The sequence below is a fragment of the Chryseobacterium balustinum genome (genome assembly GCF_900168205.1).
GTDB classification, from domain to species: domain Bacteria; phylum Bacteroidota; class Bacteroidia; order Flavobacteriales; family Weeksellaceae; genus Chryseobacterium; species Chryseobacterium balustinum.
In genome coordinates, this window is sequence record NZ_FUZE01000005.1 from 1 (window position 1) to 115,343 (window position 115,343).

The following is a 115,343-nucleotide window of genomic DNA, read 5'->3' on the forward strand; positions in this document are numbered from 1 at the left end:
GATTAGAAATAAAATCATACACAGAGTTTATGCTTTAATTAAAAACAATTCTGTGTATGAAAACAACTTGCAAATGTCATAGAAATCGAACTGACGAATATTAATAAGTATATTAAACCTTCAAAACCCCTCTGAAAGCTCTTGCCGCATAATAAGAATCGGCTCCGTTGTGATACACAAAAACGGTATTGTAGCGGCGGTCACAGAATAACGCGCCACCCAATTCTCTGATTTCTTTCGGAGTTTTAATCCAGCTTGAAGTTTTCTGGTCAAATTTTCCTACACTTTGTAAATAACGATATTGTTCTTCGGAAAGAATTTCTATACCGATTTCTTTGGCAGCAGTCATTACATCATTTTGCGGCTTATGTTCTTTTCTGGAATCTAAAGCTTCACGGTCATAGCAAAAACTTCTTCTGCCTTTTGGACTTTCTGCAGAACAATCGAAGAAAATATATTCATCAGTTTTTTCATCGTAATCGACAATGTCGGGTTCTCCGCCAGAAATTTCCATTTGGTGTAGCGACCATAATTTTGATGGATTTAAATTTAATTTTGCCTCAATTTTTGACCAGTTCAGATTTTCATGACGGCTTTTGTTTTTCTCAAAACGCTGTTGCAGAATATCAAGAAGTTCTATGGTTTCTTTTTCAGATAATTGTTTTTTTTGTGGCATTTTCTTCAGATTTTTTAGGTTTAAAACTACGGGAACTCGATCAGTTTGTCATTTGGCAGATCGTATTCATAGATTGTATCGGTTTCAGGATCGATATAAAGCCATTGAAAAGGACTTACTCGATGCTCAAATTCTACATAAATTCCCAAAACATAATAATCTTTCTCATTCTTCTTTTGCTTTTCAACAGAATATCCGAGCTGCTCTTTATTTTTGAGAGAAATTTTTATCAAATCTTTCTTTGAATTGGCGATGTAATATTCTGCAAGCTTGTATAAATGATCTAGATAAGTACTGGAAATTTCTCCTTCTTTTGAGTAATGATACTTAATTGGCAGATTATATTCTTTTCTGAATTTTGAAACTTTTCCGTCTTTTATTTTTTTCGCAGAAACAATCCATTCTGCATTTTGAGGTGTTTCTCCGTCTCCGGCAATGTAGATCGAATCGTTTTTATATTCAATAGCGATCAGATCACCTCTCAGAAAACTACGGTCGTTATTTTGATCATTAATATAACTGATTTCTTCTTTCCCTTTTTTACCGTTGAGTTGTGAATAATCAAAATCGTCATTATAGGAAACAAATTCGATGGTGTCTCGTTGTAAAGAATCTTTTTTTACGGCAATTCGCTGAATTTCTTTTTTTCGTTCGGCTTTTTTATCTTTATTCTTTTCCGGGCCGGGACTGCAAGAAATACAATAAACCAAAAGTGAAAATGCAACAATTTTCTTCATATTGTTTTGACTTGGATTTCAAAAATAATAAAATTTAGCTTGATCTGAATGAATGATTTTAAGAAATTCTTTTTCCATTTTCACTTTCCGAAATGACTTTTTCTAATCTTGAAATCTGTGTTTTCTCTTGTTTGGCGCTCATAATCCAATGGATCATTACTTTTTTATAAGAAGGAGCCTGTTTTTCAAAAAAATCCCACGCTTTTTTATTGGCTTTAAACTGTTTTTGATAATCTGATGTAAGTTTTGCAGGTTCTTTTTCGTGAGAATAAATCCCGGATTTTTCTTCCTTCCTAAGTTTGAATGCTTTTAAACCAGCTTCCTGCATCAATCCTGCTGTGGTGAGCTCTTCGATTTTTTTAATATTCACAACGCTCCAAATACTTGTCGGCTTTCTTGGTGTAAATCGGATGCTGTAACTTTCTTCATCAATAGATCTTCTCACGCCGTCAATCCAGCCAAAACATAAAGCCTGATCTACAGATTCAGACCAAGTTATTGATGGCTTTTTAGTGCCGACTTTATAGAAACCTACCAATAATTCTTGTTTGGTTTTATGGTTTTTATCGAGCCAGTCTCTGAAATCTTGAGGTGTGGGAAAGAAGGTTGGTTGCATTAGTTATTTTTAATTTGGCTTTTAAGGATTTTTAAAATCATTAAAAACTTTCTGATTACTTTCAGAATCATCTGGTATATAAGTTTTCATGATTGGATAAACAGGTGAATTAGTTTGACTAGGGAATTCTAAACCGAAACTCTTCCATCCAGTATTCCATAACAATATAAGTTCTTCCCAATAGGGAATTTTTTTATTGCTATCAAATTTATAATCATCATCATGAATTTTCTTTGCTTCTTCATTAAGTACAGAATAGCTCTGCTGATCTTCCTCATCATATTCTTCCGTCCAAATATCTAAATGATAATTTAATTCATTTAATAAGTAAGTTCTTAAGCTCCACCCATAAATAATAATATCAGAACCCCAGATAGACAGAATTGGTCTATATTTTAAATTAGAATTGCTAATAATAAATCGGTGAGATGTTAATGGAAGCAACGTTGGGGAATGATTGTACCAATCTGTAAATATTTTTGTTTTTTCTTCTTCTGAATCTGGCCTTTTACCCCAAGATTTTAGCCACACTCCGTTTCTACCTACTACATCTCGAAGAATGGTTTCATAGGGCCAATTTAATTTTTCTTTGATTTCTTCGTGATCTTCTAACCAATTATAAAAAAAAGGATACTCAGTTATCTCATCACCCCACTCATCTTTATTTTCAATTATTTCTTTTCTGTCTATAGTGTGTAGGATTTCTAAAAATTCCCTATGTTCAGGAGTAAATTGTATTGAGTATTTTTTTTCAACTTCATTTATTTGATTATTGGTCATTCCAATCCATTTAGCACCTTGTATCCATTTTTCACAAAAATCTCCACTCCAAGTTTTTTCAGTTTCTTTTTTAATCCAATGAAGGAATTCAGTGAAATTTTCGGGAATGTCCATTTTTTAAAATTTAATTTACATTAATTAAAGATATCATAATTTTTAACTTAATAGATACCTTTTTTCTGATGATGTCTTATTTCAAAGGATATTGTATTGCTTTATTAAGCTCAATAGGATTATTATGTTTGCGAATATATTCCTGCTCTTCTCTGATTAGAGGAACTAATTCTTCAGGTTTGGTGTAGCGTTTTCCTCCGTCTTCATAGCTTTTTATTGTTCCACTTTTCATTTCTGCTCTTATTTCCTGCAAAGGATCATTATAATATTCAAGAGCTTTTTTTAGATACATTTTCTCACTTATCGGAAGCGGTTTGTTTCCATATCGAACTTCTAGCAAGTTTGATGTATCATACGTTTTTTCTAATTTCTTACTTTTAACAAGAGCAAAATTATATTGATTACGGTTGTCCTCCAACAAAACGATAAGACCCGGCAATCCTGTGAATTTATAAGGGCCTTCTGAAAGCGGAATTTCTTTTGTGAACCAAGCCGTCCATTTTCTGCCTCCGAAATCTGCAGTTGCTTCTTGAAGATCGAAGTGCAAATATTTTTTTGTTTTATCAGACAATTTCCATTGTATTAAATCTTCGGTAGGATAAGAATAAAGCTGGTCGTCTATAAAAGTATAATTGATATTTTTATTGGAGTTTTTCTTCCTGGTTATTGGAATTTGACTTGTCCAATTGGTGTTTTGTGAACCATTAGCTTTATTGATAGAGTCTTTTTCCAGAAAAGTATTGTCATAATATTTTGTTTCATCAGGATTAATATCCAAAACCATAAAAATTTTCTGATGCTCAGTTTGTGTAGAGTCTTCTTTAAATTTTACCTCATAAAAAAAGCGGTTGGTTTGGGCTTTTATTAAGCCTGCTACTGAAAGAATAATGATAAATGCTACTTTTTTCATTTTGAAATTTTGAAGGAACAAGATAAATAAAATTCCTTAAATAGAGAATTATTAATTTTAATAATATTCGATTTTATACATTTCCATAAACAAATATTTTTTCAATATTTGGAATATTTAAATATTCAGATTCATTAATTTCAATAAGTCTTTTGGCAAAAATATCTAATTCCTTTTTGGCTTCTTGAATTGCTATTGCGAGTTTTTCTTTATCAATCATTAAATAATCAACCAAAATTGGCGGACAATAATTTTCCTGAATTTCAGAGTTGAGAAAATCAAAAGTTACTGTGTTTTTCGATTTTTCTATTCTTGGAGAAGGGTATCCCATATAAAAGTTACTTTCTTCTTCGTCAAGCAAGTCATCCCATTCTTCAATATCGCCTAAATCACTGCAACATTGTGGGAAATATTTATTTATTCCATCAATTTTTAAAATATAGCCTCCATAAAAAGGAGAAACTAAATCTTCTATTCATAAATTTTCATCACTTTGTTGCACATTAATTTCTTTCTGAATTAATTTTAATAAATCGGCATCAGAAATTTCATTAATTTGATATAATGAACTGCCTTTAGAATAAGATTTTAAATCTTTGGAATATCCAGCTTCTACATTTGTCAGAAGGAAATAATTCTCCCATTCATCAGGGAATTTCCAAGATGGTCCATCAGAAGGAGTAGGAATATTTTCGTAATAATTAGTAATTTCAATAACAGGAACAAGCTCAATTATCATAATTTTAAAATGTAATTTTAGGGCTTAATTACCATTAAATATAAGGAATTAAAGTAAAATAAAAAGAGGTTTTTTAAGGTTTTATTACAATGAAAATAAAATAAATCGTTATGATAGATTTAATATAATCAATCGTGGTAGCTTTTATTTTTTGAATCCGTAAATTTGTAAGATGTTCTAAAATTTTAGAACCTGTAAAATGAAAATATGACTGACAAAACGTACAGAGAAATACATCATACTGATAAAAACAATTACGATTATATAACCATTACCAACGACGAAAATAAAGTAAGAATTTATACCCTGAAAAATGGTTTGAAAGTCTTTCTTGCTCAAAATTTCGATGCTCCAAAAATTCAGACTTTTATTCCGGTGAGAACAGGAAGCAACAACGATCCTTCTGATAACACCGGTTTGGCGCATTATTTAGAGCATATGATGTTTAAAGGAACATCAAAAATAGGAACTCATAATTGGGAAAAAGAAAAAGTTTTAATCGAAAAAATTTCAGACTTATACGAAGAGCATAAAGCTGAACAAAACCCAGAACTGAAAAAAGAAATTTATCAGAAAATTGACGAAATTTCTCAGGAAGCAAGTCAATATGCGATTGCCAATGAATATGACAAGGCGATTTCTTCTTTAGGAGCGACGGGAACCAATGCCCACACATGGTTTGACGAAACAGTCTACAAAAACAATATTCCCAACAATGAACTTGAAAAATGGCTGAAAGTAGAGAAAGAACGTTTTTCAGAGATCGTTTTACGTCTTTTCCATACCGAATTGGAATCTGTTTATGAAGAATTCAACCGTGCTCAGGATAACGATTCACGATTGGTGAATTACGAATTGATGGATGCACTTTTCCCGACTCATCCAAACGGACAGCAAACTACTTTAGGAAATCCTGAACATTTGAAGAATCCTTCAATGAAGGCGATTCACAAATATTTTGATGAATATTATGTTCCCAATAATTATGCAATTGTTTTAGTTGGAGATTTAGATTTTGAAAAAACCGTTGTATTAGTTGATGAATATTTTGGTAAAATTCCATACAAAGAATTACCAAAGAAAGATTTAATTATAGAAAAACCACTTACTGAAATTGTTGAAAGAACCGTAAAAAGCCCGACAACACCAAGACTTCAATTAGCCTGGAGAACCGACAGCTACGGAACCAGAGAAGCAATGCTTGCTGATATTACAGCTAATATTTTGAGCAATAGAGGAGAAGCTGGATTGTTGGATTTGAATATCAATCAGACTCAAAAAATGCTTTTTGCTCAAGCCTATTCTTTAGGATTAAAACAATACGGCTATTTTTCAGTAGTGGCTGTTCCGAAAGAAAATCAGACTTTATCAGAAGCAAAAGAGATGATATTGGAGCAAATCGAGTTGTTGAAAAAAGGAGATTTTCCTGATTGGATACTTCCCGCAATCATCAATGATTTTAAGCTCCAAAGATTAAAAGGTCTTGAAACCGCAGAAGGTCTTGCTACCAACCTTTACGACACCTACATTAAAGGCAGAACCTGGAAAGAAGAGTTAAGCGAAATGGATGAATATGCGGCTTTTACAAAGCAGGATATTATTGATTTTGCGAATGTTTTTTTCAAAGATAATTATGTGATTATCAATAAAGAAAAAGGAATCAATGATCAGCTTTTAAGAGTTGAAAATCCGGGAATTACCCCTATTAAAATTAACCGTGAAGCACAGTCAGAATTTCTGCAGGAAATTTTAGCCGATAAAACAGAAGATATTAAGCCTGAATTTATTGATTATCAGAAAGAAATTAAAACTGATGAAATTCAAAATAAAAAAATAAGTTTCGTAGAAAATAAATACAACGAAATTGCGCAGGTATACTTTATTTTTCCTTTTGGAAGCGATCACGATAGAGAGTTAGGAATTTCTACACAGGTTTTGCAGTATTTAGGAACAGAAAAATTTTCGCCTGAAGATTTAAAGAAAGAATTCTTCAAAATCGGGGTCAGCAATGATTTTAAAACCAGTTCAGATCAGCTTACAATTTCTTTAAGCGGATTAGAATCTAATCTTGAAAAAGGTATTTCATTGTTGCAGAATTGGATGCATGAAGTAAAGCCTGATCAGGAAATCTACAATCAGTTTGTAGAAACTATTCTGGAAAATCGTGAAGCTGTAAAAAAAGACAAAAACCGCATCATGACGGCTTTGACAACTTATACAAAGCTTGGTAAAAACTCGAGATTTTTAGATACTATTTCAAAAGAGGAGCTTGAAAATGCGAAAGTAGAAGAATTTACCGACCGTATGAAAAAGCTGTTTGGTTTCCCTTATCAGATTTTCTTCTATGGAAAAGATTTTGAAAGTTTTAAAAATTATATTCCAAATTATATTGTGAATGAAGATTTTAAAGTTTCTGAACCTAAAAAATATCCTGAACAGGAAACGACAGGAAAAGTATACTTCACCGATTACGATATGGTGCAGATGGAAATGAGCAAAGTCGGAAAAAGCCGAAATGTAAATCCTGAAAACTTCGGAACAATCAATGTTTTTAATGAATATTTTGGGCGCGGTTTATCTTCAATTGTCTTTCAGGAAATTCGTGAAAGCAAGAGTTTAGCTTATTCGGCGTATGTTTCTTATTCGCCAAATTCAGAGCTGAATCATCCGGATTATATCACAACATACATCGGAACTCAACCTGACAAATTGCAGATTGCTGTCGATACAATGAGCGATTTGATGAATAAACTTCCTGAAGTTCCGGTTCAGTTTGAAAATGCCAAAAACTCTGCATTAAAACAGATTGCTTCTGCAAGAATTACCAGAACCAATATTTTCTTTAATACTTTGAGACTGAAAAAGCTGGGAATTAATTATGATTTCAGAAAAGATATTTATCATCAGATCGAAAATCTGAAGTTTAATGATGTGAAAGATTTTTATCAGGCCGAAATAAAACCTATTGATTTTAACACCGCCATCATTGGGAAAAAGGAAAACCTAAATATGAATGCTGTGAACGAAATGGGAAGTTTCCAGGAAGTAAGCCGTGAGGATATTTTTGGATATTAAACAATGAGTCTAATGAATTTTATGATATAAAAAAATATATCATAGAATGGTTTAGCCAATATTGATAAAATAAAAAAGAGCTGTTTCATGTTTAATGGAAACAGCTCTTTTTTTATTGAAAGAAATTAATGAAGCTACATAGAAATTTCTACATAATTTCCTTCAGGATCCAGAACAACGCTTTCGTAATAACCATCACCAGTGGTTCTAGGTTCGCTTTCGATTGTATAATGATCAGCGCGTAATCTTTCTGTTAAATGATTTACAGCTTCTTTACTGCCAACAGAAATGGCGAAATGGGCAATCCCTTTCGTAAATCCTCTTTTATCAGGTTCTTGAACGATATCCTGCATATTCATTAATTCAATTCGTGTTTTACCTTCACCAAAATCTAAAAAATAAGAGGTAAAACCTTTTTTGGTATTGGTATATTTCTCGTTAGACGTTACATTAAAGTAGTTCAGATAAAACTCCCGTATCTTTTCCAAATCGTCTACCCAAATGGCTAAATGTTCAATTTTCATAGATTTTATATTTTAAAATTTAATTGACTTGTATTGATAAGAGAGTACAATAATTAAGATTCCGAAAGAAGATGCTGCTAATAGTGCAATTCTAAGATCTGTTATCTCTGAAAGCAGACCAATTAATGGCGGACCGATCATAAAACCCATAAAACTGATGGAAGAAACGGCTGTAATAGCAATACTTGCGGACATTGTTTTTAATCTTCCTGCAGCACTGTAACAAATAGGAACGATGGATGAAACTCCTAATCCTATCAACAGAAAGCCGAAAGTCGAGATAATTAATCCTGGTGCAATCGTAGCTAATAATAATCCTGATGTGATTAATATTCCACAAAATCTTAAGACAACGGAAGCCTGATAACGGTTTACAAATCGATCGGCAACAAAACGTCCAAATGTCATTGCACCCATACTTGCGATGTATCCCATTCGTACGAAAGTTTCGTCAGGTTTTATAATTGTGGAAAAATAAACACTGCTCCAATCGAACATTGTTCCTTCACAGAACATACTTCCAAATCCTATCAATCCTAAAATGATTATCGCTGAATCTAATTTGAATGCTTTTTTAGAAGTTGTAACATCTGAATTTTCCTTAATATCCTGAGCTAATAAACCCCGACTGAATATTATGATTCCTATAATCCCAAGGATTAATATAATGACTAAATGAGTGAAAATAGAAAATTTTGTTTCTGCAAAAACAGCACCCAATATTCCGCCTGTTAATCCGCCAAGACTCCATAATCCGTGAAAAGAAGACATGATGTTTCGCTTGTACAGTGCTTCTAAACCAACAGCTTGTGTGTTTACAGCAATATTGGCCATATTCGAAGTGATCCCGAAGAAAAATAGGATTAAAAACAAAAGACTAAAGCTGTTGGCTTGGGAGATGAGTGTGAGTGTAATTCCGTATAACGTCATTGCAGTTATCAGAATAATTTTGCTTCCGAACTTGTTGACCAAATAACCGGAAACTACCATCATCATAAGTTGTCCTAAAGGCATCGCAAATAATACCTGACCCAACTGACCGTCGTTCAAATTAAGAGAAGATTTGATATCCGGAATTCTGCTTGCCCAACTGGCAAATATCAATCCCATGATAAAATAAAAATAAAAAATACTGAGACGTATTCGTGGCAATTTCTGTTGAGTCATGTTTGTTTTTGAAAATTATGCTGCAAAGCTAATGACAGATTAACGAAAGCAAAATGACGAACGTCATTTTCGTGTTGATTCAATTAAAATTAATAATTTTAAACCCTGATTTTTTAATAATGAATGTGATTAAAAACCTACTGGAAAAATATAAGGTTGAACTTTCTGAGGAATTAATGTTGAAGTTTGAATCGATATTGATACAAAAACAGTATCAAAAAGATGAAATGATTTTAGAAGAAGGAACAATAAGCCGTTATCTCTATATTGTACAAAAAGGGATGGTTCGCCAGTTTTATTATAAAGATGGGCGAGACATAACGGAACATTTTTCTTGTGAAGGGAATATTGCAACCTGTCTGGAAAGTCTGTTTTTACAGCAACCAACCCGTTTACTCATTGAAGCTTTGGAGCCTTCTACATTATTTCTTTTGGACTATGATAAATGGAAAAAACTTTGTGATGAATTTCCCGAAATGAATCTATTATATAGAGCGGTCATGGAGTACAAGCTTGTTGTTTCTCAACAAAAAGCAGATTCCTGGCGTTTTGAAAACTCCAGAGAACGTTATGATAGATTTTGTAAAGAACTTCCTTATGTTTCCAGACGTGCTTCTGTTGCACACATTGCATCTTATCTGTTGATGTCACCCGAAACTTTAAGCCGTGTAAGAGCGGGAGTTTTGTAATATAAAAAACGAAAACCCCTTGAAGTAATTTCAAGGGGTTTTATATTGAATCTTATCTTTTAGATTTAGATAAAATAGATGTTATTTTACAACTTTCATCTCATCAATCAGCCATTTTGAATCGGCAAATTTATCGATAATGAAAAGAATATATTTCGTGTCAACCATAATGTTTCTGCTGAAACGTGGATCGTAATTGATGTCACTCATCGTTCCTTCCCACTGTCTGTCGAAATTCAATCCAACAAGATTTCCGTGTGCATCCAAAGCCGGGCTTCCGGAATTTCCACCTGTTGTATGGTTCGTAGCTGTAAATCCTACAGGAACATCACCACTTTTATCTTTGTAATTTCCGTAATCTTTTTTGTTGTAAAGATCAATCAGCTTTTGAGGAACATCAAATTCATAATCTCCTGGAACATATTTCTCCATAACTCCTGCTAAATGCGTTTGGTAATCGTAAGTTACTGCATCTTTTGGAGTAGATCCTTTTACTTTTCCGTAAGTTACACGAAGCGTAGAATTGGCATCAGGGAAGAATTTTCTGTCTTTATCAGTAGCCATTTGCTGCGCCATATAGGTTTTCTGCAGCGCATCAATCTTAGTCTGTAAACTTGTAAATTGCGGATCTGCAGTTTTCATATAAGTATCTTTAATACTCATAAATAACTGATAAACGGCATCCTTTTTAATCGTTTTGATTAATTTATCCTGGTTTGAAAATGCTTTTTCAATATCTCCGTTAAGAGCTGCACCACTTACCTGGCTTCTTCCTGTGATGACAGAATTTTTTGATAATTCTTCAAAGCTTGTGATATTCTGCGCTTCATTTTTATATTTATCAAAACCAGCCGGCAAAAACTGAGCGTCAGTTTTGTTGGCATATAATGCTAAAAGTTTAGCGGTAACTTTAGAATCAAGTTCAGCGCTGTAATCTTTGTAGAAAGATGTCAGTTTTTTCTTAAAAGCAGCAATTCCTTTTTCATCCATTCTTCCGGCTTCTACAGAAGTAATGTAATTAGAATATAAATTGGCAAGCGCAAATGTTTCTGCATTTTTTATAACTTCGCTGTAATACGCATTATTTAAAGCGTAAGGAGCCTGATCGTTATACAGTTTATTTAATTGGTCTAACGTTGTTTTTACCTGAGGATTTTTAGCAACCAAAGAACCTTCGTACATTACTTTTTTCTGTACAGCGTTAGATTTTTTCAAACCTTCCACTTCACCGATCCATTTTTTCCAATAGTTGGCTACAGAGGCAAATTTAGAAGCGTATTTAATTCTTGTGGCATCATCAGTACGCATTTTTTCGTCTAAAGTTTTCAGAGCAACGTCGCGCACGGCAATTCTTGCAGGATCGATCTCTTTCATGATCTTCTCTACCGCAATCGCAGGAAGATATTCAGTAGTTCTTCCCGGAAATCCGAATACAAATGTGAAATCATTTTCTGCCTTATCTTTTATAGAAACAGGAAGGTAATGTTTCGGAACGTAAGGAACGTTGTCTTTAGAATATTCTGCAGGCTTGTTGTTTTTATCGGCATAAATTCTGAACATTGAGAAATCTCCCGTATGTCTCGGCCAAACCCAGTTGTCTGTATCGCTTCCGAATTTTCCGATACTTTGAGGAGGTGCTCCCACCAAACGTACATCTTTGTAAGTTTCGATTACGTAAGCGTAAAACTTATTGCCGTAATACATCGGTTTTACAGAAATCGACTGATAGTTTTCTATTTTCTGAGAATTTTTATAAATCTCAATATTTTTTGCGATTTGTTTTGCGAGTTCCGGTTCCTGAAGGTTATCAGTATCTTCTAAAATCTGAGCAGAAACATCTTTAATGTCAACAATAAAATCAACAGTCACTCCCGGATTTGGAAGTTCTGTACTCATATTTTTTGCCCAGAATCCGTTAGAAAGAAGGTCATTTTGTACGGTAGAATGCGCCTGAATTTGTCCGTAACCACAGTGGTGATTGGTAAGTAATAATCCTTTTGGTGAAATGATTTCGGCTGTACAACCGCCATTGAACTGCACTACTGCATCTTTGATGCTTGGTTTTTGTGTATTAAAAATATCTTTAGCAGAAATTTTCATCCCAAGATCTTTCATTTCCTTTTCATTAAGTTCAGTAGGAATCCACATTCCACCGTATTGCTGAGCGATTCCCCAAGAGAAAGTGAAGAAAGCCGAAGCAATAAGAAGATTACGTTTTATCATTATTTAAAAATTTTGTCTAAAATACGCATTTTAATTTTTTTAAGAAAAGAAAAACCCTTCCTAAAAATAAAATTTAGGAAGGGTTTTCGGGATATGTTTTTTTTCAGTTGAAGATCTTTACAAAAATAAATTTCAAAAAATCTGTTACACTGTGATGCTTTTTATTTCATTGATTTTGAGAAAGAAAATTTCATCACTTGTGTTTTCTTTTCGTCCTGCAAAATAAGTGATTATTTTTGAGCAAAAAAATGAACCTATGTTCATAAATTCTGTTTTCTGATGCGGCTTAACGCTTGCGGAGTTATTCCGATGTATGATGCAATATGCTTCAAAGGTATTTCTCGGATAAAATTAGGATATGCTTTCGCCAAATTCAGATAACGTTCTTCTGCACTGTGCATGAGTAAAGATATTTCACGCTGAGTTTTTCTTACATACAAATTCTCAGCAGAGATTCTTCCTAAATAATTTCCGACTTTACTTCTTTCATAAAGCTCCTGAAGATCATCAAAGTGAATTCTATACACCACAGTTTCCTGCACTGTTTCTACATTGTAAGCACAAGGATTTCGGGTAATAAACGAATCATAAGCGCTACAAAACGTATTTTCTGCAATAAAAGAGAAAGTAATTTCTTTTGACGGCTCGGTAGGATGTACTTTATTTACAAAAAATCGGATAATTCCTTTGTCGATAAAATACAGATAATCTTCTACGGTTCCTTCCTTTAAAATCATTGTTTTTTTTGCAAAAACAATCTTCTCAAATTTATTGACGTGATACAAAGCTTCTTCGTGAGAAAGACCTTCTATACTATTGTAAATATTCAGTAGTTTTTCCATGAAATCCTTATGGATATTAGTTTCTTCTATTGTAAAAGTAATATTTAATTTGTTTTAAACCTGAGCTTTTCCGAGGTTCATCATTTCTGATTATAATTGTATATTTTGAAAATCACTATTAAAATAAACTGAATTAAGAATATAAATTAATACTACAGTTTATGAATAAATTTAAATTAAAGATATTTGAATTTATTTATTTTTTTAGCAGAGATCATTAATCTGTGAAAATTTCAATTTTTTAATGAAAATGAATTTTTAAAACTGAAAAGAATCAATTTTCTCATCATTCATCATCTGTTTAATCAAATTTTCATGATGATTATTTTTTCCTGTAAGAAGCCAGGTTGTACTGGATGATCCTTTTGAAAACTGCTGTTTGATGACGACGAACTTCAAATGATTTCTTTTAAATAATTGTTCACAATAATCAAGATTTTCTCTATTGGAGACTGCAATTTTATACTCTCGGATTTTGTGAGTATGATCAATATACGTTTGAAAATAAGTAAGCGAACTCAGAATTAACAAAACCAAAACAGTTCCTAATAATGATAAATAAACATATCCGGAACCAACTGCCATTCCTATCGATGCAGTTGCCCAAATTGTTGTGGCAGTAGTGATTCCGTCGATTTTATTGTCTCCTTTGAAAATAACTCCTGCTCCCAAAAAACCAATTCCGGTAATAATATTGGCGGCAATACGATCGGGATCATCAACTCCTATTTTTATGGAAAGAATGGTGAAAAGACAAGCTCCGAAACAGACAAGAATAAAGGTCCTTAAACCTGCAGATTTGTTTCTGTATTCTCTTTCTGCACCGATGCAAAGACCGAGGAATACCGAAATAAATATCAAAAGCAATTCGTTTTGAATGGAGTGGTCTTTTAGAAAATCCATTTTATAATTTTAATGAAATAAAGTTACAATAAATTATATATTTTAAATCCATTTTAATTTTGATGCCATTGTGCAGGCTTCTGTGGTATTTGAAACCCGCATTTTTTCAATAATATTTTGTCGATGACGATTTACCGTATTAATACTAATGAACAAAATTTCCGCAATTTCTTTGCTTTTTTTGCCTTGCTGTGTCATTTTTAAAATTTCCTTTTCACGGATAGAAAGAAATGTAGAATTTTCAGCTTCAGCTTGATAATTAATGTTTCCGGTTGCCGTATTGATAATCATTCCGGTATATGAATCCGATTGAAAAAAGTCAAAATTATAAAGACAAAGCGACAGTTCGGTATTGCAATTTTCAGAATTAGAAAAATAAAACATTTTATGAATTAATGATTTCTGATTTTGCTTTTCAGAAATTCTTAATCTGCTGATTACACAATAATCTTTGCGTTGCTCAAAAGGAATGTTTTTAATAAACTGAAAAAACTGCAGTTCTAAAATATGCTTTTGCAAAACATCTTCAGAATTTAGCTGATCAAAAAGTTCTTTTTCCCAGATACTTTCAATTTCCTGTACATTTTTATCTTTAAAAATATTGAGCTCATCTGCAAGTTTTCCCGCATAGATATAGCTTTTATTGTTTTTTAAATCACTTAAAATGGCAATTCCATTTTCGAGCTCGACGAAATTTTTTGCCTTTTTCTGACAGTTTTCCAACTGTAATTTTTCTTTTTCTTCTGTAGATGTGAAATTCTGGCGGAGAAGATGTTCATTTAAGTCAGATTGAATATTCTTCATCAAAAATGGTTATTAATCAGTATTGGTATTAAAATTTTGAGATTTTAATTTTGCTCTGTTATTTAGTGTAAAAATACAATGAATTATCGGGGAAATCACGCTATAGAATAATGAATTGTATGAATACTGATTATTAAATATAAATAAAAGATTAGAATATAAAATGAAGAAAATTTTAATAGTTTCGGGATTGGTTTTTACTTTTTTCCAAGGTTTAAAAGCACAATCACTTGAAAAAATGACCTGGTTCAACGAACCTTCGCGATGGGAAATCAAAGATAAAAAACTGACAATGAATGTTACTCCTCAAAGCGATTACTGGAGAATTTCACATTACGGTTTTACGGTTGATGATGCACCATTTTATTATTCAACATACGGTGGTGAATTTGAGACGAAAGTGAAAATTACCGGAAATTATAAAACACGTTTTGATCAAATGGGTTTAATGTTAAGAATCGATGAGCAGAATTACATTAAAGCAGGGGTAGAATTTGTTGACGGTAAATTTAATTTAAGTACCGTTGTTACCCATAAAATGAGCGATTGGAGCGTTATTGTTTTAGAAAAAACTCCACCTTTTGTTTGGATAAAAGCAGTGAGAAGATTAGATGCGGTAGAAATTTTTTATTCGTTTGATGATAAAGAATATGTGATGATGAGAAATGCTTATTTACAAGATAATACGCCTGTGAAAGTTGGTTTTATGGCGGCAAGTCCGGATGGAAATGGATTCAAAGCTACTTTTGAAAATTTTTCTGTAAAACACCTTCCGGATCAGCGTCGTTTAGAATGGCTGAAAAAGAATCAATAAAAAAAATAAAAACTCCAAAAGCTTTTGCCTTTGGAGTTTTTATTGAAATAAAGAACTACAGTTAATTCTTAATAAACTTATGCACTGTTGCCTTATCTTTTGAGAATAATTTAATCATGTAATTACCTTTCGAAAGCTCAGAAACATTTATAGAATTACCTTTTAAAGAAGTAGAAACCAAAATTCTTCCGTTTACATCGTAGATTTCAGCTTTTACAATTTGATTTTTTGATTGAATGTTTAAAACGTCTTTTACTGGATTCGGATAAATAGTAAGTTCAACTTTATCATTGCTTATTTCCGAAGTACCTAATACGCTTTGAACCGTAGTGGTGTAAGTATTGGTAATAATCGGGTGATTGTAATCAAAATAAATTTTTGCTGAATTGCTGAAACTGTCGCCTAATGCTAAATTGGATTTTGTTTTGATTTTAAATGAAACGTACCCGTCATTTGTAGCATTATCAAAAGGAAGTTGAATGTTTTCAAAAATAAATTCTACAACATTTCCTGTAATTCTTGTTACAAAATTGTGACTTGCATTAAGGGCAACCAAACTAGATACATCGTATTTTGAAATATCAATTTCATCTTTTACAACAATGTTTTGAGCATTTGCAGTTCCTGTATTTTCAAAACGAATTAAATAATGTACGTAATCTCCAACTTTTGCTTGAGTAATTGCCGTTCCCTCCAAACATGTTTTGTCATTTGGATCGAAAGAATTTACCACGGTTTGATTTAATGTAAATATATTATCTGCAAGAGTTTCATCAGTCGCTCCGTTGATTTGTGCAATATAATGAAGAATATCTCCTCCATTTAACGCAGGAGTTTGTGTAGGAGTATTTAAATTAAAAGTTAATATTATTTCTTTAGTTTCAAATGGAAGAAGATTGGTGAAATTCCAGTTTATAACTCCAGCAGTCTGTGAATTTGGAACGAGTGTAGCGTTCACAAAATTCATCAGATTATCATTATAGTTAAATACTAAAGTTCCAGATTGCGTTGTCGTTCCTTTATTCTTATAGACAATTTTGTACTTCGCATCAAAACCTGGCGAAGCAGCTGTTATTGGCAGGATTACGACTTCAAGATCATTATGCGTTCCGTTTGCTGTCAAACAGAAATTTTGGGTTAAAGGGCTTGTTTGTGCAGGGAAATTTGCAGTAAAGCTCGTTGGAGAGATATTAAAGTAAGAAGGATTTTCCAGAATAGGAGTGATGGTATGAGAACCCGTACTTACCGGAATTGAATAATTTCCTGAAATATTAGCAATAACACTTCCAGAATTGCTTCCACTGGTAATGTTGAATTTTTGGTAAGATTTATTTAAGTCGTTTGCATCACAACCATTATTGTTGCTGTCAAATTTTGTGTTTCCTTTTACTGTATAAAAAATTCCACCTGGTGTAAAACTGCAATAAGACGTAATTTGATAATTTGAATAAAGAGTTGAGCTACTGCTAACTAAGTTTTGAAATATTGCTAGCTCATCAGTATCACAGCAAACCACTAAATTCGGATTATTGTGAATAAAACTCATATTAGCCTGCTGTACTTTACCATTTTTTATATTAAGAAAATTCATACCATTTCCATTCGACTTCAAATTTTCGAACAAGGGATTTTGGGAAAGGTCTAATGTGCTGATATTATTATTGAAACACTCCAATCTATATAGAAGCGGATAATTTGAAAGATTCAAACTTGTTAGTAAGTTATTGTCACAAATAAGTGTTACCAACTGTGGGCATCCTGTCGCGGTTAAACTTGTTACATCATTAAGACCAAAATCTAAAACACGAAGATTAGATTGATTTTGAATATTTATATTTGATAAATTGTTGTTTCTAATCTGTATAATTTCCATATTAGAATTTGTAAAATCCATATTAGAAAGTAATGGATTGTTCTGTACAGAAAAATTTTCAACATTTGGAAGGTTAGAAGCATCTAATGTTGTAAGCTGGGTGTTCGTGATACCCATCTCTTTAATCATTGGAGAATTGGCAATATTTAGAGATGTAAGAGGAGTATTCTGAATGTAAACATTTTTTAAAAGAGGTTTATCTTGTAAATTCAATGTTGTTATGGCTGCAACATTGATATAGACTCTATGCAATTGATTACAATTGGTAACATTTATAGAACTTAACTGACTATTTCCATCAACGCTTAATTCTCCCAGATTCAAATTGGAACTTAAATTTATAGATGTCATATTATTGCCAGATATATTCAAGCTTCCTAAATTTGAAAAAGAAGCTATGCCTGTAAAATCTGATATTCCTCCTCCGTACAACCTTAAAATACCAACTTGTTGTGCTTCGGAGACTTCAATTTCTCCATTGTTATTAGTGTCAATTTTGATGTTAAAACTACCAGAACTTGTACTGGCAATACTGTTTGTTACATCTGCCGCTAGAAGTTTAGCTTTAAAATTTGCATCAGGAATATTCACAATTTGTGCATTAAATACAGTGCACATGATCAAGAAAATGATTAGGTAGATTTTTTTCATAAATTATTAGTTGTTTTTTTGTCAAAGCGCAAAAGTAAGCCATTGAAAATAAATTCCAATGGCTTACAGTGTTAAATGTTATTTTTGAAATCTAATGTTTCTCAATAAGGTCCAAAAACTGCTGCTCATCAAGAATCGTAATCGTTCCGATGTCTTGGGCTTTCTTCAGTTTGCTTCCTGCCTTTTCTCCAACAACAAGATAGTTGAGGTTTTTAGAAACTGCAGAGATATTTTTTCCATTGTGCTTTTCTACCATTTCTTCCGCGGATTCTCGGGTAAATAGAGAGAGCTTTCCGGTGAATAAGAAGGTTTTTCCTTCCAATGCATTCGATAAAACTTCATTGGTGTTTTCTCCTTTTTCTAATTGAACTCCGTAAGATCTTAATCTTTCAAGCATTAAAATGTTTTCAGAATTTTGAAAGAAATCAACAATGCTCACAGCGATCTTCATCCCGATATCTTCTACCTGACACAATTCTTCAGCAGTTGCATTTTTTAAATCATCGATCGTGTTGAAGTTTTTTACCAATTTTTTGGCAACAGTTTCTCCGACATGCTTAATCCCTATTCCATATAAAACTTTTTCAAAAGCAATTTCTTTTGACTTTTCAATTCCGGTGATGATATTTTGTGCCGATTTTTCAGCCATTCTTTCCAATGGAAGAAGTTGCTCTTTTGTTAAAGCATAAAAATCAGCAGGATTTTCAACCAGTTTTTCTTTGTAAAGCTGTTCGATCGTTTCACTTCCCAAATTATCAATATTCAACGCCTTTCTCGAAACATAATGAATCATTCTTCCCACAACCTGCGGCGGACAATGTAAATCATTTGGGCAAAAATGAATCGCCTGATCTTCCACTTTTACAAGCTCAGTTCCACATTCCGGACAATTTTTGATGTATTCAATTTCTTTACTTTCAGAAGTTCTTTTTTCTGTATTAACGCCGACGATTTTCGGAATAATTTCACCTCCTTTTTCAACGTATACAAAATCTTTTTCGTGAAGATCCAGTTTTTTGATGATGTCTTCATTATGCAGAGAAGCTCTTTTTACTATCGTTCCTGCTAATAAAACAGGTTTCAGATTGGCAACGGGAGTGATGGCTCCGGTTCGTCCCACTTGGTAAGAAACACTTTGCAATTCGGTCTCTACTTTTTCAGCTTTAAATTTATAAGCCATTGCCCAACGTGGAGATTTTGCAGTATAACCGAGTTGTTTTTGTTGTTTTATTGAGTTGACTTTCAGTACAATTCCATCGATTTCAAAGGGAAGATTATGTCTTTCAGTGTCCCAGAAATTAATGAATTCTTTAATCTCATCCAGATTTTTACAAAGTTTAACCTGTTCTGAAATCGTAAAGCCCCAATCTTGAGCTTTATGAAGTAACTCCCAATGACTTTCCGCTGGAACTTCCTGAGAAACAAATTGATAAAGCACCGATGAAAGTCTGCGTTTTCTTACCTCACCGCTATCCTGCATTTTCAGACTTCCACTTGCGGTATTTCTTGGATTCATAAATGGATCTAAACCTTCTTCTTCACGCAGTTTATTTATTTTGTCGAAATTTTTTCGGGTTAAATAGATTTCGCCACGCATAAAAAATCTTTCAGGGAAATCTCCGTTTAGTTTCAACGGAATATCTGAAATTGTACGCACATTCGCTGTAATTTCATCTCCCTGAAAACCGTCACCACGAGTTACCGCTTGTGTCAGTTTTCCATTTTCGTAAAGAATAGAAATGGAGGCACCGTCATATTTGAGCTCGGCAACAAATTCTACAGGTTCGTCGATGGTTTTTATGATTCGTTTTTCCCAGTCTGCCAAATCATCAAAGTCGTAAGAATTATCTAAAGAATACATTCTAAACTGATGCTGAATCGTTTGGAAGTTTTTTGTAACACCACCTCCAACACGAATGGTAGGTGAGTTGTCATCATGAAATTCCGGATATTGCGCTTCCAGATCCTGAAGCTCTTTTAGTAATAAATCAAACTCAAAATCAGAAATGCTGGGCTCATCCATCAGATAATAGTTTTCATTATGCTGGTTGAGTTCTTTACGGAGTTGTTCTATTTTATGCTGAATGTTTTCGGACATGGGTTTTCTATCTTTTCAACAAAAATAATGTAAATAATAATTTAAAAAAATACCACTATTAATTATTCTGAGAAAATTAAAACTTTGTAATGTATTCTAACGAATTGATAGTCTATTAAATAATGTAATCGTTTACATTTATTTAACATAATATTTCAATTTAATTAAAAAAATGTTAAAATACCCTTAAACAGGTGGCTCACAAACTCACTATACCTTTGTCCCCAATTAATCTATTATATGAAAAAAGCAAAGATTTTATTGGGACTTCTGTTTTTGGGTGTAGGAACTATTGCCTATGCACAAACTACACAAGCTTCTATTGTAGGGAAAATTACCGGCAAAAATATTCAGGAAAAGGTGAAAGTTACCATTGTGAATGAGTCTACCGGTTTTCGTACAGTAACAGAAACTAATTCTAAAGGGGAATATATTTTTAAAGAAATACCTTTAGGAGGACCTTATACGGTAATCGTAAATGAGGAAAAGAAGGAAGGCTACAATGTGAATTTTGGTGATCAGGTGACTGTGAATCTTGATTTGGATGAAGGCGAAAAAATGATTGAAGAAGTAATAGTCAATGGGAATCTTAAAAATAAAATAGGGAATTTAGGAGCAGCAACAGCAATTTCAGCAAAGAATATAGGAATTTTACCGGTAAACGGAAGAAATTTCACTAGTCTTACAGATTTATCTCCTTTAAGCGGTAAAAACGGAAACTTATCTGGTCAGCTGGGTTCTTCCACTAACTTTACTATTGACGGAATGACGGCGAAAAACCCAACTTCTGCAGGATCTACAACAAGCCGAAGCGGTGCGCCATTTTCAATTTCGATTGAAGCGGTAAGAGAATTTAAAATTACAACCAATCAGTATGATGTGACTTTAGGCAGAAGTGGGGGTGGAACGGTAAGCGCGGTTACAAAATCGGGTACGAATAAGTTTTCAGGAAGTGCCTGGGAATATTTGAGAACCAACTGGCTTTCGAGTCCGTATGATATTCGTGGAAATAAGAGAGATGTTGATTTTTCTACTTCTCAGTTTGGGTTTTCATTGGGTGGGCCAATTATTAAAAATAAATTACATTTTTTCGCAGCTTGGGATCATCAGTTAGATTCGAGACCATTACAGATTGCAGATATCAAATCGCGTGAAGATGAGTTGAGGTTAAATACTACAACAGCGACACTTAATAAATTCCTTGATATTGCAAGAGCAAAATACGGCGTTGGAAATTCTCCACAATTCGGAAGTTTTGATAAAGTAAGAAATTCTGATGCCGGATTTTTACGTTTAGATTGGCAGATCAATGAGAAGAACTTATTGACATTAAGAAATAATTTCACTTACGATTTAAACAAAAACGGATTAGGAGACAATACAGCAATCAATGCATTTGAGTCTTACGGAACCGATAAAAACATGGATAACAGTTTGTTGTTAACTTTAAGGTCAAACTTAAAGCCTAATATAACGAACGAATTGAAAGTTCAGCATTTATACACTTTCCAGGACAGTTATCAAAATGACCAATTGGGACATGCTGTTCCGAGAGCGATTGTAGAAAATGTAATTACGAACATCGATGGAAACAAGGCAACAAACATACAGATTGGAGGTCACCGTTTTGCACAGGAAAGCTTCAAGAACAATGTCATCCAGATTGTAGATAACTTGTATTACAATACCGATAAGATTAAATATACTTTTGGGGTAGATTTCATGTACACAAAAGCGAGATCTGTGTACGGAAGTGAGGTTAACGGAAGATTTCATTTCAGAGAAAACCCTACTGTGAACGGAGGTGATAATCTATTTAATTTTAATAATCTTATCTCTAACAGATTCTACAGAGAAGTTCCTTTGGTAGAAGATCCTTCTGTGAAGTCGAGTATCTGGAATGCCGGTGTTTACGGTCAGATTCAGACGAAAGTTGCAAAAGGATTAGATTTTATGGCTGGTTTAAGGCTTGATTACGGTGGTTATCCAAAAGCTCAGTTTAATCAGAAATTATTTGATGAAATGGGAATCCGAACAGATAATCAAATCAAATCGTTTGTCATTCAGCCAAGATTCCAGTTTGAATGGAATGTGAATGAAGGAAATAAAGATTTCTTGAAATTCGGAGCAGGAATTTTCTCGTCTGATATTAATAATTATATGGTCATCAATAATTTGGTTTTTGATGGGAAACATTTGGCAACGGTTGACGTTAATCCTTCACAAATTGGTCTTACTCCGGATTTCAACAGTTATAGAAATGATTACAATACTGTTCCTACGTTATCTCAATATCAGCTTCCGACCATTAATTATACAGGAGAAGATGCAAAAATCCCGATTGTTTACAAAGCAAATATCTCGTATACGCATTTCTTCAACGAAAGATTCAGAGCAGGAGTTGCAGGTTATATGGCTTTAGGACGAAATAATTACTTCTATTATGACAGAAATATGAGAAAAGATCCTTTTTTCACATTAGATGCCGAAGGTGGAAGAGGTGTTTTTGTTCCGGCTAGTACGATCAATGCAAGTAATGGTGTAATGAATTGGAAAGAAGGAACGATCAACAAAAATTTTGGAAGAGTTTTAGAGCTTGTAAGTGACGGAAAAGTGAACCAATTCTCTTTTGTAGTTGATACAAGTTACCGTTACTGGAAAGACGGAGAAATTACCGCAAGTTATACATGGTCTGATATTAAAGATAATACTTCATACAACGGAAACGTAGCGAATTCTGCAACATTATCTACATTGGTAGAAAGTGATCCTAGAAATCTGAGAATGACATATTCTGATAACCAGTTCAGAAACAAAGTTGTTTTATACGGAAACTCGCCAACAATTGCAGGATTTACATTAGGAATTAGATATTCAGGAATTGGCGGAACGCGTTTCTCGGTAACTTCCGGAGGAAATATTAATGGAGATTTTGTGGATACCAACGATTTAGCCTACATTTTCCCTCAACTGACACAATCTCTGATTGATGATCCTGAAGTTGGAAAAGCTTTAAAAAATTATATCACAGATTACAACAACAAAATTGCAGAAAGAAACGGAGGAAAGAACGGATTCTATGGAGTTTGGGATGTACGTGTTGCGAAAAAAATTAAGTTTGACAAAATTGGAGCTTTTGAACTTTCTGTAGATATTTTCAACCTGGCCAATTTACTTAACAGAGAATGGGGAGTAAACAAATCTTACGGAAATATGTCTTTATACAGAATAAACAAGTTTGATCCGGCTACAAAACAATTTGAATATGCTAAAAATACCAGCGGTTTAGCACCTTTATCCGGGAATCCTTATCAGATTCAGATCGGAGCAAAATATTCATTCTAAAAAAATAAGTACTAATTTTATCTAGAAAATCTGAAAAAGACTTTTAGATTTTAATGATCAATCGATATTATGAAAAAGTTTATCTTAGGGTTTGCAGTTTTAACAACAGCTCTTATGAATGCACAAACCCAAATTATTGCGCACAGAGGTTATTTTCAGACGCAACCTCCAACAACAGAAAATTCTATTACAGCATTACAAAATGCCCAAAAACTAAAGATCTACGGATCTGAGTTTGATGTAAGAATGTCTAAAGACGGTGTCTTAGTCATCAATCACGATGAGCATCATGGCAAAATGGAAATTTCTGAAACCGATTTTAAAGAATTGGCAAAACTGAAACTTTCAAATGGTGAAAAATATCCGACTTTAAAAGATTATCTGAAGTCTGGTAAAAAAGACAAGGCTTTAAAACTTATTGTAGAAATAAAACCGGCAAAGACAGAAGCTTTGGAAAACGAAATGGTTGAAAAAACCAATAAGATGATCAAAGAGATGAAGCTTGAGTCTCAATGTGAATATATTTCATTCAGCTTAAATATCTGTAAGCAAATTAAAAAAATAGCACCCGATTTTAAAGTTCATTATTTAAGAGGTGAACTTTCTCCACAGCAAATTAAGGAAGAAGGTTTAGACGGATTAGATTACCATTATTCAGTATTTCAGAAAAACCCGACATGGATTTCTGAAGCCAATGCTTTAGGATTAATCACCAATTCCTGGACGGTAAATGAAATTGAAATTTACAATGAACTGAAAAAACAAGGAGTAAAATTTGTTACTACCAATATTCCGGATCAGTTGAAAGACAAATAAATTTATTGCATCATTTATAATTATCAATCTGTCTCATTTGAGGCAGATTTTTTGTTTAAATAAGCTCATTATTGTTCGGTAGGAGCGACACCTTACTTTGTAAATAAAAAATGAATATAATTGTGGTTTTTATTTTCTTCGGAAAAAACAATTAAGTTATGCTAAAATAACTCACTTTTTATATTAAACATAATTCATTCTTTTAATATACTGCTAACTAAAAGCTTGCGCATTGTTGTTAATTATGAATTAATATGTCGTTTAGAATTTGTTCAAAATATGTTAAAGCCCTATTAAAGCTATGTTCGTCATAGCTTTCTAATTTTGCACAAACAAAAAATGTAGACGTAAAGAAACTTAATTCTTTATAGAAAGCGAAACAGCTAAAATAAAATATTGAATCGACGGCAGAAAATGGAACGAAACGGAATACAATGGAAACATCGATCTCAAATTTGCAAACTTTATTTTTAAATGGAATTCTAAAGAAAAATATTTCCAGGAAAAATACTTTCAGATCCTGAACGGTCAAAATATAGGGATGGCGGCTTGGAAAATAAATTAGATCTCGAAAAATACAATATTAAGGTGGAAGCCTATATATTGATCTATTACATCATTTTTTACTTTTTATATATTACTTTCAAAAACCAGCTTATTCGTAAGTTGGTTTTGTTTTGATATAGAATTTCCTGATGATTAATTTTTATTAAATCAAAATCATAAACACTTGTTTAAAAAAATGGTTTCGTAAATTTGCATCATAAAAATTTAAACAATGAATCTAAAGGGAAAAAATGCCATTATTACAGGTGGTGGAAGAGGTCTCGGAAAAGCGATCGCTTTAATTCTTGCGAGTGAAGGAGTAAATGTAGGGATAACAGGAAGAAACGAAGAAAATCTTAAAATGACTGTTGACGAGATCCAGAAATTGGGTGTAAATGCAGCGTACGCAGTTTTTAGTATCGATAATGAAATTCATGTAAAAGCAGGAATAGAATCGATCGTAGAACAATTGGGTGGAGTAGATATTCTGATCAACAATGCTGGGATCGGAGATTTTGGTTCTATTGAAGAAATGCCTTCAGAAACTTGGGAGCAGGTGATCAAAACCAATCTTTTCGGAGTTTATTATGCGGCGAAAGCAGTGTATCCATATCTAAAAGAAAAAGGTGAAGGTGATATTGTGAATGTAGCTTCTACAGCAGGTTTGAAAGGCGGACCCAATATGTCGGCTTATGCAGCTTCAAAAGCAGCTGTCGTTTCTTTATCTCAATCAATGATGGCAGAATGGAGAAAGCAAAATATTCGTGTAATTACTTTAACGCCGAGTACTATTGCTTCAGACATGTCTATCCAAGGAGGCTTAACAGACGGAAACCCTGATAAAGTTCTTCAACCTGAAGATTTCGCAGAATGGGTAAGAGATATTTTGAAAATGAACAGACGTGCTTTGATTGCAAACGGTTCTATTTTCTCTACAAATCCGTAAAGAGCTTTAAACTTTTAGTATAGTTATAAAAATAGGTTACCCAAATTGTGGATAACCTATTTTTTTTATTTTATTATAATGATTTAATATCTTGTTTGAAAACATCTAATGAGTCGTGGCCTTTTGTGGGCTTAAAAGCATGCATTGTTCTATTAGCTTGTAATTTGCGACTACTATTACCCGAAGGGTTAAATGCCTGGTATAATTCGTGACATTCTTGTAAAATCTGTTTCGTATTATATTCAGGATGTTCAGCTTTTACAGTATGTTGATAAATTGCTGTAAAATCGTTTAATGATACTTTCTTCATGTCAACAATTGACCTGTATAAAACAAAAGCCGATACCTTGTCACACTTACTTTTTAAAGCTTGAGATTTTACAACTTTTGCCCACCCTGCAAAATCAAGACGTACCATCGATACACCCTCTAAAACTGCAAAATATCTTATTACCTCAGATTCAGAACCGCTTGAAGCTCCGAAAAGAGTGTTCACAAATCCTGAAACTAGTTTTTGCGAGGCTCCTTTATTATCTCCATCTACAAAACCATCAATAGCACCATTTACTACTTCAGTAATATTACTTGCGTTATCTGAAGTATATGCTCTTGTATCATAAATAAACGATTGAATCGTTGTAATAGGAAATGTTCTATCAGTACCTTGCCCTGCTCCCAGCAAACTCGTTTGTATCTTTTCAGCATAGTATTCAGATTTTGATTTTCCCAAACCGAAAAGAGTATCCAAATGTGCTGCACATTCATTTTTTAGTTCCTCAGATTTGTCTTGCCCAATTAAGGCTTCTGTAATTTTGGCCATAATAATAGTTTTTGATTAAAAGTTTTTATTGATATGACAAAGTAAAAGATATATGGCTTGCTTTTTTTATGTATAAATACTCAATTTAAACACTCCGTTTAATTACTTACTTGTAAAATTTAAGTTTTTGATAAGCTAGAATTGAAGCACAGTAAAACTTATTCTCAGAATTCAAAAAAGTAGTTTTATTTTTGCAACAAATTATTCACATGCAAAATTATTTAGAATTCGATTTCAAGATTTCTCCACTTCAGCCTTGGAACGAAATATTAATGGCAGAACTTATCGAGATAGGTTTCGACAGTTTCACAGAAGAAATTCATGGTATTTTAGGATATATTCAGAAAGAGTCTTTCAAAGAAGAAGAATTGAAAGCATTGCCACTTTTTCAAAATGAAGAAGTGAAAATAGAATATACTTTCACCGAAATGCCCAATATTAACTGGAATGAAGAGTGGGAAAAGAATTTTGAACCGATCAATATCGATGATAAAGTATTGATTAGAGCAGAATTTCATGAATCAGTTCCGGGAATGCACGAAATTGTCATTCAGCCTAAAATGTCTTTCGGAACAGGTCATCATCCAACAACGCATTTGATGATTCAACAAATGATGGATATCGATTTTAAAGACAAGAAAGTCTTGGATATGGGATGCGGAACTTCTGTGTTAGCAATTTATGCAAAACAAATCGGAGCCGGAGATACAAAAGCCATTGATATTGACGAATGGTCAGTTGAAAATTCTAAAGAAAATGCTGCAAGAAATAGTGTAGAATTGGATATTGAATTGGGAACTGCAGACAATTTGGGAAAAGAAAATTATGATATCATTTTAGCGAATATCAACAGAAATATTTTGATTTCAGATATTCCAACATATGTTTCTGTTTTAAATGAAGGTGGTAAATTATTGCTTTCAGGTTTGTGTTTCTTCGATGTTGATGATATTTTGGAGGTTTGTAAAGAAAACAATTTAGAACTTAAAAAGAAATTGCAGCGTGAAGAATGGGTAAGCTTATTGCTTGAAAAGTAAATTGTAAAATATTAATATGAAACCATTCATCACTATTTTATTTGTATGCATCATTCAGTTTTTTTCTGCGCAGGAAGAAGATTATGAGTATGCAAACGGAGTTTTTCATTTTGAAGAAAATAAAACGCAGAAAATTTTTACTGATTTTACGAGAATCAGACAGTCACCGAATGTGAATGCCCAAATTCTCGATTCTTTACAAACTAATCAGCAGATTTTGATTCTTAAACAAGATGAAACTATTTTAAAATTAGGCGAAAGAAGAGCCAATTGGTACAAAATATCTTACCAGAAAGGTGATAAAACATCCGAAGGCTACGTTTGGGGAGGAAATCTCTGTGTGGGCTACAGAGCTAAAAATGGATATGATTTTCTTTTTGGTTTAACGAAAACCATCAGTAAAAAAGACAAAGAATATCCTGAAATTACTATCATGCAAAATATTGCAGCCATCAAAATGGTTGAGGGAAATACACTGATTGATGAGGTTTCTTTCGATACTGGTTCAAGTGAAAGCTTGAGTTATGGAACTTTCAATATTGAAAGCAATCATAAGCTGAAAAATGTAGAATTTACCTTAAAAGCAATGGTTTCTGGTGAAGCCTGTGGGATTGCTAGTTATGACCAATATGTTTTGGTGAAAGATAAAAAAATGATCGTACTTCCACAGTTAATGAACGTGGGAGATGCAGATGTTTATTATCACAGCGAACAATTTGTTTTCCCTAATGATAAAGGCGGAATTCCTAATGCTTTTATTTTTAAAATGGAAGAGATGGAAAAAGATGAGAAAGAACGCGAAAAAAAGAAAAATTCGTCAAAAACGTATCTTTGGGATGGCAATTCTTATCGATTGAAATAATCTTAATTATAAATTTGAAAACCACTGTATTTTTGCAGTGGTTTTTATTTTATTTGAAATTGAATATATATATAAAAGGTCCCAAGTCTGCTTTTCTTTTCTGAAAAGCCACTGAGACCAATATTTCTAAAAATGTTCAAGACCATTAGCTCCTAAAGCCATATAAAGATTGATTCTTTCGATGCGTTGTTGCAGATCAAGGTCGATGATGTTCATTTCTTTTTTAATAAGATCTCTTTGTTTTTGTAGTAAAACAAAACTATTGTTATTGCCCACTTTTATTTGTTTTTTAGTTAAATCAACATTTCTTTCGAGTGAAGAAATAGCCTGTTTCTGAAAAACATTTTGCCTTTCGATAGAGCTGAGATTGGCTAATGCAGATTCTACTTCATTAAATGCTACAAGAACCGATTTTGCATATTCTTCTACCGCTTGTCTTTGCTCGGAAGTTTTTACCTCAACATTTTTTTTAAGTTTTCCTCCATTGAAAATGGGGGTTGTCAATCCGCCACCCACTTTTATTAAAGGATTAGAGAAAAGATTACTGATAGCTCCTACATTGGTTTCTGCTGCACCAAAACCTGCGCTGATGTTAAGTGATGGCAATCTTGCAGCTCTAGCTTCCTGAACTTCATAAAAACTAGATTCTATCTGAAACTGTTGCGCCATAATATCAGATCTTTTTTCTAAAAGACTTAAAGGGAAATTGGCTGGAATTTCCTGTTTTAAAGCGGAAAACTCTGCATTAACTTTCATTAAACCTTCCGGATATTTACCACAAAGCATTTCTAAACTTCTGCGTGATTGCGAATTGGCATTTTTTACTTTTTCAAGATAAGAATTCAGTAGAATAATTTCACTTTCGATGTTGGATAAATCAATTTCATTGGCAGTTCCGACTTTATTTTGAACCAAATAAATTTTTTCCAAATCTTTGGTCATGCCAATATACTGACTGATTTTCTGTTCCTGATATTGTCCGGCAATATTTAGATAATAGGCTTTGGAAATCATCGCAGCAACTGATTGTTTCAGCATTTTTTGTTGAAATATAGCTGAATAATATTGGCTTACGCTCGCCATTTGTGCCGATTTATTTTTTCCCCAAAGGTCTAGTTCCCAATTGGCTTTTAGCTGTAGATTTCCAATGTGGCTTCCGCTTACAAGATTGTTACTGGTGTTTGCCAACGCATTTACACTTGGGTAAAGGTTACTTCCTGCAATGTCCATCGACAACTCTATTTGATTCAGCTTTTCTTTAAAGATGATAATATCTGCGTTATGAGAAAGGCCTTGCTTTACCAAAACTTCAAGCTCGGTTGTAATAAGCTCATTCATCCATTGATAAGAAAAATCGGGGCTGTCTGTTTCTTTATCTTGTATCCATTTATCGGGAATTTCAATATTTGCTTTTATTTCACTCGTGTTTTTTAAAGCTTCTATTTTTTCAGGGGTTGCATTTTTGTAGCCAATACAAGAGGTCAAACTAAACAACAGAACGCTTGCAATACTTATTTTCTTTATCATTTTAGTGAAGTTTTAGAATTAAGTAATTGACTTTACTATTCACTCTCACCATCACTTTTCGGATAAGATGTAAAGGTTTAATATTATCTGAATAAATGACTGCTGTACCTCGAGAACCTACAGTTAATGCCTGTTCTTTATTGTCCAAAACAAATTTTGCAATCAATTTTCCGTCTGTTTCTGGCAATTGTCTTGCCGTGTCAGGAATTCCGGCAGTGGTTGCATTACCACCAAGCATACCTCCTGCATTATTCATGATACCTTGGCTGGTTGCATCTACTACATATTCCAGTTTTGCTTTTACCACCTTTCCTGGTGAGGTTTTTAGGGCAATTTCTACTTCGTTACCATTTTTCACTGCTTCCAGTTCATTTTGAGAAAAGAATGCGATAATAGACTGTTGTTTTTGGATCAAAACAAAAGCTGATTTAAAAGGGGCCATCATAGCGCCCTCATTCAGTTGTACATTGGGAATTAATCCGTCTGTCGGGGCTAAAATTACCGTTTGAGAAAGATTCCATTTTGCTTTTTCCAGTTTTGCTTTCAGTTCAGAAACTGAAGCATTTTCTCCGTTGTGAGTAGAGTAGTATTTGGTTTCTAAAGATGATTTTTGAGCCTGAGCTGCACTGATTCTTGATTGCAAATCCTGTGAGGTTGACATCGCCTGTTCCAAATCGAATCTGTTGGCTGCACCTGCTTCTACCAATTCTTGATATTGCTTTATTCTTTTATTGCTCAAATTCAATTGAGACTGTAAACTCGAAATATTTTTACGGGAAGCATCGATATCAGAATTGTAAGACGAAACAGTAGATTTCATATTGCTTAGCTGAGCTTCCAAAGATTCTATTTCCTGTTGATAAGGTAAGGGGTCGATGGTAAACAATGTATCTCCTTTCTTAACTTCCTGATTGGTTTTCACATATACTTTTTTTACTTTTCCTAAAGTTTGAGTGGTAATATCTACGCTTCGGTTACCTACTTTTACATCCGATGTAATAGGACAAAAGTAGTTCAGACTCAATATAAGTGCGATAGATCCGAAAATAGGCAAGGAGTATACAACAACCTGTGTGTTGAAATTCCAAGGAATTAATTTTAATTTTTTAATGAGAAGCCAGCAAATTCCGGCATATATTCCGATAAGTAATTCTAACATAATTTTTTATTCTTAATGATTTTGTGTTTCTTCTAAAAGCGATTGTTTTTCTTCAAGTAAGATTTCTTCTTTTCCGCTTGAGGGCTCTGATTCTTCTGAATCTGAAATAGGTGTTTTTTCTTTTTTATAATCGTAGTTTGCCCATATTAAAGCAACTGGCCAAAGAAGACCGCCAAATATCAATGAAAGCAAACACATGCTTTTAATCGCATTTAATTGGGGATGGTTTTTCTTTTCCGCCACTTTTTCAGGATAGATATGAACTTTCCAAAAAAGAAAGATTCCGGCAAATGGTAAAATGAGCAGTATAAGCCAAGATGCTGTATCTGCGATAGTATCTTCTAAAGTTCCTGTGGAAGCATACGAAAGGCCACAACACAGGAATACACACAGTATTGTAAGTAATTTTTGCATAGTAAAATAATTTGGGATAAAAATCCCGGCATATCAGTTAAGATAATACCGAGAATCATAAAGCATGATAAAAAACTAATTTTTAGTTCCGTATTCTTCACGAAGTACACTGCGCAAGAAATTGGCATTTTCATGGTAAATGGTAATTTGCTGCGAACTTAAAACCTGGTCAAAAGCTTTGTCGGCTTTCTTCAGTGCTTTGTGCAGTTTGCGCTGAGCATTATTTTTACCTTTATTATTTTCGGAAGAGAAATAAGCATCTAAATCTTTCCTTACATTTTCTACTACTTTTTGATTAATGTTGAAAACCGGTGTCAACTGATCGTTGGTTAAATCGAGCATATTTGTCATAACAATTGTTCTGAAAGTTGCGGCTCTTGTGATTTTATTTTCCTGAAAAAGCTGAAACTGTGCCGGTGAAAGAATGTTTTGTAGAGCAACGTTTCTTTCTTTTAAGATTTTTGCAAAACTTTCGATATTTTCTTTCTGTGAAGAATTTTGAGCAAAGCTTTTTTGGTCTAAATTTTCTACAGCTGAAGCGGCTTGTAAATTGATTTGATAAATCTGTTCTGCCTGTAACGGTGTCATATTAAGAAATGACATTTCCTGGGTAATGTAAGTGCCGATTTTTTCTACCTGTTGAGATTGAGCATTTACAGTGTTACTTGCTAACAGCATGAATAAGCTTAATACACCTATTCTTAGAATTTTTTTGTTCATTGTTTTTTGTTTTAAATCATACTTTTTTGTACAATCTGCTGTATTACAGTTTTTTGTACAGTGCAAAATTAGAACGAAGAAACTTTGAAAAACTATTCTTAAGTTATTTTTTCGGCGGTGATTTTTTTTGTATACGAGCGGTTAGTCTGGATAAAGAATTGGGTGTGATGCCTAAGAAATTGGCGATGTACTTACGGTTTGCATTTCTTGTAATATAAGGGCGGTTTTTAAGAAACGTTTCGTACCGTGTACTGGGAGAGTTACTGCACGAATCTTCTGTACGGATGCGCAGCGTATCTATAATAATTTTTAAAGATTTGATATAAAACTGAAAAATACCTTTGTGCTGAAATGCCAATTCTTCGAAAGTGTCTTTTGGAAACAGCAATAATTGAGTATCTACAAGTGCTTCAATCGTATATTTTGTCTCTCTTTGTCCTTCGTAATATTCAGGAATGCCAACAATGACAGCATGTTCTTTTTCTGAGGTAAAAAACATATTACTTTCTATACCCTCATCTGAATCAAAATACCAACGCAACAAACCGGTAGTAAGTACAAAAACATGCTCAAACATATCTCCTGACTCTACAAGCTTTGTTTTTTTTGGAAGAAATAAAGGTTTAGCGATTTGTGACAACGCAATACGTTCTTCATCATTAAGCTGATGAAGGTGTTCCAGATGTTTTAATAATTCTGATGGCGTTGTCATTTTTTAAGGACCTAAAATTAGATTATTAAAAATAAAGAAAAAAACTTGATAAAGAAAAAAATGTTAATGATTAACAACGAAATCTTTACTTCTGAAAAGTGTAAACAAGCTTTTCAGATTTTGAAAACATAAAACTATAAAACAAAAAAACTCACAATAAAAATTGTGAGTTTTAAGTGAGCGCGTCAGGATTCGAACCTGAGACCGTCTGCTTAGAAGGCAGATGCTCTATCCAGCTGAGCTACGCACCCATTAAATAGTTTTGAGAAAACTATTAAAACAGTCGGGGCGGCAGGATTCGAACCTGCGACCTCCTGGTCCCAAACCAGGCGCGATGACCGGACTACGCTACGCCCCGATTAAGGGTCATCTTTTAACAAGTATTACCTTGTTTTTTTCTGAGTGCAAAGATAGGAGATTTTTTTATATTTCAAAATAAAATCTGCAATAATTTTTAATGAATATTTAAGTTTTACTCGTTAACACCTCTAACGATATTGGTAACCATTTACTTACCGTACATTATGAAATTGAAAAAATAATTTTATAATTTCACTTTAGCAATAGGAGTGTTGATCATTGCAAGTTAAAAATTAGAAAAATGGAATTGTATTTTTAAAACAGAATTAGGTTTGTAGTCTCATCAACGTTTGAAGTTCAGGAGAAAAATATTGTCGTTTCAGATTAATATTATGGCAAATTTATATTAAATAACCACGCTACTTTTGTAATATCAATTTTATAAAACATCATGAAAAATAAAACAAGAGAGGGTTTTTCTTATATCCTGTTGATAATAAATGTGTTGGTTTTGGTTTTAGTGTCCAGTAATCTGCGTTCTCCCATTACTTCTGTAGGTCCGGTTCTCAATCAAATTAGCAATTCACTTCATTTAAATAATTTACAAAGCAGTATGCTCACATCAATTCCCCTCATGATGTTTGCGGGTTGTTCGGTTTTGGTGAGTAGGTTTTCGCACCGTTTCAGTATTAACCGATTTTTATTATACGCATTGATTATTTTGAGTTTCGGGCTTTTTATGCGAGTTTTTGGCTCGGTCTGGACTTTATTTACAGGATCAGTATTTATTGGCTTGGGAATTTGTATCGGAAATGTAATTACGCCAGGTTACATTAAGAGCAATTTTCCGAAACAGATAGGTTTAATGACCGGTATTTTTGCTGTTTCCATGAATCTTACTGCCGCTTTGGCTTCAGGATACAGTGTAAGTCTTGGTGAATGGACGGGTTATGGATGGCGCGGTTCTTTAGGAATTTGGCTTGTAATTGCATTATTGGCATTATTTGTTGTGGTTTTAGAATTATTACTAAATAAATCCAGAGTACAACAGACAGGTGCTTCACTTGCTAAGTCTGATTTCAATATGTTTAAATCTCCTCAGGCTTGGAATATCAGTGTTTTTATGGGACTTCAGTCTTTGGTATATTATTCATTAATCTCGTGGTTACCGGCTGTTCTTGGTGATTACGGAATGCGGGGAAATGAACCGGGTTGGATTTTATTTATCATACAGATTTCAATGATTCCAATCACTTTTATAGGGCCTATTATTGCAAATAAAATGAAAAATCAAAAAGTGATGATTGTTTTTATCTCTGTGTTAATGCTTGCAAGTATTCTGATGTTTGCCTGGCTGAAATCAGAATGGATTTATGCAACTGCTGTGTTGTTAGGTTTATCAAATGGTCTGTCGTTTAGTTTGTCGATTTTATTTTTCTCTTTGCGGACAAAATCCAGTGCCAATGCGATTAAAATTTCAGGAATGGCGCAATCTGTTGGGTATTTGATAGCTGCTTTCGGACCGGCTGTCTTCGGTAAATTACATGATTACGATACTTCTTGGAAATGGTCATTTTACTTTTTAGGAATTTCGGTCATCGTGATGTTTTATTTTGGAATAAAAGCAGCAAGGAGAAAATTTGTAGAAGATTAAATAAAATTTTTTAGTGTTGAAATCAATATGAAAACATTTAGAATAAAGTATATTGAAAACTTATAAAAACAAAAAAACTCACAATATTACTGTGAGTTTTTTGTTTGTGAAAGAATTATTATCAAATTGTTTAATTTTTTATTTTTTGTAAATCTAAATCCTGAAAGTCAAAACTGAAGTCTATCTCCGGCGAAATCCCTTTCATCTTTATACTTTGTGCTTTACCTTCTTCATCTAAACTAAATATGGCAAATGCATCGCCATTCATATCTTGGTATTCCCATTTAATGGCAAAAGTATTTGCTTTGTAAAAACTCATAGGTCCATTTAGTTTTGGCGAACGATATGACTTAAACCATAGTTGATTTCCTTTTAAGAAAATCTCAACTTTTCCAAACCATTTATCTTCATACAAACCGATTAAATCTTCATTTTTTAAGGTTGTGTTTTTGGCTTTACTTACCGTTTCCCAAACTTTTTTGGTTACTTCATCTCCGGATTTTTTTTGGGCCTCAAGATGAGCTACATATTTATCTACCCAGCCAAAATCATTCAATCCTAAATAGCTGTCAATAATAGTTTGACTTACCGATGAGAAAAGACCGATTCCACCAATTTCTGTATTCGTTAAAATAACAATACCCAAATTTAAGTCAGGAATCATGGTAACAATAGAAAGCATTCCGGGTAAGCCACCGGTATGCGATACACTTAAATTCCCTTTGATATCAGATAAATCCCAGCCTAATCCGTATCCATTGAAGTGTTGGTTATATCTTGGGTTAGGATTTGTTCTTTGAACAGTATGTATGGTCCACATTTCACTTTGTCTTTCTTCAGTGAAAAGCTGTTGGTCTAGATTGGTTCCATATTTACCTTTGTTTAACTGAGTAAGCATCCATTTAGACATATCATTAACGTTTGATACAATTCCTCCTGCAGCGCCATTTACCATTGCTCCGTATAACGATATTTTTTTTATGGTACCTGATTCTGACGAATGCGGAGATGCCATTGTATTCATATCTTTTATTTGGTTGACGGAACTGAAAGAATTTTTCATTTGTAAGGGTTCCAGAATGCGTTTTTGTATGAAAGCTTCCCAGGTCATTCCGCTTATTCTTGCGGTGACTTCACCCGCTACTAAATATAGTTGATTGTCATAATCAAATTGTGTTCGGAAGCCTGAAACTGGCTTAAAGTGCTGAAATGACGTTACCACATCTTTAATGGTAAAGTTTGTGCCATCTGGAAACATCATTAAATCGCCAGCTCCCAAACCAAGACCGCTTCGATGAGTTAGTAGATCTTCAATAGTGAAATTTTCTGTCACATAGTCATTGTACATTTTAAATTCGGGAATGTATTTTTTGACTTTGTCAGTCCATGAAAGCTTTCCTTCATCTACTAAAATCGATAAAGCAGCAGTTGTAAAAGCCTTGCTATTAGAGGCTATCTCAAAATTTGTATGTTCATCTACAGGTAATTTGCTGTCAACTGATTTTATACCGTAACCTTTTTCATGAATTATTTTTCCATCTTTTACGATAGCTACAGCAGCTCCTGCAACATTGAATTTACCCATTGCGTTAGCAACAAGTGCATCTATTTCTTTAGAATTTATTTGCCCAAATATAGTATTACTTGCAAGTAAAGTAATAGTTGTAATGAGGAATAGATGCGGTTTTATTCTTGTCATAATTAATTATTTGTTGTCATTGTTTTAGTTTTGTCTAAGCCTTCGGTAGTTTTAAAGCTATCGATAATTAAGCGGGCTAAATTTAGATATTAAAAACGGAATTTTGAGCCACAAAAAATAACTTAAAGCATATTTCAGATTACTTTATATGTATTTCTTGGTTTTGTCTGTCTAAAAGGTTTGGAGGACTATTTATTTGAAGTGAGAAAAAAGAGATTTACTTGAAATTGATGAAATAACCAGATAAATATTTAAGGTAGTATATCTTTTAATGTAATAAAGTAAGATTGGTTTATGTATGAAAATCAAAAATTAGTGAAATAAAAAGAAAAGGAGGGAATTTCGAAACGTATAAAAACAAAAAAACTCACAATAAAAATTGTGAGTTTTAAGTGAGCGCGTCAGGATTCGAACCTGAGACCGTCCCGATTAAATCGGGATGCTATATTCAGCTGAATCTTTAATTAATTCAATAATTTTGATTTTACTTTTCCATGATTTGATTTGTAATTCTCTTTTGTATGCAGAGCTTTTATCAGGGAATTCTTCAAAATAGACAATAATCCAGTCTTTGGTTTTTGAAGTATATCCTTTATGGTTTGAAAGATGCTTTTTTAGTCTTTCCTGCAAGTCTTCACAGGAACTTCCAATATAATATTTGTCAAGAGATTTCGAATAAAGGATGTAGCAAAAACACATGAAACTAATGTAAACAAAAAAACTCACAATAAAAATTGTGAGTTTTGTGTGAGCGCGTCAGGATTCGAACCTGAGACCGTCTGCTTAGAAGGCAGATGCTCTATCCAGCTGAGCTACGCACCCATTGAATAGTTTTGAGAAAACTATTAAAACAGTCGGGGCGGCAGGATTCGAACCTGCGACCTCCTGGTCCCAAACCAGGCGCGATGACCGGACTACGCTACGCCCCGAGGAATAATAAATGCGGAGAGTAAGGGATTCGAACCCTTGGTACCGTTACCAGTACGCATGTTTAGCAAACATGTCCTTTCGGCCACTCAGGCAACTCTCCTTTATTATTGTATTTTAATGATCTTCTGTTCCGTTATTGCGAGTGCAAATATAGAACAGATTTCCTTATTTACCAAATAAAATTCAGAAAAAAATTGTGTATTTTTACGCTAATAAATGATTAAAAATTTAAACTAATGCGTAAGACATTATATATCATCGGATTAAGCGTATTTGTTTTTTCGTGTACATCACAAAAAAATATTAAAAAAAATACCTACCGCCCTAAAACTACAGTCACACAACCAAAAACTGTAACTAATTCTACTTCTCAGGAAAAAGCTAAACCACAAATTACAAAAGAAAGTGGAGTAGAATTTTTTACTACAAATATTGCAGATATAACTAAAAATGATAATACCGCAAGTTATGGTTCTATTGTTTCGGCAAAACCCGCAGGATACAAAGTTGTAAAAACTCATTTCCCTGCTATTGCACAAAATTTCAGACAAAAATATCTTATTCTTCATTATACCGTTTTACCGGATGATAAATCAATAACCGTTCTTACTCAGCAAGGAGTTAGTGCACATTATCTTGTAAATAATTTAGGTGACAATGAAATCTATCAATTAGTAGATGAAAACAAGCGTTCTTATCATGCAGGAGTAAGTGCATGGCGTGCAGATAAAAATCTAAACGACACTTCAATTGGAATTGAGATTGTAAATATGGGATATACTGCAGATGCAACTGGTGCAAAGACTTTCCAGCCTTTTAGCGACGATCAGATCAAAAAAGTGGCGGCTTTAGCTAAAGATATTGTAAGCAGATATAATATTCCTGCAACCAATGTTTTGGCACATTCAGATATTGCTCCGGCAAGAAAACAGGACCCGGGTCCACAGTTTCCATGGAAAAAACTTTACGACGAGTATCAAATCGGAATGTGGTATGACGAAGCTGCAAAACAAAATCTTTTGACTTTAGCACAAACCGATGTTTCAACGAGATATAATGACTCTCCGTTCATCTTTTTGGTTCAGACTGCATTGCAGAAATTTGGTTACGAAACTTTTCCTAACGGAAAGTGGGATGATGCAACGAAAAAAACAATTGAAGCATTGCAATATCATTTCAGACCTCAAAAATACGATGGGATTATGGATGCCGAAACATGGGCAATTCTTCAAGCTTTAAATCAAAAATATCCTACAAAATAAATTTTTAAAGCGCATCTTTACGGTGCGTTTTTTATTAATCAAATAATTAAACTATTAAATAATATTTAATGGAAAATTTCAGAAAAGAAAGTGATTTACTCGGTGAATTAAATGTTCCGGTAAATGCTTATTACGGAGTTCAAACTCAGAGAGCGATAGACAATTTCAAAATTTCGGGACAGCTTTTGTCATCTTATCCGGAATTTATTAAAGGTTTGGCTTATGTGAAAAAAGCGGCTGCTAAAACCAATTATGAATTAGGTCTTTTAGATCAGGATCTATATTTTAAAATTGCAGAAACTTGCGATGAATTAATTGGCGGCCTGTTTCATAGCGAATTTCCGGTAGACATGATCCAAGGTGGGGCAGGAACTTCTATTAACATGAATGCCAATGAAGTAATTGCTAACCGTGTTTTAGAAAAATTAGGTAAAAATAAAGGTGAATATGAGTTTTGTTCGCCAAACGATCATATCAATCTTTCACAATCTACCAATGATGCATATCCTACAGCGATTAAAATGGGATTGTTGCAGATGAATGAAACGTTAGTGAAAAAATTGATAGGAATTGTTGAAGCTTTCCGCGCAAAAGGTGAAGAGTTTCATGATGTTATTAAAATGGGAAGAACGCAGCTTCAGGATGCTGTTCCGATGACGATGGGACAAGAGTTTGAAGCATTTGCAGCTACTTTAGAAGAAGATATTTCAAAACTGAATAATAATGCCAATCTGTTTGTTGAAGTCAATATGGGCGCAACGGCTATTGGTACAGGAATTAATGCTCCAATCGGTTATGCAACGCTTTGTGCTAAAAACTTAGCAGAATTAACAGGGTATCCGGTTATTTCAGCTCCCAATTTGGTTGAAGCAACTCCGGATACAGGTTCATATGTGATTTATTCTTCAGCAATGAAGCGCCTTGCCGTGAAACTTTCTAAGATCTGTAATGATTTAAGACTGCTTTCTTCAGGACCTAGAGCCGGATTATCTGAAATCAATCTTCCTCCGATGCAGCCTGGTTCATCTATTATGCCTGGAAAAGTAAACCCTGTAATTCCGGAAGTGGTTAATCAGGTTTGTTTTAAAGTAATTGGAAATGATCTTACCGTGACTTTCGCTGCTGAAGCGGGACAATTACAATTAAATGTAATGGAACCTGTGCTTTCGCACGCGATTATGGAAAATATTCACTTCTTGTGCAATGCTTTAGAAACACTTCGTGAAAAATGTGTCATCGGAATTACTGCCAATAAAGATGTTTGCCTGAATATGGTAAAACACAGCATCGGAATTGTTACGGCTTTAAATCCTTATATCGGATATAAACAATCTACAAAAATTGCAAAAGAAGCTTTAGAAACCGGTAAAAGTGTTTATAATTTGGTTTTAGAGCAGAATCTACTTTCGCAAGAAAGATTAGATGAAATTCTAGACCCTAAAAACATGCTGACTCCGCACAATAAATAATAGTAACGACAATTGATAAATGATAATTGATGCAAGCTAACTGTTGAATTTTATCATTTATCAATTATTATTCATCATTGATCATTTACATTGAAATTTTTAATCATAATTCCTGCACACAACGAGGAAAATAACCTTCCGTTTACTTTAGATTCTTTACAACAGCAAAGTTTTAAGGATTTTAAAGTAGTGGTTGTTAATGACGGTTCAACTGATTTAACTTCAGAAATCATTAAAAAATACACTCTTCAGGATTCCCGATTTGAAACCATTAATTTGGAAAAATCGCTTCATCAACCAGGCTCAAAGGTGGTTGCGGCTTTTAAAAACGGTTTACAAACTCAGGATTTGAATCAATTTGATATTATTTGCAAGTTTGATTCAGATATTATTCTGTCTGAAAATTATTTACAAACTGTCGCAGATTCTTTTGTGAAAAACCCTGATTACGGTTTGGTTGGAGGATTATTGTATGTTGAAAAAAACGGAGAATGGGTGTATGAAGGGAATTCCAATAAACATCATGTTCGCGGTCCGATGAAAGCTTACCGAAAGGAATGTTTTCTTCACATGGGAGGCTTGCGAGAAACATTGGGTTGGGATAATATTGATGCAATTCTTCTGCAAAATTTAGGTTGGAAAGAAATTGTTCTTCCGGATTTACATGTGAAATTAATCAAAGTAAAAGGTGCAGATTATACCATAAAACCGGCCGATTATTATGGCAGATATTTTTATTTCTTAGGCTTAAATCGTTTTCTGACTTATGTTGCGGCAGCTAAAGAAGCCGCAAAAATAAAATCGCCTTCATTTCTATTTCAGATTATCAGTTCATACGAAAAATGCAAATCTCAAAATCTTGAACTGAAAATTTCTAAGAATGAACAAAAAGTAATTAATCAGCAACGGTGGAATCAGTTTAAAAAGAAATGGTTTAAAATGTGACTTATTTTAAATTTTAATAGGAATGGGCTTTAGCTCGTTTAAAAAAATAGAATCATCTCATTGGCTTTAGCCTAAACTTAACATCTAAATTTTAAATTTTCATTTTGAAAAAAATAGCTTACATAGAAATCGATACTCATGCAGAAATTGTTGCCGATTTTATGAATTTGATGAATGATTCTAAAGAATTTTCTGTGGACTATTATTTTTCTGAACGAATTAGAAATCAGATTAATACTCACGGTGTACCTGTTTTTTTGTCAGATAATTCGATGATTTTAGATCAGCTTAAATCTAAGAAATATGACCTGGTTATTATTGGAACAGTTCATCGATATTTCAATACTTTTTTGAATATAACCAATAAATATAAAACAGCTGTAATTGTTCATAATCTTAATTTTTCAAAGGCTTCCAAATTAGATTTAATTAAAAATGTTTTCAAAGAAGATGTTATTTACCGATTGAAATTGTGGTGGAAAGAAGGTTTATTTAATGCTTCAAAAGTGTACAGAAAATCAAAGCATCTTTTAGTTTTAGATAAAGAATTTTTTTCTCAGAAATATCAGTTTTTACCACTTTTTTACACCAAAGAATTTACTCAAAATAAGAATGAAAGATTAATAATTGTAATTCCGGGTGGAGTTTCTCAAAAAAGGCGCGATTATCGACATGTTTTAAAGATAATCCAAAAAACGGAGGGTACTGAAAATATTGAATTTGTTTTTTTAGGCAAAGCAAAAGGAGAGGAACTTGAAGCTATTGAGAAAATTTCTAATCATTTTAAAATCAAGTATTTCAAAGAAAGAGTTTCTCAGGAAGATTTTGAATTGTGGATGAAAAAAGCAGATGTTTTGTGGTGTCCAATTCAACAGCAAACCGAATTTTTCAGCCAAAAAGAAGTGTACGGAAAAACAAAAATGACCGGAAATATTGGTGATGCAATAAAGTTTGGTAAAATCGCAGTTTTCCCTGCAAATTACACTTCAAATCTTGACTTTATTGTTACCGAAAAAGAAAATGTTATTGAGCAGTTTTACGAATTGCAGAATTTTAACTATGATTTTCAGAAAGAGTACAGCAAGCAAGACGTTCTCAAAAATTTAGAAAATCTTCTTCAAAAGCTTACTTAAATTTCAGAAGACTTTTGATAAATCTCATGTTCAGATAATCTTCAATTGGGAATATTTTGGTGAAATGATTGCCAATAAATATTAATACTAAAACGACTGCAGGTTTATAGACTAAATTGATAAAATTATTATCAAAAACCGGCAAAACAATTGCCACCGTAATAGCCAAAGTACAGATAATCGACACAAAAATCATTTCAATAGAAAAAGGGGAAACCTTGAACACGAAATAATTGAAAATAACTTTAATAAGATTATAAATAGTAACTGAAATTGCGGTTGATAGAGCGATTCCAATCAGTGAGAGATCGGTGTGGTGGATGAAATACCAGTTTAAGCTAATCGTTAAACCAGCCAATAAAAGCATCACGATAATATTGAACTTGTAATATTTTGAAAGCGAGATAATGTTGCCATTAAAACCGGTCGCTAAATCCATTAAAACAGCAGAACCCCAAATCCAGATTACGGGTTCATACATTCTCAATAAATCTCCTTTATTAGGCATAAAATGCGTTAGATACGGGAATCCAACCATAATACATCCAAACAATACAGCTCCCAAAAAATAAATCGTTAATGATGTTTTTTTATGGAATCTGTCGAGATCTTCCATATCTCCATCAGCTAAATTTTTTCGGATGATGGGTGCAGAAATATTAAATAATCCTAATTGCGGAATTGAAATCAAAGAAATAAGAGCCAGTAAAATGCTATAAACCGCAATTTCCTCTTCACCAATAAACTCACCAATCATATAATTGTTGATCGCCATATGATTTCCGAAAGTTCCTAAAAACCCAAAGAAACTATAAGCTGCAAATTCTTTATAAAAATTATCTTTTTTAAAGTAATCTCTGCTAAAGTCAAGTTTTATTTTGTCTAGTTTGTTAGTGTAATAAATGTAGCCTGTGAGCATTAAAGCGAACATTCCGAAGAAAAATGCTAATGCAATTTGCTCTGAAAACTGAAAATAAAAGAACAGGCAGAAAGATCCTAAGTTTGCTAATTTAGGTAAAAGATTATCGAAGATATTAGAAACAACAATCCTTTTATAATTGGAAATATATCTGTTGAAAATTGCGCACAAAGAAAGCGTTAAGACAAGCGGTAGAATGTACTTTTTACTTTCCCAGATTTTCATTTTGGTGAATTCAGGAAAAACAGTTGGAATGAGAAAAAAAACAATTAGAAAGATTAAAAAATTAATAGAAACCAATGCTAAAGAAAGAGACAACATGTTTTGGTGTTTGTCGTCTTCATGAGCCTTTCCAAAAAACTTTACATTCGAATATGAAATTCCCAACACCACAAAAGGAACCAGCATTTCGGCAGAAGACATAATGAGTCTTAGTTTTCCGTAGAAAAAAAGGTCATTGGTGAAAATAAAAATAGAGAACATCCCGATCAACGTCGCGACATACCCGATAATGGAATACTTAAAACCCTGCCTTGCAACTACACTCATACTTAGATTTTATTGATTTTTAGTAATGAAAATGATGTTGTTGATGTACTCTGTTTTATTTTTTTCGTCACTGATGTTTTTTAGTAAAATCTCTTCGGTCAGTTTTTCGAGGGTAAATGTTTTTCTGTTTAAATAATGGGCTTCAAAACCCCAGTTTTCGACTTCGGAAATTTCGTTCCAGATGGGTTGGCTGTGGTGTCTTTGTTCCATTTCAACCATTAAAGTGGGTTTGAATTTTTGTATGGTATCTTTTCCTCCAAAAAGAGTTTTCATTTCGTTTCCTTCTACATCGATCTTGATAAAATCTATTTTTTTGATGTTTTTAGATTTCGCCCAGTCATCCAGTTTTACAACTTCTACGGTTTCTGTATAAGAGTTTTCTTCGTCTTTTTCTTTGTAAGAAGTATTTAAAGTACCTCTTGAAGCAACCATTTTTCCTTTAATAATCGGAACTTTAAATTGTGCTGTCGTATTTTCGTCAGAAAGTGCTACAGAAGAAATGTGCATCGTCGGGAAAAGTCTTTTCAGTCTGATGTTGAGCTTTTTATTGGGTTCAAAAGCGTAAATGTTCTTGTGATTGATCTTGTTTTCAAACTGGTAAAGAAAAGTTCCTACATTGGCTCCAATGTCAAAAATTACAGCGTCGTTTTGTAAATATTCTTTAATCCAAACCAGCTCTGGCTCTACATTACGACCCGAAAAATTTTCTTTGGTAAGATTTTTTAAACTTTTAAAATATCTCTGTTTATAAAAACTTGGGCTGATGTACTGTAGTTTTTCTGCGAGTTGCTGGTATAAAGACATTGTATGGAAATTTGACGACCAGCAAAGGTAATGAAAAATGTTAAATTGTTGTTAAAAATATTTAATTGTAACGATTTGATTATCAGTATTTATTTTGCTTTTGTTTAATTTTTAAGATTTGAAATTGAGGTATCCAGAAAATCATTCAAAGGTTTTGCGGCTTCAAATATTTTTGAAATGTTTTTTACGGCATTTTTTTCCATCAAATCTTTATTGGTCATATTGTGTACGCCAATGAAGCTTTTCAGTTTTAAAAATTCTCCCATCGGGTCTTCTTTTTCAAAGCCTTGCGGAACGTTTTTTAGCTTGTGTTCCTGATCGAGTTCGGTATAATATTTTTTAAAATCTTTATCATCAATTGCTTTCAGGAAATCATCTTTAAAAAGAGAAATTTCTTTTCTGATTTCTTTTAAAACAGGAGAGTCTGGTAAATAAATTCCGCTTCCCAAAAAAGATTTTCCGGGTTCTACATGAAGGTAAAATCCTGCTTTAAAATTCATTTTTCCCATTCCTAATGACGCACCAAAATAGGTTTTGTAAGGTGTTTTATCTTTTGAGAATCTTGTGTCACGATAAATTCTTAACAAAGATTTTTTAGCATCAATTTTTAAAATATGTTCATCAAATTTTCCCATCTCGGTAATTAGTTCTTCAGTGAAATTCTGAAAATCTAACTGTGCTTCAGTAAAAAGATTTTTATTGTCATTAAACCATTCTCGGTTGTTGTTTTTCTCAATAAGTTTTAAGAAATCGAATACCTTGGATGAAATTTGAGATGCCATATTTAAAATTTTAATCAAATGTAAATAATAATATTTGAAATAATTATCACGTAAGTTTTCATTATTTCATAATTATTAATGGATAAAACGTATTATCTGTTAATTGTGGCTATAGTTGAAAAATTTTTAAATTAAAAATAAAAAAGGTGTAGTTTTTTTGTCTAAATATAAAAATGATTGTGTTTTTCTAAAATAAAATTATCAATTCGTTAATATTATATAATTCAATATTCAAATAAAAACTGTATCTTTGCAGAAATTTTATAATATTTAATGAATTTATTTACGGAGACCAATTTAAGTCCTGATATCCTTAAGGCCATTGGCGAACTGGGTTACGAAAGCCCGACAGAAATCCAAAAACAGACTATCCCTTTCATTCTTTCAGATATTCGCGATCTAATCGCACTTGCGCAGACAGGGACAGGCAAAACAGCAGCGTTTTCGCTTCCGATTTTGGATATGATTGACGATACGAGTCGCAAAATCCAATTTTTGGTGCTTTGTCCGACACGAGAATTATGTCTTCAAATTACAAAAGACATCAAAAATTATTCAAAGTACATGCAGAACATCAAAACTACAGCAGTTTATGGTGGAAGCAGTATTATGGATCAAATTCGTTCTTTAAAGGACAAGCCACAGATTATTGTGGGAACTCCAGGAAGGGTAATCGATTTGATTAACAGAAAGGCATTAGACTTTTCTGCAATTCACTGGTTGGTTTTAGACGAAGCAGATGAAATGCTTTCAATGGGTTTCAAAGACGATTTGGAAACCATTATGAAAGAAACTCCTGAAACAAAACAAACTTTCTTGTTCTCGGCAACGATGAGTAAAGAAGTGGAGCGTATTTCTAAAAATTATTTGACAAACCCTCACCGTATTTCTGTGGGTTCTATTAACGAAGTTAAGAAGAACATCAAGCATTTCTATTATGTAGCTGGTTATCGTCATAAGAAAGAGGCTTTGAAGAGATTAATCGATTCAAACCCTAATCAATACTCAATTATCTTCTGTAGAACAAGAATGGAAACTCAGGAAGTTGCTGATTTCTTGATGCAGAATGGTTATGCAGCAGATGCTCTTCATGGTGATCTTTCTCAAGCGCAGAGAGATACAGTAATGAAGAAATTCAGATTGAAAAATATCGATATTTTGGTAGCAACAGACGTTGCTGCAAGAGGTTTGGATGTTGATTCATTAACTCACGTTGTGCATTTCTCTTTACCAGATGATCCTGAAGTATTCGTTCACAGAAGTGGTAGAACGGGTAGAGCAGGTAAAGACGGTATTTCGATTTCTTTAATTAAGCCTGAAGAAAGTAGAAAATTGAAGCAAATCAAGTCGGTTACAAAAATTGACATTACTGAAGCTAAAATTCCTAGTGGTGAAGATGTAATTAAAGCTCAGGTTGCTGGTGTTTTTGAAAACTTACTTGAAGTACACGAAGATTTCTTTGATTTTAATGATGCTTTAATTCCAGATCTATCAGCTTTCACAAAAGAAGAGTTGGTGCACAAATTACTTCAGTTCCAATTAAAAGATCTTGCTTTGTATTACAAAGACAGACATGATTTGACTGATCAGAAATTGAGCAGCAGAGATGATGATAGAGGTGGAAGAGATCGTGATAGAGGAAGAGACAGAGATCGTGACAGAGGAAGAGACCGCGACAGAGATAGAGGCCCTAGAGGAGATCGTGACGGAAGAAGCGACAGAGGAGAAAGAAGAGGTGATCGTGGTGGAAAACCAAGACAAAGAGACGAAAATATGACTAGATTTTTCTTCAATCTTGGTAAAAAAGATCAATTGAAAAAACTAGATGTTTTGGAAATCATCAACAAAGCAACTTCAAGCAAAGGTAACAAGAGAGCGGAGATCGGTAATATCGAGATCCTTGAAAAATTCTCTTTCTTTGAAATTGAAAAAGGATTTAAGAATGAGCTTTTAGGGAACATTCAATCAATGAAATTCAAAGGAAAAGATATGAGAGCTGAAGAAGCTAACTAATCTTATTCTAAGCATACAAATTAAGCCGGCATTTTTGCCGGTTTTTTTTATTTGAATTTTATTTAAACAATTGTTTAAAATGTTGATTCCAAAGCTTATACAGAGATGCTGATTGTTGTAGAGTTTTATATGAAAAAATATTAATTCAATGTGAACAAAAATTAACGCTGGATGCTTTTTGGTAAGATGGTTTTTTAAGAAATTTGCACACGAATTTATAAACACTATAAAATGGGCATTGGTAATATTTTCCACGCTTTTCAACCGAAAGATAAAATCTTTTTTGTGCTTTTCGAAAAAGTTACAGATAACTTGGTTGCTATGTCTAACGATTTTAATCACGGAATCAAAGATTTTGATCTTAATGATGATTCTATGCTTAAATTAATGAGCGACTACGAGCACAAAAATGATGAGCTTACTCACGAGATCTTCGTTGAATTGGGGAAAAACTTCATTACACCTTTCGATCGTGAAGATATTCACACATTGGCGACTGGTCTAGATGATATCGCAGATTATATCTATGCTTCGGCAAAGTATATTTTCCTTTACAAATCTCCTTTAATGAAGGCTTATGCAGATTTTTCATTATTGATTTACAAAGCTTGTCTTGAGATTCAGAATGCAATGAAAAACCTTAAAGGTTTCAAAAATATGGAGCAGGTAAAAGAAGCTTGTATTAAAGTAAACTCTATAGAAAATATTGCAGATGATCTCCTTTCAAATTCTATGGTAGAATTGTTTGAAACTAATGATGCCATTAATATTATCAAAATTTCATCAGTATTAAATTACCTTGAAGTAGTAACCGATAAAGCAGAAGATGTTGCCAATACCATTGAAAACATCATGATTAAATACGCTTAATTAATAATTATAATTAACAAATGGAATTTCCGATTTTACTTATAGTTATTATTGCATTGGCTTTAATCTTTGATTACATTAATGGTTTTCATGATGCGGCAAACTCTATTGCAACTATAGTTTCTACAAAAGTTTTAACTCCTTTTCAGGCTGTACTTTGGGCAGCCGTTTGGAATTTTGCAGCGTTCTTTATCGCGGCTTATATTATTGGAGAGTTTAAAATTGGTAATACGATTGCCAAAACAGTCAACGAGAACTTTATCACACTTGAAGTGATATTTTCCGGTCTTGTTGCAGCAATTTTATGGAATTTGCTGACGTGGTGGTTTGGTATTCCTTCTTCATCATCACATACATTGATTGGAGGCTTTATAGGGGCTGCTTTAATGCACGCTTTTATGATGGATTATCATGATGTTGTTGCAACTCAACCAAACTTAGGAACTTGGGAAACTTTTAAAGAGGCGGTCAGTCAGCTTACCCATCAGAGTGTTGTGAAGTTTGATAAAGTAATTCCTATTTTCTTATTCATTTTTATGGCTCCGGTTATTGGAATGATTATCTCGATTATTATTACTTTAATTATCGTTCACCTTTATAAAAAATCTAATCCTTACAAGGCTGATAAGTCTTTCAAAAGATTACAGTTAGCTTCATCAGCTTTATTTAGTTTAGGACATGGCTTAAATGATGCACAGAAAGTAATGGGAATCATTGGTGCAGCGGTAATTTATTATCATGTTAATATATTACAAGATGGTTATTTACAAATTGCATCTGCAGATCGTTTTAATTATTTTGCTAAAGATTATCTTTGGGTTCCTTTGGTTTCTTTCGTTGCGATTGCTTTAGGTACTATGAGTGGTGGTTGGAAGATCATTAAAACAATGGGTACTAAAATCACAAAAGTTACTTCTCTTGAAGGTGTAAGTGCGGAAACTGCAGGTGCAATCACCTTATTTGTAACCGATCATTTTGGTATTCCTGTTTCTACAACACACACGATTACAGGTTCTATCATTGGGGTTGGTCTTACGAAAAGAATCTCTGCTGTGCGATGGGGAATCACCGTAAGTCTTCTTTGGGCTTGGGTATTAACAATTCCAATTTCAGCAATTGTTGCAGGAATTACTTACCTAATCGTTACATTTCTTTTTTAAATAGAAAAATTTTTAAATAAATAAAAAACTTTGCTCAAATGGGCAAAGTTTTTTTGTTACAATATTCTCGTTAATCATGTTATTGTTTTGATGACTGCAAAAAATCTTTTCGAGGATTATCGTAAAAGCTCTCGACGACTTATATAAATATTGATAGCTTTTTAAAATTCTTACTTAGCTTTTTCAAATCTGATTGTTTTAGTTAAAATTTCTTTCGTAACGATAATAAAATTTTGTCCAAATAGACAGAGTTTTTTTTGTTTAAAACCACTCAGAAAATCGTATTTTTGTTCAAATTATTAGATTTTATGGAATTCTTAGACACCTACCAACAGATTGTTGCTGATGCTATTACTAAATATACTTTTAAAGACAAACCAACAGAATTGTATGAGCCGATGAATTATATCATCTCGCACGGTGGCAAGCGTCTCCGTCCGATTATGGTTTTAATGGCGTGTGATTTGTTTGGTGGTGACCAAAAAGAGGCAATAAAACCTGCTTTGGCAATTGAGTTTTTCCATAACTTTACCTTAATCCATGATGATATTATGGATGAAGCTCCGCTAAGAAGAAATAAGCCGACTATTCATACCATTCACGGTCTAAATACTGGGATTCTTTCAGGAGATGGCTTAATGCTTAAAGCGTATAAGTTTTTTGAAGATCTGGAGCCTGAAATTTTTAAAGCTTGTGTAAGAATTTTCACGCATACAGGTTTACTTCTTTGCGAAGGTCAACAGTATGATATTAATTTTGAAACTCAGGAAAATGTGACGTTTGAGGATTATATCAGAATGATTACATATAAAACCGGAGTTTTGAGTGCTTCGTCGTTTGAGATTGGTGCTATGATTGCTAAAGCGCAGTTTAAAGATGCAAAAGCAATCTTCAATTTCGGAAAACATATTGGTATCGCCTTCCAGATCATGGATGATTATTTGGATGTTTTTGGAGATCAGGCTCAGTTTGGTAAAAAACATGCAGGAGATATTTACGAGAACAAAAAAACGGTACTTTATCTTCTCGCAAGAGAGCATGGAACTGAGGAAGAACGTAAAGAATTAGATTACTGGTATTCTAAAAAGACCGATAATATCGATAAAGTGTACGGGGTAGAAAAGATTTTCAGAAGAACAAAAGTGGATGAGAAAGCATTACGTTTAATAGAGAAACATAACGAAATTGGACAAAGTTATTTGGCTAAAATAAACGTTCCCGAAGAAAAGAAAAAACCATTCACCGAATTGGCAAACTACCTTTTGAGAAGAGAATCATAATTTGATAGTTCGTCAATTTGAAAATTTGAAAATGAATAAATCATAGTTTTTAATTTTCAAATTGACATATTCTCAAATTTTCAAATTGACTGAATGAAATTCCGTACAGAAGTTGACATAAAACTATCGCAGAAAAAAATTGAAATTGAAGATAAAATATTTTCAATAGGTTCTTGCTTTGCTTCAGAGATTTCTGATTTACTTCAGAAAGGTCAGCTTCAGACGGTAAACAACCCTTTTGGAACGATTTTTAATCCGTTTTCAATTAATAATTCAATTAAAAAACTCCATGATTCAGAATTTTATTATGAAGATGATTTGATTGTTTATGATGATGAGTTTATTTCTCTGGATCATCACACGAGTTTTGATACTCGATACATTCACCAGACTTTAGATAAGATTAATTCTAAAATAGAAGAAGGAAACCGTTTTTTACAGGAATCCAATTGGGTAATTATTACTTACGGAACTTCATTTATTTATGAATTTGAACCTAAAGAAAAACTGGTTGCCAATTGTCATAAAATTCCACAAAAATTCTTCGAAAAAAGACTTTTAACGAATCAGGAATTAAATGATTCTATTTACGACACAATTATTAATCTGAAAGATATTTGTAAAGAAGATGTACAGATCCTTTTTACAGTTTCACCCGTGCGTCATACCAAAGATGGAATGATTGAAAATCAGTTGAGTAAATCTAAGTTAATCACATCGATTCATGAGGTGATTTCTCAATTTGAAAACTGCCATTATTTGCCAATTTATGAGATTGTAATGGATGACTTGCGCGATTATAGATTCTATAAAGACGATTTAATACACCCTAATTCTCAGGCTATTAATTATATTTTTGAAAAATTTGGGAATGCATATTTTTCGAATGAAACTAAAGATTTTATCAAAGAAAACTTTAAAATCAATAAAGCTTTAGAACACAGAACTGAGGACGAAAAAAATCCAAAATTCATCGAATTTAAAGAAAAACTGAATCAGAGAATTGAAGCTCAAAAGCAAAAAGTAAAGCATAAAATATTTTCTAATGATTGATTTTACAAAACTTGATTATCTGAAGATAGGAAATGAAAGACAAAAAAGAGCGTATGAAGTTCTTACAAAATATAAAATATTCACCGTCTTAGATTATTACTCACCCATTTTAGCTGGAACAGTCCCTATAGAAATTGATGTGGAAGGAAGTGACTTAGACATTATCTGCGAGCTGGATTTTAAATTTGAGGAAGATTTCTTAGATGATATTGCATTTAGTAAAATTATTCCGTTTGAAGAGGATGTAAAAGTAGAATACCCGATTATAAATGGTGAAAACTCTATTGTAATAAATTTTATGGTGGAAGAATTTCCAATCGAAATTTTTGCACAAAATAAACCAACAATACAACAAAATGCTTATTGCCATATGATTGCAGAATACAAAATACTGCAGGAAAAAGGAGAGAAGTTTAAACAAAAAATTATTGATCTTAAGAAAAAAGGAATCAAAACCGAGCCGGTTTTTGGGATACTTTTAGGTTTAGAAAATCCCTACGAAGATCTTTTAAAATTTTAAAAATAATGATTGATACACATACGCATTTATATGCCGAAGAATTTGATGAAGACAGAAAAGAAACTATTCAGAGAGCTTTAGATAAAGGGATTACTGAGTTTTATCTTCCGGCTATCGATTCAGAATCGCACGAGAAAATGCTTCAGTTAGAAAGCGAATATCCTAATCGTATTTTTTCGATGATGGGTTTGCATCCCTGTTATGTAAAACCAGAGTCTTGGGAAAAAGAGCTTGAATTGGTAAAAAATTATTTAGACCAAAGACATTTTCCTGCAATCGGAGAAATAGGAATTGATTTGTATTGGGATAAATCGACTTTATACATCCAGGTAAAAGCTTTTGAACAACAGATAGATTGGGCTATTGAGAAAGATTTGCCAATCGTAATCCATACGAGAGAAAGTTTTGACGAAACTTTTGACGTTTTAGAAAGAAAAAAACACCCGAAATTAAGAGGGATTTTCCATTGTTTTTCAGGAAATCTTGAGCAAGCAAAACAGGCTTTAGATTTGAATTTTATTTTGGGAATCGGTGGAGTAGTAACCTTTAAAAATGGGAAAATTGACCAGTTTTTAAATGAAATTCCATTAGATAAAATCGTTTTAGAAACAGATTCTCCATATCTTGCACCCGTTCCTTTCAGAGGTAAAAGAAACGAAAGCTCATACCTAGATTTGGTTGCTGGGAAGTTAGTGGATATTTACCAAAAAGATTTTGCGGAAATCGATAGGATTACCACTGAGAATGCGAAGAGAATGTTTAAATAAAAGTATCTACTAAAAGAATGAACAAACTAAATACATGAAGAATAATCATATCATGAAACCTGTGATGTTCTTGATTTATTTTACGGTTAATTTATTATTTGTTATAAAATATGGGGTGAGGCAAGATAAAATTGATGTATCAGTTTTGGTGGGTATTTTTGCATTGTTTCATATCTTAATTTATAAATCGAATCAATTTTTCATTAATAAACTCAAAATCACAAAAACATTTTTGTATCTGTTTTTAGGTGCTGTGGTTTTTATTTTTATATTATTATGTCATTTAATTGATAGCCCATATAAAGTAAATATTGACCGCTGGCAAACTATTGAGTATTGTTTAAAAGATTGGCTCAACGGAGATTTCTTTTATGATAAACCTAATTTTATAGGTCAAATGCCGTCTTATCTTCCCGGGCAGCTTCTTGCGGCAGTAGGTTTTTATTTAGTAGGAAATGTTGGCTATCTTCAGATTGCTGCGTTTATTATATTTGTTGCCTCAGTTTTTAGTTTTTTTTCAAATAATAACATCCGATTTATTGCTTCTTTTTTGCTAATTATATCATTATCTTTTATTTATGAGATTGTGTGTAAAAGCGATTTTATATCATCATTTATATTCACCATTGCTTTTATTGTTTTTTGGCATAAAAAATTCTCAGATAATTATTTTGCAAAACCACTTTTACTGGGAATTATTTTAGGCTTTCTGTGTCTTACAAGAAGTCTGGTTATCATTCCAATCATATTATTTCTTTTAAATCCTTTTTTTAAAGCAAACAATTCTGAAAAATTAAAATCTGTTGTTGGTTTTTTAATGAGCTTTAGTTTTCTTTTATCAACCGTTATTTTACCGGTCAAAAGTTTTGAGTATCTTCAGGAATTTAACCCGCTTAAAACACAAGGGCAGGGAAGTGGGTATATTATGTTGATATTTTTAATTGTGACAGTTGTAATCTCTCGTTTCGTTCAAAACATTCAGCAGATATTTTTTTATTCTGCCATTATATATTTTCTCTTAATTGGAAGTTTTCTCATAGAATCTTCATTAAGCGGAATTGTCTATAATAATTTAGGAATTACTTATTTGGCTTCATCACTGCCATTTGCTATTATTGGTTATGCTTATTGTTTATCAGATAATCTGGCTAAAACCACAAACTAAAAATTTATTATCATTAAACATGGAGTTTATTAAAAAGAATTTTCATTATTTATTATTACTTTCCTCGGTTTTCTTCTTAGGAAACCCTTCTAAATTTCCTTCAGATGATGGATTTTTCTATCCTCAGATTGCTTATAATATCATGAATCATGGTTTCATGGGATTTAATGATTTATATCTTACCAATGGATTTCATCCTTTATGGATGGTTTTTTGCGTGATAGCAGAATTGATTAACCCTTCAGATAAGTTTTTTGCATTAAATATCTTGTGGCTTTTTCAGGTTTTATTAATCTTATTTGGATATATTCTTTTAGAAAAGACCATTTTAAAAGAAAGTAAAGTCGGCAAAATTCTGAGCTTAGGGTTTTATTGTTTTATGTTTTTTAGCCTCGGAACGCTCTATTTAATCGAAGCACATCTTACATTTTTTACTTTTAGCTTGATCATATTTTTCATGTGCAGGAAATTTACCAATGATCTTGCATTTGGGGTAATTTGCAGTTTGGTCTTTTTAGCAAGATTAGACCATGTTTTTGTGCTGATACCTTTTGGCTTTTTATATTGGAATTTCAGAAAATGGAGCATCAAAAGTTTTGTGAAAATGCTTATTGGTTTTTCAGTTTTAGCAGTTCCTTACATCATATCTAATTACTATTATTTTGATGCTGCTGTGCCAATTAGTGGAAGAATAAAGAGTTCTTTTCCCCATATTCAGCAATATATGGATCTTGGTGTATTTCAAAAATTATTTACTCTTGTAGGTGTTTTATATTTTGTTTTTTTATGTTTCAATAAAAAAGACACTTTTAGAGCCATAAAATTTTCTTTTTTAATAGGCAGTTTACTACAACTATTTTATAACTTATTGTTTCAATCTGAAATAGGGCAGTGGTATTTTGTTTCTCAAATGTTTTTTTGTGGTTTATTTATTTACGACATTGCCAATAGCTTCTCTAATAAGACTTTTGAGAAGTTATCATTCGATAAAATTATCTTTATGGTTGCTTTGATTTTTGTTTGTGGAATTGCTTGGTTAAAGCTTACAACGAGTTTTAGTATTCAGAATAATGTTTTTGCAAGCCATTCTAAATTTGAAAAAAAATCGAATGACCTTGTACGGCAAACTGCTCAAGAATTTGAACAAAACATTCCAAAAAAGACACGCATTTACGTCTATGATTTCCCGGGTAAATTTGCTTTTTATTCAGATTTTAATGTCATTCCTGCAGATGGATTGGTAGCGAATAAATTATATTTTAATGATATGAGATCAGGTAATTTCAAAAAATTTATGATTAAAAATAATATTGAATACCTTCTTTTTCCAACTCATTTTCACACGAAGCATCAGACACAAGGCTTTCTGGCGCTTCATGTAGATAGCCGTACTGACGATTATGTTTTTAAACTAAGAAATACCTTAAGAAAAACAATTATAGACAGTCTGAAAGAAAGTGAATTGACTAAAATAAAATCATATACCAACCCGATAAAAACTTGGCAACCACAGTATGATTCTGTATCAGTTTTTAAATTGAAAAACTAAACTGTATTTTGCAATAAAAAAAGTCATTCAGGTTTTCTGAATGACTTTTTTTATTATTTCTTTCTAGCGAAATTACTTTTATTATTTGGCTTTTTAAAACCAACATCTTTTCTCTGTTGACCAGGATTTGCTGGCTTTGGTCTCGGTGTAAAAGGTTTGTTGTTTGAATCTCTTTTCTCAACAACCAAATTGTCGGTATGGAAAGGATGGTCTTTTATCACAGGAATTTTCATCCCGATTAGTTTTTCGGTATCCTTTAGGTTTAAAAGGTCTAATCCGTCTACGAAAGACATTGAGCTTCCTTCTGAGCCTGCACGACCTGTTCTTCCAATTCTGTGAACATATGTTTCAGCAACATCCGAAAGTTCAAAATTGACAACGTATTTTAACTCGTCAATATCAATACCTCTTGCTGCAATATCTGTAGCAACCAAAATTCTTGTTTTACCAGATTTGAAATTGCTTAATGCATTTTGTCTTGCATTCTGAGATTTGTTACCGTGAATCGCTTCTGCAGAAATTTTATGTGCCTGTAATTTTCTTGCGATTTTGTCTGCTCCGTGTTTTGTTCTTGAGAAAACCAATACAGAACCCGAAATTTTATCTTGCAAAATATGAGTAAGCAAATCGAGCTTATTCTCTTTATCTACAAAATAAACAGATTGCTTAATGGTTTCTGCGGTAGAAGAAATAGGTGTTACAGATACTTTTATCGGGGTATTCAGAATAGAATCTGCCAATTTCTGAATTTCAGTAGGCATTGTTGCCGAAAAGAAAAGTGTTTGTCTTCTTTGAGGTAAAAGTTTAATAATTCTTTTTACATCGTGTACAAAACCCATATCAAGCATTCTGTCGGCTTCATCCAAAACAAAAATTTCAAGATTTTTAAGTGAGATAATTCCCTGTGCAATAAAATCTAGTAATCTTCCCGGTGTTGCTACCAAAATGTCAACACCTTTTCTCAAAGCTGCAACTTGATTTCCTTGTTTTACACCACCAAAAATTACCAATTGTTTTAAAGGTAAATTTTTTCCGTATGCGTTAAAACTTTCTTCAATTTGTATTGCTAATTCTCTTGTTGGAGTAAGAATTAATGCTTTAATATGATTGCCTTTAGGGCCTTTTCTTTCGGTAAGATTTTGTAAAATTGGGATAGCAAAAGCCGCTGTTTTTCCTGTTCCCGTCTGTGCTGTACCAAGTACATCTCTCTGTTCTAATATTGAAGGAATTGCTTGTTCCTGAATTGGTGTTGGTTTTTCGTAACCTTGAGTTTGAAGCGCATCTAAGATAGGCTTAATTAATTTTAAGTCGGTAAATAACAAAATATATGTTGTGTATTAAAATAATGCGGTCGAAGCAGTATACTTCATCATTTTTTAGCAGATCTGCTAAAGTTTTTTTAACAGAGTTTTTAAGTAAAATCATTTACTATTTGGCTGAGAATGCCGCGAAATATAGTACAAAGATAGTGTAAATAAATTTAAGAGTAATTATTGTACCTTTTTCCACTCTTGATCATGCTTCAAATCTTCAAAAAATTTGTAAACTGCACTTAATTTTTCGGTTCCTCTTTTTCCGTAATCTTCAATCTTTTTAGATGATCCATCATTAAACTTTACTCTAAGATAAGAGGTCGGCATATCTGTAATATTGCGTGAACCGTATTTTTCATTAAGACTTTTTATATCTAGGTCGTCAAGAAGTGTAATCAGTTTTTTGTAATCTGATTCTTTAATGGTTGTTTTAAAAGTTCCTTCTCTAGGTTTATCAAATTCCCCCTTTGAAAATTCTTTAGAAAAATTAAAATGTTCGGCTTCCAAAACAGCTGTTCGGTCAGGATTAATAGTCATTTTAAAAATCGGACAAGAACCGAAACAAGCTCCAGCTTCATATTCTATAGTTGAATACTTTGACGACATTTTTTGTGAAGTACATGAGAACAGAATGATTATTGAAAATAGACCTAGTAGATATTTCATTGTTTTTTATTTAGTATGGATCTTTCAATAAGTATTCCAAATAAAAAGAGAAACCTTTTGAGTTTCTCTTGTGTGTTTTAATTAAATCTATATCCTACACCAGCTTGCAGAAAGCCAATTTTTGTTTCAAAACCATTTTTGTGCGTGTCAAAAAAGTTGAAATTGTATCGCGCGTCAACAAAAATTTTATCTGTTATTTTATATTCTGCACCAAGAAAAGGGAAGAGGTTTAGCGTTTTATAGCCAACTAGATCCTGAGAATCTGTACCATTTACAATTCCATCGGTTTTAACTTTTTCAGAAAGATTAAAACCGAAATTCATTCCTGCAGAAGCAGAAAATTTTGAAATAAAATAGTATTTTACAGAAACAGGAACCTGAATCTGAGTAAATTGATAATTAAAATCAACAGTTCCCATTTCTACAATTTCGCTACCAACAAGCTGTACCAACGGAAGAGAATCTGTACCACCAACCTGAGTGTATAAAACTTCAGCCTGAATGCCCACTTTTGATGAAAGAGGTTTTTCTGCTACGAATCCTGCATAGAAATAGGATCTCGAATCTAGTTTATCATCAAAAAATTTCATGTTGGATAAGGAATAACCTGCTTTTACGCCAAATTTAAAATTTGCATCAGAGGTAGATTTTTGAGTTTGAGCACTAATAAGTCCCGAAATTGTGACTGAAAGGGCTAAAAAAAAATTCTTAGTCATAATTTTTTTTAATTTAATTTAAAAATGAAACGGAGAATTCTAAAAGAAATTGTGCTGCAATCAAGGATTACAGCACAATATTATTTCTAGCCATGCAATTGTTTCCAAATGGCATCTTTCAATTCCATTAAACCTTCTCCGGTAACGCCTGAGAAAAATAAAGGTTTTTTGTTTTCTGGGAATTCTGCTGCGATTTCTTTTTTCAATTCATCATCCAAAAGATCGGCTTTAGAAACAGAAATAATAAAGTCCTTATCTAAAAGCTCAGGATTATATTCTTTTAATTCATTCTCCAAAATTTTAAACTCCTGAAAATGGTGTTCAGAATCTGCAGGAATTAAGAATAATAAGATTGAATTTCTTTCAATATGTCTTAAGAATCTGTGACCAAGACCTTTACCTTCAGCAGCTCCTTCAATAATTCCCGGAATATCTGCCATTACAAAAGATTTATAATTTCTGTAATCAACGATTCCTAAATTGGGCGTTAAAGTAGTAAATGCGTAATTGGCAATTTTTGGTTTTGCGGCAGAAACAGAAGCTAAAAGTGTAGATTTTCCTGCATTTGGGAAACCTACAAGACCTACATCAGCTAAGATTTTAAGTTCGAAAACGATGTAACCTTCCTGTCCGTCCATTCCGGGTTGTGCAAAACGGGGAGTTTGGTTGGTAGATGATTTGAAAAACTCATTTCCCTTACCACCTTTACCACCTTCCATCAAAATGATTTCCTGTCCATCTTCCAGAATTTCACCTACAACTTCTCCTTCTTCATTTTTAGCAATCGTTCCAATAGGAACGTTGATATAAACATCTTCTCCGAAAGCTCCAGTTAATTGGTTTTTAGCTCCGTTTTGTCCACGTTCAGCTTTAACGTGACGGGTATAACGAAGCGGAAGTAAAGTCCATTCGTGGGCATTTCCTCTCATGATAACGTGACCTCCACGACCACCATCTCCACCATCAGGACCTCCTTTAGGAATATATTTTTCACGGCGAAGGTGAGCAGAACCTCCACCACCGTGACCACTTTTACAATGAATCTTTACGTAATCTACAAAATTTGACATATATTTTTAACTTAGGATTTAGGGCTTAGAGCTTAGGATTTAGCGTAAACAACTATTACCTAATTCCTAAACCCTAATTCCTTATTTTACTTTTTCTACTTCAGCAAAAAGTTTTTCGGAAATCTCGTTGATTTCTCCTACACCGTTGATCTCTACATATTTACCTTGTTGTTTGTAAAGCTCGGCTACTTCAGCTGTTTTTGCGTAGTATTCTTTTATTCTGTTTTCAATGATTTCTACATTGCTGTCATCAGATCTTCCGCTGATTTCGCCTCTTTTCAATAATCTTTCAACCAAAATAGTGTCTTCAACAACTAAAGAAAGACAAACATCAATATTATCATTCAGTTCTTCTTTCACTATTTTTTCCAAAGCTTCTGTCTGCACCGCAGTTCTAGGATATCCGTCGAAAATAAATCCTGCAGCATAGCTTGGTTTTCTGATTTCGTCAATCAGCATATCTGTTGTTACCTGATCCGGAACCAATTCTCCTTTATCGATAAAAGATTTTGCCAATTTTCCCAAGTCGGTATCATTTTTCATGTTGAATCTGAAAAGATCACCTGTTGAGATTTGCTTTAAATTAAATTTCTCGATTAAGTTTTGCGCTTGAGTACCTTTTCCACTTCCTGGAGGACCGAAGAGAACAATGTTTATCATAATGTTGTTTTGCTTTGGGCAATGGGCAATTTGCTTTTGGCGGTTTGCAACTTTGCTTTCAGCTTTTTTAGTTATTATTAAATTTATTTCTTTATTTTACTTTTTTAAGCTAAAAGCTGTGAGCTCATAGCCAACAGCGTTTAATGGTTGATTTGTCCGTCTTCCAATTGGTATAGATTCGATAGGTTTCTACCCAGTTCATCATAATCCAATCCGTAACCCAAAACAAATTTATTTGGAATTTCTTTTCCAATATAATCTAACTTGAAATCTTTCTTATAAACTTCAGGTTTCAATAAGAATGAAGCAATTTTTACAGATTTCGGACGTTGCGTTTCATTAAAATATTTAAAAAGACTTTCAACGGTGTTTCCTGTGTCTACGATGTCTTCTACAAGAATGATGTGACGGTCTCTTACATCTTTCGTTAATTCCATTTTCTGATACACAATCCCAGTAGATTCTGTTCCTGCATAAGAACTCATCTGAATAAAAGCGATTTCGCAAGGTCCGGGATAATGCTTAAGAAGATCGGAGAAAAACATGATAACACCGTTTAATACACCGATGAAAACAGGTACTTCATCTTTGTAATCTTCATAGATTTTTAATGCGGTTGCCTTTACAATTTCCTGAATTTCGGCATCCTTTAAATAGGGAACAAAAGTTTTGTCGTGAACTTGAATACTTTCCATAAAATTTTTCGTAGAGCGCAAAGTTACGGATTTTTGATTAGAATATTTTTAAGTAGAGTATAGTTGTTTTATTTTTCTCAATATATAATGTGAAATTGTTTTGTTAATGACGTCTTTTTAGGTCATAAAATCTACAAATAAGGTATAATACTAATCTATTATGTTTAAAAAAATAATTTTAATCTCTATATATTTTTGATTTGTTCATTATTTTTGTACTCAGTAAACATTTTCTATATATGGGTAATAAATTTTCTGACAACAGCCAAATAGGACTCGTTTCTTCTTTTTCTGAATTGATAAATACAAATTTTCAGGGAGCGATGAATGCAATCTGCTGGAACAGAAACTTGAGTGGAGATTTTAAAGAAATTGTTTCTAAGCTTCAATTGAAAGAAAATATTACAGAAGTTTCTATTGAAAATCTTTTAGCACTGCAATTATCAGAACAAGGCAGTGTAGCAAGAGAAAATATTTTAAATGACTTACAGTTATTAACAGATTTCGGAGCATTACCCTCTCTTAATTTACTTAAAAATTACGAACGAGATGAAGAGTTTGATTTCATTTCTACAGATGTATATTCTTTTCATATAGATCGTTCATCTATTGGAACCGATACTTTTTTATGCACTTATCATGGTGTTGCAAGTGATATTATATCCAACGATGAAGTTGAGCAAAAAATCTTAATTCCCGAGGTGAGAGAAAAGCTTAAAAAATTACATGATGGCCCGGAATCTGAATTTGAAACCTTCCTAAAAGAGTATTTCTTTGATCTTCATTATCAAGCAAAATTGAATGCAAAACCTGTCAATTTAGGTGTAGGAAATCTTTGGCGATTGGCGGTAGATCATCCTTTACAAGAGGTTTTGCCTTGTGTTCACAGAGCTCCTGTGGAAAATGATGAGGAGTATCGGTTACTGTTGATTTGTTGATGACTGAAAAACCACACTCTTTAGGTATGGTTATGTTTAATGTAATTTGATTTTTTTACTTTCCGATACAGTATCTATAAAAGTGTTTGTTGATGGTTGTTTACACAATACAAGGTGTACAAAAGTGGTACACAATTAAGATGCTGCAACATCTTTTTTTTCTACTTTACCGCACGAATCTCGTCATCGCAAACACCGATGAATAAAGGATTTTAGCTATTTTAGAGGTAAAATAAAAATGGCATTTGTGCTACTTTTGTACACCTCAAGCCTTATAAACAAATGAAAATTAAATAGTTAACATTTCCCGACTGAATCTCTGATAATTAATAGATTCCGCCTGTACACCTCAATTTTCATCTATTTACAGAGAAAATAGTTAAGTACTTATGTGCAAGCTTTATAATGATCAGAACAATTTCTTGCTTGTTCAATGAAAATTTCGGAAAATTTTCAGAATGCCAAATATACCATGCAGTAGTTGAATGATTTAATTATGCTAAAAAGCAATAAATTTAATGAGCCACTTAATGTTTTTAATCGGCTCATTAAAGTGTGCTTTAGTAAACTCAAAATAATTTCAACTGCTGCTTACAACCCTTTTCTTGCTTCTTATATTATAACAATCATTGAGAATCAAAATTTTACAAATTTACGGTTCCAATGAGATACTAATAATCCACTACGAAATATTTAAAATCAACTACCAAATAAAACTCCTAACATTATTTTAAAATAAAACTGTCCATTGTTTATCGAAATTTATTACAATCTTGCGAACTCAAGTTCTACATTTCTTGACATCATGTCTGAGAATTGTTTTCATACGGGCGATTCTGAACCCACATCACTTAATTCTGATACTAACTCAATATGATAATTTATAATTCAAATGTTGTAATCTTTTCATTTTCAATTAGCTCACTATCATCATATATTGATTTAACTAATTTTTTTTGAAAAAATAGTTTTTCTTCAACTGTTTGAATTTCTGCTATGGCTTTATCAGAAGCAATCACAAACCACCCTTCTCCAACTTCCCCATCTTTCATAGGAGTCATATTCATATTGCCATTTGCCCAATAAATAGACTCAACCATTAATTCTCCTGATTTATTTTTCCATGCAAATAATTTTGTGGGTTCTGGAATCCAATCAAGATGTCTAGCTAAAACAGGATTTAGTGCTATCCATCTTGATTTTATATCAAATTGATTAAATCTATGATCTCTATGAATTATTATAAAATGACCTCCCCCACGTAGATTGTGGTAATTATCACTAAGCTTATGAAAGACTGTCCCAAAGATATAGGCTTCAGAATCGTCTATACTATCTGAGACCGTAATTTGCGATGAAAACTCCTCTGATGGACTTCCCCAATCTAAATTTTTAATAATATTATATTCTCCTATAATTTTAAAACCATTATCATAAATAATAAAACTAGCTTCCTGCAATCTTACATTATCCTCAATGTTATCAATCCAATCTTTTCTTACAAATTTATCTTTTTCAATTTTTGGAATGAAAGTTGGCTTTTTTATTGTGTGAAAAAATGGAACACTTTTATCTTTAGATATTAATATTTCTCTAAGTTCTTCATTGTAACATGTATGAGAATCTATCAATTCAGTGGCTAATTGCATCATTGCCCTTAATGCTGTAATAACTCGGGGTCTATGAAATGAATATTTTAAATTAATTTCTTCTAGATGACTTCTTATTTCTTTTTCAGACTCAATAGTCCATTCATTCTCATTGCCTAACTCTTTCATCAAAGATTGTGTTCTTACCAATAAGTTAGACTTATCTAGTTCTGAAATTCTTGATATATAGTTAATTATATAACCAAAAGGCCTTATTAAATCATTAGGATTATTAACATCTGATGCTGGAAAATATGAATCATTTTTTCTTCCCAATTTTAGTGATTTTATTTCTGGAATTTCTAAGGAGTAAATAGCAGGTAGCGCATTAAACCTAATCTGCGGAATATCTTTTCCTAAAAATTCAAGAATTTCGATAGCATCATTTCTAATCTCAAAATCTTTAGACACTGCATATTCTTCGAGTATTGTAACAAAATCAACAGCCTTTTCTGGGTTGAGATGAAATAGCGAAACTATGATTTCAATAATAGAGTAATCATTAAGCTTTCTCTCCATAAGATAATTGCTTGCATACTCATTATACGCTGCAATACACTTTGCAAATAGTATTATTGCTTTTTCTCTGACTATGTTAACAGGGGATTTTAAAAGTTCAACCAAATAGTCAACATATATCTTTTCAGACGGGATATCTAATGATTCTAATAAAGGTAAATCTGCTGAAGGCGTACTATTAGACATTAGTCTTTGGAGATATTCAAAAATTTCATTCCAGATTTCTACTTCCGGAAAGCTTTCTGTTAATAATCCCATTATGTCTCTTAAATCATAAAAATATGAACTAGGATAGTCTGTCTCAATTACATTGTATGAGAAAACCTCAAAAGCCTTTTTTGTCGCTTTTGAGGAATCAACTTTTTTTAGAGCATTAAATGCTTCTATTCTTGAGCCTCCATCATAATGTTTTACCCATCCCGATTCGCTCGACAATTCAATACTTTTCTCAGCCAAATCTTTTGCTAAATCAGAATTTCCTTTATTCAAAGCTATTTCACTCATTTTCGAATAAAATATTGATTCTCTTTTTGTGATTTTTGCAAAGCTGTTAATATCTTTGATATTATCAAGAGAAATTATAGGTTCTAACTTATCTATGACTTTTGACCAGTTAAAATACGAATTACCCTTATCTTCATTTTGCAGCATTTCTTTAAAATCCTCATAATTCTTTATATGTTCAAGAACTTGATTTTCAGATAATCTCTTATAATCTGGTTTCAGAACTAATTCGTTTGAGGATGAATCAGTTTTTTCACTACCATTTGGAAGAGTAAAATCCGGAAAATAATCTATCGTATTCAAATTATGGGTTACAAAAAAATTGTCTATTTCTTTTAAAAGATATATCCTTTCTGCGTCAAATGCATTTATATTTATACTGTCTAAAATGTATGAAAGCTGGTTTTTGAAAAAATTTTCACCACAGATTTCAATTCCTTTTTTTAGAATTCCTGTAAGTAATTCTATACTCGTGGATTCTGATGAGAATAAATACAAATCACAATATAGGTAAATAGCACTATTATAATTTTGTTCCGTATTTATCTGTTTAATAAAATACTTTATAAAAAGAGCCAAAGCCTCATTAAAATCTATCAGCCCATTTTTTATTTGCCAATTAGACTGTTGCACTCCATCATTTAAATTATTTTCAAAACCTACTTCCAGTAAATCTTCTGAAGCATCCCAATATGCTCTTCCCTCTGTAGTCTCTTTAATATGATTAAGGTGTGATAAGAACCATACAATTCTATCAGAAGCACCCGTGGGATTTACTTTATTTATTTTTCGCAGCCACCTTATCCAAGTATTAAACTGATAGTCTTTACGATAGCCTATTCCTATTGATTCTTGTATTGCTTGTTTTAACCATTTTTCACTTTCATTACTCTCATTAATTTGAAAGTAAATGTTTGCCTGATCAATACATTCTCTTACACGCCCATCAATATCATGATTATCCAACATGAAACTTTCAATTGTTTGCAATCGTTCTAGACAAATATCTTTTGAATAATCTTCTTCAATAAGAGATGAAACTATATGTCGTTGAGTTTTACTATTCCAGTATTTTTTATTGCTATCGAATTCTAAAAAAAGCTGATGAGCTATTTTATTTATATTTTCTTTTCCGGTCAATGATACAGCGTGAATTAGGAGATCAAAATATTCCTCTTTGCACTGTTGTATTTTATACCAATAACTATTGCGTGGAGAAATTTTTTTATAATAAAATTTGACAACAGGAATCATCCTTTGAGTAATTTCTCCCGAGAAACTTCCCATTATTCCCTCACTTAGTACCTGAGAAATCAAACATAACATTCTTTCAAACTCAACTAATACTTCTTCATCACTTCCAGAAGCAGCAGAGGGAATAGCAGAAGTAATAGATACTCCTTTATTGCAAAGATTAAGTAATTTATTAAACTTTATTAATGGAATAAATGGATCCAAAGAATCACTATATCCTAAATCTATTTCTTTTGTTGTGGTTTTTGAAGGATGTTCAATATTCTTGATCCACTCCCAAACTTCATTGGTATCCTGAGTAACTTTGAAAATCAGATCAGCAATATATATTCTTCCAATCGGTGTTGTACTTTGTATCGTAAAATGTTTTTTTATAGAAGATATAAATTCAATTGCTCGATTATTATCATTTGTATCTATACATTCTTCAATTGCATTTTGGAAAAGATGAAATATTGCATTTTTACCTTTTTTTGTTTTAGTATTTATGCTACTTAAAATTTTGGTGAAATCATCCCATTTATTCTGCTGAATAATACTATGACCCAGACTTTCTAATATTTGAATACGTAAATCTGAATCTTTTTCTTCAAATCTATTATTTTCAGAGTCATTAGAAAATTCAATACTATTAACAGCTAATAAAATGTTGTCTATCGATTCAAAATACGCAGCAGTCGCTACCCATTCCTCCAAGGAATCTTTAGTCTCTCTATAATTATGCGAATTTTCAATTAGTATCTTCTGATTAGTAATAACTTCAGGATAAGCTAAATTGTATAATAGCTCAGCTTCTGATTTGTATCCAGAATTAAAAAAAATCCTGGAGGCTTTTAAGGCATAAGATTCTGAACAGTGCAATACATTTCCTGATCTTAAGTATCCTACAGCTTCACTAAACTTGTTTATTTGTAAAAGTTCTTCCGTTAGAGATGCGGGATCAATATTAAATAACCTTCTTTCAATCTCAGCAGAACAAAACAAATATTTTAGGAGAACAATTAAACTATTTTGCTTTCTACTAATCTCAATACCCAAATTTATATCTTTCTTAATTTCATCTGTCGGCCTAAAATTTAATAACTGGTCCGTGAAATCTTCCGGAGTTGCTACCGATAAAAATGTATCATAATCTTCGGATTCAAACAAATGATAATTCTGATTCCATTTTGGTTCTATAATAGATTTATCATAATACTCTGCTAACTGCTTATGATAACTACGATGTAAACTGAAATCAAAATCTTTATTTAAATAATTTATGGCTGTTTGCGTTAACAAAAACTGCTTGAATGAATTATGAAAAAAAGACAATGCTTTGTTCTCTTCATTAAATAAAATTTTCGCTTTCTCGTTAAATGATTTGTGTGTTGCTCTTTCAAAAGACCATTCTTGTAAAAAACCGATATTTATTAAGCCTTTTATTCTGGTAATTAAACCTAAAAAACTAACTAAGTTTTCGTCTTGATTAATTGGTTCCCAAATCTTTTTATAATAGTTATCTATATCTCCTTCAATTGTTGGAAGGGGATCAATAGCTTCCTCTAAACTTTCTATTCTTGATAATTTTTCTGCCAAATATGATAAATATAGGGGATGACCTTGCGATTTCTCATATATTTTTGATTTTATACCAATAGTTATTTCGGCAATGAAATCTGCGTTATCTATATAATTGTAAACGTCTTCTTTTCTTAAAGAGTCAATTTTTATAGTTCTTTCAGAATTTTGATATTCACTTTTAACCTCTTGTGGAATGTCGCTTAAATCATAAGATTGGCTACCTAAAATAATAATGACACCATTTGGTAATGTTGCAGGCAGTGGAAGCTCTCTAAGGAAACTGGTTGAAGCTGATTTATATTCTCTCGGAACATGGTCTAATCCATCAATAATGATAATTGTTTTTTGTTGAGACTCATTATATTCTTCACCAATATATTTTATTTGTTCATAAAATACGTCTTTTAAAAAAACAAGATCCTTATATGGTAAAATATCTCTCTTGTAAATACCTGCTTCTTTTATTTGGAAAACTAAATCAAAAAATAGATGGATTGCATTTCCTCTTTCGTAATAATTTAAGTGTGAAGATGGATTTGCAAAGTCAAAAGCATAATATTTAATAACTCTTGTAGAGGATGCTTTAGACCATTGGTTTAATAACGTAGATTTACCTGAGCCTGGTCCTCCTGAAAGAAAAATGTAGCCAGATTCTAGGTCATTTACCTTTGAATCTAATAATTCTAAACTGCTGGTTATAGGCTGATATTTTTTTCTATCGATTACTATATCATGATTGAATGTAGTTTTAAAGCGATCTTCCCAACCTAGTTCCTGAATTATTTGGAGTCGTGAGAACTCTACAAGTCGCACAGGGCTTGCGACTTTTTCTATAATAAATCTGCTTAAGTCTTGTAGATCACTATCCTCTCTCAAGTATTTAGACTTTGCAACACTAAACTCTCTTTGTTTATAATTATAATGAAAGTCAAAACATTCAACAAATTCGTTAAATTCTTTCTCTTCTACATTAAGTATTTTTTTTAAATCTTCAAGGACGGGTTTCCACTTATCACTAATTGTATTCTTATTGCGTAGTTTTTTCCAAACCTCTTTTATAAAATCATGAAAGCTTCCTATCTTATTATTTCCGACTTTTATAGTATCATTTTCTGATAATTTTTTATTTGTAATCAAATGTGGAATAACCTTTTTATTTACATTAATTCTTTTCAAATTTTGCCAACTTGAGAAAATTACTGGTAAAAGGTTGGTAAAAATAGTGTATGATATATTTGCCTCCGAAATTGTCCATTTAACTTGATATGCATGAACTTCTGAAGATGTAGAATATTGGATGTCATCGAGTTTTTCTGCTTCCGGATCTGCAACTTTTATCCAAGAAAGATTCTTATTAATTAAATTAAGATAAACAAACCATGCAAATTCATCAAATTGAGGTAAATATCCTCCCATAGCAGCTCTTTCTCCTTTTGCCGAAATTATTTCATTATCCATTGAAGTAAGTTTTATTACAAAAATAACTATTTAAATTTAGGATTAAAATCTACCAATTCATTATATAGGTAATATTTTAATATAAATCTTTATAACAGTTGAAAAATCGAGAAAAATTAACTGATTTCGAACAAAATGCAACATATTGATTATTAAACATTTGTATTAGTGGATAGAGAATTACCTCAAAAATATGAAAGTTTGGTTTTCATCAAATTGATTAAAAAGGTTGATAAAGGGGTAGCTTATGCACCGCTTATTTTTGGACTTTTGTCGCTTTGAGTTTATTCTCGTGAGAAAAAAGAAATTGAAAAGCAGAAGGTGGCAGTGGAAAGTATTCGATAGAACAATAATTGAAACTCATCAAACAGCAATTATTCAAATTTATATAGAAGATGGTATAGATATTACGAGTTTTCGGTAAAAATATAAAGCTAACTGAGCAAATCTAGCACTTTTATATTACAAGAATGATTAATTAAACCTTCATGATCTCACTGTAGAGGAAAAAATAATGTAATTTAGATCACTAATAATTACAATTATTGTACAGAATGAGTAACAAAGAAAACTTCAAAATTATAGCTATAAATGTTGGTAAAATGCTACCAACCAAAGACACTCGTAAAAATTCTTTATTGACTTTAGATGCTTCAAAAAATTTAAAAAACAATCAAATTTACCAATTCCGAAATGAGTATCAGTTTCAGAAAAATGACTTTTCAGAGGTAGAATACATACCTAAAACAGATGTCAATTTATATGAACTAAAAACCTCAATAAATAATATTCCAATTAACATTAATGCTGTTGTAGGTGGAAACGGTTCAGGTAAAAGTACTTTAATAGAATTACTATACTGGGCAAATTACAATATTGGAAGTATTCTAAATTTATTAGAAGATGAGAACCGTAGAAAACGGAAACCTTTTAAATTTTTAGATTTTGAACTTTTATATTCTGTTGATTTGAACACTCTAATAAATGTTGTTTTTAAAGAAGGTAATGTTTATCAACAAACCTATAAACGAAACAACAATAAGTTTGTCGCGAATGTTTCAAAGCAAGAGATTAAAAGCATTGATGATTTAAAACAGTTCTTTTATACGATAGTTGTTAATTACTCTCATTTTGCTTTGAACTCTTTAGAAATTGGAGATTGGATTAATCCATTATTTCACAAAAACGATGGATATCAAACACCTATTGTATTAAATCCAATGCGAACCGATGGTATTATTGACATCAATAAAGAAAAATATTTGCTCACAAGAAGATTATTAGCCAATCTTCTTGAACCTATAACCGAAGGGCAAGAAGAAAACAGTTTACGCAATATTGCAAACAATAAAATTGCATCTGCTTTGGAACTGTCATACAATCCTAATCCTAATGCAACCCTAGAAGAGTCCATAGATTCAACAGTAAGAGAAAAATTAATTGAAGCCTTTCAGCAACATTTTGGATTTCAAATAACAGAACAACAACTTGATAATGATTTATTTGTGAATGTTACACTTTCGTACATTCATAAGAAGCTCATTAAAATGGCTTTTTCTGATTATAAAATATTCAAAAGATATAGAGAACCGAAAGAAAGAAATATAAAAAATATAAATGCGTATATCAGGAGAATAAAAGAAAGTGACAGTCACGCCGTTTTCAAGGTAAAAGGAGCTATTCTTTACTTAAAATATTATCAGACCTTGTTACCCAATCTCGATTTTAAAAAACCTTTCAGTTTAGAAATTGATGAATTGTCAAAAAAGATACAGGAGATACAGAAAAAAGAATCATTTATGGTGAATACCTTTATGATGTCTCCTCCTTCTTTTTTCTATATTAACATAGTCCCAATAGATGGTTCTTCATTTGGTTCTTTAAGTTCTGGAGAAAAACAAAAAATACATAGTATTAGTTCTATTGTATATCATCTTATTAACCTCAATTCTGTTGAACAGCTAAAGGAAGAAAAAGCAGAAGAGTCCGAAAAAATAATTCATTATAACTATATCAACATCATATTAGACGAAATAGAACTTTATTATCACCCTGAATGGCAAAGAACATACATTGCTGATCTATTAGATTATATTGGTAAAATTAATCCTGAGAATTTAAAACATATTAAAGGATTAAACATTACCTTTTTAACTCATTCACCATATATTTTATCAGATATTCCAAACGCTTTTGTTTTGAAATTAATCAAAGGAGAGCCTCATATAGAAGGCAACGAAACCTTTGGCGCAAATGTACACGACCTCTTAGCAAATGACTTTTTTATGCAAAAGGGGTTTATGGGGGAATGGGCAAAAAGTCAAATAAAATCGGTTATTGAAAGTCTCACATTGAAGATTAATAATAAAAAGATAGAAATGCTCAACGGTCTATTAAATGAAGAGTCCGAAAAAAATAAAATTTTTATAATAAAAGGCGAGATTAAATCTATTGAAATTGAAAATTCTAGATATAAAGAAATAGAACAAACACAATGCTCTTCTATTATATCAATAGTTGGTGAACCAGTTTTGTATAATAGTTTAATGGAACTGTACAGTCAAGCATTTCCAAATGATGAAACCAATTTCATTCAATCACAAATTGACAAGCTAACTAAACTATTAAATAAATAATCATGATTTCGTTACATATAAATAAAGCAAAAAGCGTTCAGGAGTTTTTTAAAGTAGAAATAGAAGAACAAAGAAGTTCTGCACTGCAAAAACTTCAGGCAATTAATGAAAACATATTTGATCAAGCTGAACAAACTTACCTTCACAACGTCATTACTCAATTTCAAGATATCTCATTTTTAACAAAAAGCCCTTTAGAAATAGAAGCTATTAAAGGAGTAGTTGGACTATTGCCTGCAAATTCCCGTTTTGAGATGGTGAATGGAGAACTCAAGCCCATGAAAAAACAACTAACTCATTTTATTCAAAATGCCCTTAACTATACAAATTGCCGAGATAAATTTTATCCAAAATATTTTAGAAAGATTGGAATAAAATCTTGTGTTTATTGTAATTCTCAATTAACTGTTGTTATCACTAAGAAGAATAATGAAATTGACGCAAGACTCGAAGTTGACCACCACTATCCTAAAAGTGATTTTCCGTTTTTAAGCATTTCGTTATTTAATTTGTATCCCTGTTGTGCTTCTTGTAACAAAAGAAAAAGTTCTACACCAATCAATTTTTTTCTTTATACAGATATCACATCAAAACTTTCAAAATCTGATTATAACTTTAAAATCACTAAATCTTCCGAATGTGATTATTTAGTAACGAAAGATGCTGAAAGTATTGAAATTCTATTTAATGATGTATCTACAGCAGTAGCTGGTCATCAATCGCTACAAAATATGTTCAGTATAAAAGAAATTCACGACACTCAAAAGGATATTATAGCAGAATTGATTGTCAAGAACCAAATTTATAATGAAAGTTTCAAAGACATTCTTCAAAAGAACTTTTCAAAATTATCATTAAGTCAAAATGATTTTGATAGAGTAATTGTTGGTAATTACACCAAAGAAAAAGATATCCATAAAAGACCATTTAGCAAAATGACAATGGACATTGCTAAACAATTGGGGCTGATAAAGTAAAACGTATTGCAAACAAAATTAAATCCTATTTTTAAGCCAAATACTGCCTTTCAAAGCCAATCAATACCACATTTCCTAAACCTTTATAAAGACCTTGTAAATTCGACTTCCACAGAAAAATTGGGCAGAGTATGGAAGTTATTGTCATGCAAAAATCCGCACTAAGTTTAAATCTTTACTTGAATATCAATTTATAGAGTTCTGTGATTAAACTTTCTCTTCTTTCGAAGTCGCAGTTAGTTGTAAAAAAAAGAGATTTTATACTTTCAAGTGTAAAGTCTTGATAAATATTTATTTCCTTATTGAAAACTGGATAAGATTGACCATTTAAACTATAAATATCGATACTTGAAAAATCTGGGCGAATCTCTAAAAAGGCTTTTTCACTAGGTCTTTTAATTAAATAGTCGAATTTCTTTTCATCAGAATCCCATAAAACTTGATGACTTCTTACAAACGATTTTGGAAATTTACTTTTTACCGCATTTAAGACTAATTCATCAAGTTCGTCATTTGTAAATAGTTCTTGCTTAGGATAATCTATTAACTTTTCGATTGGATTTGGTTCCTGATCATCGTTAAGTTTATAATCACTTGTAATTTGACGATCATAAATAATAATACCAATAGTAATTTCAACACCAAATTGGTTTGTTGAAACAATGCTTATTTCTTTAACAATTTTCCAGTCCTCTTGATTCAATAGCTTAATTGTGACTTGTTCTGGTGATTTATTTATATTACTCATATTTTTATTCCCATTTTAAATTTTGAGCATATTTTGTTTGAGGGCCTAATTCAAAATTATACTCTTTGTCACTTTCGTTATGACCTAATGATTGGATTATACTGTCAGAAACCCAAATATATTTATCCGATTTTGTATCTTTTAATTTTTTTAAAATAGGTAGTTGTTCGTCATTAATTAATAAATCGAAAATTTCAAATACAAAAATCCCTTTGCCGCCACTATCAAGGTTTATAATTGGTGATTGAATTTTCTTTTTAAATTCGTAATCTATATAGCGAAATTCCCAATTCGGCAATATCTTTTCAGAAATAAGTTCTTCACAAAATTCTCTCCAAGGAGATATTTCACGATCTTTTTTTGAGTTAAACCATTTTAAAAATTTTACCACGTTTTTTCCTTTAACATGAACTCTTAAATCGTTTTTTGCAATTCCTTTTTCTGTTTCAAATTTCCTGTCTGGTTTTACTCCTAATTCTTCAAATATTGTTTTACTACTTGGAAGCGATTTATAACATCCACCTACAGGCTGGTAATACCCTCTAGTTCTACTTTTAACTAAAAGATATTCATTTTCCACTTTAATTCTATACAAATATGCTATTGATAATCTAATATCTTTTGAACAGTATAAAACTTTAGTCTGAAACAAAAACCATAATTGTTTATAATTATCTATTAACCAGCCTAACACCAATGTTATTAACGAAATTATACCTGCCCTTGTAAATGGAGAATGCCAAAAATCATCATCAAAAAATCCGATGATAATTAGCAAAACGGGTATTGTGTATTTTATGACATTATCCTTCATATTATTTTTGGACTTGGTTTTAGTTGAATTATTGTTTCTTGAATCGATTCAAAGTCTAATGGCTTTGATGGGAAACATTTAGATACAGCTTCAGGTAAGACTCTCAGTCGGATGTCTGAAAAAGAAAAAGCTAAACCATCATTATGTTTTTCTCCAGTTAAATCTGCTAAAGACTTTAATTCGTCATTGGTTAATCCAATTTCCCCGATTGATTTTTCGAATAATTGCATTCTTTCATCAAAACTGGGTCTTTCGAATTCTAAAATTATTGCAGCTCTTCGAATTATAGCCTCATCAAGAAAATGAAGTCTATTGGTTGACATAAATAAAATAGCTCTTCCATTTAATTCTCTTAATTCATCTATTTTTTGAATTAGTGTGTTTACTGCTGCTTTTTCTTCTTGGTGCATTTGCATTGTTGACCTAGTGGAAGCAATAGCGTCTGCTTCGTCAATCAACAGAAAAGCAATTCGTCTCTTACCTGCTTGATTTTTTAATTCACTAAATGCATCATTGACTAAATTTCCCATTTGTCCATGTAATCCTTCTCCTCTGACCCTGGTACTTAGTTTTAAGAAAAAGCCATCTTTTTTAAGTTCTCTCAACATCCTGTCTGCAATCGCTTCGGCAGAAATGGTTTTTCCAGTTCCTGCATCTCCGGATAATATTATTAAAGGATATTTTTCTTGAAGTTGGGAAATTATAGGTAATTCAGTTTTATGAAACTTCTTGCTCCACTCAATTAGCCCTTCTTGATCTAGAAGGAGTTTTAAATTTGAGAATATTCTATCAAATTTTGAATCAAAACCGACCAAATTTTTTGTTCTTTCGTGGATATTCTTACTGGGTAGTTCCACTATATTGTCGAAAATATTACTCATAAATTATTTATAGTTGGTTTTTTGTAATTCATATCCTTTGCTAGCATATAATTGAGCATTGGAACCTTGAAGACTAGGAAATGAATTATCAATAGAGGAAGCCGTCCATGATAACTTAAACCCTTTTGAAAAATTTTCTTTATCTGTTGCATTTAAATTTTTCCATTTCTGAGTATATGCCAAAATGACTGATAATCTTGTGTTTGGAATGTCAGTCCAATCATTATTCTTCCCTGCTCTTTCACTTTCTGTAGATGTTCCAATAGAATTTACAATAAATTTAGAAGCTCGAATTACTCTTCCTGTCTCGCTATTCAGTAATACGACATCAACTGAATATAAATATTCATGTTCAGCCAATCGAAGTATGTCATAGAATATTTTATCAACATATTCCATTGTCCATTTTCCAGTTCTTCTTGCAATTGTTCTAATATCAGCTTCACAGCCTTCGAAAGTTTTTCTTATATCTAAAACTGTATAAGTGCTTGTTTTTGTAGTTGTTCCGTACATAAGCATTAATCTAAATTAAAAGTTGGTCCGAAAACACGTTTCCATTCTTGAATAGTGTCTCCTTTATTATTTTTTGATTCGGCAATATTTAAGGTATCAAAAGCATCTTCAGCTTCTTCAATAATTTCATCCCATTTGTTTTTATCAAGACGTTTTACAATATTGTTCTCTTTGTTAGTATTGTCAGCAATGTAAATAGGTGAGTCATAATTGACAGGAACTGATTTAATTGAATCTTTAAATTGAATTATAGGAAATGATGGACTACTTACAAATTGAAAGAATCGGATGAGACCCTCCTCAATACTTTCTAGTATACCATAGTTGTCATCTAAATAAGCAACGATTAATTCAATTGAAAATGATGATAAACCTGGTTCATTATCTGTAGGCTGTAATTCTTTATAATTTTTCCACCATTTTATTGCTCGGACAATTGACGTGTAAGATGAATTATTTTGTCTTTTTTCAAGAGAGAAGCTTAATTGCTTGCTGATACTTGTAATATATTTTTTTCCTCCACGTCGACTCGGTTGCCAAACATAATCCGCTATATCAGTCAATGGAACTACAGGAACAATATCAACTTGTAAACCTGTTCCACTAAAAGAAATTGTTATTGATTTTGTATTCCCTTTAGCATCAACATCTCTTCGAATATCTTTCTGTGGATATATGCTTTCTAAATAGGAAATAATGAAATTATATAATTTAGGTAAATCATTATGAATTTCTTTATCTCCAGCAATAAAGAGCACTAAATCTATATCAATAGGATTTTCTCCGGTGGGTTTCAAAATCGTATGCTTTTTCCAAGAACCAGCAATAATATACTTTTGGACTTTTAGCCCGTGACTATTATCATCAGAAATCTTTTTTTCTAGTTTTTCTTTTAAGTTATTGATTTGATCTCTGTATTTACCCATATTTTCAGGCTGGAGTTTGATCTTTTCAATAAAGTTTTGCAATTCTTGATTTGATAACTTCATAAATCTTAGTTTTGATACATATAATATATCAAACAGTTGTCCACTTATTCGTATCGGACTTTATGTCAGTTTTAGTTTGTTATTAAACTAAATATCAGCTAATTCTTAATACTAGGTTCGTATTTTTTATTGTTGGAATCAAGGAGGCATTACCAAATTTCTCAATGTCGTTATTTGTCGCAATGACAAGCTCTTCATGTCCTTTAAGTTTTCTCAACCAAGATATACAGAGTGTCAGATAGATATTTTTCTACTTAGGTAATTATTAGAGTGACGAATATACTTTGTTACTGGCTTTTCAAGTCCTATGAAAGCATATTAGTAGTGGTAGTGCATTTATTTGTACCATTCATTTTTTAATTCCTCAAAATTCATGTCCTTCCATTCACTTTTCCAAAGTTCCCAATATGGAATGTCATTTGAGGAAGGTTGTGGATCACATCTGTCTATTTTAACTATTGATGGTAAAATTATGGATTCGCCCACAAGAATTGCTTCACCCTGTTTCAAAGAAGTCATTTTGTCAACTAATGAACCTAAAGAATCTGGTAATAATTTTTTGACATAACTTTGGTCGACTGGATTTGTAAGTCGCATTGCGATAAAATTGTTGCATTGTGAAAAAATAGTTTCCGAGATTTCAGAAGGTCTTTGACTAGCTAAAAGCAACGTCACTCCATACTTTCTACCTTCCTTAGCAATCCTTTCAATTGACTTTTTTGAAGAACGAAATTTGACTAGTTCACTATTTGGAACATACTTATGTGCTTCTTCATATACTAATAATATAGGAACATCATTGTTGATTGTTTCGCTTGGATTAGAATTACACCTTAGTCTTTTATAAAAATATCCATGCTCAAAAATTAATCTTGAAATTAATGAGACAGTAATGCTTAGAACCTCGAAAGGAACACCACTCAAATCAATAACAGAGATGTTTGATTTATTCGTTGAAGTATAACCTAATAGATTTTTTAGAGTATTTTCAAAAGATATGGTTTTAGCATCGGTACCAAATAGGAACGAAAGGCGGTCTTGATTGATTTTTTCTTGAAATCTCACAAAAAATTTGTCAAGTGTTCCCTCTGCATAATCACCTTTCGTTACATTTTGATTTTTTGTAGGGTGAAACTGGAATTCTCCTTCAAAGTACTTGGCAATTTTTTCTTCTTCACTTAATAACAAACCCGTGTCAACCGTTGTACTGCTATCCGTGCATGTATATGAAGCATCAACAACCATATAGCGACTGGGAGACTTTGAGTTTTTTGTTTCGTTTTTTAAGTTGTATAAAGCATTTTGAACTTCTGTGATGTCAAAAAACAAAGGAGTGTCATAGAACACTTTTGTGAGATTTGGATTGTGCTTCTTTTTATTTTCTGTAACTAATTTCCTAAATACCGAAGATTGGTTGTAATTGTCTCTTTCACCAGTATCCAGTAATATCTCCTCAAGTTCTTCACTGTTTAATAACCAATACGGTAAGGCAAGATTAGAAATGTCAATAAAATTTGCATTAGGGAATGCTGACTTGTATTCTGAATGAATATCAAAAATGATGACATGAGAATTGTTTAATGAAAAATCGCCATCTTTTGTTGAAACTGCTTTCTGAATAATTGATGATAAAGTATGAGATTTTCCTGAACCAGTTGATCCAACGATAGCTATATGCTTGTTAAAAAACTTATTTCCATTTACAGGAACTCTAACTGTTGGATTAGATGATAAAGATGAGAAAGTATAACTTTCCATTGTATCTATTGATTCTTCATATATTTTTTTAATCTCTTCAACAGTTGCAGGTATTACATTCTTAGGTGGTATAGCAAGTGAATCTCCTCCTCTCTCAAATTTTCCATCTCTTAAAACACCAAGAGGAAATGCTTCAATAATATGCTCTCTAACATGTTTTGTTTCTCCATTTTCATCTTTAATATCTCGAATTGAAATTTGAAAATTTTCAATTATGGCTATTAGACTGGCGTTCTCACTATCTTCAATTTTTAAGTATGAACCCACTTTCAAAGTTTCGTCAACATTTTTGAATATTTCTAAATCTTTAACAGATATTTTTACTTTATCAGGAAATACCGCAATAACCTGAGCATTCTGCTCAATTGATTCTTCTGTGCTCATCTATAATATGTTTTTAATTTTATTTAGGTTCTCGACTTGAATTTTTACTTCTTTAATAGAATTCGAATTGTAATCGAAATAAATGTCTTTTAAATAAAATTGATAAATTTCAGACCGTCTACCAGTTAAACTGAGAGTGTCCTCTAAATATTCCAATTTATTCAGAAATTTAAGTTTGATTTGATATGAAAGAGCTGGCTTTTTAATTACAGATTTCAGATTGAATTCGGCTCCCTCATAATCAAAACCATCTTCAATTATAATTTCATCTTCTGTTAAATCCTTTTTTAATTCTATCAACTCTGAATTATCTATTCCATGAATATATATATAGGGGCAAAATGGAGTAGGTTGATTTATTATTTTCGTATAATTCTTAATAACTAGATTTAAGAGTGTTTTTGTATCACTTCGTGAATAGGAGCTTGGTTCAATTTCAAAAAGAAAAAACCTTTCTTTGAACAAAATATTTACATTACTAAAATATTCCTTTCTTAAATTAGCATAATGAGCTTTTTCTCCTTTTATTGCGACATACCATTCATTAAATAATATCCTTGAATTATTTACCCGATTTAAAAACTCTGCTTTTGTAATATTTCTATTTGATTGATTTGTGTCTTTAGAAATGTCTCTTAATACCCTTAATGCACTATTGTAAAAATAGAATTCAGATGAAAATTCACTACAATTAAATGTTGTCTTGAAAAGACTTATAATTTCCTTAAATTGTTTTTCAAATTCAACCGCATTTATGTCAATTTCAAGTAATCTAATAAATTCAATTAAGTCAGCATCACTAAGACCAAGTTCAATGTGATGAAAATGTTTGACTTTAGTATTTACATTGTTGATTTTTTCTGTCCTAGTGTAAGTTAAAAAGTTATCTTTTAAGTTTTGAATACTTAAGGGCAAAGCTAATTTTGAATGACCTGCCTTATAGTAGCCTCTCAATTTGTATTTTATTTCAGCCTTATTACCTAATTTTACCTCTTTAAAATGATTCAACATTAGTCTAATTGGTTCAGCAATTACAGAATGATTGTATTCAGTCTTTTCATAGTATTTACATTGAATCGCTGTTGTTTCTGACGCAGTTGTAATGTCAATATCTTCTACCCCTTCTACTAAAATAGATTCTGTGCCATCTGATAGGTTAAGTAGAGAAATTATAGAATAGTCAAACTGATAAAAGTATCCTCGAATTGTATCTATTGCGGTTCTGTCTGCCATTTTATTTTGTTGTGTTTGTTGTCATCCTCAGCATAAGAAATAACTTATTCATTGCCGTTACATTATGGCCAATAACAGTAATGTTAAATTGATCTATAAAACCAAAACAATTTTTATCTATTTGCCAATGTATTGAAGTGCTTATTCTTTTTTTTCATTCTAAATGATGGCGACATCATTTTTGGATTTCACTTAAATGTAGTTAATGAGTTTACTATTCCATCATTGTTGGGAACTTCCAAAATAATATTGTAATAATTCTAGTTGTTAATTTGTTTGAAAATTAAAACTCATCCCTCCTTTGATTCATAACGTTGTAAACAACACCTCTCTTACAAAAATCGATATCACCACTTATAAATTTTACAATTACAACTTTATCTGGATTTGTCTTACTGTCAAATTGAACATCAAAAATACCTTTCTGATTTTTTGAATTCTTCAACGCAAAAGTTAAATGTCTTGGAATCACTCCACCAAATTTTGTGTCGTAAATTTTTCGCTTCTCACTATTCGTTTTACCATTTTCTAAAATTGGTATTACGTGTAACTCTTTCATTCCATTTCTAAATTGGAAATCATAGTCTTTCGTTCTGATTGCATAAGTTGAATTTAAATCTTTTGAAAGCTGTTCATATTTAACGGTATAATCGCCATCTTCATAATCCAAGCCTTTATTAAGATTTATTGCAAATAATGTATCACTTTGAATTTTATAGGTGTTTTCTTTTGTCTGATTATTATCTGATTTATCATGGTGCATAAGCATCCCAATTATTCCGAAAATGAAAAAACAACCAACAATACAAGCTAAAATTATAAGACCTATCTTTAAACAACCACCATTTTTTTTAACAGGAGGTTGAATAACCGTTCTTTGTTTTAACAAAGTAATGTCATCATCACTCATTGAGGTTAATTGCGCAACGTATTTAAATAATTTGTCAATATGAATATTCGCATTAGTAATTTCAGCAGGTTGATTAAAAGAGCCTATTTTCCTCCTAATTTCAAGGTTAATTTCGGTTTTATTTTCGCTGATAGAATTTAGGTGAAAGTCTAAATAAACACCTATACTTAAAAATTCAAATGACTCAAAAGTAAATTGATTAAATATTTCGTTGGATGAAGAAAATCTATAATTTTTATTTAATAACGGAATATTTAAAATGCTGTTTTTAATCTTTTCAAGGGGAAAATCAACTTGAATCGTTTTTTTTGGATTTGGAATTGCAAATACCGCCATAATTTTAGTCTGTGCTTTTAAAAATATTTGAATTTATGAAATTTAGGTAATCTAATTTTTAACCATCGTGAGATACTCTTTTAAAGTACTTGAGCGAGTTTGGTACGGAACTCATTTAAATATCTATTTACAGAAATATTAGCATTAATTGTTAGTAATAATTGGAGCGAGTTCCTTCTTTAATTCTTCAAACTCTTCCTTACTCATCATATCAATTTCCAAAAGTTCTTTTGCTTCTTTTAATTTTGCAATTGCTTCTTCTCTGGTCATTTTTCTGTTTTTCAAAAGGATTTCACCAGACTCAATTCCTAACTCTGTATCCATCACGCTCAAATATTTATTAATTCCGAAAGCTCTGCCATTTATTTCTCCCAAAACCATGACTACGTATAAAGGTTTATTTTTACTACCTCTATGATATGTCTTGATTTCGTTTACAACAACCTTAGTGTTCTTTAAACTGTTATCTGCCATATTCTGTGCGTTTCCACCCATCGCTGACATAACACTTCCAAATCCAGCAGGTCTTCCTAATTGTATAAATTCATATGTTTTTTTGGAAGTACTCCTAGATTGTGCTACACCTCCTCTTGCTCTGTTACCGTAACTGCCAGAATAAGTTTTTGTACTCATTTCTTGGGAGGTTGGTGATCCTAATATTAAAGTATCGCCAACTTTTACACTATTTTTACTGGTGGTGATATATTCTTTAATCAAAGCACCACTTTTAACAGAGGTAAAATAATTAATATCCTGAGTATTGTCGTAAGTCAGTAGTTCAATATCTACTTGAGCTCGAATAGTTATTACTGATAAGAGAATAGTGAAAAAAGTAATTGTTGTTTTCATAATGGTTATTTAAAAATTGTTTATAATTCATGTAATGAGGAAAATATTACCTTGATTAAATATATAAAGTTCAAAGATAATTATTGTAATCATCGACAAATTGCGTGATACCGTAAATTGCAAAAAAAATTAAATAATTCTCTCCTAAGTTGTATTTGCTGCAGTAATCAAATTGCTTCCTTTTAGGGTAGGTGCTTTAAAGTCAATTTTAATCAATGGATATATAAAAATACCATAACCTTGCGAATGATTTTCTGCTCGAAGTTCTTTATCCTTTATGCTATCGAAGGTTGCTTTACTTACAAAATGAATAAACTCCATAGTTTTGATTTTCTGATCGTTTTTTGAGACCTTTGTATTAACGTTTTGCAGATTTGCGATGTGCGGGATTTTCACCACTAATGTTTATACGTAGCACAAAACTTTCGGCTACCATTAAACTATCTGCGGAGCACGAAACCCCGCCTATTGCAAATGTGCTGTTAGCAGCTGGGCTTACCTTCATTCGATTGCGGACTGTCATTCTAAAATTTAGGATAATATGTTATTGGCTCTTTATTAATTAACTCTCCAAAAGCTTGTTGTATAAACCTAAACCAACTTTCTGTAAACTCTTTAATTGTGTCGTGTGAATAAACATAGATTGGTAAATTTTCCTTCCCTTTTTCTTTGATAAGTCTTTCGTTGTAATGAACTGGGATGTCTCCTTGTATTTCCGAGTTGAACTCATAATACAGTCCTAAGTCGTTGTAATGAGTAATTGTGTCCCTCGGTGCAACTGCTATCTTTATCCAATCAAAGTAATTTGTATGAATGAAGGCCATTAATGTGTCAGTGTCTTTGTTAGAATCTACAGTATGCATAAATCCTTCAAATTTCTGTTTCTCATCTTTAAAGCGTCCAAATGTCGTGTGAGGCGAAATTCCTTTGTAGTAATAAGAAAAGAAGCCCACAAACCTGTCTAAGCCAGCTTTTATAGACATTAGCAATGCTTGGATTTCTATTTGATATTTAGTTCTTCTCAAAACATTAGAATCTCTTGGGTCATCGTCACTAATTGAATATTTAATGTCGTCCCACAAGAAGTCCTTTATGTAATAGTCAATGTAATTGTTATAATGATGAAATGGTGCAACAAGAGATGGATACATTGCATTTATTAAAGTAATTAGGTCGTCATAGACATTCAGTTTGATAGGAATTGACACTTCTTTTCCATCTACCTGTGTTACTAGGTCTTTAGTTGGAAATTTGGCATGTTCTTCTGGTGATGTTCCCTTTTCATAAAATGTCATTGAAATCCTCATAAACTCAGATAATAGATTATCTAAATCATATTTTGAGGAAATAATTTTGTCTGCATACGATTTACGATTACGTTCAGCTTCTTCTATGTCTCTGAATATGTTGTCCATTGTGTTAGTTCTTTAGGCTTGCTGCTAACGTCCAAATTTACGCATTGCGTCAATCCAGACTATATTATATTCGCAAAGCCATTTTTGATAATAGTGTTAGATTTTATTTTGATGAATTGATTATTAGTTTCATACAGTCTAATTTCGGTCAAACCTAAGTTTTGGATTCACGATCATTTTCTCATCTAATTTTTTTGATGGAGAATTCAAAGATAATTATTTCAATCATCAACAAATTGCGTGATACCGTAAATTGCAAAAAAAATTTAAATAATTTTCTCCTAATTTACATTTATAGCAGTAATCAAAATGCTTCCTTTTACAGAATGACGATTTTGCTTTTTCTTTATTTTTAAGAAAAAATAAAAATAATAAAAATGGAAAAATAAAAACTCAGTGTTTTTACCTAATTTTAGATAGTTATGTTGCACCTTTCTAAAGACAAGAAATACTAACTCTCGTTAGTATTTCTTCATATTTTCTTATTTTAAAGTCCAACCATTTCAAAGAATTTAGATAACTTGATATTCTTAGCTTCACAAATTCTCATTATAGTAATTAAACTAATTTGGTAAGTAGTATCTTCTCTGATCCTTCTAACAGTTTTTTCGTCAAGATTATTTTCGGTTGCAAACTGACTATTATTATTCAAGGGAACAACCCACGTATCCCTTATAAATTCAACAATCTTTCTATTTGTAACTTTCATAGAAACAAATAAAAGTGATATTCTATAAAATAATTCGGACTCAAATCCGAATTGTCATAATTTTTTATATATTTGTACCACAAGTTACAAGAGTGTAACTTTGCGATAGTTCACAAAAAATATAGAAGCTATTGCTTAGATTCTCGACTAGAAAACTGGCACTTTTCAAAAAGCGACGAGTTGATAAGTAAATGTGCCCACGACTTCGGCGTGGGCTCGCTTATCGTTGCTTGGTATGCCAGTACCACTAGTCGGTAAGTTGAGTTCCACGCTTTTTCTTTTGTGCTGAACTAAAAGAAATAAAGCTTAAAATGTGAGTAGAATTCTTCCTTAGATATAAGCAGTTCCTTCCAGCAAAAATTTTGCTTAAACAGACTGCTTATGAAAAGAACAAACACTTCGCCTCGAAAGTTAACGGATTTTCAGCTGTACAAACTGCTGAAAGAAGGAAATCCCGTTGCTCTCAATCATATTCATTTGCGCTACAAAAGGCTTCTTTTTTGGCTTGGAAAACAAAAGTTTGATGATGATTTTGTTGTGGAAACTCTTGTTCAGGATGTATTTCTTAAACTATGGGTAAACCGTGATTCCATTGAAACCCCTAACCATATTCTTGGCTTCCTAAGGTTTGTGATGAAAAGAGATTGCATCTCCTATTTCAACGCTCCTAAAAATAAATTCGCCCGTTTAATGGCGTCTCTTGAAAGTTTTGAAAATTATCAGGATTATCTTGCAGGTTACGATCCACTACATGATAAAGAAATTCTTCTCAATCAGGAATCTGATCAGAAAAATTTTGATGAAGTTAAAAATGTTTTAAATGTACTGGATTCCAAAAGAAAACATATTATTGAACTTTGCCTAGAATATGGCTTTCAGTACAAACCCATCGCAGAAGCAATGGGAAGCAGTGTGACCAACATCAGCAATGAGGTAACTAAAGCTATAGACGATCTAAAGAAAATTCTTAACAAAACTTCTTTTGAACCAGCACAAAAAAAAGCATTCAACAATGAAGAGAAGTCCGAAAAGCTCAGCAGTCAACAGCTAGAGATTATGAAAAGAAGATGCGAACAAAAAGCTTCATTTGCAGTTATTGCCAAAGAACTCAAATTACCTGAGAAGGAAGTGCACCGTGAATTTCTATATGCGTACCAACATCTACAAAATCATAACACTTCCGAAATACCTCTTTGAAATGGAAAAGTCCACTATAACATTGACCCGAAAAATTCAGGTGCTGATTGACGTTCCTGCAGACGAAAAAAAAGAGATGTGGGAAAAACTTTACCGATATCAAAACCGCTGTTTCCGTGCAGCTAATTTCATTGTTTCCCATTTGTACGTACAGGAAATGATCAAGGATTTCTTTTACCTAACTGAAGAAGTCCAATACAAGCTGGCTGATGCAAACAAAGATGAAATGGGAATGTTTACACGTTCGAAAACAAATACAACTGCACGAATGGTCTTTGACCGTTTCAAAGGAGAGATCCCGACTGATATTCTGGGAAGTCTCAACAATACTATTCAATCCACCTTTTCTAAAAACAAAGCAGACTATTGGCGGGGTACAAAATCACTGAGAAACTTTAAAAGAGACATTCCAATTCCGCTTCCTGTAAAATGCATCAGCAAAATGAGATATGACTCTGAACTGAAAGCGTTTTGCTTCAATATGTTTGCTATTCCGGTTAAAACGTATTTAGGACAAGACTTCTCAGATAAGCGTCTGATTATGGAACGGCTATTAAAAGCAGAGATAAAACTTTGCACTTCACAAATTCAACTGAAAGACGGAAAAATCTTTTGGCTTGCAGTATTTGAATTTGAAAAGGAAAATCACTCATTAAAACCCGAAATCATTGCAGCAGCTTCCTTGTCTCTGGAACATCCTATTGTTGTAAAAGCCAATAATGTGCGAATCAATATTGGCTCAAAACAAGAGTTTCTATACCGCAGACTTGCGATACAGGCAAGTCAGAAAAGGATTCAGTCTGGCATTAGTTACGCACGTTCAGGTAACGGAGCAAAACGCAAACAAAAAGCATTGTATAAAACAGAAAATCTGGAAAGCAGATATGTAAGCCATCGGCTTCATTTGTACAGCAGAAAGCTTATTGATTTCTGCATCCAGCAACAGGCGGGAACCCTTATTCTTACAAATCAGGAAGACAAAATAGGAATTGCAAAAGAACAGGAATTTGTACTTCGCAACTGGAGTTATTATGACTTACAGACCAAAATAAAATATAAAGCTGAAAAGGCCGGAATCGAATTGATCATCGGCTAGCTTGAAAAAATAAATGAGGGTGCTTGTAAACCCGTAGGGTGAGGTCTTGTACACTCACTAAATACTTTTTAAGAGTATATACAACGGCGTGGGCTCTTTTTTTATCTTAAAACGAATTGCTAACTACTATTTAATTTCTTATTAACGTTCAAAGATTGCATCAATATCATCTTCACCTGAGCCTCCTGAAAAATAGCTGACGTGACTGTCTCTATCATATTCAGATTCATAATAGCTTTCTAAATATCTTGTGACCTTTGAATCGATATCTATACTTGCAATAATTCTAGATGTATCAAATGAAATTCTATCCAGCACATTTTCGTTAAAGCCATCTAAAATGGAATCAAGATTTTCTCTGATTTCATCTTCAATACCGTGTATATCAACATCTATTTCAGGATGACCTTGGTAATGGTCGAAAGATTGATTAATATGTTTATTATAATCAATATCTAAATCGTTATTATCAACAAAGCTCCTTAAATATTTTTCAGTCAAGATATCAACTTGCATCAAAATATGTTCATCTTCAATTTTGCAATCATCGACAAAATCTAGTAATTTTTTCAAAGTATCTTCATCGGATACATCGTCTATGAAACTGTATAAAAATTCAAAATTTTTATATTCAATTTTTGGCTCAAAATCTGTTAAAATTATCAATAATTCCCACAATCGATTTCCGCTAGGATTGTTAGTGTTTACTAACTTGTTTAAAAAAAGCTCTACCTTTTTATTTATTTTTTCGTTATAAGAATATAAATAGCATAATGAAATTAAAAAATCCCAATTTTTCTCGTCCATTTTATATTCAAAGAAATAATCAAATAAATTTTCAAAGATTCTGTTACCATATGATTTATTAATCTTATTAGACATTAAAAGAGCATGTAAATAATCTATTGAAAGTATGTTATCTAATGCTTTTAAAATATTGCAAATTAAATCAATTTCATTTGAGTATGAGTTTAGTACGAAATCAGCAATTGATGGGTTGAATAAAATATATTCATATTTATTTTCTTCAATTTGATTTCTATTTAATAGCGATTTTGTTGCTAATTTTCGTACACCTTCAAAACTTTTATCAGAACTATCACCCATATTTACTGTGTGAATTTTTAAAAAAATAGTATAAGAATTTCTTAAATTATCCTCAGTTATTTTTCCATTATTAAATACAGTTAAATATGTAAGAGCTCTCACACAGTCATCGGTTTGATTTTGAAAATAATCTGCCCAAATAACCTCAGGCTGATCTAAACTTTTGATGATGTAGGTCCAATAATTTTCGGATTTTAAATTTCCAATAACAGAAGAGTCAGTTATAAACTCTATTATTCGGGGATTAAAATTTTGATGTTTTATTATTTCTTTGTACCTCTTGTCCTCGTATATAATATCAATAAATTGTTCCGGTAAGTTTGAATGATATATATGATTGTAAAGAATTTTTGCTTTATCAAGATTAGTCAAATTTTTAATTGTTAATAAAAATTCATTATCGCGAATTTTTAAGTTTTGAAAAATATGACTTAAGCTGTATGCTTTATTTAAAATGTTCGTTCTTGATGTAAGAATAAACTTTTTGCTTTTATCTTTTTTTATTCTACTTATGAATTTGACAATATGAGAATCTTTTTTATTGTTAATAGCGTCATACATATTACTACCCAAAAAATCGTCACAGTAAAATAGAATTTTTTTCTGTTCATTTTCACGAAACAAGCTCTCTGCTTCGCTAATATTTTCTTCAACATCGCAAAATTCATAACCTTTTGCTATGTAGTGAATTGCCAAATTATCTGCAAGTGTAGTTTTACCGATTCCTGGCTCACCAGTCAAAATGATTACATTATTTTCTTCTAATATTCTTAATCCTTTATGATGATTTTCGGTTACTACATATCTGTAAGCCTTTTCCTCAATTTCTCGTATTGTAACTTGGCTTCTGCCTTTTATGGCATTGTTATAAAGAATCTCTAATACGCTCGTACTAGTAATCCATAATTTATAGTTTCTTTCAACGATATCTTGATTTTTCTTTTTAGATAAAAAACTATTTAAATCTTCCACTCCCCAAACATCTACCTCTGTTAGAATATATGGTTGGAAAAGTTTTTTAATTTCTTGTTTATTTATTCTAGAAAGCTTTTTTGAAGTGACAAAAATATACCTACTAGGATTTAGTTTTTTTACTTTATCTAACTCTTCAGTTTTTAATTTTGAGATTAGTTGAGGATAAGGAGTTTCAAAATAATGTTTGCACTGTATAATTCCTTCCTTTTTTTCTCCAATCCAAAATCTACCATCAACACCACCGTCTCGTCCGGACTTAAAAATTTCTACTCTATCATTTAGTTCTTTCTCAATGACAGAAGCAGCTAAAATTTCAAATTCTCGATCATTTAATTTTGAAAAGTCATATTCCATGTTACGCGTTCGTTTTATCCAAATTTAAGGAATAATAAGTTTTCAATTATATATAAAAGAACAAAAAAAAGAAAAATGAGGGATTGGTAGGAGTTGGCATTTTAGTGTTATTAACTACTTCCTAAACTTTTATCTATCGGCTTTCATAACCATCTTTAAACCTTAAAAACTTCTCTGCATCTTTTGGATTTTTATTCATCCATCTGTTCATGAGTTCGGTATTATATTTAAGCTGATCATAATCATCCACTCGATAAAGCGATTGACCGTTATTTCTAATTTCATTCAGGATTTCCTGTCTGAGCTCGCTCTTGCTGCGAAGGCTCTCAGTGTACCACTGCTTTGCAAAAACAATATTTCCGATGGCTGTTACAACTGAAAGAAACAGAGCCGTAATCATTCCATAAAAAACGGTTTTTACGAGTGATGATTTTTTCTCCACCTGCTCAAGTTGTATGAGTGCTTTATCAGAAAAGTTTGCCTCAATAGTTTTGGGAATTGCCAGAAGAAAGTCTTGTCTTTTTTGTTCTTCTGTTTCCAGCATTCTAGATGATTTATCAAGAGTTGCATTTAAATTAATCAAAGATGCCTCTATCTTTTTATCCATGTGCACAATATCTTCACGGGAATTCATGAGCGTAATGTAATGTTCTATAGTGGCTTCATTAGTTTCAATTACCTTCTTGAGTAGTGCTACGCCATCAGGCTGTCTATTTTCTTTATCCATTTTTATCTAAATTTTCTTTTTTTCTTTTTTAGCAAATCATCTTCCTGTGCTGAAGTAAAAGTAGGCTTCAGTAATTCCTTCGCAATATTTTCCAGCTGATTGCTGACAGACGATGATTTTTTTTGTTCGGTAAAATTTGCATTCACATTTTCATTTTCACCAAATTGAATATTTTTTGAACCTAGATATACTGCTCTTTCTTGATTTTCCTGCAGTTTCTGCTTGATGTCTGTAATCTTTAATGTACTGGTGATTTCAGAGAGTTTGTATCCAGGCTTGTAATCACGCTCAGTCTGATAATTGATATCTTCAAATCTTACGATTCGCATCCCAGAGATTCCTACTTTTTCATTTTGAGAAAGTGTTATCCTATAGCCTAAATTTTTCATTGAATCGATGAGCTCGTCAAAGTTTCTCGAAGTTTTAAGAGAAGCGATCAACGCTTCAAGCATCAGTTTTTTCGTTTCCTTGCCAATCTCAATATCTGTCTTCAGATTCATTTCCCGACAAACTTCACGAACCGCCTTTCCGAAGTTCTCACCGATTTTGTGAGCTTTAATCGTATTGATACCATGAATATCAACTCGGTTTACGATGAAGTGAATGTGTTTTTGTTTTGTTGACAAATGAATATCCAAAACCATTTGGTTATTATCGGTAACCCCTATCTTTTTAAAAGCTTTCAATGCAAGCTGTGTGAGTTCTTCGTTGGAAAGTTTATCTCCAATGGATTTTTCAGGAGAGATGTATCCGGTCAGTGCCCAGTTCTTCACATTTTTGTTTCTGTCGGCAACGGTTTTCATTTCTTTAAATTGGTGTTCCGGATCTTCGGTTAACAGATTATTTTGGTAAACTCTCTGTGCAGTTCCTTTATCATTGCCGTTGTATTCAATAGCGATCTTTGAGATGTTTCTGGTCGTTGCGCTGTTATTCATTTTTGGATTTCATTAAGTAGGTTTCTCTCTGTTTTGTTTCTCATACAGATAATGATAAATCAGGTTGGTGACGGTCTCAATTTCCTGAAGGATCTGCTTCTTATTTTCAAATTCTGAGAACTCACGATGCCTCAATAAATTTTTAATTCTGATGAAATGATTCCCATATTGTAGCAGCACTTCATCGGTTTTAAATTCATTTATTTTAAGTTCTTTTTCCATGTAAACCATCCTCGCATAAGTGGATAATTTGAGTTTTAGTTTTTGAGCAGATTTTTGGTTTTCATCATACTCAGAATCCGTCACCCGAAAAGAAATTATTTTGCTTAAATGGTTATTGTTTTTCTTTTTCAAACCACCTTTTCTACCGAGCTCCTGAAAGTGCTTTTTTCTCTTTTCGGCATCAAGTTTCTTTTCATTTTCCTCGACGGCTTTCGTGATAAAGTCCTGTAAGAAATCTTTTTCCATTGTGTTTATATTAGTGTATTTCAAAACATTTCTGACGATAGGAAGAAATCAAAAATCCCAATTTACAATCAGCGGTTACGCTTATTGTAAACTTTGGGTACTTTTTGCACTAACTGTCTACCGTATTTTTTACAATATCTTTTTATTATTACCTGTTACTATTTTACTCAGGTTCATACCTATTGCTATTTTACATAGGTTTCCCGATGACCTTGTATTATTTTATACAGGAGCAATCTTATCTCTTTAATCGGTATGATACTTTTGAATCCGTATTTTTATTTATCAGCCATTCATTTAAATCTTTGAAATCCGAATACAAAACCCGACAGTCTTCAGCGTTTTCACTTGCATTTTTAATCATTTCTACCGCACGGTTTCCTGCTGCATCATTATCAAAATAGAGCTCAATATTTTCATACTGATCAATAGATTTTTTAATGGTGGAAATCATCGCTACCGAATTTAAAATGATATAATCTGAAGGTTCTTTGTCCAAAGATTTCTCTACATTTTTGAAGGAAAGAAAATCAAAAAAGCCTTCGAAAATTCTTAGTGATTTTGAATCGTTTTTGATGGTTGAAATATCTTTTTTACCCAAACATATCTTTGAATATTTACTGCGAATTTCATAACCTCCGGAATCGTTTTTAAAGCCAATTCCAAAATAATTATTACCGTTCATTTTGTAGTGAATCTCTTTTAAGAACTCCGTTTGATTTTCTACTTTTCGACTTATCAGATATTCCAAAAGGGCAGGATGCCGGATTTCTTTTTCGTCAAGTATTTCATAATTTTTTGCAGGATTTTCGAAACTCTGATTGGAGATATTTTGCTTTTGAAAAGAAGAAAAATTCTGATTTTCTGCCCAGGCTAGAATTTCACTTGTAGTCTTATTCAAATATTTTTTCAAAAGGCGTACGTTGTTACCTCCAATACCTTCTGAAAAAAGATACCAGTAGTTTAAACTTTTATTGATTTTAAAAGAGGGTTGGGATTCGCTGGCAAAGGGGTTGAGATACCAAGCTTCTTTTTCAGTTTGTTTCGTGGGAAGGTGTCCGAGAGAAAGGAGGACTTCTTCCAACGATATGCGGTTCAATTGTTCGCAGTTCATATTTTATATTTTTTTATTGAAGATTCTTACCTATTTACCTTGTGACTGGTAATCAATTAAATAATTCTATATTTTAAACTGACCTTCGTCTACCTACTTACCAAATTTCATTTCAGGAGGTAACTTTAGGTATCAGCAAATCTTTCTACTTACCTAATTAAAGAACTAATAGTAAGTAACTTAATGGATTTAGGTAGGTTGGTAGGTTACCTATTAAGTATTTTAAATTTTCGACCTGATGAGATAACCATAAATTTGCCTTTGCGGATGTTTAACTCTTGGAAACTTGAAGGACGACAATGCTCTTCCGATTTTTAAATGATTGAGGCGTACTCCATGAGAATTGAGATCAATCATAACTTCTGTAGCAGTTTTAAATTCTTCCAGATTATCAGATGCTTCATAAAACTTGCTGACCATTTCTTGCTCTAAAGTCATTTGAGTGAATCGCTCATTGCGTTTTTCATTCTCAGAAATATCTGCCAAGGTGAGTTCAGGATTGTAGTTTTTCCGTTTATAAGCATTGTAATAAGCTTGAGCCCAGACTTTATCAATATCAATTTCAGATGAATAATTGAAGTTTATTTTCTCAGTAACTTCGAAAATAATCCAACGAACGCTTCCTGAGTCATCTGTTAGAAAGTCTGTTTTGTTGGTAGAACCCACGAAGCTGCAAATCCTTTCCAGATATTCGGCTTTTCTTGCATAAGGCAATCTTTCATTGATATGCGTTTTTGAAATCATCGCTTTCAAAGAATTGACGTCAGCTTTAGCTAAAACGGAGAGTTCATCCAGATTAATAATCAAATTTTTGCATAATTTGATTCTGCTATCTTTATCCAAACCAATATCTTCCGAGAGATAATTGGTGAGTTTTCTGGGAATAAAAAATCTTAAGAATGTTGACTTTCCACTGTTTTGAATCGTATTTGCCAATACAAGACAATGTTTGTTGATTTTCTCTTTTTCTAAAGCACAATAAACCGCTCTTGTAAACCATTTTTCAACATGATACACAAATCTTTCATCATCATTAGTTTTCACATAACTGCATAATCTTCGGATATGATCTTCACCGTCCCAATCTTCCAACCTTTCAATATATTCTGAGATAGGATTATACTGTTCGATCAAATGACTTCTTACCAAAATTTCCAGTTTATTTATTGGGATATTGATTCCGGATTGAATAAGCTCTATGAACAATGAATTTAAATTTAGGTCTGTCCACTGCTTATCATTTTTCAGTTTAATTTCAAACTCAAGAGATATCATATTAAATCTTAAACAATACTTTGAATTGAGATAATTTAGAGTGCGATCAAAAATAGTTTTACCTTCTGTACCAATTTGATACAGAGTATTATTATCTTCCATAAAATATCTGGGTATTGTGGAAACAGAAACAAATAAATAATATATTTGTACTTTACTTCCAAGTAAAAACAAAGCTTTTTAGCCTTACTAATGCCATAGTAAGGCTTTATTTTTTGCGTAAAGAAAATTCTATAGCTTCCTGTTGAATTTCGTCATTAGATTTATGATTGTTTTTTAACAACCATTCATCAATTTTTTTTCTTTCAAAAAAGAGAACTTTACCGTTGGGTTTTGAAAAGGCAATACTATTTGAATGTACCAATTTGTAGATATAGGATTTCTTAAATCCTGTATAATCTGAAAGTTCTTCCACATTCAGAATTTCCTTTAAACCAAAAATATGTTTTTCAATTCGGTTGAGTTTGTGAAGAATGATTTCGTTATTTTCCATTGCTTTCGTTTAACAAATTTAATGAAGCAAAGGTCATTATAGAAAAGTATAAAAACAATATAGTCGAACACTTAAAGACTAAATAAGAGGGATGTGGACTAATCCCGAATGTCAAAAGTGTAAAAAAGAATAATCTGGATTCGGAATAATTTTATAATTGAACAAATTCAGATTCAATTTTATCAATAACCTTTTGAGAAATGCTCTGCTTTTCTGAAAAAGGTTTGAATAATTTGGTCGCTGAAAGAACACTATCAATAATCGCATTTGGATTTTTAATGGTAAACTGATCAGCAATTCCTAATAAATCTTGTCTTTTGATGGAGTTTCTCTTTCCATTGATAGACATAGCTCTTGAAACTCTTGTGTAATTTTTCAGTGCATCGAGTGGATAAGTTAAATCGTATGCAGGTGCGAGGTTCCAACGGTCTTTTTCAATATTATAAATGAAAGAAAAATTCTTTAAATGATCATCAATATTTGCAAAAACCAAATTGAACACCATTCGCTTAAATAGCTGTTCGATATCTTTATGAGGAAGTCTTAAATCTAATGATAATCTAAACAGATTTTCATATGTTGAATTTTCAGGTTTTGTAAAATCCCAACCCGTCATTCCTGATGCTGTAAGAATATGATATTTCTCACCATGCTGCCTATCAAATCGTAGAGTAGCAAAATGCTTATCATCAATCATTTTAGAGTCCATCATTTCAATCCCTAAATTTCTAGCAATTTGATAGTAAACAAACTCCACTTTCTCTTTAGAATAACCTTCATTTTCGTCGACCGAAAGTTTAATCAGGTAGTGATTATAATCTTCTGAAGTTTCTAAATCACCCGCCTTTAATACACCGGTATTCTTGTTTTCTGAAACCAAAATTTTAGGTCTTGCACCGCCAGCCGAAGTTCCCATCTTAAAAATATTGAGCAAAGCAAAATCACTCAATCCTTTTTCTTCAATAGATGTTCTGACATCCAAAACCTTTTTCACCACGTCAGTGATCTCCTCAATATTTATTGAGGTATTTGAATTAATATCTTTAGCCGGAGCAAATTCTAATGCCCCCATTCCTCTTTTACCAACATAAGTAAGCTGTTCCAATGGAGAAATACTAACAAAATCTTTTTGAGTAGCTTCTAACCATTCTTTAAAGACAATATTTCCAAAATAATCAGGCAAAGAATCTGCAATCATTGGAGGCAGCCCTCTAAAAGTTTCGCCTTCAAATTCTGAAAAAACCTGAACATTTGGACTTCTTCTAATGACATAAGGAAACAGTCTTTTATACAAATCCATTTCTAAAAACGCCGGATTATATTGGAAAGATGATTTGCGTTGATTTTCATCATAGCCAATCTTACCGATTTCTAAACTTTGAAAATGAACAGATATGATTTGATTTTTAGCCATATTTAATACATGGATTGATTATCGTTAAGAGTTTCTATTTTATCAGCAACAAATTGATTCAACGATTTCATTTCATCAAAATATTGTAACACTTTAAGTAAGGTTTCAAGTGTAGGATTTTCTCCGTTCTCAAGCTTTGCAATAGTAAATCTCGAAAGTTCTAATTCCTCGGCGAGTTCTTGCTTTGTGAGGTTTTCTGCTTTACGCATTTCCCTGCACCAACTTCCAATACTATTTTTAACTTCTTTTATAGTAATAAAATCAAGCATAAAATTGTTTATTATAATAAACAAATATAGCTAAAATCAAACATATTGTTTACTATAATAAACAATATAACAAAAGATCAAGTAACTCCTTATAGACTCATATTTCATTGCAGATCAATTTAAAAAGATTAATTATAAAAATGAAAGCAGTCGATGCGGAGAATAAAAAAGTATACACCGCAATTTTTGCGGTGAATAATCTTACTTCATTTTTTTGAAGGTCTACTTTCTATTCTTATTTTCATCATAGCTCAATATTTAATTCCGGAATAATCTCTGCCGCCTCTTTCATTTTGCTATCTACAATTTTTGCATAAATCTGCGTAGTTCTCAATTCTCGATGCCCTAATCTTTTGGAAACTGTATAAATGTCAGCACCATTTTCCAATAGTAGCACTGCGTTGGTATGTCTAGCTGAGTGAAAAGTTATATGTTTCGGAACTGCAGCCCGATTGCACCAACGGACGATTTCAGTATTATAGGTCATTCCATATCTCAAACCTTTGAAAACTTTCTCTAGTGGATCTTGTCTTTCTCCTAACAAGTCTCTGGCTTGTTTTGAAATATAGAGATATTCTACGCCATCAGTTTTTTCTTGTCGGAAATTAACTCTTGAAATATCACCTTCATCACGAACTTCTTTCCAAATTAAAGAACTAATATCTGACCAGCGTAATCCGGACAAACAAGAAAAAAGAAAAGCTTTCTTTAATACCGGATACTTACATTCTGCTTTGGCTAAACGTTGCAACTCATCAAAAATTAGATATTCTCTTTGGCTTTCAGCTTGTTCAAATGATTTTATTTTTGACGCATAATTGATTGTCAAATAACCATTATCGAAAGCACTTCTAAGTGCAGCCTTAAATTTATTAAAATACGAATATTTGGAATTTTGAGATAGTGGAATTTCACTTTTAGTAAGAGCGTCTTTCTCAAAATATCTGTGAACTTTTTTGACGAATCTCTCATCAATTTCATCGAAAGTCATGCTTTTAGAAACAATCTTTTTGAGATGTTGCAAAGTAGAAAACCAGTTACCGTAATTATTGGAAGAATCTTGCAATCGTTTCTCATCTGTTAACTCCTCAAAATATGTTAAAAAACTTCTTTTACTTTTTACAGTATCTTTCAAGTCGTAACGTCCTTGTACATATTCAGCTTTTTTGATTGCCAAAATACTTTCTGCGAGAACCAAAGTTTCTCTATTTTCTTTTTTTTCATTAGCCGTTTTTGGTTCGGGATGCAAATACAGTTTCAAGTACTCGAAATCACGTAGATGAATTCTTTTTCCTTGAACATTTGTTGATGAACCTTTGTAATACTCAATGAAAAGACTAATCCTTCCATCAGCTAAATTTTTCTGTTTTAAAGTGATATTCATATATTTTATTTGAGGTGTACATTTGTACACCTTTGTACTAATTTTCTTAGCTCAAGGTGTACAACAGGTGTACAAATATATAAATAAACTCCAAAAAGAGAAAATAAATTTTTTATAAATATCTGATAATCAAATAAAAGAAAGAAAAAGAAACCAAAGAAAAGCTAAATTATTTCCCGATACAAAACTTAGAAAAAATATTCCCCAACACCTCATCATTCGTCACTTCACCTGAAATTTCGCCAAGATGTTCTAAAGCATTTCTTAATTCATAAGCCAACAACTCTGTTGAAATTTGAAAAGTAATCGCTTCTTTCACTTTATTCACGGCATCCAAAGATTTTCCTAAGGCTTCAAAGTGACGTTGATTGGTGATTACTACGTTGCTTTCTTCAGATTTTAGCTGCTCTACGTAAGAAGATAATTCGTTTTTTAAATCTTGCATATTTTGATTTTCAACAGCAGAAATGGTAATGAAATCAAAATCTTGTGAGATTTCTTTTCTGAAAATATTTTCCACCAGCTCATATTGGGCAGGAGAAACTTCATCTATTTTCGTGGCGCAGATGATGAGTTTTAAATCATCTCTTTGTAAAGATTTTATCATTTCGATGTCTTCAGAAAAGTTTTCTGTGGCAGCATCGGCGAGGTAAACCAGAATATTGGCGTTTTCTACTTTCTCTTTTGCTTTTTTTACACCGATTGCTTCGATTTCATCAACTGTTTCACGCAGACCGGCAGTGTCAATTAATCTGAATGCATGACCTTTTATGTGAAGAATTTCTTCAATGGTATCTCTCGTTGTTCCGGCAATGTTGCTTACAATTGCTCTTTCCTCTTTCAATAAAGCGTTCAGAAGAGTTGATTTCCCGGCGTTTGGTTTTCCGATAATGGCAACGGCAGTTCCGTTTTTAATGGCATTTCCGTATTGAAAGCTTTCAATAAGAGAATTTAATTTTGCTTCAATTTTATCAAGTAATTGATTCAGGGCAGTCCTGTCTGCAAATTCAACGTCTTCTTCAGCAAAATCGAGTTCCAATTCAATTAAAGAAACAAAATTTAATAAATCGGTTCTTAAAAAAGAAATTTCGTTGGTTATTCCTCCTTTTAGCTGGTTTAAGGCTACTTTTCTTGAAGCTTCATTTTCTGAAGCAATCAAATCGGCAATCGATTCAGCCTGGCTTAAATCAATTCTTCCGTTCATGAAAGCCCGCATCGTAAATTCACCAGCTTTTGCCATTCTTGCTCCGTTTTTAATAAGAACTTCCAGAATTTTCTTAGCAATATGTGGCGAACCGTGAAAAGAAATTTCCACAGAATCTTCAGCGGTAAAGGTTTTCGGAGCTTTAAAAACAGAAATCATCACTTCGTCAATTACCTCATCGCCATCTTTTATAAATCCGTAATGAACAGTGTGTGACTGTGCTTTTTCGAGATTTTTACCGTCAAAAATTTTAGCTGAAACAGGAATTGCATCATCACCAGAAATTCTTATAATTCCGATGGCTCCGATTCCGTTGGCTGTGGCAAGTGCGCAGATAGTGTCATGATTCATTTTGCAAATTTACGGTTTTATATGAAAATTTTTTATGCTAATCTGCAAACAGATTTTTTCGGATTGAATTTTACCTAAAATTATTTTATTTAAGCTTTTCACCTAACGAATACACTTTTTCAATCCATTTTTGACGTTGCTCTTCTTTTGAATTTTTAATAACTCCTATATACGTAACTTTTACAGGCTTTACTCCGCAAAATTCTAAGGTAGATTTTTTGAGCTGATTGATACTTGGTCGTCCGTAAAATATTCTGTAATACCAACTTGGTTGATCTAATGTTGTAATGATGTGCGCTGTTTTACCTGTTAAAAATTTATCCCACCAAACCGAATTTTCACGATATTTAAATGCTAAACCGGGAAGAAAAAGACGGTCGATAAAACCTTTTGTAATCGCAGGAAGTCCGCCCCACCAAACGGGATGTATCCAAACCAAATGATCTGCCCATTGTATGATTTCCCAGGCTTTTATTAAATCAGGTTCCAATTCCATTCTTTTTTGATACCCAAACTGCAGATTGGGATTGAACTCCAAATCTGCAATGGTAATTTCCTGAATTTCTGCTCCTGAATGCACAGCTCCTTTTTTATAAGCTTCTGCGAGACCAAAGTTGAAGGAATCTCTGTTAGGATGTCCATTAATGATAAGAATTTTTTTCATCATCTAGTTTTTATATGGATAGTTTCATAATTATTAAGTGATTTGAAAAGTGAATCCGGCTGATGCAGCTGATGGCTGAAATAGATATTATTTTCAAGTTTATTTTTCAGCAGTTCTTCTGAATGTAAAACTGCGGATAATGCTGTGAGTTCTGCCTGTCCTTTCTTACTCTGAAGGCTTACTTTCTTAACTTCATTTTTATTTTTAATAACAATTTCAAAAACCGATTGGTCTCCATTGCCACTTGATCCGAAAATCATTTTTCTCTCTTTTAAAGATAAAATATTAAAAACCCTCAAACTTTGAAATGCTCCGAGCAACCAGGTGATGAACTTTGAATTATAGGTCATTTTCACACTTACATTCGGTATTTTTTCAATTTTGTTTAATATATACAAATCGGGTACATCAAAATTGTAAGCCGTCCGCTTTCCTATTCCAAAATCAAAGGTGAAATATTCGGAGTTTAAAAAGTGTTTTATAGAAACAGGCTGGTTATTTTTATAATTAAAAAAAGGCTTTGCTACGTTTTCCGCCATAAAATGAGCCGAACTTTCACCCGCCAGGTCTTTTACTGAATAATAAACAAAAAGTTTTACTTCTTCAATATTTTTCATCTGGCCGGCTGCATCATTCACTAATCCGCTTACAATACCGCCCATCCATCCTGAACTAAAAACAATCCTGCTGCTGATACGCTGCCTTTTTGCAAAATCATAGGCTTTCATAAGATCCGGAGTGGGTTTCGTAATATCTAAATAATCGATATTATTTTTAATAGCGAAATCAAGAATCTGGTCTTCTTTGTCATTCACAGACAGTATGATCAAATTGATATTTTTTTCAAGAATAGTTTTAAATGTCTGTGGTTTGGTAACATCAATTACCAGATCATTTTCTGTTTTCCCTTCTCTTCTTCCTCCAATAAAAATTGTATAATGTGGATTCCTTGATCTAAGAATCCGGGCGATTGTTTTACCGACCATTCCGCTTCCGCCGATAATTAAAATGTTTGACTGCATCTATTTTTTTTACAAAATTATAGAGTTGCAATATCAATCAACAGGACAAATGTCTAAAAAGAAATCTCTTTCCTGATACGGCTCAAATGTCTTTGGGTAATGCCTAAATAAGAAGCTAAATGTTGTAAGGGAATTTGCTGAATATAATTTGGCTGGTTTTCAATTAAAAAACCATATCTCTGTGCTGCACTGTCTCGTTGAAGCTGGAAAAAACGTTTTTCAAGTTCCAGATATTCTTGTTCTGCAACTATTCTGAGAAATTCATTCCATTTCGGATTTTCAGAGGCAAGTTTTTGAATTTTTTCTTTCTTAATGATCAATAGGGTAGCGTCTGAAATGGCCTGCATATTTTCTATGCTTGGTTTATCGGAAATAAATGAAGAATAAGAAGCCATCAAATCATTAGGAAACCTAAAACAATATGTATTATCTTTTCCCTCATCTGAAGTATAAAAAGATCTGAAGATTCCAGATTGTATAAAAGCGATTTCTTTACATTTTTCGCCTTCTTTTACAAAAAAATCATTTTTTGTGAGCATTCTTTCTTCAAAAAAAGTTAAAAGATTGTCTATTTCATTTTGTGAAAACAGATTGAAACTTTGAAAGAACTGCTGAATCATTGAGTAAATAAATTATGTTGTTAATCGTAACAAATTTAAGTAAAGATTTTGCAGTAAAAAAAACACCACCTCTATTAAATAGAGATGATGTTAAAGGATATTAGTTTTTTAGTATATAACTGTGATCGGTTTTGTAAGCACAAAAATAGTTGATAAGAATTTATTTTTCATCAGGATATACCTCATAAATAATACCGTAAAAATACGGTTGCATAAAATAAAATTGTCCTGCAAAGAATCTTGCAGGACAATTATTATAATTTGTATCAGAATAATTAATTCTTTTAAAGTGGGCTCACAAGTGATAAAAACCAATCTTTTACTTCACCTTCCAAATGTGGAGCCAATTTTTCTTCACAAGTTTTATGATAAGAATTTAGCCAAATGATTTCATCCTCAGAAAGAATTTCTTTGACGATGGTATCTTTAAAGAACGGACAGAACGTCAATGTTTCAAATTCATAAAAAGTTCCAGATCCTGTGGTTTCTGATTCTTTTACGGCAATCAGATTTTCATGGCGAATTCCGTATTCGCCTTCTACATAATATCCAGGCTCATTTGAAACAACCATTCCAACTAAAAGTTCCTGCGGATTCATATCTTTTCTGATATTTTGCGGACCTTCATGTACATTCATAAAGCTTCCAACTCCGTGACCTGTTCCGTGATTGTAGTCTTTTCCGTTCATCCATAAAGGAAGTCTTGCAATCGCATCAAGCTGAACTCCTCTTGTTCCTTTTGGGAATTTCACCATCGATAAACGGATCATTCCCTGTAAAACGAGGGTAGAATTGGTTTTGAACTCTTCAGAAACAGCTCCTAAAGCTAAAGTTCTTGTAATATCTGTTGTTCCTTCTAAATATTGACCTCCTGAATCAACCAAAATACTTGCGTCATTGGTCACTTCTTTGCTTCCTTCACTTTTTGCAGAATAGTGCATCATGGCACCGTTGTCTTTGTACCCAACGATACTTCCGAAACTTTCACCCACAAAATTTTCTCCTGCAGCACGGAATTCTCTCAGCTTTTTACCAATAGAATATTCGTTCATGGTTTCTTTTCCAGCATTGTGCGTTAACCAGTAAAGGAATTTTACCATTGCAACACCGTCTCTTGCCATTACTTTTCTGAATCCTTCCAACTCAGTTTCGTTTTTCTGAGCCTTCATCAGGTTTCCGGGAACAGCAGCTTTTACAAATTCATTGTCAATTTTTAAAGCTTCAAAAATAGATTGGTTGCTGTTTGGTGAAACTAAAACTTTTTCGTTTTTGATAGTTCTTAAATGATTGTTGAATTCTTCGTAAGGCATCATTTTTACAAATGATTCATCCATTTGTTTTCTGGCTTCAACTTCCATTTTTTCAAGGTCGGTAAACAGAATTGCATCATTTTTAGTGATTAAAATATATCCTAAAAATACAGGATTGCTTTCTACGTCGCTTCCTCTTAAGTTCAACGTCCAAGCAACATCATCAAGACTTGAAATCACATGAACGGTAACTTCCTGCTCTTCCATTTTTTGACGGATTGCAGAGATTTTATCTGTTACAGATTTTCCTGCTCTGTCTAATGGATGCACGAAAATCGGGTTTTTAGAAGGAGTTCCTCTTTCTTTCCAAACCTCTTTTAATAAAGGAGAATCAACTAAGGTTAAATTTTTAGCGTTCAGTTTTTGGTATAAAAGTTCCCAGTTTGAATGCGAAGTTGCGAATGCATTGACTGCGACTTTTCCATTGGCAGGAATTTCAGAGATAATCCAATCGATATAATTGGGCGTTCCTTCCATTCCGTCTTTGAAAAGATCGATTCCTGAACCAGCCAATTCGATCGGAGCTTGCGTGAAATATCTTCCGTCCGTCCAAAGCCCGGCTTTATCTTTAGTAATTACTACAAAACCTGCTGAACCAAGAAAACCTGAAAGCCAAGCTCTTTCTTGCCATTCTTCGGGTAAATATTCGCTCATGTGAGGATCTGCAGAATATACTATAAATGCATCAACATTATTTTTCTGCATTTCTTCACGAAGCGCAGCTACTTTTTCCTTTGAAGTCATTTTTCTATCAATTTTAAAGACGTGAAGTTACGAAAAAATGCAGTTTTAAAGTGTTTTTAATCAAAAATATTCTTGATTATCAGCTATAATTTTAAATCAGATTTGAAAAATAATTTTAATGAGTTAAGGAAAAACTAACAGAATTCAGATACCACATCAAGTCGATATCATAAAAAAATTAACTTTTTGGAAAGATTATTGCAGTATCGGCAACATGGGAACGCAAAACTATAATAACCACAGAAAATTTTATCCGCCGCATCATTTCATTTATCTGCCATTGTTGCTAATAGCGGAAATTTTTGGAGTTTATAAAATATTTAATGATTCAGAAAACCAACTGTTGTGGGTACTGTTTTCAGTTCTTATATTTTTAATGCTCTATTTAGCCCTTATGGTGCGTCAACATTATGCACTGGGGCTTCAAAATCGTTTAGTAAGACTTGAATTTAAGCAAAGATATTTTGAGCTATTCAACAAAAGATCAGATGAAGTGGAAGAGAAGCTGAATTTTGGACAAATCGCGGCTTTGAGATTTGCTTATGATGAAGAATTTAAAGAGCTTTTATATAAAGCTTTAAATGAAAATATTTCAGGAGATCAGATCAAAAAATCCATTAAAAAGTGGAGACCAGATCACCATCGAATTTAAAATAATTAACAACCTAAATTATATTACTATGAAAAAGTGGACTTTATACAGCATGACTATTCTTAGTTTAATGCTACTTACAAGCTGTGAAGCAGTAGAAACAATCTTTAAAGCAGGAATGTGGTGGGGAATCATTCTGGTTGCAGGAGTGGTAGGAATTTTAGTATGGCTTTTCTCTCGGGGTAAGAACTCATAACCAATTTTTATGGAACAATCAGACTTAGAGATTATTTCTCATCTTAAGCCATCGAAGATTGTAAAAATTATGAAAGATCCGGTAGCTTCTGCAAAGGCGGTAAATCTTATTTACACTTCCGATGCAGAAACTTCCGGAATTATTCGTAGAAAAAGAGGCAAAAAATACCTGTATTATAAAGACGGCGAAAAAATTAAAAACAAGGATGAAATTGCAAGAATTAATAGCTTGGTGATTCCTCCGGCTTGGGAAAATGTATGGATCTGTGCTTTAGACAACGGTCATCTTCAGGCGACAGGATTTGATGCAAGAAAACGAAAGCAGTATAGATATCATTCACTTTGGAGTGCTCTTCGAAATCATACCAAATTTTACAGAATGCTGCAGTTTGGTTATGCTTTACCGGAAATCCGTCTGCAACTTGAAAAAGATCTGGCTTTAAGAAATTTTGAAAAGCGAAAAATTTTGGCTTTGATTGTCAGTTTAATGCAACGCACCAATATTCGTATTGGGAATAGTATTTACGAAAAACTCTACGGTTCTTTTGGTTTGACCACTTTAAAGGGGAAACACGTAAAAGTAGAAGGACAAAAAATTAATTTTTCATTTAAAGGTAAAAAAGGAGTTATGCATGATGTCAAGCTGAAAAGCAAAAGATTGGCAAAACTAATTATGAAATGCAAAGAAATTCCGGGAAAAGAGCTTTTTCAATATATTGATGATGAGGGAATAAGACATTCTGTAGATTCTGGAATGGTGAATGATTATATTAAAGAAATCAGCGGTGAAGATTTTACAGCTAAAGATTTCAGAACTTGGTCTGGAACGGTGAATGCTTTAATTGCCTTTAAAGAAATCGGCTATGCTGAAAATAATTCGCAATACAAAAAGAAAGTAAAAGCAGCATTAGATATTGTTGCAGAGCATCTTGGAAATACAAGTACAGTTTGCCGAAAATATTACGTGCATCCTTTGGTGATCAATTTGTACGAAAATAATTCTATCAAAAAATATCTTGATCAGCTCGAAATTATTGAAGAAAATGATGGTAAAGCAGATTTGACACAGGAAGAGAAATTGGTTTTAAAAATTCTGGAAAAAGAAAAAATGTAACTATTTAATCAAAAACTGATTCCTGTATGCAGTCGGTGTAATTCCCGTAATTCTCTTAAAAAGCTGTGCAAAGTGTGAGGCTGTGTGAAAATTGAGTTCATAAGCAATCTCGGCAATATCTTTACTCGACTGAAGTAATGCTTTACTGTAATTGATATCAATTTCATTAATCCATTGTTTGGGCGATTTTTTAGTAACATTTTTTACACATTTGTTAAGATAGCTTTCGGTAACCGATAATTTATCTGCAAAAAAGGCAACACGCTTTTCATTAATGTGATATTTAAACAACAAATCTCTGAATTGAAGCGATACTTCCATTGCACGGGTAACCGATCGGTGATGTGAATTTGAATCTGAATTCAGCATTTTTATCAGAATTAGGTGTAGCATTGTAATCGTCACATCATTTACATTCAAATTATTAAGCCATAATTCCTGTTCCATAATAGAAAGAAGCTGGGTAATGGTTTCGTACGTTAAAGCATCCTGTTTTAGGAAAGGATTCATAAAGAAAATACTTGTCGAGTGCTTTGGAAGCTCTTGTTCAGACAGAATATTGTTTTCGTACGCCAGAAAAAAACCTTCAATATCATCGGAAAGTTCTAAAGTGGCGGTAATAGTTCCCTGTTTAATAAAAATAACACCGCCTTTTTCGGCTGCATATTCTTTATTTTCAAGATACTGTTTGAGATGTCCGTTGGTGACGAAAATAATAAAATTAAAAGTCGTGCGATAGGGAATCACCGGCATTAAAATCCCTTTCAGATAATCTTCCAGCCTGTAAAGTTGTATATCTGCGTTGTTGGCTAATATTTTTTCCGTAATGTTGGGAAGGAAAAGTTTTTTGTACTGAAAATTGGATAATATTTCCATCTGAAGAAAATGTTTATTCTTTTGTATTTTGATTAACTAAGATATAAAAAGTACAATAAATAAGTTTCTGTTTTAATGTAAATCAACTGCTTAGAATATTGTACTTTTTACTTGATTATATATTAAAATTTATAATATAAGCCTACTCTCACTCCAAACGGATTTCCCGGTGTATACGTAAGATCTGTGATAGGTTCTGATTCACCTTTCAGCTGGGTTTCTGTAGCAAACTGCGCTTCATTCCATTTTACATTGAAGAGATTGTTAACCTGAATATTGGCTCCCCATTTTTGGCGATTGTAAGAAAGCATCAAATCATTTACAAAATAAGCTTTTGTACGAATGCTATTGTCTTCAACGGCAGGTCGTTCTCCCAAATAACGGTATTGCAAACCAAGCGAAAAACCGTGCATGAAATCCCAGTTTACAGAACCGGTACTTGTTACAACCGGAGCTAACGGAACATAATCCTGACCATTTTCTTCTTCAATAAATCTTGCATGAGAATAATTAATATCTGCATTCAGGTAAAAATTTTCCAGAGGCTGAAAACGAATTCCCAAATCTGCACCAAAACGTCTTGATTTACCTGAAGGTTCTACCACCGCTTCATCACCAACATACACAAACTCCTGTTGCAGATACATATACCATAAAGTCGGGGTGATTATTAATGATTTGAAAGGATGCAGACGTACTCCAAAATCTCCTCCCAACGAGTAGGGTAGGGTGTTATCATTCTTATTGGCCACCACTACACGAATATCATTGGAATGGAAACCCATTCCTGTCTTTAAAAACCACATGATATTATCATTCTGAGCATAAGAAAAATTCAGTTTTGGGCTGAGTCTTGTTTCTTCTTTCGATTGTCCGGAAGGCAATTGCTCAACATCCAGCAAATCATGCAGATTAAAAATAAAATGATCTACCCTCAACGCCGGATTGATAGTGAATTTTCCTGTTTTCCAAATCAGACCTGAAAAAGCATGAAGGTTGGTTTCGGTTCCCTGAACATCGGCCAGTCGATCCAACAATAAATCTCTGTGATAAACATGATTCAATTGTAATGTATTGATATCGTCATTCCGAAATCCTATACCGCTGATCCAATTTAATGAGCTGTTATCAAACGAAAAGTTCTTAGTATGTTTTACTTCCATACCATACATATTTCTTCCGTCTGTCTGCTGAATTTCGTCTCCGTAATCTTTATCTTTCAGATAAAATGTAAAGTCTGAATAAAGATTAAAATTATATTTAGAATAAAAAGCCATTGCCTCAATATTCTCGGAAGGTGAAATGATATGTTTGTAATTCATCTCAACATTGGTTCGTGAAGTTTCTCCGCCTTCTGTAGGGTCGATGCTTTGCCATCTGTCGATAATGCCATTATTCACGGCACGTTCCGGAATTTGCCCTGAAGCATTCCATGAAGAATTGAAATTTGAAAACTGTAGATTAAAATAATCGTTATCTGTGATCCACTGGTTGTATTTTCCGAAAATATTGATGCGGTTAAAATTTTGTTTCACATCAAAAGCTCCGTCTGTATAATTGTATTCTGCAGCCAGATAAACACTTTTTCTTTCTTTTGTATCGTTAAGAATATTAAACATTCCCAATATTCTTTTTGAATTGAATGAGCCACCTTCAAGCTTAATCATGCTGTTTTGTAAATGATCGTAAGTTTTAAAATCGACGTATCCGGCGGTATTAAAATCACCACGATCCATATAATAAGCACCTTTTCCGAAGTCGATATTGTTTACCGTTTCCGGAATTACAAAATGCAAATCAGAATAACCTTGTCCGTGCGCATGAGATACTACGTTTACGGGCATTCCATCTACGTTTACACTTACATCAGTTCCGTGATCGGCATCAAATCCTCTTAAAAATAATTGCTCGGCTTTTCCGCCACCTGCATGTTGGGCGATAAATAATCCCGGAACTTTCCTCAATAAATCCTGAGCAGAATTTACCGGAAATTTATTAAGATCAACCTTTGTAATCGCAGTTAAAAACGAATTGTGATTGATGGAAACTTCAGAAATATGAAACGGTTTGTGCTGTAGAAAAACAACTTTATTTTTATCCTCATCATTGGTAATTGCCCATTTTACCTCATCATATCCTTTGTGAGTGATAACCAACGTATCGGGAAAAGATTTAATGGAAAATTGTACCGTTCCGTCTTCTCCGGAATGAGCATGACTGTTCCCATGATCATATTGTACCAAAACATCCGCAATCGGGAATTTATCATCGGCATCTTTTATTAATAATTTCTTTTCTGTTTCCTGTGCCAAAACTTTAGCGTTGAAGCTTAGAGCCAGAAAAGCAACTATTATTTTAGTGATTTTCATTATTTAAGATTATTTTTATTATTAATCTTGATTAAGATTATTTAGACTTTAAGAAATTTTTTAAAGCTGATTTAATTTTTAGATTTTGATTGAATGGTTTAAATTCAGACTTTGTTTTTGCAAATACTTTTTGAATTAAAAGTGTTACCCAGGTTCCTGCTACAAATGGGAAAGTAAGTACCCCGCCAACTTCGCTTAGAATATTGTTGTCTACTAAAACATCATCGATAACTACGGTAACCGCAACTGCCAAAAGCACCCAAAGCCCGTCGATTTTTTTGAAGCCCGAAAAAACAATTGCAGAAAGTACAGCATTGAACCCGAAGAGCCCCAAATGAATCTGATCAATTGGTTCACCATTGAGATGTGCAATATATCCTCCTAGAATAGACGCCACAAATCCGTAAAGAGCCGCAATCGGAGAACTTATAAAAACCGCAATGAAAAAGATAATCCCCGAAAGAACTCCACCTTGGAAAATAACTTCACCAAAAGCATTGGTAGAATAAAGAAATTCATCATTATTGGTAGGTAATATAGTTTCTGTAATAAATTTTGATGGCGGAATCTCTGTAAAATGATGCAGTAAAAAAATAAAAACCCAGGCGATTAAAATAAAAGGTAACGTAAAAACCGGAATTTTTCTTTTTATAAAAAAATGCTGAATAATACTTGCTAACGATCCTCCAACTACAACCAAAACCCAAATCAGCAATGTATTTTTGAATACAAAAGAGAGCGCAACGCCAACAAGAGCAGCACTGAAACCATATAAACCAGAATTGATTTCAGATTTGTCATATTTAAGAAATTGGGCAGTAAGCGTTCCTGCTGCAGTTGCCATTACGGCAGACAAACCCTGTTCCCAGCTTCCCATAAAAATCCCAATGAGAAAAAGAAGACCTGTCCATCGGTTTTCCTGAAGCATAATCTGCCCGGTTCCTTTTAAAATATTGTCTACAAAAGGTATTTTTTCAAAAAATTTATCCATAAGTTTAATTATTCAAAGTTTAATTATTCAAAGTTTAAAATTGTGAGGGAAAAGTGAGTGATCAATTTGTTTCGCTTGTGAATTTTCAGGCATTTCATATTGACGATTGGTTTGCAACATAAAAATTGACGATTCACATATAATCACCATCCCAAAAACACCATTCCTATTCCGCAAACGGTAACCACAGCTCCGCTGATGACTCCCATATATCTTTCAATTTTTTCGGTATTGAATAATGTGGAATATCCGTATCGTCCTAAAAGAACCATTCCGAGCATGGTGAGCACTGTGGTTATGGTAAAGGAAGTAACCAAAATCAAAATCTCCGACATAGAATGCTTTACTCCCGAATAAAAAAGGAGCGGGATAAGCGGTTCACTCGGTCCCATTACAAAAATCATAAAAAGTACAAGCGGGGTTACTTTTATTCTTTTCTGCGGCATTACGATTTCGCTGTGGTTGTGTTCATAAACGTAAACATCATCTCCCAAGACATCAAAATGTTTGTGAGGCTTGTTTCTGATAGCCTGAATGAATCCGTAGATCAAATAAATTCCACCAAAAGTAAGCAAAGCCCATCCTGAAAAATTGCCTCTTAAATCCTGAAACCATGAAATTTTATTCAATTGCCATCCAAGAAAAACGCCGATAAACCCTAAAGCTAAAGAACTTAAAACATGTCCGAATCCACAAACAACCGTTAAGATTGATGTTTTGGTGACGCTCCATTTTTTTGATTTTGAAATCACAATAAACGGCAGATAATGATCCGGTCCGGAAGCTGTATGTATAAAACTTATTGAAACTGCACTTAGTAAAAGCGCCCAAACAGTACTGTCCATTTTTAATTGTTTTTATCTAAATCCCACAAAATCTCCTGAACGTACAGGAAAAAATTAAACATCACTTCGCCGCCGTGTCCCAAAGCTCTTACCACAAATCCGTTTTCTTCCATTGCTGAAACGCCTATTTCCATTTCGTCTTTAAACTGTTCGGAATGATCAATAATGGTTTGTATCAGGTCATCTTTTTCAACATTTTCTTTGGTGCTGTAAAAAATCAAGGTTCCCTGATGTGTATATTGTTCAAGATTTCCGATGGTATTTATCGGGATCAGATCAGGTTGAATGAGAACATTGTCTTTGATGATCAGTTTATTATCATGATAAATTTCCATCAGATTCTGGAAGCGTTTTAGCTTAAAAACTTCTCCGTAATGTTTTCTTCCACATGTAATAATTTCGCTGATGATGATCTGACTGTTTTTCCCGATATTGATTTTCGCCTTACTTTTAAAATTAGAATCTTCATGCGGAACCACAGGATGCGGAACGTATGCAAAAGACGTTTCATCATCCATTACAATATTAATCTCCTGAAGAGCTTCATCCTTCATATTGAAAAGCCTTTGATAAGATTGCGACTGCAGCTGCATAGAAGCTCCTTTTTCCAAACTGATATCCAAATGATAATGATCTCCGTCTAAAATTCCGGGCGAAGAACTCATTATCATCTGATACAGCTTGTTGTCTTCTTTACGCTGTCCCACAGAAACACATCTGAACGGAAGTGAGACATACAGGTCTTTTATATAAGATTTTCCACTTTTGAAGCCTGCGATTATATTTAAATGACTATCCATTTATCTTACAAGATTCGGTTCTTCTACATCCTCCAAAAGTGCATATTTCTTGATCCAGCCAATTACTTTTTCAAGACCTTCTTCTGTTTTAAGATTGGTAAAGACAAAAGGATTTCCGTTTCTCATTCTTCGTGCATCATTTTCCATTACTTCAAGGCTGGCTCCAACGTGTGGCGCAAGATCGATTTTGTTGATGATTAATAAATCTGAACGTGTAATTCCAGGCCCCCCTTTTCTTGGGATTTTTTCGCCTTCCGCAACGTCAATGATAAAGATGGTAACATCTGCAAGATCCGGACTGAAAGTTGCCGATAAATTGTCGCCGCCGCTTTCAATCATAATCAATTCAATTTCCGGAAAACGTGCAGCGAGCTCGTCTACTGCTTCCAAATTCATACTTGCATCTTCACGAATAGCAGTGTGGGGACAACCTCCCGTTTCTACACCGATAATTCTATCGTGAGGAAGAAGGCTGTTTTTAGCCATAAATTCTGCATCTTCTTTGGTGTAAATATCATTGGTAATAACGCCTAGATCATATTTTCCGAACATTTTTCTACTCAAACGTTCTAATAAAGCTGTTTTTCCTGAACCTACAGGTCCTGCTACGCCAAGTTTTATATATTTTCTATTTTCCATTTTATTTAAATTTTAATTATTGTATTTTTTTATCGTTAAATCCACAAGTGTTTTTTATATTTTTCGCTTGTAAAGGCGTGTTACCTAGATATTAGGATGTTTTATTGTTATTCTGACGAAAGGAAGAATCTTTTATTTATATGAACTGGAATAATTGATTATTTATACATAAACCACCCCGTCAAAAATTCTACGAATTTTCGCCACCCCTCCAAAGGAGGGGAATTTTCACGTTGTTATTTAATTGACAATGAAATGAATTCACCATTGACAATCCATTTACCATCAACCAAATCACGACATATAAAGCCTTGAATAAAGCCTTTCGTGCTGCATACATCTTATATCGAAAGCGGTGTTGCAAAGTCCAACCAGATCTCGGTCGATTTCAATGGTTTCTAATGCTACTTTTTCCATAACCGGATATAGAGAAAATAAAATATCCTGACCATCGAGCTGACCAAGCGGAACGAGTTTCACAGCATTGGTGATCATTCCTGTAACTGAAGTGTAATAAAATCCTAAAAGCGCTTCTTGCAAAGGAATTTTCATCAAAGCAGCATACATTCCGAAAACGATGCAGTAATGTGAATTTGCCTTGCGGTTTTGAATTGCTTTTTCGTAATCTTCCATCAAAGAAAAACTTTCTCTTCTTTTAAATATTTTGATTAAACGCAATCCTAATTTCTGACTTGCCTGACGAATTTCTTTGGGACATTTCAAAGAATTACATTCATTATCGAGATTTAATAATAATTCTAAATCTCCGTTTTGTGTGGCTTCATAAGACATTTTTACAAATGCTCCGTCATTATATTTTAGGTTGTACTTAAGCATATTTTCAACAAATTCTTTTGCTGTTTGTCTGTCGTGAACAATTCTTTGCTGTACAAAAGTTTCCAATCCGTTGGAGTGGCTGTAACCGCCGATGGGTAAAGTAGGGTCTGAAAGATGCAGTAATCCCGACAAAAAGTTTAAATTCAAATTATTCATCTTTTGGAGCTGCCATTTTTAAAATTTTATTAAAAATTGAAGATCCTAAACTTCCGTGTCCGTGTGGTTCTACATTAGATTTTAGAAGGTTTAAGAGTTTCACGTGTTTTCTTTCGGGTTTAAATCCGCTTGCTTCCAGCCATCTGAACATCGGCATTTCAAAAGGAAGTAAGACTTTATCTTCCTGAATAAAAAGGGGGATATGTTTATTCCCGATTTCGTAGCAGACTGTTCCCATTTCCAGTAAAGAAACCGGAGACATAATGATGGCTTCCGTTTCCAAAACATTGATAGCAATTACTTTTTCATCATCTTCAAAAAGGATATCACCTTCTCTCAGACGTTGTCCTTCTCTGAGGAATTTGATGGCGATATCTGTTCCGCCTCTTGTTTTTTTTCGCTGAATTCTTTTTGTGGTTTCAAACCATTCCAAATCCAGATAATCAACAATTTTTGTTGTTGGGTTTTGGGCAAGATTGCCTGTTGTTTCGTTAATAATCATTTTTACTGTGATTTTTTTCTGAAGTCAATGTTCTTAGAAACCCCGACTCCAAAGGTTGATCCGTTGATTCCGGCGACATAAGTTTTCGTCCAGCCGTCTTGTTTTGTTTTAGTCTGCAGCATCGAAAGCTCCGCAAATTTGAATTTCAAAGCCCATCCGCCTCCTAAAAATAGGGCGACCAAAGGATAAGCGCGAAGACGGTATCCGTTAAAATTCTGCATCGATGAGGTGGTTTCAGATATTTGTTGTCCCCAAACATAATGAGCATCTACCTGTGCAATCAGGGCAAAATATTTTCCTAAAGTTACAGACGGACTGTACCAAAAGCCGGCTTCGTTCTGCTTGTAAACAACATTTTTATTTTCTACATTTTGCGCATAGGCATAATTAACTCCGATGACATCGTTGTTGTTGATAAAATATCCAATTCCGACAGGTGCACTGGAAACTGAGCTGTTGCTTCCCGACGGTGTATTGGTTTTGGAATAATCTAATGAACCATAAATCATAAACTGACCTTTTGGACCTGCTTCTTCGCTTTTCAGTCTCATCCCTCCTAAAAACTGTCCGTTCATTTTCCCTGAAAACATAAGTATTCCGGTAAAAGCGAGAGCAAATGCTGCTTTGTTAAAGTTTTTCATTATTAAACTTAAATCTGTTATTATTTAAAATTATTCTTTGAAGAAACCTTATAGATTGTGAAAACCTATAAGGTTTGCTTTGTTTTTAGAATAAATAATACAACTGTGTTAACGGCAGCTTTTCTGCAGGCTCACAAGTGATATATTCACCATCTACTGTCACTTTGTAGTTTTCAGGATTCACTTCGATTAATGGAGTTTTATCGTTGTGAATAAGATCTTTTTTAGAAATGTTTCGACAGTTTTTTACAGGAAGAATCATTTTTTCCAGATTGTATTCTGCAATAGTTCCGTTGTCGATAGAGATCTGAGAAACAAAATTGGCGCAGGTCTTAAACTTTGCTTTTCCGTGTGCACCAAACATATTTCTGTAAATAACCGGTTGCGGTGTTGGGATAGAAGCATTGGGATCACCCATTTTAGCAGCAATTACAAATCCACCTTTTACAACCATTTCGGGTTTTACCCCAAATAATGCAGGTTTCCAGATGACTAAATCAGCTATTTTCCCTTTTTCTACGGAACCTACATATTCTGAAATTCCGTGTGCTATTGCAGGGTTGATTGTATATTTTGAGATATATCTTTTTGTACGGTAATTGTCGTTTCCTGCTCCTTCATCTTCATTCAGACTACCTCTCTGGTCTTTCATTTTGCTGGCGGTTTGCCATGTTCTGGTAATTACTTCGCCCACTCTTCCCATCGCCTGAGAATCTGAACTCATAATACTGAAAACGCCCATGTCGTGAAGAATGTCTTCTGCTGCGATCGTTTCGGGACGAATTCTGGAATCTGCAAAAGCTACATCTTCCGGAATATCTTTGCTTAAATGGTGACAAACCATCAACATATCCAAATGTTCGTCGATTGTATTTATCGTATAAGGACGGGTAGGGTTTGTAGAAGCCGGAAGAACGTTTGGATACATAGCTGCTTTGATGATATCGGGAGCATGACCTCCACCTGCACCTTCTGTGTGGAATGTGTGAATTACTCTTCCTTTAATGGCTTCCATTGTATCTTCTAAAAATCCTGCTTCATTTAAAGTATCGGTGTGAATGGCTACTTGAACGTCATATTTATCGGCAACTTTCAAAGATGCATCGATTGTTGCAGGAGTTGCGCCCCAATCTTCGTGGATCTTTACTCCTAATGCTCCAGCTTCCACCTGTTCTTCAATTGGTTCTTCTGCCGCACAATTTCCTTTTCCGAAAAAACCTAGGTTCATAGGATATTCTTCTGCAGCTTCCAGCATTTTTCGGATGTTGAATTTTCCTGGAGTAACGGTTGTGGCATTTGTTCCGTCATTGGGTCCGGTTCCGCCGCCAATCATGGTTGTAATACCGCTGTATAAAGCTGTTTCAATTTGTTGCGGACAAATAAAGTGTATGTGTGTATCGATTCCACCTGCGGTTACAATATATCCTTTTCCGCCATGTACTTCTGTGGAAGCTCCGATGATCATATTGGGTGAAACGCCATCCATTGTATCAGGATTTCCAGCTTTTCCGATGCCTATGATTTTTCCGTCTTTGATTCCGATATCTGCCTTTACAATTCCCCAGTGATCGATAATCACAGCACCTGTAATGCAAAGATCCAGAACTCCTTCATCTCTTTTTGAGGTAACGTTTTGTCCCATGCCGTCACGAACAGTTTTACCACCGCCAAAAACGGCTTCGTCACCATAATGCGTAAAATCTTTTTCGATTTCGATAATAATTTCGGTATCGCCCAACCGGATTTTGTCGCCCGACGTAGGACCTAAGATATTGGCATATTGTTTTCTATCTACATGTAAGCTCATAACTATTGGTTTTAAAGTTTAATTTTTCTGCTTTTGCAAGGCTGATTTCTTTCTGCTCTTCGGAAGTAATGGAGGCA

General features: G+C 32.7%; 101 protein-coding genes and 5 tRNA genes (1 of these 106 running past the window's edge). 30 read left to right on the top strand and 76 right to left on the bottom strand.

From position 1 onward, the window contains the following. Positions 1-112: 112 nt before the first annotated feature. The 7 genes from B5X64_RS08210 to B5X64_RS08240 all read right to left on the bottom strand — a co-directional run bounded on the left by B5X64_RS08210 (position 113) and on the right by B5X64_RS08240 (position 4,572). Positions 113-676 carry a DUF4256 domain-containing protein gene (locus B5X64_RS08210; protein ID WP_079464768.1) on the bottom strand — a complete coding sequence of 188 codons (564 nt, stop codon included), beginning with the start codon at positions 674-676 and terminating at the stop codon, positions 113-115. Between the two features lie 26 nt (positions 677-702). After that, on the bottom strand, positions 703-1,413 hold the full coding sequence (locus B5X64_RS08215; RefSeq protein ID WP_079464769.1) for a hypothetical protein: 711 nt from the start codon (positions 1,411-1,413) through the stop codon (positions 703-705). 58 nt (positions 1,414-1,471) lie between these two features. Further along, positions 1,472-2,029 carry a YdeI/OmpD-associated family protein gene (locus B5X64_RS08220; protein ID WP_079464770.1) on the bottom strand — a complete coding sequence of 186 codons (558 nt, stop codon included), beginning with the start codon at positions 2,027-2,029 and terminating at the stop codon, positions 1,472-1,474. Between the two features lie 21 nt (positions 2,030-2,050). Further along, on the bottom strand, positions 2,051-2,923 hold the full coding sequence (locus B5X64_RS08225) for a hypothetical protein (RefSeq protein ID WP_079464771.1): 873 nt from the start codon (positions 2,921-2,923) through the stop codon (positions 2,051-2,053). 76 nt (positions 2,924-2,999) lie between these two features. Further along, on the bottom strand, positions 3,000-3,833 hold the full coding sequence (locus tag B5X64_RS08230) for a GLPGLI family protein (RefSeq protein WP_079464772.1): 834 nt from the start codon (positions 3,831-3,833) through the stop codon (positions 3,000-3,002). A 73-nt stretch (positions 3,834-3,906) separates the two neighbouring features. Continuing rightward, positions 3,907-4,194, bottom strand: coding sequence for a hypothetical protein (locus tag B5X64_RS08235; protein ID WP_079464773.1), 288 nt, complete (start codon positions 4,192-4,194; stop codon positions 3,907-3,909). 114 nt (positions 4,195-4,308) lie between these two features. Continuing rightward, positions 4,309-4,572: a hypothetical protein gene (locus B5X64_RS08240; protein ID WP_079464774.1), complete on the bottom strand. Its 264-nt coding sequence runs from the start codon at positions 4,570-4,572 to the stop codon at positions 4,309-4,311. 207 nt (positions 4,573-4,779) lie between these two features. Between B5X64_RS08240 and B5X64_RS08245 the strand changes: the two genes are divergently transcribed. Beyond that, positions 4,780-7,647 carry a M16 family metallopeptidase gene (locus B5X64_RS08245; protein ID WP_079464775.1) on the top strand — a complete coding sequence of 956 codons (2,868 nt, stop codon included), beginning with the start codon at positions 4,780-4,782 and terminating at the stop codon, positions 7,645-7,647. Positions 7,648-7,781: 134 nt separating this feature from the next. On the opposite strand, the gene B5X64_RS08250 is transcribed toward B5X64_RS08245, so the two are convergent. Together B5X64_RS08250 and B5X64_RS08255 are read right to left on the bottom strand one after the other, a co-directional pair. Beyond that, entirely contained in the window at positions 7,782-8,171 is a 390-nt protein-coding gene (locus tag B5X64_RS08250; RefSeq protein ID WP_079464776.1) for a VOC family protein, read from the bottom strand. Positions 8,172-8,183: 12 nt separating this feature from the next. Next, complete coding sequence (locus B5X64_RS08255; protein WP_079464777.1) at positions 8,184-9,338, bottom strand: MFS transporter; 1,155 nt, start codon at positions 9,336-9,338, stop codon at positions 8,184-8,186. 119 nt (positions 9,339-9,457) lie between these two features. On the opposite strand from B5X64_RS08255, the gene B5X64_RS08260 reads away from it, so the two are divergent. Further along, positions 9,458-10,027 carry a Crp/Fnr family transcriptional regulator gene (locus B5X64_RS08260; protein WP_079464778.1) on the top strand — a complete coding sequence of 190 codons (570 nt, stop codon included), beginning with the start codon at positions 9,458-9,460 and terminating at the stop codon, positions 10,025-10,027. Positions 10,028-10,108: 81 nt separating this feature from the next. Here the strand turns inward: B5X64_RS08260 and B5X64_RS08265 are convergent, their stop codons facing one another. The 4 genes from B5X64_RS08265 to B5X64_RS08280 form a co-directional block, all read right to left on the bottom strand. Next, complete coding sequence (locus tag B5X64_RS08265) at positions 10,109-12,250, bottom strand: S46 family peptidase (RefSeq protein WP_079464779.1); 2,142 nt, start codon at positions 12,248-12,250, stop codon at positions 10,109-10,111. 260 nt (positions 12,251-12,510) lie between these two features. After that, positions 12,511-13,092: a Crp/Fnr family transcriptional regulator gene (locus tag B5X64_RS08270; RefSeq protein WP_079464780.1), complete on the bottom strand. Its 582-nt coding sequence runs from the start codon at positions 13,090-13,092 to the stop codon at positions 12,511-12,513. Between the two features lie 258 nt (positions 13,093-13,350). Further along, the gene (locus B5X64_RS08275; RefSeq protein ID WP_079464781.1) at positions 13,351-13,995 is read right to left on the bottom strand and encodes an MgtC/SapB family protein; all 645 of its coding nucleotides are present in this window, start codon (positions 13,993-13,995) and stop codon (positions 13,351-13,353) included. Positions 13,996-14,037: 42 nt separating this feature from the next. Next, positions 14,038-14,799 (bottom strand): response regulator transcription factor, encoded by a 762-nt coding sequence (locus B5X64_RS08280; RefSeq protein WP_079464782.1) that lies wholly within the window; start codon positions 14,797-14,799, stop codon positions 14,038-14,040. A gap of 163 nt (positions 14,800-14,962) precedes the next feature. Between B5X64_RS08280 and B5X64_RS08285 the strand changes: the two genes are divergently transcribed. Continuing rightward, positions 14,963-15,613, top strand: a complete 651-nt coding sequence (locus tag B5X64_RS08285) for a DUF1349 domain-containing protein (RefSeq protein ID WP_079464783.1) — start codon at positions 14,963-14,965, stop codon at positions 15,611-15,613. Positions 15,614-15,674: 61 nt separating this feature from the next. On the opposite strand, the gene B5X64_RS08290 is transcribed toward B5X64_RS08285, so the two are convergent. Together B5X64_RS08290 and ligA are read right to left on the bottom strand one after the other, a co-directional pair. Further along, the gene (locus B5X64_RS08290; RefSeq protein ID WP_079464784.1) at positions 15,675-18,137 is read right to left on the bottom strand and encodes a DUF7619 domain-containing protein; all 2,463 of its coding nucleotides are present in this window, start codon (positions 18,135-18,137) and stop codon (positions 15,675-15,677) included. Between the two features lie 91 nt (positions 18,138-18,228). Next, entirely contained in the window at positions 18,229-20,235 is a 2,007-nt protein-coding gene (ligA, locus tag B5X64_RS08295; protein WP_079464785.1) for an NAD-dependent DNA ligase LigA, read from the bottom strand. A gap of 240 nt (positions 20,236-20,475) precedes the next feature. On the opposite strand from ligA, the gene B5X64_RS08300 reads away from it, so the two are divergent. The 3 genes from B5X64_RS08300 (at position 20,476) to B5X64_RS08310 (ending at position 25,888) form a co-directional block, all read left to right on the top strand. Then, on the top strand, positions 20,476-23,580 hold the full coding sequence (locus B5X64_RS08300) for a TonB-dependent receptor (protein WP_079464786.1): 3,105 nt from the start codon (positions 20,476-20,478) through the stop codon (positions 23,578-23,580). A 69-nt stretch (positions 23,581-23,649) separates the two neighbouring features. Next, positions 23,650-24,396, top strand: a complete 747-nt coding sequence (locus tag B5X64_RS08305; protein WP_079464787.1) for a glycerophosphodiester phosphodiesterase family protein — start codon at positions 23,650-23,652, stop codon at positions 24,394-24,396. Positions 24,397-25,174: 778 nt separating this feature from the next. Beyond that, on the top strand, positions 25,175-25,888 hold the full coding sequence (locus B5X64_RS08310; RefSeq protein WP_079464788.1) for a 3-ketoacyl-ACP reductase: 714 nt from the start codon (positions 25,175-25,177) through the stop codon (positions 25,886-25,888). Positions 25,889-25,961: 73 nt separating this feature from the next. Here B5X64_RS08310 and B5X64_RS08315 read toward each other — a convergent pair whose 3' ends face one another. Continuing rightward, positions 25,962-26,708 carry a hypothetical protein gene (locus B5X64_RS08315; protein ID WP_066682338.1) on the bottom strand — a complete coding sequence of 249 codons (747 nt, stop codon included), beginning with the start codon at positions 26,706-26,708 and terminating at the stop codon, positions 25,962-25,964. Between the two features lie 209 nt (positions 26,709-26,917). Between B5X64_RS08315 and prmA the strand changes: the two genes are divergently transcribed. Both prmA and B5X64_RS08325 read left to right on the top strand, forming a co-directional pair. Next, positions 26,918-27,745, top strand: a complete 828-nt coding sequence (gene prmA, locus B5X64_RS08320) for a 50S ribosomal protein L11 methyltransferase (protein ID WP_066682339.1) — start codon at positions 26,918-26,920, stop codon at positions 27,743-27,745. A 16-nt stretch (positions 27,746-27,761) separates the two neighbouring features. Beyond that, positions 27,762-28,607: an SH3 domain-containing protein gene (locus tag B5X64_RS08325; protein ID WP_079464789.1), complete on the top strand. Its 846-nt coding sequence runs from the start codon at positions 27,762-27,764 to the stop codon at positions 28,605-28,607. Positions 28,608-28,733: 126 nt separating this feature from the next. Here B5X64_RS08325 and B5X64_RS08330 read toward each other — a convergent pair whose 3' ends face one another. The 7 genes from B5X64_RS08330 to B5X64_RS08360 form a co-directional block, all read right to left on the bottom strand. Continuing rightward, entirely contained in the window at positions 28,734-30,134 is a 1,401-nt protein-coding gene (locus tag B5X64_RS08330; protein WP_079464790.1) for a TolC family protein, read from the bottom strand. Position 30,135: 1 nt separating this feature from the next. Continuing rightward, positions 30,136-31,293, bottom strand: a complete 1,158-nt coding sequence (locus B5X64_RS08335) for an HlyD family secretion protein (protein ID WP_079464791.1) — start codon at positions 31,291-31,293, stop codon at positions 30,136-30,138. 12 nt (positions 31,294-31,305) lie between these two features. Beyond that, positions 31,306-31,707: a DUF3302 domain-containing protein gene (locus B5X64_RS08340; protein ID WP_079464792.1), complete on the bottom strand. Its 402-nt coding sequence runs from the start codon at positions 31,705-31,707 to the stop codon at positions 31,306-31,308. A gap of 75 nt (positions 31,708-31,782) precedes the next feature. Continuing rightward, on the bottom strand, positions 31,783-32,427 hold the full coding sequence (locus B5X64_RS08345; protein WP_123920932.1) for a hypothetical protein: 645 nt from the start codon (positions 32,425-32,427) through the stop codon (positions 31,783-31,785). 103 nt (positions 32,428-32,530) lie between these two features. Then, the gene (locus B5X64_RS08350; RefSeq protein ID WP_079464794.1) at positions 32,531-33,139 is read right to left on the bottom strand and encodes a Crp/Fnr family transcriptional regulator; all 609 of its coding nucleotides are present in this window, start codon (positions 33,137-33,139) and stop codon (positions 32,531-32,533) included. A gap of 177 nt (positions 33,140-33,316) precedes the next feature. Beyond that, positions 33,317-33,390: transfer RNA gene (locus tag B5X64_RS08355), tRNA-Arg, on the bottom strand. A gap of 32 nt (positions 33,391-33,422) precedes the next feature. Then, positions 33,423-33,497: transfer RNA gene (locus tag B5X64_RS08360), tRNA-Pro, on the bottom strand. Between the two features lie 393 nt (positions 33,498-33,890). Here B5X64_RS08360 and B5X64_RS08365 point away from each other — a divergent pair. Next, positions 33,891-35,093 carry a CynX/NimT family MFS transporter gene (locus tag B5X64_RS08365; protein WP_079464795.1) on the top strand — a complete coding sequence of 401 codons (1,203 nt, stop codon included), beginning with the start codon at positions 33,891-33,893 and terminating at the stop codon, positions 35,091-35,093. A 130-nt stretch (positions 35,094-35,223) separates the two neighbouring features. On the opposite strand, the gene B5X64_RS08370 is transcribed toward B5X64_RS08365, so the two are convergent. The 5 genes from B5X64_RS08370 to B5X64_RS08390 all read right to left on the bottom strand — a co-directional run bounded on the left by B5X64_RS08370 (position 35,224) and on the right by B5X64_RS08390 (position 37,822). Continuing rightward, positions 35,224-36,792, bottom strand: a complete 1,569-nt coding sequence (locus tag B5X64_RS08370; protein ID WP_079464796.1) for a serine hydrolase — start codon at positions 36,790-36,792, stop codon at positions 35,224-35,226. Between the two features lie 429 nt (positions 36,793-37,221). Beyond that, on the bottom strand, positions 37,222-37,518 hold the full coding sequence (locus B5X64_RS08375; RefSeq protein WP_228418815.1) for a GIY-YIG nuclease family protein: 297 nt from the start codon (positions 37,516-37,518) through the stop codon (positions 37,222-37,224). 22 nt (positions 37,519-37,540) lie between these two features. Further along, positions 37,541-37,614 (bottom strand) — tRNA-Arg (locus tag B5X64_RS08380). Positions 37,615-37,646: 32 nt separating this feature from the next. Continuing rightward, positions 37,647-37,721 (bottom strand) — tRNA-Pro (locus tag B5X64_RS08385). 14 nt (positions 37,722-37,735) lie between these two features. Further along, positions 37,736-37,822, bottom strand: a tRNA-Ser gene (locus B5X64_RS08390). Between the two features lie 136 nt (positions 37,823-37,958). Between B5X64_RS08390 and B5X64_RS08395 the strand changes: the two genes are divergently transcribed. The 4 genes from B5X64_RS08395 (at position 37,959) to B5X64_RS08410 (ending at position 42,531) form a co-directional block, all read left to right on the top strand. Beyond that, a complete protein-coding gene (locus tag B5X64_RS08395; protein WP_079464798.1) occupies positions 37,959-38,984 on the top strand; it encodes an N-acetylmuramoyl-L-alanine amidase in 1,026 nt (341 codons plus the stop codon). A 68-nt stretch (positions 38,985-39,052) separates the two neighbouring features. Continuing rightward, positions 39,053-40,453 carry an aspartate ammonia-lyase gene (gene aspA / locus B5X64_RS08400; RefSeq protein ID WP_079464799.1) on the top strand — a complete coding sequence of 467 codons (1,401 nt, stop codon included), beginning with the start codon at positions 39,053-39,055 and terminating at the stop codon, positions 40,451-40,453. A 90-nt stretch (positions 40,454-40,543) separates the two neighbouring features. Further along, positions 40,544-41,398 (top strand): glycosyltransferase family 2 protein, encoded by an 855-nt coding sequence (locus B5X64_RS08405; RefSeq protein ID WP_079464800.1) that lies wholly within the window; start codon positions 40,544-40,546, stop codon positions 41,396-41,398. Between the two features lie 104 nt (positions 41,399-41,502). Continuing rightward, the gene (locus B5X64_RS08410; protein WP_079464801.1) at positions 41,503-42,531 is read left to right on the top strand and encodes a glycosyltransferase family protein; all 1,029 of its coding nucleotides are present in this window, start codon (positions 41,503-41,505) and stop codon (positions 42,529-42,531) included. Here B5X64_RS08410 and B5X64_RS08415 read toward each other — a convergent pair. The 3 genes from B5X64_RS08415 to B5X64_RS08425 all read right to left on the bottom strand — a co-directional run bounded on the left by B5X64_RS08415 (position 42,524) and on the right by B5X64_RS08425 (position 45,585). Next, positions 42,524-43,999: a lipopolysaccharide biosynthesis protein gene (locus B5X64_RS08415; protein ID WP_079464802.1), complete on the bottom strand. Its 1,476-nt coding sequence runs from the start codon at positions 43,997-43,999 to the stop codon at positions 42,524-42,526. The genes B5X64_RS08410 and B5X64_RS08415 overlap by 8 nt on opposite strands. Before the next feature lie 9 nt (positions 44,000-44,008). After that, on the bottom strand, positions 44,009-44,803 hold the full coding sequence (locus tag B5X64_RS08420; RefSeq protein ID WP_079464803.1) for an FkbM family methyltransferase: 795 nt from the start codon (positions 44,801-44,803) through the stop codon (positions 44,009-44,011). Positions 44,804-44,907: 104 nt separating this feature from the next. Next, positions 44,908-45,585 carry a DUF2461 domain-containing protein gene (locus tag B5X64_RS08425; protein ID WP_079464804.1) on the bottom strand — a complete coding sequence of 226 codons (678 nt, stop codon included), beginning with the start codon at positions 45,583-45,585 and terminating at the stop codon, positions 44,908-44,910. Between the two features lie 273 nt (positions 45,586-45,858). Here B5X64_RS08425 and B5X64_RS08430 point away from each other — a divergent pair, with 273 nt between their 5' ends. From B5X64_RS08430 to B5X64_RS08470, 9 genes are all read left to right on the top strand, one after another. Further along, the gene (locus B5X64_RS08430; RefSeq protein ID WP_066676587.1) at positions 45,859-47,598 is read left to right on the top strand and encodes a DEAD/DEAH box helicase; all 1,740 of its coding nucleotides are present in this window, start codon (positions 45,859-45,861) and stop codon (positions 47,596-47,598) included. A gap of 231 nt (positions 47,599-47,829) precedes the next feature. After that, complete coding sequence (locus B5X64_RS08435; RefSeq protein ID WP_066676585.1) at positions 47,830-48,468, top strand: DUF47 domain-containing protein; 639 nt, start codon at positions 47,830-47,832, stop codon at positions 48,466-48,468. A gap of 20 nt (positions 48,469-48,488) precedes the next feature. Then, the gene (locus B5X64_RS08440) at positions 48,489-49,628 is read left to right on the top strand and encodes an inorganic phosphate transporter (RefSeq protein ID WP_079464805.1); all 1,140 of its coding nucleotides are present in this window, start codon (positions 48,489-48,491) and stop codon (positions 49,626-49,628) included. A 308-nt stretch (positions 49,629-49,936) separates the two neighbouring features. Then, a complete protein-coding gene (locus B5X64_RS08445) occupies positions 49,937-50,908 on the top strand; it encodes a polyprenyl synthetase family protein (RefSeq protein WP_079464936.1) in 972 nt (323 codons plus the stop codon). Between the two features lie 93 nt (positions 50,909-51,001). Next, entirely contained in the window at positions 51,002-51,961 is a 960-nt protein-coding gene (locus tag B5X64_RS08450) for a GSCFA domain-containing protein (protein ID WP_079464806.1), read from the top strand. Further along, positions 51,954-52,481, top strand: coding sequence for a DUF4269 domain-containing protein (locus B5X64_RS08455; RefSeq protein WP_079464807.1), 528 nt, complete (start codon positions 51,954-51,956; stop codon positions 52,479-52,481). The genes B5X64_RS08450 and B5X64_RS08455 overlap by 8 nt, the downstream gene beginning before the upstream one ends. Before the next feature lie 5 nt (positions 52,482-52,486). Beyond that, positions 52,487-53,248 (top strand): TatD family hydrolase, encoded by a 762-nt coding sequence (locus tag B5X64_RS08460; RefSeq protein ID WP_079464808.1) that lies wholly within the window; start codon positions 52,487-52,489, stop codon positions 53,246-53,248. Positions 53,249-53,282: 34 nt separating this feature from the next. Next, positions 53,283-54,413: a hypothetical protein gene (locus tag B5X64_RS08465; RefSeq protein ID WP_079464809.1), complete on the top strand. Its 1,131-nt coding sequence runs from the start codon at positions 53,283-53,285 to the stop codon at positions 54,411-54,413. A gap of 19 nt (positions 54,414-54,432) precedes the next feature. After that, complete coding sequence (locus B5X64_RS08470) at positions 54,433-55,962, top strand: hypothetical protein (protein WP_123920930.1); 1,530 nt, start codon at positions 54,433-54,435, stop codon at positions 55,960-55,962. Positions 55,963-56,015: 53 nt separating this feature from the next. Here the strand turns inward: B5X64_RS08470 and B5X64_RS08475 are convergent, their stop codons facing one another. From B5X64_RS08475 to B5X64_RS08500, 6 genes are all read right to left on the bottom strand, one after another. After that, positions 56,016-57,284 carry a DEAD/DEAH box helicase gene (locus B5X64_RS08475; protein ID WP_079464811.1) on the bottom strand — a complete coding sequence of 423 codons (1,269 nt, stop codon included), beginning with the start codon at positions 57,282-57,284 and terminating at the stop codon, positions 56,016-56,018. A gap of 168 nt (positions 57,285-57,452) precedes the next feature. Beyond that, on the bottom strand, positions 57,453-57,941 hold the full coding sequence (locus B5X64_RS08480; protein WP_079464812.1) for a DUF6438 domain-containing protein: 489 nt from the start codon (positions 57,939-57,941) through the stop codon (positions 57,453-57,455). A 77-nt stretch (positions 57,942-58,018) separates the two neighbouring features. Then, positions 58,019-58,657, bottom strand: a complete 639-nt coding sequence (locus B5X64_RS08485; protein ID WP_079464813.1) for a porin family protein — start codon at positions 58,655-58,657, stop codon at positions 58,019-58,021. A gap of 86 nt (positions 58,658-58,743) precedes the next feature. Next, complete coding sequence (gene obgE / locus B5X64_RS08490) at positions 58,744-59,727, bottom strand: GTPase ObgE (RefSeq protein WP_079464814.1); 984 nt, start codon at positions 59,725-59,727, stop codon at positions 58,744-58,746. Positions 59,728-59,808: 81 nt separating this feature from the next. Next, positions 59,809-60,387 carry an adenylate kinase gene (locus B5X64_RS08495; RefSeq protein WP_079464815.1) on the bottom strand — a complete coding sequence of 193 codons (579 nt, stop codon included), beginning with the start codon at positions 60,385-60,387 and terminating at the stop codon, positions 59,809-59,811. A 140-nt stretch (positions 60,388-60,527) separates the two neighbouring features. After that, positions 60,528-61,082, bottom strand: a complete 555-nt coding sequence (locus B5X64_RS08500; protein ID WP_076561538.1) for a phosphoribosyltransferase — start codon at positions 61,080-61,082, stop codon at positions 60,528-60,530. A gap of 239 nt (positions 61,083-61,321) precedes the next feature. On the opposite strand from B5X64_RS08500, the gene B5X64_RS08505 reads away from it, so the two are divergent. Next, on the top strand, positions 61,322-62,020 hold the full coding sequence (locus B5X64_RS08505; RefSeq protein WP_079464816.1) for a DUF1826 domain-containing protein: 699 nt from the start codon (positions 61,322-61,324) through the stop codon (positions 62,018-62,020). Between the two features lie 881 nt (positions 62,021-62,901). Here B5X64_RS08505 and B5X64_RS08510 read toward each other — a convergent pair. Next, entirely contained in the window at positions 62,902-68,967 is a 6,066-nt protein-coding gene (locus B5X64_RS08510; protein WP_079464817.1) for an NACHT domain-containing protein, read from the bottom strand. 554 nt (positions 68,968-69,521) lie between these two features. Here B5X64_RS08510 and B5X64_RS08520 point away from each other — a divergent pair. Beyond that, positions 69,522-71,603 carry an AAA family ATPase gene (locus B5X64_RS08520; protein WP_079464818.1) on the top strand — a complete coding sequence of 694 codons (2,082 nt, stop codon included), beginning with the start codon at positions 69,522-69,524 and terminating at the stop codon, positions 71,601-71,603. A 2-nt stretch (positions 71,604-71,605) separates the two neighbouring features. Then, a complete protein-coding gene (locus B5X64_RS08525; protein WP_079464819.1) occupies positions 71,606-72,580 on the top strand; it encodes an HNH endonuclease in 975 nt (324 codons plus the stop codon). A gap of 175 nt (positions 72,581-72,755) precedes the next feature. Here B5X64_RS08525 and B5X64_RS08530 read toward each other — a convergent pair whose 3' ends face one another. The 12 genes from B5X64_RS08530 to B5X64_RS08580 form a co-directional block, all read right to left on the bottom strand. Next, on the bottom strand, positions 72,756-73,328 hold the full coding sequence (locus tag B5X64_RS08530) for a hypothetical protein (protein ID WP_079464820.1): 573 nt from the start codon (positions 73,326-73,328) through the stop codon (positions 72,756-72,758). A gap of 4 nt (positions 73,329-73,332) precedes the next feature. Then, entirely contained in the window at positions 73,333-74,142 is an 810-nt protein-coding gene (locus B5X64_RS08535) for an SMODS-associated NUDIX domain-containing protein (protein ID WP_079464821.1), read from the bottom strand. Continuing rightward, positions 74,139-75,023, bottom strand: coding sequence for an ATP-binding protein (locus B5X64_RS08540; protein WP_079464822.1), 885 nt, complete (start codon positions 75,021-75,023; stop codon positions 74,139-74,141). The genes B5X64_RS08535 and B5X64_RS08540 overlap by 4 nt, the downstream gene beginning before the upstream one ends. Before the next feature lie 3 nt (positions 75,024-75,026). After that, positions 75,027-75,536: an HORMA-1 domain-containing protein gene (locus B5X64_RS08545; protein WP_164463440.1), complete on the bottom strand. Its 510-nt coding sequence runs from the start codon at positions 75,534-75,536 to the stop codon at positions 75,027-75,029. 5 nt (positions 75,537-75,541) lie between these two features. Then, on the bottom strand, positions 75,542-76,525 hold the full coding sequence (locus B5X64_RS08550; RefSeq protein ID WP_079464824.1) for a CBASS oligonucleotide cyclase: 984 nt from the start codon (positions 76,523-76,525) through the stop codon (positions 75,542-75,544). Between the two features lie 336 nt (positions 76,526-76,861). Further along, entirely contained in the window at positions 76,862-78,667 is a 1,806-nt protein-coding gene (gene herA / locus B5X64_RS08555; protein ID WP_079464825.1) for an anti-phage-associated helicase HerA, read from the bottom strand. Then, on the bottom strand, positions 78,668-79,900 hold the full coding sequence (locus B5X64_RS08560) for a DUF4297 family anti-phage-associated protein (protein ID WP_079464826.1): 1,233 nt from the start codon (positions 79,898-79,900) through the stop codon (positions 78,668-78,670). A 283-nt stretch (positions 79,901-80,183) separates the two neighbouring features. Beyond that, positions 80,184-81,146 carry a hypothetical protein gene (locus tag B5X64_RS08565; RefSeq protein WP_079464827.1) on the bottom strand — a complete coding sequence of 321 codons (963 nt, stop codon included), beginning with the start codon at positions 81,144-81,146 and terminating at the stop codon, positions 80,184-80,186. A gap of 144 nt (positions 81,147-81,290) precedes the next feature. Beyond that, a complete protein-coding gene (locus B5X64_RS08570) occupies positions 81,291-81,995 on the bottom strand; it encodes a hypothetical protein (RefSeq protein ID WP_079464828.1) in 705 nt (234 codons plus the stop codon). A gap of 144 nt (positions 81,996-82,139) precedes the next feature. Next, complete coding sequence (locus B5X64_RS22780; protein WP_123920928.1) at positions 82,140-82,391, bottom strand: hypothetical protein; 252 nt, start codon at positions 82,389-82,391, stop codon at positions 82,140-82,142. A gap of 128 nt (positions 82,392-82,519) precedes the next feature. Beyond that, on the bottom strand, positions 82,520-83,410 hold the full coding sequence (locus B5X64_RS08575) for a hypothetical protein (protein WP_079464829.1): 891 nt from the start codon (positions 83,408-83,410) through the stop codon (positions 82,520-82,522). 487 nt (positions 83,411-83,897) lie between these two features. Further along, on the bottom strand, positions 83,898-84,119 hold the full coding sequence (locus tag B5X64_RS08580; RefSeq protein WP_079464830.1) for a hypothetical protein: 222 nt from the start codon (positions 84,117-84,119) through the stop codon (positions 83,898-83,900). Positions 84,120-84,500: 381 nt separating this feature from the next. On the opposite strand from B5X64_RS08580, the gene B5X64_RS08585 reads away from it, so the two are divergent. Together B5X64_RS08585 and B5X64_RS08590 are read left to right on the top strand one after the other, a co-directional pair. Then, positions 84,501-85,316 carry an RNA polymerase sigma factor gene (locus B5X64_RS08585; RefSeq protein WP_079464831.1) on the top strand — a complete coding sequence of 272 codons (816 nt, stop codon included), beginning with the start codon at positions 84,501-84,503 and terminating at the stop codon, positions 85,314-85,316. A gap of 1 nt (position 85,317) precedes the next feature. Beyond that, on the top strand, positions 85,318-86,412 hold the full coding sequence (locus B5X64_RS08590) for a hypothetical protein (protein WP_079464832.1): 1,095 nt from the start codon (positions 85,318-85,320) through the stop codon (positions 86,410-86,412). A 141-nt stretch (positions 86,413-86,553) separates the two neighbouring features. Here the strand turns inward: B5X64_RS08590 and B5X64_RS08595 are convergent, their stop codons facing one another. The 15 genes from B5X64_RS08595 to B5X64_RS08665 all read right to left on the bottom strand — a co-directional run bounded on the left by B5X64_RS08595 (position 86,554) and on the right by B5X64_RS08665 (position 102,842). Then, positions 86,554-88,848, bottom strand: a complete 2,295-nt coding sequence (locus tag B5X64_RS08595; protein WP_079464833.1) for an nSTAND3 domain-containing NTPase — start codon at positions 88,846-88,848, stop codon at positions 86,554-86,556. Positions 88,849-88,981: 133 nt separating this feature from the next. Continuing rightward, positions 88,982-89,575, bottom strand: coding sequence for a hypothetical protein (locus tag B5X64_RS08600; protein WP_079464834.1), 594 nt, complete (start codon positions 89,573-89,575; stop codon positions 88,982-88,984). 2 nt (positions 89,576-89,577) lie between these two features. Further along, complete coding sequence (locus B5X64_RS08605) at positions 89,578-90,510, bottom strand: relaxase/mobilization nuclease domain-containing protein (RefSeq protein ID WP_079464835.1); 933 nt, start codon at positions 90,508-90,510, stop codon at positions 89,578-89,580. Between the two features lie 12 nt (positions 90,511-90,522). Next, positions 90,523-90,978, bottom strand: coding sequence for a plasmid mobilization protein (locus tag B5X64_RS08610; protein WP_079464836.1), 456 nt, complete (start codon positions 90,976-90,978; stop codon positions 90,523-90,525). Positions 90,979-91,216: 238 nt separating this feature from the next. Beyond that, positions 91,217-92,092 (bottom strand): toprim domain-containing protein, encoded by an 876-nt coding sequence (locus B5X64_RS08615; protein WP_079464837.1) that lies wholly within the window; start codon positions 92,090-92,092, stop codon positions 91,217-91,219. 222 nt (positions 92,093-92,314) lie between these two features. Then, a complete protein-coding gene (locus B5X64_RS08620; protein WP_079464838.1) occupies positions 92,315-93,469 on the bottom strand; it encodes a VapE domain-containing protein in 1,155 nt (384 codons plus the stop codon). 106 nt (positions 93,470-93,575) lie between these two features. Continuing rightward, positions 93,576-93,860, bottom strand: coding sequence for an excisionase family DNA-binding protein (locus tag B5X64_RS08625; protein ID WP_079464839.1), 285 nt, complete (start codon positions 93,858-93,860; stop codon positions 93,576-93,578). Positions 93,861-94,011: 151 nt separating this feature from the next. Then, complete coding sequence (locus B5X64_RS08630; protein WP_079464840.1) at positions 94,012-95,274, bottom strand: type II toxin-antitoxin system HipA family toxin; 1,263 nt, start codon at positions 95,272-95,274, stop codon at positions 94,012-94,014. Between the two features lie 2 nt (positions 95,275-95,276). Beyond that, positions 95,277-95,543: a helix-turn-helix transcriptional regulator gene (locus B5X64_RS08635; protein ID WP_079464841.1), complete on the bottom strand. Its 267-nt coding sequence runs from the start codon at positions 95,541-95,543 to the stop codon at positions 95,277-95,279. A gap of 244 nt (positions 95,544-95,787) precedes the next feature. Further along, the gene (locus tag B5X64_RS08640; RefSeq protein ID WP_079464842.1) at positions 95,788-96,927 is read right to left on the bottom strand and encodes a site-specific integrase; all 1,140 of its coding nucleotides are present in this window, start codon (positions 96,925-96,927) and stop codon (positions 95,788-95,790) included. 169 nt (positions 96,928-97,096) lie between these two features. Beyond that, complete coding sequence (mnmE, locus tag B5X64_RS08645) at positions 97,097-98,482, bottom strand: tRNA uridine-5-carboxymethylaminomethyl(34) synthesis GTPase MnmE (RefSeq protein WP_079464843.1); 1,386 nt, start codon at positions 98,480-98,482, stop codon at positions 97,097-97,099. An 85-nt stretch (positions 98,483-98,567) separates the two neighbouring features. Further along, a complete protein-coding gene (locus B5X64_RS08650; protein ID WP_079464937.1) occupies positions 98,568-99,146 on the bottom strand; it encodes an NAD(P)H-dependent oxidoreductase in 579 nt (192 codons plus the stop codon). Further along, complete coding sequence (locus B5X64_RS08655; RefSeq protein WP_079464844.1) at positions 99,146-100,168, bottom strand: saccharopine dehydrogenase family protein; 1,023 nt, start codon at positions 100,166-100,168, stop codon at positions 99,146-99,148. The genes B5X64_RS08650 and B5X64_RS08655 overlap by 1 nt, the downstream gene beginning before the upstream one ends. Positions 100,169-100,221: 53 nt before the next feature. Beyond that, the gene (locus B5X64_RS08660; RefSeq protein WP_079464845.1) at positions 100,222-100,788 is read right to left on the bottom strand and encodes a Crp/Fnr family transcriptional regulator; all 567 of its coding nucleotides are present in this window, start codon (positions 100,786-100,788) and stop codon (positions 100,222-100,224) included. Between the two features lie 284 nt (positions 100,789-101,072). Next, positions 101,073-102,842: an aminopeptidase P family protein gene (locus tag B5X64_RS08665; protein WP_079464846.1), complete on the bottom strand. Its 1,770-nt coding sequence runs from the start codon at positions 102,840-102,842 to the stop codon at positions 101,073-101,075. 214 nt (positions 102,843-103,056) lie between these two features. On the opposite strand from B5X64_RS08665, the gene B5X64_RS08670 reads away from it, so the two are divergent. Genes B5X64_RS08670 through B5X64_RS08680 form a run of 3 tightly spaced genes read left to right on the top strand, consistent with a single transcriptional unit; the run spans position 103,057 to position 104,803 of the window. Further along, the gene (locus tag B5X64_RS08670) at positions 103,057-103,494 is read left to right on the top strand and encodes a DUF6526 family protein (RefSeq protein WP_079464847.1); all 438 of its coding nucleotides are present in this window, start codon (positions 103,057-103,059) and stop codon (positions 103,492-103,494) included. Positions 103,495-103,522: 28 nt separating this feature from the next. Further along, positions 103,523-103,690: a phosphatidate cytidylyltransferase gene (locus tag B5X64_RS08675; protein WP_079464848.1), complete on the top strand. Its 168-nt coding sequence runs from the start codon at positions 103,523-103,525 to the stop codon at positions 103,688-103,690. A gap of 9 nt (positions 103,691-103,699) precedes the next feature. Then, a complete protein-coding gene (locus B5X64_RS08680; RefSeq protein ID WP_079464849.1) occupies positions 103,700-104,803 on the top strand; it encodes a DNA topoisomerase IB in 1,104 nt (367 codons plus the stop codon). Here B5X64_RS08680 and B5X64_RS08685 read toward each other — a convergent pair whose 3' ends face one another. From B5X64_RS08685 to ureB, 11 genes are all read right to left on the bottom strand, one after another. Continuing rightward, complete coding sequence (locus B5X64_RS08685; protein ID WP_079464850.1) at positions 104,804-105,679, bottom strand: helix-turn-helix domain-containing protein; 876 nt, start codon at positions 105,677-105,679, stop codon at positions 104,804-104,806. A gap of 122 nt (positions 105,680-105,801) precedes the next feature. Beyond that, complete coding sequence (locus B5X64_RS08690; RefSeq protein ID WP_079464851.1) at positions 105,802-108,048, bottom strand: TonB-dependent receptor; 2,247 nt, start codon at positions 108,046-108,048, stop codon at positions 105,802-105,804. A 37-nt stretch (positions 108,049-108,085) separates the two neighbouring features. Further along, positions 108,086-109,039: an urea transporter gene (locus B5X64_RS08695; protein WP_079464852.1), complete on the bottom strand. Its 954-nt coding sequence runs from the start codon at positions 109,037-109,039 to the stop codon at positions 108,086-108,088. Between the two features lie 143 nt (positions 109,040-109,182). Beyond that, positions 109,183-109,884, bottom strand: a complete 702-nt coding sequence (locus B5X64_RS08700) for a hypothetical protein (protein WP_079464853.1) — start codon at positions 109,882-109,884, stop codon at positions 109,183-109,185. Positions 109,885-109,886: 2 nt separating this feature from the next. Then, positions 109,887-110,684 (bottom strand): urease accessory protein UreD, encoded by a 798-nt coding sequence (locus B5X64_RS08705; protein ID WP_079464854.1) that lies wholly within the window; start codon positions 110,682-110,684, stop codon positions 109,887-109,889. Continuing rightward, positions 110,685-111,323, bottom strand: coding sequence for an urease accessory protein UreG (gene ureG, locus B5X64_RS08710; RefSeq protein ID WP_074231537.1), 639 nt, complete (start codon positions 111,321-111,323; stop codon positions 110,685-110,687). A 294-nt stretch (positions 111,324-111,617) separates the two neighbouring features. After that, complete coding sequence (locus B5X64_RS08715; RefSeq protein ID WP_079464855.1) at positions 111,618-112,316, bottom strand: urease accessory protein UreF; 699 nt, start codon at positions 112,314-112,316, stop codon at positions 111,618-111,620. Next, complete coding sequence (gene ureE / locus B5X64_RS08720; protein ID WP_079464856.1) at positions 112,309-112,818, bottom strand: urease accessory protein UreE; 510 nt, start codon at positions 112,816-112,818, stop codon at positions 112,309-112,311. Before ureE ends, B5X64_RS08715 begins: the two co-directional genes overlap by 8 nt. Before the next feature lie 2 nt (positions 112,819-112,820). Next, the gene (locus B5X64_RS08725) at positions 112,821-113,459 is read right to left on the bottom strand and encodes a hypothetical protein (RefSeq protein ID WP_079464857.1); all 639 of its coding nucleotides are present in this window, start codon (positions 113,457-113,459) and stop codon (positions 112,821-112,823) included. A gap of 85 nt (positions 113,460-113,544) precedes the next feature. Continuing rightward, positions 113,545-115,266 (bottom strand): urease subunit alpha, encoded by a 1,722-nt coding sequence (ureC, locus tag B5X64_RS08730; protein WP_079464858.1) that lies wholly within the window; start codon positions 115,264-115,266, stop codon positions 113,545-113,547. Further along, positions 115,247-115,343, bottom strand: the 3' portion of a protein-coding gene (ureB, locus tag B5X64_RS08735; protein WP_079464859.1) for an urease subunit beta. 293 nt of this gene lie beyond the right edge of the window; 97 of the gene's 390 nt are visible here — the last part of the coding sequence; the start codon falls outside the window, past its right edge — the gene reads right to left on this strand; it ends in the stop codon at positions 115,247-115,249. The genes ureC and ureB overlap by 20 nt, the downstream gene beginning before the upstream one ends.

Excerpts from the sequence above, each read along its gene's own strand:
- B5X64_RS08610 (WP_079464836.1), bottom strand. The coding sequence starts at position 90,978 with ATGGAAAAAGATTTCTTACAGGACTTTATCACGAAAGCCGTCGAGGAA.
- aspA (WP_079464799.1), top strand. The coding sequence starts at position 39,053 with ATGGAAAATTTCAGAAAAGAAAGTGATTTACTCGGTGAATTAAATGTT.
- B5X64_RS08565 (WP_079464827.1), bottom strand. The coding sequence starts at position 81,146 with ATGGCGGTATTTGCAATTCCAAATCCAAAAAAAACGATTCAAGTTGAT.
- mnmE (WP_079464843.1), bottom strand. The coding sequence starts at position 98,482 with ATGAATCATGACACTATCTGCGCACTTGCCACAGCCAACGGAATCGGA.
- ureG (WP_074231537.1), bottom strand. The coding sequence starts at position 111,323 with ATGGAAAATAGAAAATATATAAAACTTGGCGTAGCAGGACCTGTAGGT.
- ureC (WP_079464858.1), bottom strand. The coding sequence starts at position 115,266 with ATGAGCTTACATGTAGATAGAAAACAATATGCCAATATCTTAGGTCCT.
- B5X64_RS08340 (WP_079464792.1), bottom strand. The coding sequence starts at position 31,707 with ATGCAAAAATTACTTACAATACTGTGTGTATTCCTGTGTTGTGGCCTT.
- B5X64_RS08705 (WP_079464854.1), bottom strand. The coding sequence starts at position 110,684 with ATGGATAGTCATTTAAATATAATCGCAGGCTTCAAAAGTGGAAAATCT.
- B5X64_RS08395 (WP_079464798.1), top strand. The coding sequence starts at position 37,959 with ATGCGTAAGACATTATATATCATCGGATTAAGCGTATTTGTTTTTTCG.
- B5X64_RS08225 (WP_079464771.1), bottom strand. The coding sequence starts at position 2,923 with ATGGACATTCCCGAAAATTTCACTGAATTCCTTCATTGGATTAAAAAA.
- B5X64_RS08420 (WP_079464803.1), bottom strand. The coding sequence starts at position 44,803 with ATGTCTTTATACCAGCAACTCGCAGAAAAACTACAGTACATCAGCCCA.
- B5X64_RS08670 (WP_079464847.1), top strand. The coding sequence starts at position 103,057 with ATGGGAACGCAAAACTATAATAACCACAGAAAATTTTATCCGCCGCAT.
- B5X64_RS08450 (WP_079464806.1), top strand. The coding sequence starts at position 51,002 with ATGAAATTCCGTACAGAAGTTGACATAAAACTATCGCAGAAAAAAATT.
- B5X64_RS08660 (WP_079464845.1), bottom strand. The coding sequence starts at position 100,788 with ATGATTCAGCAGTTCTTTCAAAGTTTCAATCTGTTTTCACAAAATGAA.
- B5X64_RS08280 (WP_079464782.1), bottom strand. The coding sequence starts at position 14,799 with ATGAAGAATATTCAATCTGACTTAAATGAACATCTTCTCCGCCAGAAT.
- B5X64_RS08640 (WP_079464842.1), bottom strand. The coding sequence starts at position 96,927 with ATGAATATCACTTTAAAACAGAAAAATTTAGCTGATGGAAGGATTAGT.
- B5X64_RS08725 (WP_079464857.1), bottom strand. The coding sequence starts at position 113,459 with ATGAAAAACTTTAACAAAGCAGCATTTGCTCTCGCTTTTACCGGAATA.
- B5X64_RS08470 (WP_123920930.1), top strand. The coding sequence starts at position 54,433 with ATGGAGTTTATTAAAAAGAATTTTCATTATTTATTATTACTTTCCTCG.
- B5X64_RS08265 (WP_079464779.1), bottom strand. The coding sequence starts at position 12,250 with ATGATAAAACGTAATCTTCTTATTGCTTCGGCTTTCTTCACTTTCTCT.
- B5X64_RS08510 (WP_079464817.1), bottom strand. The coding sequence starts at position 68,967 with ATGGATAATGAAATAATTTCGGCAAAAGGAGAAAGAGCTGCTATGGGA.
- B5X64_RS08370 (WP_079464796.1), bottom strand. The coding sequence starts at position 36,792 with ATGACAAGAATAAAACCGCATCTATTCCTCATTACAACTATTACTTTA.
- B5X64_RS08435 (WP_066676585.1), top strand. The coding sequence starts at position 47,830 with ATGGGCATTGGTAATATTTTCCACGCTTTTCAACCGAAAGATAAAATC.
- B5X64_RS08675 (WP_079464848.1), top strand. The coding sequence starts at position 103,523 with ATGAAAAAGTGGACTTTATACAGCATGACTATTCTTAGTTTAATGCTA.
- B5X64_RS08460 (WP_079464808.1), top strand. The coding sequence starts at position 52,487 with ATGATTGATACACATACGCATTTATATGCCGAAGAATTTGATGAAGAC.
- B5X64_RS08605 (WP_079464835.1), bottom strand. The coding sequence starts at position 90,510 with ATGAATAACAGCGCAACGACCAGAAACATCTCAAAGATCGCTATTGAA.
- B5X64_RS08250 (WP_079464776.1), bottom strand. The coding sequence starts at position 8,171 with ATGAAAATTGAACATTTAGCCATTTGGGTAGACGATTTGGAAAAGATA.
- prmA (WP_066682339.1), top strand. The coding sequence starts at position 26,918 with ATGCAAAATTATTTAGAATTCGATTTCAAGATTTCTCCACTTCAGCCT.
- B5X64_RS08365 (WP_079464795.1), top strand. The coding sequence starts at position 33,891 with ATGAAAAATAAAACAAGAGAGGGTTTTTCTTATATCCTGTTGATAATA.
- B5X64_RS08545 (WP_164463440.1), bottom strand. The coding sequence starts at position 75,536 with ATGTACGGAACAACTACAAAAACAAGCACTTATACAGTTTTAGATATA.
- B5X64_RS08270 (WP_079464780.1), bottom strand. The coding sequence starts at position 13,092 with ATGGAAAAACTACTGAATATTTACAATAGTATAGAAGGTCTTTCTCAC.
- B5X64_RS08300 (WP_079464786.1), top strand. The coding sequence starts at position 20,476 with ATGAAAAAAGCAAAGATTTTATTGGGACTTCTGTTTTTGGGTGTAGGA.
- B5X64_RS08590 (WP_079464832.1), top strand. The coding sequence starts at position 85,318 with ATGGAAAAGTCCACTATAACATTGACCCGAAAAATTCAGGTGCTGATT.
- B5X64_RS08485 (WP_079464813.1), bottom strand. The coding sequence starts at position 58,657 with ATGACTAAGAATTTTTTTTTAGCCCTTTCAGTCACAATTTCGGGACTT.
- B5X64_RS08535 (WP_079464821.1), bottom strand. The coding sequence starts at position 74,142 with ATGAAGGATAATGTCATAAAATACACAATACCCGTTTTGCTAATTATC.
- B5X64_RS08305 (WP_079464787.1), top strand. The coding sequence starts at position 23,650 with ATGAAAAAGTTTATCTTAGGGTTTGCAGTTTTAACAACAGCTCTTATG.
- B5X64_RS08530 (WP_079464820.1), bottom strand. The coding sequence starts at position 73,328 with ATGAGTAATATAAATAAATCACCAGAACAAGTCACAATTAAGCTATTG.
- B5X64_RS08630 (WP_079464840.1), bottom strand. The coding sequence starts at position 95,274 with ATGGCTAAAAATCAAATCATATCTGTTCATTTTCAAAGTTTAGAAATC.
- B5X64_RS08325 (WP_079464789.1), top strand. The coding sequence starts at position 27,762 with ATGAAACCATTCATCACTATTTTATTTGTATGCATCATTCAGTTTTTT.
- B5X64_RS08690 (WP_079464851.1), bottom strand. The coding sequence starts at position 108,048 with ATGAAAATCACTAAAATAATAGTTGCTTTTCTGGCTCTAAGCTTCAAC.
- B5X64_RS08455 (WP_079464807.1), top strand. The coding sequence starts at position 51,954 with ATGATTGATTTTACAAAACTTGATTATCTGAAGATAGGAAATGAAAGA.
- B5X64_RS08655 (WP_079464844.1), bottom strand. The coding sequence starts at position 100,168 with ATGCAGTCAAACATTTTAATTATCGGCGGAAGCGGAATGGTCGGTAAA.
- B5X64_RS08330 (WP_079464790.1), bottom strand. The coding sequence starts at position 30,134 with ATGATAAAGAAAATAAGTATTGCAAGCGTTCTGTTGTTTAGTTTGACC.
- B5X64_RS08315 (WP_066682338.1), bottom strand. The coding sequence starts at position 26,708 with ATGGCCAAAATTACAGAAGCCTTAATTGGGCAAGACAAATCTGAGGAA.
- B5X64_RS08615 (WP_079464837.1), bottom strand. The coding sequence starts at position 92,092 with ATGAACTGCGAACAATTGAACCGCATATCGTTGGAAGAAGTCCTCCTT.
- B5X64_RS08505 (WP_079464816.1), top strand. The coding sequence starts at position 61,322 with ATGGGTAATAAATTTTCTGACAACAGCCAAATAGGACTCGTTTCTTCT.
- B5X64_RS08210 (WP_079464768.1), bottom strand. The coding sequence starts at position 676 with ATGCCACAAAAAAAACAATTATCTGAAAAAGAAACCATAGAACTTCTT.
- B5X64_RS08230 (WP_079464772.1), bottom strand. The coding sequence starts at position 3,833 with ATGAAAAAAGTAGCATTTATCATTATTCTTTCAGTAGCAGGCTTAATA.
- B5X64_RS08220 (WP_079464770.1), bottom strand. The coding sequence starts at position 2,029 with ATGCAACCAACCTTCTTTCCCACACCTCAAGATTTCAGAGACTGGCTC.
- B5X64_RS08480 (WP_079464812.1), bottom strand. The coding sequence starts at position 57,941 with ATGAAATATCTACTAGGTCTATTTTCAATAATCATTCTGTTCTCATGT.
- B5X64_RS08575 (WP_079464829.1), bottom strand. The coding sequence starts at position 83,410 with ATGGACAACATATTCAGAGACATAGAAGAAGCTGAACGTAATCGTAAA.
- B5X64_RS08580 (WP_079464830.1), bottom strand. The coding sequence starts at position 84,119 with ATGAAAGTTACAAATAGAAAGATTGTTGAATTTATAAGGGATACGTGG.
- obgE (WP_079464814.1), bottom strand. The coding sequence starts at position 59,727 with ATGTCAAATTTTGTAGATTACGTAAAGATTCATTGTAAAAGTGGTCAC.
- B5X64_RS08350 (WP_079464794.1), bottom strand. The coding sequence starts at position 33,139 with ATGACAACGCCATCAGAATTATTAAAACATCTGGAACACCTTCATCAG.
- B5X64_RS08345 (WP_123920932.1), bottom strand. The coding sequence starts at position 32,427 with ATGAACAAAAAAATTCTAAGAATAGGTGTATTAAGCTTATTCATGCTG.
- B5X64_RS08415 (WP_079464802.1), bottom strand. The coding sequence starts at position 43,999 with ATGAGTGTAGTTGCAAGGCAGGGTTTTAAGTATTCCATTATCGGGTAT.
- B5X64_RS08595 (WP_079464833.1), bottom strand. The coding sequence starts at position 88,848 with ATGGAATATGACTTTTCAAAATTAAATGATCGAGAATTTGAAATTTTA.
- B5X64_RS08625 (WP_079464839.1), bottom strand. The coding sequence starts at position 93,860 with ATGGAAAATAACGAAATCATTCTTCACAAACTCAACCGAATTGAAAAA.
- B5X64_RS08635 (WP_079464841.1), bottom strand. The coding sequence starts at position 95,543 with ATGCTTGATTTTATTACTATAAAAGAAGTTAAAAATAGTATTGGAAGT.
- B5X64_RS08430 (WP_066676587.1), top strand. The coding sequence starts at position 45,859 with ATGAATTTATTTACGGAGACCAATTTAAGTCCTGATATCCTTAAGGCC.
- B5X64_RS08310 (WP_079464788.1), top strand. The coding sequence starts at position 25,175 with ATGAATCTAAAGGGAAAAAATGCCATTATTACAGGTGGTGGAAGAGGT.
- B5X64_RS08665 (WP_079464846.1), bottom strand. The coding sequence starts at position 102,842 with ATGACTTCAAAGGAAAAAGTAGCTGCGCTTCGTGAAGAAATGCAGAAA.
- B5X64_RS08560 (WP_079464826.1), bottom strand. The coding sequence starts at position 79,900 with ATGGCAGACAGAACCGCAATAGATACAATTCGAGGATACTTTTATCAG.
- B5X64_RS08620 (WP_079464838.1), bottom strand. The coding sequence starts at position 93,469 with ATGGAAGATAATAATACTCTGTATCAAATTGGTACAGAAGGTAAAACT.
- B5X64_RS08520 (WP_079464818.1), top strand. The coding sequence starts at position 69,522 with ATGAGTAACAAAGAAAACTTCAAAATTATAGCTATAAATGTTGGTAAA.
- B5X64_RS08570 (WP_079464828.1), bottom strand. The coding sequence starts at position 81,995 with ATGAAAACAACAATTACTTTTTTCACTATTCTCTTATCAGTAATAACT.
- ligA (WP_079464785.1), bottom strand. The coding sequence starts at position 20,235 with ATGTCCGAAAACATTCAGCATAAAATAGAACAACTCCGTAAAGAACTC.
- B5X64_RS08525 (WP_079464819.1), top strand. The coding sequence starts at position 71,606 with ATGATTTCGTTACATATAAATAAAGCAAAAAGCGTTCAGGAGTTTTTT.
- B5X64_RS08680 (WP_079464849.1), top strand. The coding sequence starts at position 103,700 with ATGGAACAATCAGACTTAGAGATTATTTCTCATCTTAAGCCATCGAAG.
- herA (WP_079464825.1), bottom strand. The coding sequence starts at position 78,667 with ATGAGCACAGAAGAATCAATTGAGCAGAATGCTCAGGTTATTGCGGTA.
- B5X64_RS08700 (WP_079464853.1), bottom strand. The coding sequence starts at position 109,884 with ATGGACAGTACTGTTTGGGCGCTTTTACTAAGTGCAGTTTCAATAAGT.
- B5X64_RS08685 (WP_079464850.1), bottom strand. The coding sequence starts at position 105,679 with ATGGAAATATTATCCAATTTTCAGTACAAAAAACTTTTCCTTCCCAAC.
- B5X64_RS08495 (WP_079464815.1), bottom strand. The coding sequence starts at position 60,387 with ATGATAAACATTGTTCTCTTCGGTCCTCCAGGAAGTGGAAAAGGTACT.
- B5X64_RS08335 (WP_079464791.1), bottom strand. The coding sequence starts at position 31,293 with ATGTTAGAATTACTTATCGGAATATATGCCGGAATTTGCTGGCTTCTC.
- B5X64_RS08240 (WP_079464774.1), bottom strand. The coding sequence starts at position 4,572 with ATGATAATTGAGCTTGTTCCTGTTATTGAAATTACTAATTATTACGAA.
- B5X64_RS08500 (WP_076561538.1), bottom strand. The coding sequence starts at position 61,082 with ATGGAAAGTATTCAAGTTCACGACAAAACTTTTGTTCCCTATTTAAAG.
- B5X64_RS08540 (WP_079464822.1), bottom strand. The coding sequence starts at position 75,023 with ATGAGTAATATTTTCGACAATATAGTGGAACTACCCAGTAAGAATATC.
- B5X64_RS08285 (WP_079464783.1), top strand. The coding sequence starts at position 14,963 with ATGAAGAAAATTTTAATAGTTTCGGGATTGGTTTTTACTTTTTTCCAA.
- B5X64_RS08550 (WP_079464824.1), bottom strand. The coding sequence starts at position 76,525 with ATGAAGTTATCAAATCAAGAATTGCAAAACTTTATTGAAAAGATCAAA.
- B5X64_RS08260 (WP_079464778.1), top strand. The coding sequence starts at position 9,458 with ATGAATGTGATTAAAAACCTACTGGAAAAATATAAGGTTGAACTTTCT.
- B5X64_RS08275 (WP_079464781.1), bottom strand. The coding sequence starts at position 13,995 with ATGGATTTTCTAAAAGACCACTCCATTCAAAACGAATTGCTTTTGATA.
- B5X64_RS08465 (WP_079464809.1), top strand. The coding sequence starts at position 53,283 with ATGAAGAATAATCATATCATGAAACCTGTGATGTTCTTGATTTATTTT.
- B5X64_RS08440 (WP_079464805.1), top strand. The coding sequence starts at position 48,489 with ATGGAATTTCCGATTTTACTTATAGTTATTATTGCATTGGCTTTAATC.
- ureE (WP_079464856.1), bottom strand. The coding sequence starts at position 112,818 with ATGATTATTAACGAAACAACAGGCAATCTTGCCCAAAACCCAACAACA.
- B5X64_RS08425 (WP_079464804.1), bottom strand. The coding sequence starts at position 45,585 with ATGGCATCTCAAATTTCATCCAAGGTATTCGATTTCTTAAAACTTATT.
- B5X64_RS08650 (WP_079464937.1), bottom strand. The coding sequence starts at position 99,146 with ATGAAAAAAATTCTTATCATTAATGGACATCCTAACAGAGATTCCTTC.
- B5X64_RS08290 (WP_079464784.1), bottom strand. The coding sequence starts at position 18,137 with ATGAAAAAAATCTACCTAATCATTTTCTTGATCATGTGCACTGTATTT.
- B5X64_RS08445 (WP_079464936.1), top strand. The coding sequence starts at position 49,937 with ATGGAATTCTTAGACACCTACCAACAGATTGTTGCTGATGCTATTACT.
- B5X64_RS08715 (WP_079464855.1), bottom strand. The coding sequence starts at position 112,316 with ATGAATAATTTGAATTTAAACTTTTTGTCGGGATTACTGCATCTTTCA.
- B5X64_RS08215 (WP_079464769.1), bottom strand. The coding sequence starts at position 1,413 with ATGAAGAAAATTGTTGCATTTTCACTTTTGGTTTATTGTATTTCTTGC.
- B5X64_RS08255 (WP_079464777.1), bottom strand. The coding sequence starts at position 9,338 with ATGACTCAACAGAAATTGCCACGAATACGTCTCAGTATTTTTTATTTT.
- B5X64_RS08585 (WP_079464831.1), top strand. The coding sequence starts at position 84,501 with ATGAAAAGAACAAACACTTCGCCTCGAAAGTTAACGGATTTTCAGCTG.
- B5X64_RS08695 (WP_079464852.1), bottom strand. The coding sequence starts at position 109,039 with ATGGATAAATTTTTTGAAAAAATACCTTTTGTAGACAATATTTTAAAA.
- B5X64_RS08245 (WP_079464775.1), top strand. The coding sequence starts at position 4,780 with ATGACTGACAAAACGTACAGAGAAATACATCATACTGATAAAAACAAT.
- B5X64_RS08600 (WP_079464834.1), bottom strand. The coding sequence starts at position 89,575 with ATGGATAAAGAAAATAGACAGCCTGATGGCGTAGCACTACTCAAGAAG.